85 protein-coding genes and 4 pseudogenes (2 of these 89 running past the window's edge) are annotated in these 115,343 nt (G+C 61.8%); 49 read left to right on the top strand and 40 right to left on the bottom strand.

The genetic code is table 11. The features are described 5' to 3' along the window. Together AD670_RS07625 and fabF are read right to left on the bottom strand one after the other, a co-directional pair. A pseudogene (locus AD670_RS07625) lies at positions 1-360 on the bottom strand (RidA family protein) (its annotated part extends 18 nt beyond the left edge of the window); the annotation flags it as partial. Positions 361-433: 73 nt separating this feature from the next. Then, positions 434-1,702 (bottom strand): beta-ketoacyl-ACP synthase II, encoded by a 1,269-nt coding sequence (gene fabF / locus AD670_RS07620; RefSeq protein WP_053130023.1) that lies wholly within the window; start codon positions 1,700-1,702, stop codon positions 434-436. A 106-nt stretch (positions 1,703-1,808) separates the two neighbouring features. On the opposite strand from fabF, the gene AD670_RS07615 reads away from it, so the two are divergent. Both AD670_RS07615 and AD670_RS32145 read left to right on the top strand, forming a co-directional pair. Further along, positions 1,809-2,297 (top strand): helix-turn-helix domain-containing protein, encoded by a 489-nt coding sequence (locus AD670_RS07615; RefSeq protein ID WP_053130021.1) that lies wholly within the window; start codon positions 1,809-1,811, stop codon positions 2,295-2,297. Between the two features lie 122 nt (positions 2,298-2,419). Then, positions 2,420-3,775, top strand: a complete 1,356-nt coding sequence (locus AD670_RS32145) for a PAS domain-containing methyl-accepting chemotaxis protein (protein ID WP_053130018.1) — start codon at positions 2,420-2,422, stop codon at positions 3,773-3,775. Positions 3,776-3,813: 38 nt separating this feature from the next. On the opposite strand, the gene AD670_RS07605 is transcribed toward AD670_RS32145, so the two are convergent. From AD670_RS07605 to AD670_RS07585, 5 genes are all read right to left on the bottom strand, one after another. Next, positions 3,814-4,938, bottom strand: coding sequence for a hypothetical protein (locus AD670_RS07605; protein WP_053130014.1), 1,125 nt, complete (start codon positions 4,936-4,938; stop codon positions 3,814-3,816). Beyond that, a complete protein-coding gene (locus tag AD670_RS07600) occupies positions 4,931-6,787 on the bottom strand; it encodes an AAA family ATPase (protein ID WP_053130011.1) in 1,857 nt (618 codons plus the stop codon). The genes AD670_RS07605 and AD670_RS07600 overlap by 8 nt, the downstream gene beginning before the upstream one ends. After that, complete coding sequence (locus AD670_RS07595; RefSeq protein WP_053130008.1) at positions 6,788-8,401, bottom strand: hypothetical protein; 1,614 nt, start codon at positions 8,399-8,401, stop codon at positions 6,788-6,790. Further along, complete coding sequence (locus tag AD670_RS07590; protein WP_053130005.1) at positions 8,398-10,137, bottom strand: class I SAM-dependent DNA methyltransferase; 1,740 nt, start codon at positions 10,135-10,137, stop codon at positions 8,398-8,400. The genes AD670_RS07595 and AD670_RS07590 overlap by 4 nt, the downstream gene beginning before the upstream one ends. Positions 10,138-10,321: 184 nt before the next feature. Further along, complete coding sequence (locus tag AD670_RS07585) at positions 10,322-11,191, bottom strand: oxaloacetate decarboxylase (RefSeq protein ID WP_053130002.1); 870 nt, start codon at positions 11,189-11,191, stop codon at positions 10,322-10,324. Between the two features lie 288 nt (positions 11,192-11,479). Here AD670_RS07585 and AD670_RS30715 point away from each other — a divergent pair, with 288 nt between their 5' ends. Next, positions 11,480-12,034: a hypothetical protein gene (locus AD670_RS30715; RefSeq protein ID WP_256243879.1), complete on the top strand. Its 555-nt coding sequence runs from the start codon at positions 11,480-11,482 to the stop codon at positions 12,032-12,034. Between the two features lie 104 nt (positions 12,035-12,138). Here AD670_RS30715 and AD670_RS07580 read toward each other — a convergent pair whose 3' ends face one another. The 5 genes from AD670_RS07580 to AD670_RS07560 all read right to left on the bottom strand — a co-directional run bounded on the left by AD670_RS07580 (position 12,139) and on the right by AD670_RS07560 (position 34,217). Continuing rightward, positions 12,139-23,991, bottom strand: coding sequence for a hypothetical protein (locus AD670_RS07580; RefSeq protein ID WP_053129999.1), 11,853 nt, complete (start codon positions 23,989-23,991; stop codon positions 12,139-12,141). 41 nt (positions 23,992-24,032) lie between these two features. Next, positions 24,033-25,424 carry a hypothetical protein gene (locus tag AD670_RS07575; RefSeq protein ID WP_053129996.1) on the bottom strand — a complete coding sequence of 464 codons (1,392 nt, stop codon included), beginning with the start codon at positions 25,422-25,424 and terminating at the stop codon, positions 24,033-24,035. A 24-nt stretch (positions 25,425-25,448) separates the two neighbouring features. Then, the gene (locus tag AD670_RS07570; protein WP_053129993.1) at positions 25,449-29,096 is read right to left on the bottom strand and encodes a hypothetical protein; all 3,648 of its coding nucleotides are present in this window, start codon (positions 29,094-29,096) and stop codon (positions 25,449-25,451) included. A gap of 30 nt (positions 29,097-29,126) precedes the next feature. After that, a complete protein-coding gene (locus AD670_RS07565; protein ID WP_053129991.1) occupies positions 29,127-32,348 on the bottom strand; it encodes a hypothetical protein in 3,222 nt (1,073 codons plus the stop codon). A gap of 87 nt (positions 32,349-32,435) precedes the next feature. Further along, positions 32,436-34,217: a Hint domain-containing protein gene (locus AD670_RS07560; protein ID WP_256243878.1), complete on the bottom strand. Its 1,782-nt coding sequence runs from the start codon at positions 34,215-34,217 to the stop codon at positions 32,436-32,438. Between the two features lie 608 nt (positions 34,218-34,825). Here AD670_RS07560 and AD670_RS07555 point away from each other — a divergent pair. Further along, entirely contained in the window at positions 34,826-35,578 is a 753-nt protein-coding gene (locus AD670_RS07555) for an alginate export family protein (protein ID WP_256243877.1), read from the top strand. A 64-nt stretch (positions 35,579-35,642) separates the two neighbouring features. Here AD670_RS07555 and AD670_RS07550 read toward each other — a convergent pair whose 3' ends face one another. From AD670_RS07550 to AD670_RS07540, 3 genes are all read right to left on the bottom strand, one after another. After that, positions 35,643-36,206, bottom strand: coding sequence for a cytochrome b (locus AD670_RS07550; protein WP_053129985.1), 564 nt, complete (start codon positions 36,204-36,206; stop codon positions 35,643-35,645). An 82-nt stretch (positions 36,207-36,288) separates the two neighbouring features. Then, a complete protein-coding gene (locus AD670_RS07545) occupies positions 36,289-37,743 on the bottom strand; it encodes an aldehyde dehydrogenase (RefSeq protein WP_053129983.1) in 1,455 nt (484 codons plus the stop codon). Between the two features lie 27 nt (positions 37,744-37,770). Next, complete coding sequence (locus AD670_RS07540) at positions 37,771-39,147, bottom strand: aspartate aminotransferase family protein (RefSeq protein ID WP_053129980.1); 1,377 nt, start codon at positions 39,145-39,147, stop codon at positions 37,771-37,773. A 191-nt stretch (positions 39,148-39,338) separates the two neighbouring features. Between AD670_RS07540 and AD670_RS07535 the strand changes: the two genes are divergently transcribed. Next, positions 39,339-40,313, top strand: a complete 975-nt coding sequence (locus AD670_RS07535; protein WP_053129978.1) for a helix-turn-helix domain-containing protein — start codon at positions 39,339-39,341, stop codon at positions 40,311-40,313. A 214-nt stretch (positions 40,314-40,527) separates the two neighbouring features. Then, positions 40,528-41,976, top strand: a complete 1,449-nt coding sequence (locus AD670_RS07530; protein ID WP_053129977.1) for an APC family permease — start codon at positions 40,528-40,530, stop codon at positions 41,974-41,976. Here AD670_RS07530 and AD670_RS07525 read toward each other — a convergent pair. From AD670_RS07525 to AD670_RS32230, 3 genes and pseudogenes are all read right to left on the bottom strand, one after another. Next, positions 41,973-43,466, bottom strand: a complete 1,494-nt coding sequence (locus tag AD670_RS07525; protein WP_053129974.1) for an MFS transporter — start codon at positions 43,464-43,466, stop codon at positions 41,973-41,975. The two genes, AD670_RS07530 and AD670_RS07525, sit on opposite strands and share 4 nt — an antisense overlap. 65 nt (positions 43,467-43,531) lie before the next feature. Continuing rightward, positions 43,532-44,071: pseudogene (locus AD670_RS32235) on the bottom strand (methyl-accepting chemotaxis protein); the annotation flags it as partial. Positions 44,072-44,389: 318 nt separating this feature from the next. Then, positions 44,390-45,199 (bottom strand): annotated as a pseudogene (locus tag AD670_RS32230) (HAMP domain-containing protein); the annotation flags it as partial. A gap of 727 nt (positions 45,200-45,926) precedes the next feature. Between AD670_RS32230 and AD670_RS07515 the strand changes: the two are divergent. The 3 genes from AD670_RS07515 (at position 45,927) to AD670_RS07505 (ending at position 50,227) form a co-directional block, all read left to right on the top strand. Beyond that, a complete protein-coding gene (locus AD670_RS07515; RefSeq protein ID WP_053129968.1) occupies positions 45,927-47,375 on the top strand; it encodes an APC family permease in 1,449 nt (482 codons plus the stop codon). Positions 47,376-47,467: 92 nt separating this feature from the next. Continuing rightward, positions 47,468-48,898 (top strand): aldehyde dehydrogenase family protein, encoded by a 1,431-nt coding sequence (locus tag AD670_RS07510; RefSeq protein WP_053129965.1) that lies wholly within the window; start codon positions 47,468-47,470, stop codon positions 48,896-48,898. 3 nt (positions 48,899-48,901) lie between these two features. Continuing rightward, positions 48,902-50,227 carry a hypothetical protein gene (locus AD670_RS07505; RefSeq protein WP_172681451.1) on the top strand — a complete coding sequence of 442 codons (1,326 nt, stop codon included), beginning with the start codon at positions 48,902-48,904 and terminating at the stop codon, positions 50,225-50,227. A gap of 10 nt (positions 50,228-50,237) precedes the next feature. On the opposite strand, the gene AD670_RS07500 is transcribed toward AD670_RS07505, so the two are convergent. Continuing rightward, the gene (locus AD670_RS07500; protein ID WP_053129962.1) at positions 50,238-50,996 is read right to left on the bottom strand and encodes an IclR family transcriptional regulator; all 759 of its coding nucleotides are present in this window, start codon (positions 50,994-50,996) and stop codon (positions 50,238-50,240) included. 237 nt (positions 50,997-51,233) lie between these two features. On the opposite strand from AD670_RS07500, the gene AD670_RS07495 reads away from it, so the two are divergent. From AD670_RS07495 to AD670_RS07455, 9 genes are all read left to right on the top strand, one after another. After that, positions 51,234-52,775 carry an acetolactate synthase large subunit gene (locus AD670_RS07495; protein ID WP_053129959.1) on the top strand — a complete coding sequence of 514 codons (1,542 nt, stop codon included), beginning with the start codon at positions 51,234-51,236 and terminating at the stop codon, positions 52,773-52,775. Positions 52,776-52,786: 11 nt separating this feature from the next. Beyond that, the gene (locus AD670_RS07490; RefSeq protein WP_053129956.1) at positions 52,787-54,277 is read left to right on the top strand and encodes an aldehyde dehydrogenase family protein; all 1,491 of its coding nucleotides are present in this window, start codon (positions 52,787-52,789) and stop codon (positions 54,275-54,277) included. A gap of 27 nt (positions 54,278-54,304) precedes the next feature. Further along, on the top strand, positions 54,305-55,099 hold the full coding sequence (locus tag AD670_RS07485; protein WP_053129953.1) for an SDR family NAD(P)-dependent oxidoreductase: 795 nt from the start codon (positions 54,305-54,307) through the stop codon (positions 55,097-55,099). Positions 55,100-55,111: 12 nt separating this feature from the next. Continuing rightward, entirely contained in the window at positions 55,112-56,152 is a 1,041-nt protein-coding gene (locus AD670_RS07480; RefSeq protein ID WP_053129950.1) for a YCF48-related protein, read from the top strand. Positions 56,153-56,163: 11 nt separating this feature from the next. Next, positions 56,164-56,622 carry a VOC family protein gene (locus tag AD670_RS07475; protein WP_053129946.1) on the top strand — a complete coding sequence of 153 codons (459 nt, stop codon included), beginning with the start codon at positions 56,164-56,166 and terminating at the stop codon, positions 56,620-56,622. A gap of 10 nt (positions 56,623-56,632) precedes the next feature. Continuing rightward, positions 56,633-57,235, top strand: coding sequence for an amino acid synthesis family protein (locus AD670_RS07470; protein ID WP_043206254.1), 603 nt, complete (start codon positions 56,633-56,635; stop codon positions 57,233-57,235). Between the two features lie 62 nt (positions 57,236-57,297). After that, on the top strand, positions 57,298-58,905 hold the full coding sequence (locus AD670_RS07465) for a bifunctional 3-(3-hydroxy-phenyl)propionate/3-hydroxycinnamic acid hydroxylase (protein ID WP_053129943.1): 1,608 nt from the start codon (positions 57,298-57,300) through the stop codon (positions 58,903-58,905). Next, positions 58,902-59,681 carry a 2-keto-4-pentenoate hydratase gene (locus AD670_RS07460; RefSeq protein ID WP_053129941.1) on the top strand — a complete coding sequence of 260 codons (780 nt, stop codon included), beginning with the start codon at positions 58,902-58,904 and terminating at the stop codon, positions 59,679-59,681. Before AD670_RS07465 ends, AD670_RS07460 begins: the two co-directional genes overlap by 4 nt. Before the next feature lie 76 nt (positions 59,682-59,757). Further along, a complete protein-coding gene (locus AD670_RS07455; protein ID WP_053129938.1) occupies positions 59,758-60,699 on the top strand; it encodes a helix-turn-helix domain-containing protein in 942 nt (313 codons plus the stop codon). A gap of 12 nt (positions 60,700-60,711) precedes the next feature. On the opposite strand, the gene AD670_RS07450 is transcribed toward AD670_RS07455, so the two are convergent. The 6 genes from AD670_RS07450 to AD670_RS07425 form a co-directional block, all read right to left on the bottom strand. Further along, the gene (locus tag AD670_RS07450; RefSeq protein ID WP_053129935.1) at positions 60,712-61,629 is read right to left on the bottom strand and encodes an ABC transporter six-transmembrane domain-containing protein; all 918 of its coding nucleotides are present in this window, start codon (positions 61,627-61,629) and stop codon (positions 60,712-60,714) included. After that, positions 61,602-62,000: a hypothetical protein gene (locus AD670_RS07445; RefSeq protein ID WP_053129932.1), complete on the bottom strand. Its 399-nt coding sequence runs from the start codon at positions 61,998-62,000 to the stop codon at positions 61,602-61,604. The genes AD670_RS07450 and AD670_RS07445 overlap by 28 nt, the downstream gene beginning before the upstream one ends. 20 nt (positions 62,001-62,020) lie before the next feature. Further along, positions 62,021-62,221 (bottom strand): hypothetical protein, encoded by a 201-nt coding sequence (locus AD670_RS07440; protein WP_012724254.1) that lies wholly within the window; start codon positions 62,219-62,221, stop codon positions 62,021-62,023. Between the two features lie 23 nt (positions 62,222-62,244). Continuing rightward, positions 62,245-63,321 (bottom strand): ATP-binding protein, encoded by a 1,077-nt coding sequence (locus tag AD670_RS07435; RefSeq protein ID WP_053129928.1) that lies wholly within the window; start codon positions 63,319-63,321, stop codon positions 62,245-62,247. Continuing rightward, positions 63,318-64,064, bottom strand: coding sequence for a response regulator (locus AD670_RS07430; protein WP_053129925.1), 747 nt, complete (start codon positions 64,062-64,064; stop codon positions 63,318-63,320). The genes AD670_RS07435 and AD670_RS07430 overlap by 4 nt, the downstream gene beginning before the upstream one ends. A 146-nt stretch (positions 64,065-64,210) precedes the next feature. Further along, on the bottom strand, positions 64,211-65,038 hold the full coding sequence (locus AD670_RS07425; protein ID WP_053129922.1) for an AraC family transcriptional regulator: 828 nt from the start codon (positions 65,036-65,038) through the stop codon (positions 64,211-64,213). A 186-nt stretch (positions 65,039-65,224) separates the two neighbouring features. On the opposite strand from AD670_RS07425, the gene AD670_RS07420 reads away from it, so the two are divergent. From AD670_RS07420 to AD670_RS07375, 10 genes are all read left to right on the top strand, one after another. Beyond that, positions 65,225-66,364 carry a tyramine oxidase subunit B gene (locus tag AD670_RS07420; protein WP_053129919.1) on the top strand — a complete coding sequence of 380 codons (1,140 nt, stop codon included), beginning with the start codon at positions 65,225-65,227 and terminating at the stop codon, positions 66,362-66,364. Between the two features lie 35 nt (positions 66,365-66,399). Then, a complete protein-coding gene (locus AD670_RS07415) occupies positions 66,400-66,822 on the top strand; it encodes a RidA family protein (RefSeq protein ID WP_053129916.1) in 423 nt (140 codons plus the stop codon). Positions 66,823-66,879: 57 nt separating this feature from the next. Then, a complete protein-coding gene (locus tag AD670_RS07410) occupies positions 66,880-68,172 on the top strand; it encodes an FAD-binding oxidoreductase (RefSeq protein WP_053129914.1) in 1,293 nt (430 codons plus the stop codon). 12 nt (positions 68,173-68,184) lie between these two features. Continuing rightward, entirely contained in the window at positions 68,185-69,030 is an 846-nt protein-coding gene (locus AD670_RS07405) for an alpha/beta fold hydrolase (RefSeq protein WP_053129912.1), read from the top strand. Between the two features lie 505 nt (positions 69,031-69,535). Further along, positions 69,536-70,846, top strand: coding sequence for an epoxide hydrolase family protein (locus AD670_RS07400; protein ID WP_053129910.1), 1,311 nt, complete (start codon positions 69,536-69,538; stop codon positions 70,844-70,846). Positions 70,847-70,908: 62 nt separating this feature from the next. After that, positions 70,909-71,982: an alpha/beta fold hydrolase gene (locus AD670_RS07395; protein ID WP_053129907.1), complete on the top strand. Its 1,074-nt coding sequence runs from the start codon at positions 70,909-70,911 to the stop codon at positions 71,980-71,982. Positions 71,983-72,006: 24 nt separating this feature from the next. Beyond that, the gene (locus AD670_RS07390; protein ID WP_053129904.1) at positions 72,007-72,516 is read left to right on the top strand and encodes a cytochrome P460 family protein; all 510 of its coding nucleotides are present in this window, start codon (positions 72,007-72,009) and stop codon (positions 72,514-72,516) included. A 25-nt stretch (positions 72,517-72,541) separates the two neighbouring features. Continuing rightward, positions 72,542-73,318, top strand: a complete 777-nt coding sequence (locus tag AD670_RS07385) for an alpha/beta fold hydrolase (RefSeq protein WP_053129901.1) — start codon at positions 72,542-72,544, stop codon at positions 73,316-73,318. Between the two features lie 89 nt (positions 73,319-73,407). Next, the gene (locus AD670_RS07380; RefSeq protein ID WP_053129898.1) at positions 73,408-74,157 is read left to right on the top strand and encodes a creatininase family protein; all 750 of its coding nucleotides are present in this window, start codon (positions 73,408-73,410) and stop codon (positions 74,155-74,157) included. A 94-nt stretch (positions 74,158-74,251) separates the two neighbouring features. Next, positions 74,252-75,670 (top strand): aldehyde dehydrogenase family protein, encoded by a 1,419-nt coding sequence (locus tag AD670_RS07375; protein WP_053129895.1) that lies wholly within the window; start codon positions 74,252-74,254, stop codon positions 75,668-75,670. Between the two features lie 99 nt (positions 75,671-75,769). Here AD670_RS07375 and AD670_RS07370 read toward each other — a convergent pair whose 3' ends face one another. Together AD670_RS07370 and AD670_RS07365 are read right to left on the bottom strand one after the other, a co-directional pair. Further along, the gene (locus AD670_RS07370) at positions 75,770-76,981 is read right to left on the bottom strand and encodes a cytochrome c biogenesis protein DipZ (protein WP_053129892.1); all 1,212 of its coding nucleotides are present in this window, start codon (positions 76,979-76,981) and stop codon (positions 75,770-75,772) included. 29 nt (positions 76,982-77,010) lie between these two features. Beyond that, a complete protein-coding gene (locus tag AD670_RS07365) occupies positions 77,011-77,271 on the bottom strand; it encodes a DUF2790 domain-containing protein (RefSeq protein WP_053129889.1) in 261 nt (86 codons plus the stop codon). A gap of 305 nt (positions 77,272-77,576) precedes the next feature. On the opposite strand from AD670_RS07365, the gene AD670_RS07360 reads away from it, so the two are divergent. Both AD670_RS07360 and AD670_RS07355 read left to right on the top strand, forming a co-directional pair. Next, a complete protein-coding gene (locus AD670_RS07360) occupies positions 77,577-78,317 on the top strand; it encodes a response regulator (RefSeq protein ID WP_053129886.1) in 741 nt (246 codons plus the stop codon). Beyond that, on the top strand, positions 78,314-79,621 hold the full coding sequence (locus tag AD670_RS07355; RefSeq protein ID WP_053129883.1) for an ATP-binding protein: 1,308 nt from the start codon (positions 78,314-78,316) through the stop codon (positions 79,619-79,621). The genes AD670_RS07360 and AD670_RS07355 overlap by 4 nt, the downstream gene beginning before the upstream one ends. A gap of 151 nt (positions 79,622-79,772) precedes the next feature. Here the strand turns inward: AD670_RS07355 and AD670_RS07350 are convergent, their stop codons facing one another. Next, positions 79,773-80,738: a cupin domain-containing protein gene (locus AD670_RS07350; protein WP_371263175.1), complete on the bottom strand. Its 966-nt coding sequence runs from the start codon at positions 80,736-80,738 to the stop codon at positions 79,773-79,775. A gap of 79 nt (positions 80,739-80,817) precedes the next feature. Between AD670_RS07350 and AD670_RS07345 the strand changes: the two genes are divergently transcribed. Then, a complete protein-coding gene (locus AD670_RS07345) occupies positions 80,818-81,780 on the top strand; it encodes an SDR family NAD(P)-dependent oxidoreductase (RefSeq protein WP_053129877.1) in 963 nt (320 codons plus the stop codon). Positions 81,781-83,067: 1,287 nt separating this feature from the next. Here AD670_RS07345 and deoC read toward each other — a convergent pair. Continuing rightward, entirely contained in the window at positions 83,068-83,751 is a 684-nt protein-coding gene (gene deoC, locus AD670_RS07340; RefSeq protein WP_053129874.1) for a deoxyribose-phosphate aldolase, read from the bottom strand. Positions 83,752-83,879: 128 nt separating this feature from the next. Between deoC and deoR the strand changes: the two genes are divergently transcribed. Then, complete coding sequence (gene deoR / locus AD670_RS07335) at positions 83,880-84,638, top strand: DNA-binding transcriptional repressor DeoR (protein WP_053129871.1); 759 nt, start codon at positions 83,880-83,882, stop codon at positions 84,636-84,638. Here the strand turns inward: deoR and AD670_RS07330 are convergent. The 5 genes and pseudogenes from AD670_RS07330 to AD670_RS32220 form a co-directional block, all read right to left on the bottom strand. Continuing rightward, positions 84,635-85,681: an aldose 1-epimerase family protein gene (locus tag AD670_RS07330; protein ID WP_053130121.1), complete on the bottom strand. Its 1,047-nt coding sequence runs from the start codon at positions 85,679-85,681 to the stop codon at positions 84,635-84,637. The genes deoR and AD670_RS07330 overlap by 4 nt on opposite strands. Continuing rightward, positions 85,678-87,009, bottom strand: a complete 1,332-nt coding sequence (fucP, locus tag AD670_RS07325; protein ID WP_053129868.1) for an L-fucose:H+ symporter permease — start codon at positions 87,007-87,009, stop codon at positions 85,678-85,680. The genes AD670_RS07330 and fucP overlap by 4 nt, the downstream gene beginning before the upstream one ends. A 28-nt stretch (positions 87,010-87,037) precedes the next feature. After that, positions 87,038-87,958, bottom strand: coding sequence for a ribokinase (gene rbsK, locus AD670_RS07320; RefSeq protein WP_053129865.1), 921 nt, complete (start codon positions 87,956-87,958; stop codon positions 87,038-87,040). Between the two features lie 200 nt (positions 87,959-88,158). Next, positions 88,159-88,884, bottom strand: a complete 726-nt coding sequence (locus AD670_RS32225) for a methyl-accepting chemotaxis protein (protein WP_371263176.1) — start codon at positions 88,882-88,884, stop codon at positions 88,159-88,161. A 132-nt stretch (positions 88,885-89,016) separates the two neighbouring features. Next, positions 89,017-89,772: pseudogene (locus tag AD670_RS32220) on the bottom strand (MCP four helix bundle domain-containing protein); the annotation flags it as partial. 136 nt (positions 89,773-89,908) lie between these two features. Here AD670_RS32220 and AD670_RS07310 point away from each other — a divergent pair. Together AD670_RS07310 and AD670_RS07305 are read left to right on the top strand one after the other, a co-directional pair. Next, positions 89,909-91,117, top strand: a complete 1,209-nt coding sequence (locus tag AD670_RS07310) for a multidrug effflux MFS transporter (RefSeq protein ID WP_053129859.1) — start codon at positions 89,909-89,911, stop codon at positions 91,115-91,117. A gap of 100 nt (positions 91,118-91,217) precedes the next feature. Then, positions 91,218-92,075 carry an SDR family oxidoreductase gene (locus AD670_RS07305; protein ID WP_053129856.1) on the top strand — a complete coding sequence of 286 codons (858 nt, stop codon included), beginning with the start codon at positions 91,218-91,220 and terminating at the stop codon, positions 92,073-92,075. Between the two features lie 208 nt (positions 92,076-92,283). On the opposite strand, the gene xerC is transcribed toward AD670_RS07305, so the two are convergent. Then, positions 92,284-93,198 (bottom strand): tyrosine recombinase XerC, encoded by a 915-nt coding sequence (gene xerC / locus AD670_RS07300; RefSeq protein WP_053129853.1) that lies wholly within the window; start codon positions 93,196-93,198, stop codon positions 92,284-92,286. A gap of 106 nt (positions 93,199-93,304) precedes the next feature. Then, positions 93,305-94,117: a M949_RS01915 family surface polysaccharide biosynthesis protein gene (locus tag AD670_RS07295; protein WP_053129849.1), complete on the bottom strand. Its 813-nt coding sequence runs from the start codon at positions 94,115-94,117 to the stop codon at positions 93,305-93,307. A 435-nt stretch (positions 94,118-94,552) separates the two neighbouring features. Between AD670_RS07295 and arnC the strand changes: the two genes are divergently transcribed. The 12 genes from arnC (at position 94,553) to AD670_RS07240 (ending at position 107,607) form a co-directional block, all read left to right on the top strand. Then, positions 94,553-95,590: an undecaprenyl-phosphate 4-deoxy-4-formamido-L-arabinose transferase gene (arnC, locus tag AD670_RS07290; RefSeq protein WP_053129847.1), complete on the top strand. Its 1,038-nt coding sequence runs from the start codon at positions 94,553-94,555 to the stop codon at positions 95,588-95,590. After that, complete coding sequence (arnA, locus tag AD670_RS07285) at positions 95,587-97,578, top strand: bifunctional UDP-4-amino-4-deoxy-L-arabinose formyltransferase/UDP-glucuronic acid oxidase ArnA (protein ID WP_053129845.1); 1,992 nt, start codon at positions 95,587-95,589, stop codon at positions 97,576-97,578. Before arnC ends, arnA begins: the two co-directional genes overlap by 4 nt. Continuing rightward, entirely contained in the window at positions 97,578-98,462 is an 885-nt protein-coding gene (gene arnD, locus AD670_RS07280; RefSeq protein ID WP_053129843.1) for a 4-deoxy-4-formamido-L-arabinose-phosphoundecaprenol deformylase, read from the top strand. The genes arnA and arnD overlap by 1 nt, the downstream gene beginning before the upstream one ends. Continuing rightward, entirely contained in the window at positions 98,459-100,114 is a 1,656-nt protein-coding gene (gene arnT / locus AD670_RS07275) for a lipid IV(A) 4-amino-4-deoxy-L-arabinosyltransferase (protein ID WP_053129841.1), read from the top strand. Before arnD ends, arnT begins: the two co-directional genes overlap by 4 nt. After that, positions 100,111-100,458 (top strand): 4-amino-4-deoxy-L-arabinose-phosphoundecaprenol flippase subunit ArnE, encoded by a 348-nt coding sequence (gene arnE / locus AD670_RS07270; protein ID WP_053129835.1) that lies wholly within the window; start codon positions 100,111-100,113, stop codon positions 100,456-100,458. The genes arnT and arnE overlap by 4 nt, the downstream gene beginning before the upstream one ends. Further along, positions 100,455-100,868: a 4-amino-4-deoxy-L-arabinose-phosphoundecaprenol flippase subunit ArnF gene (gene arnF, locus AD670_RS07265; RefSeq protein ID WP_053129832.1), complete on the top strand. Its 414-nt coding sequence runs from the start codon at positions 100,455-100,457 to the stop codon at positions 100,866-100,868. The genes arnE and arnF overlap by 4 nt, the downstream gene beginning before the upstream one ends. Continuing rightward, on the top strand, positions 100,865-102,244 hold the full coding sequence (locus tag AD670_RS07260) for a UDP-glucose/GDP-mannose dehydrogenase family protein (protein ID WP_053129829.1): 1,380 nt from the start codon (positions 100,865-100,867) through the stop codon (positions 102,242-102,244). The genes arnF and AD670_RS07260 overlap by 4 nt, the downstream gene beginning before the upstream one ends. A gap of 3 nt (positions 102,245-102,247) precedes the next feature. Then, a complete protein-coding gene (locus AD670_RS07255) occupies positions 102,248-103,870 on the top strand; it encodes a glycosyltransferase family 39 protein (RefSeq protein WP_053129826.1) in 1,623 nt (540 codons plus the stop codon). A gap of 191 nt (positions 103,871-104,061) precedes the next feature. Further along, positions 104,062-104,298 (top strand): type VI secretion system contractile sheath small subunit, encoded by a 237-nt coding sequence (locus tag AD670_RS31900; protein ID WP_082340924.1) that lies wholly within the window; start codon positions 104,062-104,064, stop codon positions 104,296-104,298. Between the two features lie 197 nt (positions 104,299-104,495). Then, on the top strand, positions 104,496-105,206 hold the full coding sequence (locus tag AD670_RS07250; protein WP_053129823.1) for an HPP family protein: 711 nt from the start codon (positions 104,496-104,498) through the stop codon (positions 105,204-105,206). A 142-nt stretch (positions 105,207-105,348) separates the two neighbouring features. Beyond that, positions 105,349-106,452, top strand: coding sequence for an enoyl-CoA hydratase/isomerase family protein (locus tag AD670_RS07245; protein ID WP_053129820.1), 1,104 nt, complete (start codon positions 105,349-105,351; stop codon positions 106,450-106,452). A 3-nt stretch (positions 106,453-106,455) separates the two neighbouring features. Continuing rightward, on the top strand, positions 106,456-107,607 hold the full coding sequence (locus AD670_RS07240; protein WP_053129817.1) for an acyl-CoA dehydrogenase family protein: 1,152 nt from the start codon (positions 106,456-106,458) through the stop codon (positions 107,605-107,607). A 77-nt stretch (positions 107,608-107,684) separates the two neighbouring features. Here AD670_RS07240 and AD670_RS07235 read toward each other — a convergent pair whose 3' ends face one another. Genes AD670_RS07235 through AD670_RS07220 form a run of 4 tightly spaced genes read right to left on the bottom strand, consistent with a single transcriptional unit; the run spans position 107,685 to position 111,573 of the window. Further along, positions 107,685-108,458, bottom strand: a complete 774-nt coding sequence (locus tag AD670_RS07235) for an enoyl-CoA hydratase (RefSeq protein WP_053129814.1) — start codon at positions 108,456-108,458, stop codon at positions 107,685-107,687. An 11-nt stretch (positions 108,459-108,469) separates the two neighbouring features. Then, the gene (locus AD670_RS07230) at positions 108,470-109,597 is read right to left on the bottom strand and encodes an acyl-CoA dehydrogenase (RefSeq protein WP_053129811.1); all 1,128 of its coding nucleotides are present in this window, start codon (positions 109,595-109,597) and stop codon (positions 108,470-108,472) included. Between the two features lie 12 nt (positions 109,598-109,609). After that, entirely contained in the window at positions 109,610-110,794 is a 1,185-nt protein-coding gene (locus AD670_RS07225) for an acetyl-CoA C-acyltransferase (protein WP_053129808.1), read from the bottom strand. Between the two features lie 11 nt (positions 110,795-110,805). Beyond that, entirely contained in the window at positions 110,806-111,573 is a 768-nt protein-coding gene (locus AD670_RS07220; protein ID WP_053129806.1) for an SDR family NAD(P)-dependent oxidoreductase, read from the bottom strand. A gap of 214 nt (positions 111,574-111,787) precedes the next feature. On the opposite strand from AD670_RS07220, the gene AD670_RS07215 reads away from it, so the two are divergent. The 3 genes from AD670_RS07215 to AD670_RS07205 form a co-directional block, all read left to right on the top strand. After that, entirely contained in the window at positions 111,788-112,681 is an 894-nt protein-coding gene (locus tag AD670_RS07215) for a bestrophin family protein (RefSeq protein WP_053129804.1), read from the top strand. 76 nt (positions 112,682-112,757) lie between these two features. Continuing rightward, a complete protein-coding gene (locus AD670_RS07210) occupies positions 112,758-113,816 on the top strand; it encodes a HEAT repeat domain-containing protein (RefSeq protein WP_053129802.1) in 1,059 nt (352 codons plus the stop codon). A gap of 111 nt (positions 113,817-113,927) precedes the next feature. Next, positions 113,928-115,343: the 5' portion of an ATPase domain-containing protein gene (locus tag AD670_RS07205; protein WP_053129800.1), read on the top strand. Its footprint extends 87 nt past the window's final position; only the first 1,416 of its 1,503 coding nucleotides appear in the window; the start codon lies at positions 113,928-113,930; the stop codon falls past the right edge of the window.

Below are 115,343 nucleotides of genomic sequence, written 5' to 3'. Positions count from 1 at the left end.
CGTGACTTCCACACGCATGCCGTCTACCGCCAGTGCAGCCACGCCAACCGCCGCGCGCACGGGCCAGGGCTTGGCGAAGAAGCGTTTGTAGACCTCGTTGAACGCTGCGCGGTCGGCCATATCGGTCAGATAAATGGTCAGGTGCATGACCCGGTCCATGCTGCTGCCGGCTTTTTCCAACGCCACTTTCAAGGCTTGCAGGGTGCATTCGCTTTGCAGCGTGATATCGCCCAGCTCCAGGCTGCCGTCGGCGCGAGTGGGGATCTGGGTGGAGACGAGGATGCCGTTGAAACCGATAACGTCGGAGGAAATCGACTCGGCATCCGGGTCGGGGGTGTAGGACAGGTCGTGGTTGGCCATGGGCGCCTCGTGCTGGCAGTGACAGAAAGGCACCCATGGTCCCCGAAAATACCCTCAGGGGCAAACCGCTGGCTTATACCCAGCGGCGGAACAGCACGCTGGCATTCACGCCACCAAACCCGAAGCCGTTGGACAGCGCATATTCCATCGGCATGGGCCGCGCATCACCGCGCACCATGTCCAACCCTTCGGCCAGGTCATCCGGGTTTTCCAGGTTGAGCGTCACCGGTGCGACCTGATCGCGCAGGGCAAGCACGGTGAAGATGGCTTCGATGCCGCCCGCAGCGCCGAGCAAGTGCCCAGTGGCGGACTTGGTCGAGCTGATCGCCAGGCGACCACCGGGCCCGAATACGGTCCTGATGGCCGCCAATTCGCCTTTGTCGCCCACCGGCGTCGAGGTGGCGTGCGCATTCAGGTACTGCACCGCGGACGCCTCGATGCCCGCCTGGCGCAAGGCCTGCGTCATCGCCCGGCGCGCGCCGTCACCGTCTTCCGGGCCAGCCGTCATGTGGTAGGCATCGGCACTGGTGCCGTAGCCCACCAGTTCTGCGATCGGCTGGGCACCGCGTGCTAGGGCGTGTTCCAGTTCCTCGATCACCAGGATGCCGGCGCCTTCGCCCATGACAAAACCGTCACGCGCCTGATCGAATGGGCGCGAGGCGCGCTCGGGTGCGTCGTTAAAGTCGCTGGACAAAGCCCGCGCCGCCGCAAAGCCGGCCAGGCTGACCCGGTGGATCGCCGCTTCGGCTCCCCCGCACACCGCCACATCCACTTCGCCTGCACGGATCATCCGCGCGGCGTCGCCAATGGCCTGCACACCCGCCGCACAGGCCGTGACCGGTGCCCCCAACGGGCCTTTCAAGCCATAGTTGATCGATACATGCCCGGCGGCCATATTGCTCAGGAACGATGGAATGGTGAACGGCGACAAGCGTCGTGGCCCTTTGCTGTCGGTGGTGCGTACCGCCTCAGCGATGGCCGGAAAGCCGCCGACGCCCGAGGCGATGATGGTTGCGGTGCGTTCCTGTTCTTGCAAGGTCTTTGGTGCCCAGCCGGCCTGCTTCAAGGCTTCATCGGCCGCCGCCAGTGCGAACAGGATAAAACGGTCCATCTTGCGCTGTTCTTTGGCCGCCAACAGGCGATCAGGATCGAACCCGGCTTCAGGATCCTGCAGCGCGCTCTGGACTTGGCCGCCGATGCTGATGGCCAGGTCACCGATGAGCTCTTCAGGCAGGCGACGAATGCCCGACTGCCCGTTCAACAGGCGTTTCCAGGTTGACTCAACGTCAGCACCCAGTGGCGTCAGCGCACCCATGCCTGTCACAACGATACGTTTACTCATGATCAATCGACTCCGGTTGCGTTGAGGGTTCAGACCCTATGGACGTCACTATCATGATGAAAGTAACATGGCGTCACACAATTTTGCACCGCCTCAAAGGAGCCCTATGCAGCGCAAGTCCCTGACCCGCGACGAATGCCCCATCGCCCGTAGCCTCGAACGGGTAGGGGAATGGTGGAGCATCTTGATCATGCGCGACGCGTTGCAGGGGCTGCGCCGCTTCGATGAGTTTTCGCGCAGCTTGGGCATTGCGCCGAACATGCTCACGCGCCGCCTGACGGCGTTGGTGGAGGCGGGAATGTTGGAGCGCAGGGCCTACAGCGAGCGACCGCCGCGCTATGAATATGTGCCGACCGCCAAGGGCGAGGATTTCCGCATGGTGCTGATGTCGCTGGTGGCTTGGGGCAACCGGCATTACGCCGAAGAGGGTACCAGTGTCGAGCTGGTCGAGCGGGACACGGGGCGACCGGTGCAGCCGATGTTGGCGAGTGCCGAGGGCCAGATCGTACCGTTGGATCACTGTGTGTTGCAGGCGGGCCCGGCCGCCAGCAGCGGTATGCGTGAGCGATTGGCTTCACTCGCTGCCAAGCCTTGAATCATGCGGGGCTGCACAAGAATTTGACGTCAGAAAATAATCATTTTTACGACGTAAAGTCGCGTATTTCACGGCCGATAGCCAATCAGAGAAGGTTTTTTCCGCAGCGCTGAGGGCAGGTCATGTTCAATAAAACACTCAAGACAGAACTGGCGACCAGGATGGCCGAAGTCACCGAGTACAAAGGACTGATCAACGCCCTGGAACGCTCCATGGCAATCGTCGAATTTGACCTCAACGGCAAGGTGCTGCGTGCCAACGACAACTTCCTGAAAACCTTGGGTTACAGCCGCGACCAATTGGCGAGCAAATCCCACCGGGACTTTTGCTTGCCGGCGCTGACCAACAGCCCGGCCTACAGCCAGTTCTGGGGTGAACTCAAGGCGGGCAAGTTCGTCTCTGGCACCTTCAAACGAGTGGATGCCCACGGCAAGACCATCTGGCTGGAGGCCAGCTACAACCCGGTGCTGGATGAGCGTGGCCAGGTGCTGAAAGTGGTCAAGTACGCGCTGGACGTCACCGCTAAAGTCGAACAGGAAGCGGCGACCCGCAGCAAGCTCGTGGCATTGGACCGGGCAATGGCGGTGATCGAGTTCGACTTGAGCGGGCAGGTACTGGACGCCAACGAGAACTTTCTGCACCTGATGGGATACTCGCTGGCCGAAATCAAAGGCAAGCACCACCGTCTGTTTTGCGAGCCGAGCTTGATCAACAGCAACGAGTACGCCGATTTCTGGCGACGCTTGAACAACGGTGAATTCTTCACCGGGCAATTCAAGCGTCTTGGCAAACATGGCCGGATCGCGTGGCTGGAGGCCAGTTACAACCCGGTCTACGACGGCGACGGCAAGCTGATCAAGATCGTCAAGTTCGCCAGCGACATTACCGAGCGCGTGGAGAAATTCGAGGAAGACTCTCGCGGCGCCTCCCGGGCTTACCACATCTCATCCGAGACCGAGCGGTTCGCCGAGCACGGTACCCAGGTCATCCAGGAGACCGCCAGTGAAATGCGCCGCATCGCCGACAACATCGGAGCCTCGGCACGATTGGTCGGCCAACTGGGCGATCGCTCGGAGCAAATTACCGCCATCGTCAATACCATCCGCGGCATTGCCGACCAGACCAACCTGTTGGCGCTCAACGCTGCCATCGAAGCTGCCCGCGCGGGTGACCAGGGCCGTGGTTTTGCGGTGGTCGCCGATGAGGTCAGGCAACTGGCCGGGCGTACCAGCCGTTCCACCGCGGAAATCGCTGAGATGATCGGCATGATCCTCTCCGAGACCCGCGATGCGGTGACGAGCATGAACGCCACCCAGGAAGGTGCGCAACGCGGGGTGAACCTGGCGGACCAGGCAGGTTCGGTGATCCTGCAGATCCGCACCAGCACCAGTGACGCGGTGCAGGCCGTGAGTATGTTCGCGTCCAAACTGGATGAGTCGGAGGTTATTCCCAAGACTGCCGTCGGCTGGGTGGGATAATTCCCGCGTACCGACAGGCTTACCTGCACGGGCAGGGCTCAGACCAGGCCCAGTGCTACTTTCTCCTCGAAGTCAGCTTTTAGCTCGGTCTGCCACGCCAGCAGTCGAGCTGGATCGCAGATCACCTCAAACAATGCCTGATGCACGGCATGATTGGGTTCTGCCGCGCAAAGACGCTTGGCCATATCCAACACTTCCCGATCAAGTTCCTGGGTTGTCAGGGCGGCCTTTTTATCCACCTGCCAGCGCTCCAGCCAGCGCTGGACCCGACGGTATTCGGCGCGCACTTCTTTGCTCCAGCGTTCGCTCAGATTGAACACGCCATTCAGGTTGACAACCCTTGGTGCATCAATCGGGTCGATGCTTTCCAGTTCAACCTTAAGGTCGACCGGCAGCAGCTTCAGCGCAAACTTTCCCGCCGGTGGCCGTTTGTAGGGATGGAACCACTCTTGAAACGAGCCATCTGTGTGGACCTTGTCCGTTCCTTTATTCGGGGCTTCGTTGCAGTCGTCGCACATCGGGATGAGGTTGTCTTTGCACACTGACAACATCGGGAATTGCGCTTTGGCTACCCAGTGATCCACATGCGCCTTGCCCAGTTCAGCCCCACACACCACGCACGCCTCGCGAGCATCGGGATGGTCGTCGACTTTGTGAATCTGCTGAAAGTCCTGCTTGAAGAACTTGTAGGTAACCTGGCTGGGCTTGTCGTCAGTGGCATTGCCCGCGACACCATAGGGCAATCCCTCGCGCAACCCTGGCGAGTAGAACGCTTCCATCAGTATTTGCAGCGCGTCCCAGTCGGCATCGGTCTGGAATGGTTTTTTGATCGGGAGCACATGGGTGTTGGGCGTCAATGAAAAATAGCCCGACACATCGCTGGTTTTCATCACCCACTGTTTCAGGTTGTTTTTGTCGCTGACGCTGAGATCGGCCAATCGAATGGCGTGCGTCAACAGCGGTGTTTTACCCACCTTTCGCCCCAGAAAGTGCCAGAGCCATTTACCCTCGATCGGCGTGTCCAGTGCCTTGATGAGTTCTGCTTCAGTGAGTCGGCCGCTATGGACCGTGGGTTCACACAACCACAAGGCAAAGGTGTGCATCATTTTCTGGCAGGCTGCCAACGCCGGTGCCCACTTGCTGTATTGAATCGGCTTAAGCATCCGATTTGCCCTCGTAATGTTGCTTGAGCAACTCAAGGACACCGTTGCGCATCGCACCGTCTTTCAAGCTTGGCAGCAGTTGCTTCAATGCCCTGACCTCGTCATCTTCCTTCCAGCGGTTCAACAGCACCCGCAGTTCCGAACGGTGGAAACCCGTGCCCAGGTGCGCAATCAAGGTTTCGACGCGGGCAATGTCCTCAGCCAGCGGTACTTGGATACCTTTCACCTCGTCCAGGAATTTCTCGATGCGAGCCTTCGCCCGTGAACCGATGCTGTCCTTGGCCTTGAACACCGACATCAACAGCGCCCCAGGCTCGGTGCCGAAGGTGCGTGTTTTTAATGTGCCGGCGCGGGAGTGACCGGTGCTGTCTTTGGCGATGAAGATGACTTCCTCGTCAAACACGTCGGACAACACAATTGACGAATGGCTGGCCACCAGCACGGCGCTGTTGTCCCTGCCCATGGCGTGCTCGATGATGCTGACAATTTCGCGCTTCCAGCTGTCATTGAAATGGGTCTCGGGTTCGTCCAACAGCAACAGCGCATCAGGCTCGCCGGCCAGCAGATAAAACAGCGCCCAGCGCCGCAGGACCATCTGTTCGCCGTCCGACATTTCGCTGTAGGCCATGATGCCTTGGTCGTGGAGGGCGTCTTCGCGACTGGTTTTGCCATCGCGACGAATGCACATCTCAAGATCGCCAACCAAGCCCAGGGCCATCCAGCGGATCAACTCATGGAAGCGACTGAATGGACTTTGGCTGGCTTCCCCAAGCATCAGCGCCAGTACGTCGCCCTGATGTTGAATGTCCTGGTTGTGAAAGCGTGCGTCGAAACAGGACGTTCGCGTAGCAGGCACATCTCCTTCGATATCGAAATAAACCCTGCGCAAGGAGCGATTCGGATGGGGGATTGCAATCACATCACCGGCCATCAGCAGCAGGTCATGGATTTTTTTCTGGAACGCGGGCGGCGCGTCCTTCACTTTATCCAAGTCAATCAGCAGGCCCACACTGACCAATTGATGCCAGCCTGCTGTTTGCAGCAGCGCGACCAACCGAGGCTCTCCCTGGCCGCTGCGGGTAACCAGGCTATCGTGCAGCGCCACCGCCAGCAGGGCTGCATCAGGACGATTGTCGCTCAGCAGGAATGGCCGACTGAGCAGGTCACTGGCATCCCGGTTGGTATACGCCAAGGGGCTGGTTGGCGGGCTCGGCAACTCGTTGAGCCGAACGCTGCTCTCATCGTAATGAGTCCAGCCGGCCGGGCGCTCCAGGCCCTGGCCGTACAGTTCGTGATCGTTGACATCGGGGAGTGCGTCGGCGCTGAGAGGGGGTTGCCAGATGGCTTGCCAAGGCCTCCACGACCCGGAGGTGTAGGCGAGGACCTTGGGCAGCAGATCTTTCACGCCCTGGGGAAAGCTTCCCCTTGGTACCCGCGTGACGAATCCAAGTGACTCATGCCCACCCGTGCGCAACACGTCAAGGGACTCTGAAAAGACCGCTTCGGCGCAATACTTGGGAAAAGGGTTTTTCGTGCGCTGCCAGATGGCGGCTTCGCTTTGTTTGCCAGGGTTGTCGAAGACAACTTCGCAGAACTGTTCATTGGCCCCCAACTCATAGATCAGCGTAAACGGAAAACCGGGCAGTTGCCCGTCCGCCATCGCCAGGAAAATCGCGGAAATCGCCCTGAGCAGGTGGCTCTTGCCACTGCCGTTAAGCCCGGCGATGAAATGGATCCCGCAACGGTTGGCTTCATCACCCAGCACCGGCCAGGGCGCCTTGTTCGAGAAGCAGATCTGTACGTTGGACAGGGGAGGGTAACGATCGATACTCAGATAGCGCAGGCGCATTTATAACCCCAGCTCGGCTTCGAGAATGCTTGCTCTCAATGCTTTGGCATCCCGCGATGCCAGGCCGTCCTTACTGCGCCAATCCTTGCTCTGCCGATAGGCGCGAAACGCCGCCAGATAAGGTGCTGCATTCCCCTTGGCGCGGGGCGGCAGGCTGATGTGCTGGATCAAGCCCAGCGCGCATAGTTGTTCCAGGGTTCGGCGAACCTGGCTAGGACTGACGTACTGATGCAAAGGGTTCAGGGCTTGCGAGGTGCAGAAGGCTTCGAAGCTTTCAGGATCGTCGACGATCAGCGCCTGGCTGCGCCCACGCAGCCCGCGCCATACCAGGCGTTGGAGCAAGGACAGTTGTTCAGTCGCCGTGGTGCGGTAGGCGCGTCTGAACGCGCTGGATAGGACCGTTGCGGCCTCGATGTCATCGTCTGGTAGTGATGGCGCGACATATGCCGGTGAAGGCGCGCGCCAACGGGTGGACAGCTTGCCGTCGAACGCGTCGCGCGCGAGTGCATGATAGAGAACGCGGGACTTTTCCAGGGCGTCCTCGATCCTCTTCACGGGCACGGCGTCAAGTATGCCAACGATGCGGCGCTGCTCGGCCAAGCGGGGCAGTGCGACCTTCATGCGTCCCAGCTGGTACATGTCGTCGAGGCGCCGCTCGGGCGTCACGGCCAGGTCGAACCAAGCAGATCTGAACAACGAGACGAGGTAGTCAGCGCTGACCCCTTTCCTTGGGCGCAACACGGTCAATGTGCGCGCGGCGAATGTCGGTACATCCCCCTTGGGCACTACGCCCACGTGGCCATAGGTAACCCGGTCGGGATGGGCGCCGAGCAGCAGGTCGCCGCTGCGAACTTCACGGCCAGGGTTGGGCATGTCGTGAAAGCGCACCAATGTCGGCCGCAGGTGAGGGGCCATAAGATCACGCTGGCTAAAGAACGCCACCTCGGCATCGGCGGCGTACTCTGTCTCGGTTTCGTCATAGTCAGGGTTGACCCGAACGATGTCGGCCAACGTCAGCAAGGCCCAGCCGGGCCCTGGTGGCCCTAACATCAGCCGCGACGCCAGTTCACGCTTGAGGTGACGGACCCTGTCTACGGCGTCCCGATAGGGGCGCACACCGGCCTGCTCCAGCACGTCGACGATATAGCGCTGCTCGTCCATCGATGGCAGCGCGATATGCAGGTTGCGAAAAAAACCATGGGGCAAGGTTGGCTGGCTGAGCGTTGAGGTGTTACTGCGCGCGGCTTGCTGGCGCAGCCAGGGCTGCTGGAATACATGCCATAGGTAACGGGCAGATACGTTGGGGCCGGGGCGCAGAACGCTCATCTGAGGCCCGAAACCCACGCCGTGTTGCAGTTCGCCGACCACCGCCGATACCCAGCGTCCTGACGTGACGCCGGCGAACAGCATATCGCCCTGGCGAAACATGGCCGTGCCTTCAGGTACGTCTGCCAGCAAGCGCTGGCTGCTGTTCAGGATTTCGCCGGTTTCATCGTCAATTCCCGCGTAGTCGACATAGTCGACGGACAATTCATCGGCAGGCAGGCTGTACCTCGGATTGAGCTTGCACAGATGCAACAACGGCACTTCCCGCCAAGGGGAAACGCCACTCATCGGCCCGCCTCCAGCAGTGAGCGCAGGCCGTCCAATCGGCCGAGAATGTCTTGCTCGATCGCGCGCAGCTCATCAATCAGCGCCAACGTGCTGGCGCCCTGGGGAACCCTCGGCGCTTCAGGCCAGCGGTAATCATTGAGGTCCAGGCTCCATTGGTTGGCCTCGATACAGTGGGGGGCGAGGAAACCTTCCTGCAGCACGCCGTCGACATACAGCCGGTGTGCCATCTCAGCGGTATATTCCGGGCGTACGCGCTGGGCTTCGTCATGGGAGCCCTTGATCTGGCCGTTAAGGTCTTGCCAATCGGGTTTCGACAGCCACTCGCGAACAGGCACTCGCCATTGCTTGGTGGCGTGCGCCCGGTTTGGGAAAAACTGCATGAACCGAGGGCCCGGAACACTGCCCTCCAGGTCGTTGGTAGACAGCACAACGAGGTCGTTCACAACGTAGTCGTGGCCGGGCTGTTTAGTGTTATCCAGCGGCTGATAATACACATCGCTTTTCAGCCGCTTATTTCGCTGCCGAAAGTGCACCATGGCGTCGTACAGATCGTTTTTTTCCTCTCCTGCGTCGTAGAACCATACGCTGCTGGTCAGGGGCTCGATGCGGGTGTCGGGGTCTGACGCGTTTTCCGAATCCTGGGCTTTTTGGAAGACCAGCAAGGCGACAGGGGTAGAGACCTGCGGCAGTGTTCCGGGCGGCAGCAAAATCACGCCCTCGATGACATGCCGCACGAGCAATTCGTGACGCAATCTGCGCTGCGCCGGCGTAGTTCCATGGAGCACGCCCTGGGGCACTACCAACGCTGCACGGCCCTTGACTTTCAGCAAGTCGAGGGCGCGCCAGATGAACAGCAGCTCAAGCCTGCGGGTGAGTTTATTTTTTTCACCGAATGCGGCAGGCGGCAGATAACCCGCCTGGGCTGGCAGTGCATCATCGCCGACGTTGCCCAGTGGCAGGTCACACAGGACGTAGTCGTAATGACCGCTTCCCAACAACCCCTTGACGGCCAGGCCGTCGAGCATCCTGGAAACACTGTTACCGGTGTGCAACTGCGCAGGGCCGAGGTTGTGCAAGAACAGGCTCATCCAGCCGATGCGTGCCAGCGAGTTGTCGGTGTCTATCCCCACTGGGAGTCTGTGCGAAGCGGTGTCGCGGTTGTTCATATAGAGTTCGGCGTCGACCAATAACCGCGCCGTACCCACGGCGGGGTCGATCAACCGGGCTCCGGGCCTGGGGTCGAGCAACGACACCATAAATCGCGACAGCCGCGGTGGCGTGCTGTTGAGCGAGTTTCCGCCGACGGCGGCGAGGCTGAGCAGATCATCGAATACCTTGCCGGCCGAGCGTGCCGCGAGCGGTCTTTTTTCGACGAAGTTGAACAACCGGTCGACGGCCTTCAATAGCGAAACCAGGGCTTCGGGCTTGGTGGCTTCCAGCTGGAAGTAGGCGTCGCTGAACAGACCATTCAAATCCAGGCGTTTCTTCTCGGCCCCGTCTTGAAAAACATCGAAATGGCGTAGACGCGGAAAGGCGATGCCCGAGAGGTAGGGGGCGGGGTCCCCGTTCTTCAGTAGCGCCGTCCACGACCGGTCAAGACGCCGATGCTCCAGATACTTGAGCAGAATCAGGCAGGCAATTTGCTCGACGGCGACCTGAGGCGAAGACGCGAGGCCGGAGGCCACGAGGATATTCCACAGCGCAACGGCTTGATTAGGGGCGTGTTCAGTCGACATCGGAGTCCTTTTCGATAGGTGTGGCGATCCAGGCGCCAAGCATAGAGGCAAATAGCCAGAATTGGCAGTCATCGCGCGGCGAACTGACGGTGCGAGTGGCTGAAAGGCAGGCCCGGCAACGTGCGGGTGGTGGGGCGGTGAATCGAAGGAGGAGGGGGATTGCCCCCCTCGTTCCTCCTCGGTATTACTCTTTTACATCCATGAACTCTTCAGCCCACGCCACGTAACTCTCCGGCAACGTGTAGGTGTGCGTCAGCTCCGTAGCGCTGAGGTTCGACGTGCTGTGGGTCAACTGGCGCTGGGCTCGCAGGCTGTCGTAGGTGGCCTTGATCGCCGCAAAATACGCGCCGTGGCCGGCCACCACCACACGCACGCCGAGGCTGGCCAGGCGTTGCGCGTCATTGAGCTTGGGGTTGCCGTAGGTCACCAGCATCAGTGGCACCGTGAGGTTTTCGGCGATCTTTTCCAGGTGTTCGAAGTCGCTGACACCGACCATGCAAATCCCATCGGCACCGGCCTTTTGATAGGCCAGGGTGCGCTCGATCACCGCTTCGGTCGGCAACACCCCGGCGTTGGTGCGGGCGATGATCGACAGCTCGGGGTCGACACGTGCTTCCAGGGCAGCCCGGACTTTGCCGATGCCTTCCTCGATGGAGATCAGGTCAGTGGATTTGCGCCCGAATTGCGCCGGCAGCAGCGTGTCTTCGATGGTGAGCGCGGCGACACCGGCACGTTCGAGCTCTTCGACCGTGCGCATCACGTTCAGGGCGTTGCCGTAGCCGTGATCGGCGTCTGCAATGAACGGCAACTGAGCGACGCGGCCAATCCTGGTTGCCTGTTCGACGAACTCACTCAGCGTGATCAATGCGAAATCGGGCGCCGCCAGGACCTGCAACGAGGCGACAGAGCCCCCCAGGATGCCAACTTCGAAACCCAGGTCGGCGGCGATGCGCGCGGACATCGGGTCAAAGACAGAAGCGGTTTCAACGCACGCGGGCGTTGCAAGCAGTTCACGGAAATTACGACGCAGGGCTGAGTGGGACTTTTTTGGCATGGTCTTTCCTGGTACTGGCCATCGTCGACATTCGATCAAAGCCTATGGGTAGACGTGCGAGATTACCATGTAGGAAAACGTAGGATTATGACTTTTTAGAATGGGGGTGGCTGGGAATAGCTGGTTTTAAGTGATTGAATTGAGGATGACCTTTTTCATTTACGTCCAATAATTACTCTTTTTAGTTACGTTATCGAGACATGAAGGGGGCCATGCGCCAGGCCCTACTTAGGGTGATTCGCCAGCGATTTTGTTATCGAACTTCAATGGGTATAAACGGGAGGAAACATGAATACCGCACCAGTGAGTGCAACTGTCTATATATGGTATCCCAGTGGTGTAAATTTTGGCCACGCGTCCATGTACATCGGCGATCCCAAGACCGGCAGAAATGTTGAATACGCCTGCTATAAATTCAGCATTCATGGGCGTACATCGGTGTACAACTCCAGCTACATCAGTTGGTGGCCGTCTTTTCGCCCAGGACTGTTTGACAAGTCCGAGCATCAAGCGAAGTTTTTTCTAAAAGAGGATGTGGTGGCAGAACGCGCTAGACCGCATGTCGTTTATACCCTTCATGGACTCAATGAACAGGGAATGCGCACAGCCTGGTTGAGCATTCGCGATAAGCCGCATGCGCATTATCAAACGCTGCGCAAAAGTTGCGCGACAGTTGTGTTAAGTGTTCTGAAAGCCGGCGGTGCGCTGGAAAAACTGCCCTTGGCCAAGCGCATATGGTTTTCGCATAACATGTTTCTGACACCCATCAATATAGCCCAGGTCTGCAACGAACTGCGCGATGCCGGATTCGCAACCAAGGTCAGGAGTATTAGATGCCCTTAGAAAGGAGCATCCAGCTTTGGACTTCGCTAGGCGTAGAGCCCTGTGTCGAGACGTGCACCTGCAACGATCCTGAACACAGAGCCCCCCGTCGCCTCTTACCGCCTTCAATTCTGCTCCAGCACCATCGGTAAATACATATTCCCCACCACCAGCAACGGCCGGCGGTCCTCCACCAGCGATGAATACAGGGTCAACGAAAACACCCATTCCCCGCCATCCCGCTGCGGATTGGCCTGCCCGCGCCACGTATCCACCGCCGTTTGCAGATTGCCCGCCGTACTGCTGTCGAGCGTCTGGTTGGGATACAGGTACACCGGCGTTTCCCCGACCAGTCCGTGGTTCGGATCCAGCGGGTCAGTGGCCAGTTCGTAGGCATACGCCACCCCGGCAGTGATGCTTAGCCCGCCATTTTTCGCGGCGTCGCCGAACAGGCTGTCGAAGGCCGCCTGCAAGGCCACGCTGAGGGTGGTTGGGGCGTTCGCCAGCGGCACCCGCTGGTCCCAGGTATTGAGCGGTGTGGCCACGCTGGCGGCTTCGACCCGGTCGGTCTGGAACACGAACGCCGGGTTGGTCGAAGGCCCGTTGGCGCTCAGCAGTTTCTGGTTGCGCTGGACCAGGATCGAGCCGGTCGCGTTCTGCCAGCGGGCGACGTTGAGCCGCGTAAAGACCAGGCTGAAGGTCGGCCACGACGCCGAGATATGGACACCCGGCGCCACCTCATAACGGGATTCGCTGGCCGAGACGCTGGTCCGCTCCAATTGCACCTTCAATCCTGCTGCGGTCAGGGCCCAGACCTGCGGCCATTGCCCGTCGGGACCGACGCCAGCGCTCAGCGCCGTCAGGCCGAGACTGGCGACTTCACGACTGGCCTGCGGTCCATCCCGGTCGGTGACCCGCGCCTGAAAGCTGAACTGATCGGTGGCCGGGGCCAGCAGGCGTGAATCCGCGAGGTTGTCGACCAGGCGTACGTTCCAACTGCCGGCGATCGCACTCGCCAGGTCGCGCAGCGTCTTGGCCGCATTGCTCTGCACCGGCGTGAGGGCGCCGCTTTCCGGCAGCTCGCCAAGGATGTCCCAAAGGCCATCGGCCACAACGATATAACGCGCCAACTGGACGAACAGATCCACATCGCTGGCCGCCAGTCGCATCCCCTGATCGGGGCGCAGGTTGTAGCTCAGGGTCAGGCTGACATCGTCCTGCTCGGCATGCTCATGGGAGTAGGTGAAATGGTGGTCCCATAGCGCCAGGCTGGCGAGGCTGACCTCGCTGTCCGCGCGCAGGGTACTATGGGCGCGGCGGCTGCGCAGGCTGCGGCGCAGTTCGGCGTTCAGCACGGTAGCACTGGCGCGCTGCTCGACGATCACCGGCAGCGCCGGGAAATCCCGCAGCGGAATCGGCACCGAGACTTCGCCCAGGTCCACCCTCAACGCCGCCGGAAGATCACTGCCGCCCAGCGGGGGCACGAAGGTCAGCCATTGCGACGCGGCATAGCCGTCGGGCAGGCCGACGCTGCTGATATTGCGCTCCAGGTCGGTGATGCCGAAGGCCATGTGGGCGGTGACCGCGCGGTGGCTGGCGGGATCGGACTCGGTCAGCAACAGAGTAATGAATGGCGAGAAGTCAGTCAGCCAGCACTTGCCCGCGCTCATACTCCAGGAGCGCTCTTCGCCACCGCTGGTGACTTCGATACCACCGTACATATCTGCCGGTAGCAATGCACTGCTCGGGTCTTGCCAGGCCGAATCGACCTCGCGGTTCAGTTGCACCAGGGTCGAGGCGCTCCAGGCCCGGGACAGGCTGATGCCCAGTTGCTGTTGCAAGGTGGTGGCCGCAGCTGCCTGGCCGGCGATGACATCCGGGTCGCTGATGGCCAGGACCGGCTCCAGCCCCTCGGGAATAGCCCCGGCCAGTTTGCGCTTGACCGCCACCAGGTCGCTCAGGGTCTGACGGGTCTCTGCGGTGCGGTACAGCGCGGCGACATTGCTGGCGCCGAGGATACGGTCCATATCCGAGAGGAAACGCCCGGCCCAAGGCTCCACATCGATGCCCTGGAAGTCGTGCTGGCTGCTGGCTTGCGACAGCGTGCCATCGGGCAGCAAGACGTTGAGGCCGACACCCTGGCGGCTGACCAGGCTCTTGTACAGCGGGGTCAGGGCAAAGAAGCGCGGCTGCGGGCCCGGAGCACCGGGCACGGTGGTGGTCCCGGCGATGCTCAGCGAGCGAATCCCCGCAGCGCCAAAATTCACCGCCCACAGGTCGCGGCTGTCCTCCAGGGCGCGGCCGGTGGCGATACGCAGGTCGGGCAGGGCGGCACGCATGGCGGCGATAAAGGCGTTGAAGGCCAGACCGCCGCCCTGGTCCTCGGCCGCTGGCACCAGCGGCGCCGGGATCGGACTGCTGCTGCGCGACACGCCTGCTTCGTTGTCGGCGGCGAAGTCCGGGTTGATCAGCACCGTCGGACGACTCAGGGTCAGGCTCACATTGAGCGGGAAGGCCGGCCCCGGATACGGCCCGCTGGCGCCGATCAGCAGGCTGATACGGACCCCGCTCGGCGGGACCAGGGCGGGTACAGCGGCGGCGAACAATGGTTTATCGGCGTTCGCCGGGGTTTCGACGATTTCCTGGGCGTTGACCTGCACCCCAGCTTCGGCGAAGCGCACGATCAGGCTGTTGAGGCAATCGTTGGCCTGGGTGATCACGCTGGCCTGGCCTTGCGGGGCATTCAGGTGGATACCGCTGGCGATCAGGTTCGGTGTACCGACGTTGGCCAGGGCGAAGGCGCCGGCGCTGACACCGAGCAGCCTGGCAATCGCCGAGGGTGCAGTGGCGCTGGTGAATTGCGCAGGGGCGCAGATCAGCAGGGCGCCCAGGTGCAGTGCCTGGCTATCGTCGCCCATGCTTGCCAGCAGATCCGTCAGGGTCGCCGCAGGCGCCAGATGCTGCAGTTGGCCGAGGGTGGCCGCCAGACTTTGCCCAGTGGCGGCGGTGGTCAGGCTGTAGGACTGGCCGCCGACGCTGATGCTCAAGGTCACGCCACCGGCGACCACCGCAGGCATCTCCAGGTTGGCCGTGGCCAGCTCCAGGGCACTCTGGGCGAAGCGTGGGGCGATGGTGTCGAGGCTGTCGCCGCCCTGGATCGAGTAGGGCACTCGCAGTTGGACATCGTTGCTCGGCCAGCTCACCCGGCCAGGCAGGGCGAAGGCGCCGTCGCTCGGCACCGCAAGATCCGGGTTGCCGCCCAGTAGCAGTTCCGCCGGGCAGGCGTGGGCATCGGCGAACTGGTGCAAGGTCTGCGCGCCGTCGGCGCTGATACCGGCGCCGTTGTTAAAATCGCCCAAATACAGCAGCGCGCCCATCTCGAACAGATTGGTCGTGGTGGTGTTCAGCGCCGCCAGGGTGGCCTGGTCCAGACCGCTGCCGTTGTGCCCCAGGCTGTCGTCGTGGCCCGCGACCCAGACCGTGCTGGAAATCAGCTGATTGGCCTGGAAGATTGCCGGCAACGCCTGATGGCTCTGGCCCAGGTCGGTGACGCTGATCGTCACCCCAAGGCCGGCGAAGGCACCGCAGACCTGCTCCAGCGAGCGGATCGGCGTCTGCGCATCGGCCTCGCTCACTGTCACCGAGACCCGCTCGGTCTCGGATACCGCTACCGAAAAGATGATGCCGGGGGTGAGGATGGTCAGGCCGGCGTTATCTCCGGCCAGCAACCCCGGCAGGGTGCCGAGGAGATTGGCCAGGGTCGCCAGGTCAGCGCTGCCGTCGGCGGTATTGCGGGTCAGCGCAGGCGACACCTTGAGCACTGCGCCGCTGCGCAGCGGCAGCTCGCCGTTCTCGGGGGCGGCCAGCAAAGCCTCGGCAGTGATGCTCGGCCAGCCGCTGGGGCGGGTGATACCGACGATGCGCTGCGCCGTGTCATTTTCGGCAAACAGGGCGTAGGCCGGCACCTTCAGCAGGGCGCCGACACCGAACAGTGCCTGCATGGGGACTTGCGCGTTGGCCAGGGCCATTTCCGCGTAGCGCAGGCTGTAGTCCGCGGCCAGCGAGGCGAGGGTGGCATTGGCCGGGGCACGGGCGGCACCCAGACGCGATGCGCTGGCGCTGAAGGCCTGGGACGCGGCGGCGAAACGCCATAGCGGTTGCTGCTCGACAGCGTGGGCGGCGCTGGTGTCGAGGCTGGTTTCCACCGCAGCGCTCAGCGGCTGGCCCAGTTGGTAGTAAGCCTTGGCGTAGGCTTCGGCCTGGCGATCGGCGGTTTGCGCGGCGGCATCGCCAGGCTGGCTTGGCGACGGCATCACCGTGGCCGGGCGCGCCTCCAGGCTGATGCTCAGGCTGACCTTGGTCTCCCTGACGCTGACCGTCCAGGCACTGACCAGCGCCGGCCAGTCGCCAACCCCCAGCAATGTATCGGTATAGCCGCTGGGCAAGCTGACCTGGCCCTGCCCGACGGGGTTGGGGCCGGTCTGGTTACCGAAGATGTCCTGCAAGTTCAGCTCCACCTGGGCCGAGGGCAGGCTTGTGGCCCAGCCAAAGCCGCGATAAGGATCGTCGTCCGGGCTGGGCAGGCCAGCCACGCGCGGCAGTGCCGACGGCGTGGCAAAGCGGTACAACGGCAGGATCTGCTCGTACAGCCAGTACGGATCGGCCTCCTCGGCCAGGCGCTTGTCGCGCAATAGGCCGCGACGGATCAGGCGCTGGCGTTTCCACGCCGTTGGCGCGTCCTTTTCCACCGGGGTGGGCGGTGCCGGCATGCCTGAGGCGGGCATGGCGAACGGCGAATCCTGGCTGGCCGGAATTTGCGTGCCGAGCAGGCTGAAGAGTCTGCGGGCCTGTAATTGGGCGTTGCTCTCGACCTCATCCGGCGGCGCCTGCAAGGTCAGGTTGAAGCCGACGCTGCCCGCCGGTACCAGGGCCTGGAGAAGGGTGTCCTCTTCGTTGTGGTCCTCGGCATAGAGGGTGCCGATGGTCGCATCCAGCCCCGGCGCGACCACCGCGCAGGTATTGAAGGGCAGCAGGCGGCGGCCTTGAGGCGCGACGGCCTGCTGGGATCCGGCGATCACCAGCAGATCGATGCTGGCGACGCCATTGGCATCCAGCGCACTGGCTGGCAGGCCTTTTTCAAGGCCCAAGGTGTAGCCGGTGCCACCGACCACGCTGCCTTCCCAGAGCAGGGTAACGAAACGCTCCAACTCATTGAGCGACGCAGCCGGGGCCGGATCGCCGTTACGGGCCAGACTGTTGACCCGACCGAGGCTGACGTCAGGCGCGCGCGGCACGCTTTCCGTGGACAGGTTGGCCTGGATCAGCCAGGTCTGTTCCGGCGTGCCGTCGAGCACGCTGACGCCCGCAGCATTGCCGGCATTCGGCGCCGGCAGGACCAGTACCTTGACCACCGTACCGCTGCCTTCGCCGGCCGCCAGCCAGGCACGTAAAGCCAGCAAGGTAGGGCGCTCGGCTTCGTCCACGCCTTGCAGGGCGAACAGGGTCAGGGCGTCGTTGATCTGCTTGATCGCCACCGGGATGCGACAGGCCCAGGTGGCGCTCTCGACCGCAACCGCATCGCGTCCGGCGCTGGCGCCTTCGGCAGTGGTCAGCAGGTCGTAGGCCACACTGGAACCGGCCAGGGCCTTGGCTCGCAGATCTGCCGGCAGCGGCCAGAGCGTCGGTTGGGCGCCCACAGGTGGCGTGGCCATGCCGGGAATCGGCAGGACCACCGGAGTTTGCAGCTCGATACGCTGGGTCAGGCCGTAGGCTTTCGGCGAACGTCCGGCCAGGGCCATGGCCGCTGGCGCCTTGACCACTGGCAGGGTCAGGCTGGTAGCCGGGCCCATGGCGATGATCTGCGCGTTGCTGTAGCGGTAGGTCAGGCTTTGCACCACCTCGGTGGGCACCGCCGTACCAACGGGGATATCGCTGCGCGCCAGGAAGCGGCTGTCTGGTATGGCGTGGGTGCCGACAACCGCGCTGTCCACCAGGCTGATCCAACTGCTTTGGGCGGTGAGGGTCATGTCCAGCGCGGGGTCGTCGGCCTTGTCCGGCGAGGTGTCCACCGCCAGGTCGAACTGCTGGCCCGTGAGGTCATAGAGCGGGGTGGGTTGTTGCGGGTCGGCGACCGCATGCCCCTGGGCGTCGGTCACCGGCTTCGGCACGCGCAGGCCGGCCATCAGCGAGCGTGAGCCTTGGTTGACGATACGCGGCAGGGCTTCGCCGCCGAGCAGTTGGTCGAGCAGCCGGTCGATGGTGATCACCGGTACCTGGGTTACGTTCAGCACGGTACCGATGGCGTAAAGACCGGCGAGATTTTCCAGGCGCACGGCGGCATCGGCAATGCTCAGTCCGTAGGTGTTGGCCAGCAGGGTAAAGCTCAGGGTCTCGCCTTCGCCGGCCTTGGCCACGGCATTCGGCACCGGTACCAGGGCCAGGGGCGCGAGAAAGGTGGCCCGGCCGGCCCAGTCGAGGATGTTTGCCCAGGCGTATTGCCAGGTGCCCTGCGCCGGGTCGTTGCTGGAAGTCCAACTGACATCCAGCAGCAAGCGCCGGGCGAGGTCGCCGAGGCTTTCCCCGGCGGCGGCATACAGGCCATGGGTGAGCGGCAGCTCGTAGGTGGTGTTGCCAAGGTAGGTCACGGCGCCGAGGAAGTCCTGCCAATCCGGCGCTTGCGGCGGCGACTGGGTGGGGTAGACCTGCACCAGGGCCAGGGTCGCGGCGATACGCTCAAGGGTGTCGCCGGGCTGTGTGATGTAGTCGCTGATCGGCTCCAGCGCATTGAAGCCCTGGGGCACCTTGAGGGTCTGGCCCGGCGGCAGTTCCTGGCTGTCCAGGCTAAGGTCGTCGCGGGTCAGTTTCGCGATCAGTTCGGCATTGCCGTTGAACACGGCCTGGGCATACCAGTCCGCCGCGAGCAGGTGTGGCCGGCGATAGCGTACATAGGCCGTGGCGGCGGCCAGCAACCCGTCGGCCGGGCCGTTGCGCCAGGTTCGCAGCGGCAGGTCGAAGGGCACCGCCGGATCCAGCAGCCCGGTGGATTCACCGAGGCCGCTGCCGTCGGCGGCGAACAACAGGCTGCTGTTGGCCAGGTTGAACAGGCCGGCAATCGCGTCCAGGGTTTCGCCGCTGGCGGCCTGGTGAATCAAAGTGCCCAGCTCGACGCTGTGCAGTGCGAAGGCTTGACTGGCGTTGTCCTCGGCCAGCACTTCTGGCGCAATGCCCAGCTTCACCGGCAGGCGGCTGCCCACCGGTGCGCTGGCCAGCTGACGTTCCAGCGTGGGATTGAGGAACAGCAGCTCGGCGCTGCTGGCGCCAAGAGCCTGGGCCACGCTTTCTACGGTATCCCCGGCGCGTACCGGGTAGTCGAGGGTCGCACTGGCGAAGCTCGCCGCCAGTTGCGCCAGGGACTGCCCCTGGCCGCTGCCATTGTCAGCGACGCTGACCTGGCTGCTGGCCAGCAGATCCCCGGCTTCTTGCACGGCGGCTTTGGCCAACATCAGGCAGTAGTCGCGGAAGATGAAGGTCGGGAAGGACTCCACGGTCGTCGGATCGTCGAGTGCCGGACGCGGCCCGCTGGCACCGCCTACCGGCAGGTACTGGCCCATGTACTGCGCCAGTTGCCATTCGTACACGGGACCGATCGGATTGACCTCGGCGAAGTTCAGGGTGCCGCCCGGCGTGCCGCTACGGGTCAGGCACGGTGGCAGGGGAGCGACCATGCCGCCGACTTCGGGGATGGCCCCCGGATCAGCCCCCAACAGCAGGTGCAGGTTGGTGGCGAACAGGGTGTCCAGCTTGGTCCAGGCAAAGGCCACGTCGGTGCCTTGCGGATCGTTGAGGAAGGCGGCGAGCAGGGCCAGTTGGCCGGCGGTAAGCGTATCGGTCTCGGCCCGTGGGCCATCGGGAATGGCGTACAGCGCATAGAGCAGCACGGTGCGCACCCACAGGTCCGAGGTCAGGCTCGCTGTGTCCTCGGCGCTGGCGGCGAGGGCGTGCTGCCGTGCTGAACGCCGGGCTTCGGCACGGGCGGTAGGTGCCAGTGGGTCGACCCCGGAGTTGGCGCAGAGAATGAACGCCACGCGGTACTTGGGCGCCGCATCGGCCTGGGCCGGGCCGCTCCAGGACACCGGCAGTTCGCCGATGGAAATGCTCGGCAGCAAATAGAGCAGGGCGCTGCGCGGCATGCCGTCGATCCACTGGCTGCGGCTTGGGTCCCAGTTCCAATCACTGCGCTCGACCCGCGCCAGGGCATTGCTCGCGCGCTTGCGCAGCAGCACCTGGTGCAGATGCTGAGCACTGAGCACTGCGACCCGCTGCGCGCGATTGCGCCGCGCCCGTGGGCCATAGCCGCCGGACAGGCTGCCGGCGCGTCCCGGCGGCGCCAACAGGCGACTGCTCTGGAAGCCCTTGGGGTCGCCGCCCGGCGCGACGATCCATGGCGTCTGCTGCACCGAGCCAAGGGTGAAGGACAGCTCCAGCGAGACATGGAAACTGAACGAAATTTTGATGAACAGGATCTTCACCTTGGCCTCGGCGCGCACCGAAACCTTGAGGGTGAATTCGGTGGGCCGGTAGCACTCGAACAGCGCGCTGACCTGGGCATAGGCCTCAAGGCTGAGCGAGACCTTGATCACTTTGAAATCCACGTAGCCGTAGACCTTGCCATGCAGGGCGGCGATGCCCTGGGCGCGGAAATACTGGGCCGACGGCAGCCCGGCGCTGGACGGGTTGAACCAGCCGAGCACACCCTGGAAGATCACCTGCACTTCGACATAGGCACCGCCGCCGAGGATCCCGGCGCGAATCTCCTTGCCCACCCCCACCGCCAGGCCGATGCCCAGCTCCAGTACCGGCGAGAAGGTACCGTTGCTGATGCGTGGCACCTGGCTCGACGTGACCCCATCGAGCAGGCCGAAGTAGACCCCGCCGCGCCCGATAAAGATATAAGCCTGGACCGCGAACGAACGGCTGAAGTCCTGGTTGTAGGGGAAGCCCAGGTCCACCTTGAAATTGCCGTTGGTGTAGACCTCGATCACCACGGTGCCCAGGGTCAGCGAGGCGATGCCGATCTGGAAGGTGCGCAAGGCATCGGGCAGGCGCAGCTCGACACGAAACATGCCGACGTCATCGGAAATCTTCTTGTACAGGATCTCGAAGCGCAGCCCGGCAAGGCTGCCGGCCTTCTCGCCGTTGAGGCCTATCGACAGGCCATAGAGGATGGGGTCGTTGAACAGGAAACCGAGGTCCACGGTATTGGCCATCAGACCGATGTCCAGGCCGATCAGCCACTGGCTGTCGGCGCTGAAGGCAACCCCGCTGCTGCGGGTGCTCGGCAGGTTGTCGGGATTCTCCACCGGCTGCATGAATTGCTTGAGCAGGGCCAGGTTGCCGGCCACCGTGGCCACCGGGTTTTGCAAGCGGATGCGCTGGCCGATGCCGAGGTAGCGCAGTTCCACCAGCGCAGAGCCGGTGCCCGGTACGGCGGGCGGCGGGTCGTTGACCACGTCCCAGGCCAGGGCATCGTCGCCGGTATAGGATTTGCCCAACAGCGAGCCTTCGAGGATCAGCTCCACCTTGCCAGCCCCCGCGCGGGTATAGCGCACGCCGATGGCCGAAAGGCTGCCGAAGCCCAGGTCAACCTTGGCCTTGTAGACGAACTCCACCACATTGTTGGTCGGGTCGAGGGTGAAGACAAAGCTGGACAGCTCGATGCGCTTGAGCACATCCCACGGCGAATCGAGGGTAAAGCCCAGGGTCGGCGCGGCCAGGTTGACCAGGTATTCGAGCATATCGCCCAGGGTGGTGCCGCCCAGTTGTACCGAGATCACCTGGTGGCGTGGGTTGGTGGTGCTGTCCTTATCGCCGCGCCAGGCGGTAATGGCCTGGACCCAGATCGTATCGACGTAGACCTTGAGCAGGTAAGTCGGCTCGTCGACGCCGACGTCCATGCCCACTTCGACGCCGATGCGGTTGATCGAGAACTCGCCACTCAGGCGCCCCGAGGCGGGTTTGTCCGCCGGCGCGCTGCCGTCCCGGGCGATGTCGATACTCGCCGCCGCCGAGATCTTCAACTCGGTGCCGAACAGGGTCGGCGTCCAACGCATGGAAATAGTGCCGCCCAGTTCATAAGACTTGTCGCCGGTGGAGAGGCTGACGTCGAGGCGGTCCACGGTCAGCGCCGGTACGGAAGGAGGCGCCTTTCCCAGGCCGAGGAACTGCGCAACGAGGTCGCTGAGGTTGATGCGGGTGCCAGGGTAGAGCCCGCCAACGAACAGCCAGCCCTGGGGATCGTCCGGGTCCTGTATCGGGTAGTCGGCGCTGAACACCAGGCGCGGGCTTTCATAGTCGTCCTGCGCAGCGGCGGGAAAAAATGAGAACACCCCGGACAGGCCGCCGCCAACCTTGCCGTTTTGCGAGGCGATCCAGAAGCCGATTTCCTCCAGGCGCAAGGTGATCACCACGAGATTGATGTCCCAGCCCTGATCGGCGCTGGCGGATTCATTGCTCGGGTCGCCAAACACCACCAACGTCTCGGCGGAGTAGTTCTGCGCCAGCGGATCGGCGGCGAAGCCCAGCTCGCTGACCACCGCGCTTTGCAGGCCTCCCACGGCGGGACCGGCGGCGCCGAAGAAGTACCGGAAGGCCTGGCCTATGGGGATGTAGTCGCCGCTGCGCATCTGCCCCTGGATATACAACTGCGGCAGGCTGACCGAGACGTCGATATCGACTTTCTTCCCGGTGTTGGCGTTCTCGCCGAAGCGCAGCGTGCCGAACACCGAGCCGCTGACGGTACCGGTGGAACGGGAGGCACCACCGTCGCCCTTGATCGCGCCCCATGCCCAGACCCAGCGGGTACCGATATCGTGCAGGGTGACAAAGGGCACTGGCGGCGACCATTCCTGCTCGGAGCCAATGGTCAGCGCAAGCCCCTGAAGCTGCGGAATGGCGCCGCCGTCCGGCGAGGTGAAGGTCAGGTCCACTTCGCGGAACTTGAAGGTTTCCAGCAGCGGGAAGTTGTCCGGCAGCGGCAGGGCGGGCAAGCCGAAGATCGTGCTCAATTGGGCCATGCCCCGCACCACCGAGGCATGGTTCGGATCGAATACCGCAGTCAGTTGCCACTGCGGCCCGACCACTCGGAGCGGGGTGGACAGATTGGCGACCAGGGCGGCGTTGTCCCGGCCCAGGCTGACGGTGCCGACCAGGTTGATCACGGAAAAACTGGTGCGCCCCCAGCGCGCTTCATCAAGGTCATCGCGCACCAGCAGTTCCAGGCCGAGCTGAGAAAGCGCCACGGCGCTCGGCCCGCCTCCTGTCGGCGCGGGAGAACCGACATTGAGCGCCGGTGAGCCGGCAGCACGGGCCAGCAGATCCATTACCGGGATGTCGGTCCAGCCCGCGGGCATGATCAGCGTGCCACTCAGGCTCAAGGGCCAGGGTGCGAGCATGTCCAGCGCCGCGTCGAAGACGTCGTTGGCCGGCAAGCGTCCAGACAGCGTGAGGCTGCCGCCGACCCGGCTGTCGGCCTGGAACACGGGTACATCCAGGGCCAGCCCGTGGAGAAACGACGGCGTCCAGATCACCTCGCCCATGGCACTGTCGTCCTTACCCTGGCTGTCGGGCAGGCAGTCAGGGTTGAAAAACTCCGAGAAGGTCCACGCGCCGCTGATCGCCAGGCTGACTTGGAAAATACCCACGTCGCCTTCGGCCTGGGTATAGAGCAACTGGCCATGTACCGCGAAGCGGTTGCCCCGTGGGTCGCCGGGTTGGCCGAAGGTGCCGCTGCCGGTCAGGGTTACCCGGTCCAGGCCCTGGCTCAGGCTTGCCGACGATAACGGGTAGCTGCCATCGATGCCTAGCAGGCCGAGGACCCCGCGCAAGGGCGCCAGCGCGGCTTGCGCCGAGGCGGCCCAGAGGTCGATGACGCCATTATGGAGCGCGGCGTTCAACGCGGAGTAAACGGTGGCGACGGACATGACTTACCTCGGCTCAGAAAACGGGCGAACGAAAGAGGGGCTCAGGGCCGGGCTTTCAGGCGGCGCAGCTGTACCTGCGCGGTTGCGGGTGGCCGGGCACCACCGGCGTGCGGCGGCGCCTGCGGTGCGGGCGCGACAGTCTCAGCCTGCTGCCGTGCGCGCACGGCGTGGGCTTCGACGAACAGTGCGTCGAGGCTGGCTTTAGTCTTGGGCAGGCGATTGCTACTGATGCCCACCAGAGGAATGTTGGTCGGCGAGACCTTAGAGTTTTCGTTGACCTCGTACATCCAGTTCATGCCTTCGCTCGACGGGACAGTAGGCGCCGTGGCGGCCACCATGGGGGGATAGCTGAAGTCCCACTTGGTGGTGTTCAGCCCGTAATAGAGCGTGGTGTAGAAGTTTTTTTGCGTCTGGAAGGTGTAGTTCGCGTTGGGCGCGGCCAGGGTGCTGGAACGTGGCAAGTCGAAGTATGCCGAGGCGAAGTGGTAGGGCGTAATGTTCGGGTCACTCCACCACGCAGACGTGGCGTCGGCGTACTTGACGAAGGTACCGATGGTTTCCAGCGAAGGATGGCAGTGGCTGGTGTCGGCACTGACGATCACCGTTGCACCGTGGGCGAGGGCGGCGAACGTATCGACGACTTTCGCCGCTTCAAGGCTGATCGCGCCATCGGTGCTTTTCAGGCCGAAGGTGGTCAGGCGGCTGCCATGGTGCGGCGCCTGCAGGGCGAACGATTGATCGAGGACGATGCTGTCGGCAAGAAACAGCTGGTTGGTGAACTGGAAGGTAGAGAACGTCGCGTCACCGAAGATCACCGCACCGACGTCGTACATCTTCAGGTAGATGCCCAGCGACGTGGAGTTGGCCAGGTCGCCGTTGGGCAAGGCACTGCTGTAGACATGTTCGACATGCTTGCCGATGTTGTCCGTCGAATCGCTGGTATTGACGGCGATCACATAGGCGCCGGCCTTGTAGTCGGACGTCCAGACCGCTGGCCACGGGCGTTTGTAGAAACTGCTGGCGCCGATGGAGAAGTTGCGCACACAGGTCTTGGGGTTGGCCGTACGTTTGCCCAGCGCCGTGAGAATGTTGCCCTTGGCGCTGGTGTACCACTCGTAGCGACCGCTGTGATGGACCTCGCCGATCATCATTTTTGGCAAGGCGTCGAGCAGGCTCCAGAGCAGATTGACGTGGTCGGCGTCCTTGTGGGAGATGAACACGACGTCGAGGGTTCCCTCATCGCCGGTCCAGTCGCGCTCCTTGATCCGTTCAACCAGAAATTCCACGGTGGGCGTCCCGGCGCGGCGCTTGCTCTTGGTCGAGCCAAGGTCGAACAACACGTTGGCGACGATATCGCCGTCGTCGTATTCCTCCAAGTAGGTGCACATCCCTTGGCCCACATCGAGAAAGTAGAGACGTTGCTTGTTGCTCATGGGCAGTGTCCTTTGCCGTGATCTTCAGATAACCGGTGGCGTACGCCGTCCGGAACGTGCGAGGCTCCTGGGGGCCGGTGTGCGCTTGGCCACCTGGCGCACCGGCGCAGCGGTAAGCAACGCCTGCGGCTTCTTCTTGTCATCGTCCTTGAGGTAGGCCGCGTACCACCCCAGCGATGTCTTCGGGCTGCCGGGGGCGCCGAACAGCATCAGGTCGGCATTGCCTGGCGGGAAGCTCCAGGCCAGTACCGACAGGGCGAAGCGGCGCATGCGCAACAGGTAGTTGAGGCGGTTGTCGCTGTCGCGCCAGGTTTCGAAAAGGAAGTTGCGAAAGCCCAGCTTGAGTACCCCCTGCAGCGGCAGGTTGCCGTTGATGGCATTGGACATACCCAGCTTGATCCCGAGGTAGACCGGCGGCTCGCCTGCCACCGGTTCCGGGCCCCAGGCGGCGAGCAAGGTGATCTTCAGGCCGATAGCACCGCTGAGCGCGCCGAGGGTGCCCATGTCCAGGTCCAGGCTGAGGCCGAACCAGGGCGCCGCCAGGGGTTGCTGATCCAGGGGCGCGCCGATGGAGGTGAAACCCAGGCTTTCCGGGGTTGCCCCTTGCGGCGGCTGGCCGGCTGGAGCCAGGTCGGGGGCGGCGACCAGGCCGTCGAGGCGCAACGGAAAGCTCTCCACCAGAGACGTCGGGCGCGCCAGCGAAGCACCGGGGCCGGTGTTGAAACCGACCCCAGCCTCGCCGGAGGTGAAGTGTTGCTGTGATGGATCCTCCATGGCAAAGGACATCGCCACCACCAGCCCCTGAAAACTCAGGTAACCGTTGACCGCCTCGCCGGGGCCATAGCCGAACAGGTCGAACCCGGAAATCTCGACAAAGGCCAGGCGCCCCGCCAGCACGAAGTTGGCGGTGAGCAGGCCGTCCACCGGGGCGGCCGCGGTCTCCAGCCGGCAGTCGCGGATGTCGATGGAGGCCAGGGCCGCGCCATCGCTCTGGAACACGTTGTTGCCCAGTAGGCTGAAGGAATAGCTCGGCTGGCCACCGACCCGCTGATAGCTGCCGGTGAGGATCAGATTGTTGCCACGGGCCCGATCGACCTTGGCCAGCCATGAGGCGAACAGGCGGTTGACCATCAACTCGGCTTCAGCGGAAAAGTCCACCACCCGCGCATTGTCGAAGCGCACGCGCATGGCGAGGGTCTTGTAGCCAAAGGGGATGGTGGTGGAGGCCACTAGGTCGTCCGGATCGTTGTAATCGATCAGGCCGAACACGGCGGTCTGGCCCAGGTCGATGATGCCGTTTTGCGGCGTGTACGGGGTCAGCGAAAAGCCCACGTGATGGGCATAGAAGCGCGAGCGATCAACCCCGGCGGCCATGAAGCGCAGGGCCGAGGGCATGTCCTGGAAGTCGATCGGCGCATTGAGGAACAGCACGCCGTTCCAGCGCGGGTTGTCCAGCACCTCGTGATAGAACAGCACCAGTGGATCGCTGTCGCCGATATCCGGGTTGAGCACCGCCTGGCGCGCCTTGCTGATCACCGCGTCGAGCGCGGCCTGGGTCGCGGCCAGCGAGCCGTCCGCAGCCTGCGCGACTGCCGGCCAGCACCAGGCGCCGGTGTCCGCCGCGAGGTCGGTGATGGCCCGGCCGCAGTATTTGAACAACATCAGGGTCGGCGTCAGGGCATCGTTGCGCCAGGAGCGCGGCGAGAGCTGGAAGGTCCAGCCTTCGATATCGGCGCGCAGTAGGCCTGCCGCCGATTGGGCCTCGGCCAGGTAATTGCCGGCGCTGGCCGACACCGCTGCATCGAACGCGGCTTCGTTGGGGAATTCCGGGTAGCCGAGTGCCTTCAGGGCAGTGTTGATCGCCCCGGCCTCGGCGGCCGGAACCCCAGCGGCGCGCAGGCGCGAGACGGCGTTGGCGGCGCTCAGTTGATAGGCCACCGAGCTGCCTTGGTCCATGAAGGTCTCGACGTCGGCCACCACCATGAACAACTGGTTGGATTGCAGTGCGGCCTGGAAGGGTGGCTTGACCTCGGTGAAGATCAACTGCCCGGTATCCGACTGCGGCATGTTGGCGAACAGTACGCCGGCCCACGCCGATTGCGCAGCGTCGAGCACGGCGATCAGGCCGCTGGGGGTAACGCCCAACGGCGGGGTGTCGGCATTGGCCTGTGCGCCGAGGCGCAGGCGTCCGGTGGGCGCGCTGCGCGCGGCCTGCAGTGGCGGCAGGCCGATCAGCCTGCGCCGGATGGGCGCCAGGGCGGCGTCCTCCAGATGGGCGGCCTGGTCGATCGCTTGCGCTGCAATCCGCCCATAGACGCCCATGGGCCAGACCACCGGCGCGCGCTGTTGGCTTGCCTGCAAGGTCGGCAGTGTGGCGGCGTTCATGTTCAGGTAGGCGAGGAAGCCCGCCACCGGCACCCTGGCCGCGTTGAACAGCGGCGAGCGCGGTGGTTGCGCCTCGTAGCTGCGGCCACCGCCGCCATCGGACAGCACGGTGGCCCAGGCAGTGGTGCCGAGGTCGCTGAGGGCCGAGCTGTTCGCCGCCTCGCTGGGGGGCGGCAGATAGGCTGCGCCATTGGCCTGGAACAGCAACAGTGACGCGCCATCCTGCGGCAGCACCACGCTCTCGGTACCGGAGACGCCGAGGATCAGACGGGTGTTGCCATCGCTGCTGCGCCCCTGTTGTGGGGTGCCGAGGTCGAACAGCCCATCCGGCGCAAGGTGCCAGACCAGATTGGCGCTGGCGACATCCACGGCATCGAACAACGGGGTACGTCCGAAGCTCAGGCGTGCCCCCGGCAGGTTGCCGCTGCCGGCGCGTGGCGTGGCCAGGGTGGCATGCCCGGTGTTGCTGAGTTGGGCAAATCCCAGGGTCGGCACGCTGCCTTGCCCGGTGGCAAAGACCAGGGCACTGCGCTGCGGCAGTTCGGGGTTCAGCGGATCGAACGCCAGGGCCAGGTCAAAGGGCGTGGCGTCCAGTTGGCGGAACAGCGGCATGTCGATCAGGTTGACTTCGCCTATCGGGCTGTCGGTATCGGCTTCGCCGTAGCGCAGCATGACGCCGAGACGCTGCATGTCGTCAGCCTTTTCGTCGAGGCCGTTGCCGGCGCGGATGCCGAAGGTCACGCAACCCAGTTGCGTACCGCTCAGGGGCAGCGGGCACTGGGACTGGGTTGCGGCATAGACGCCACCCGGGGCGAAGAAGGCAAGGCCAGGGCCGTCGAACAGCAGGCTGTCGCTGCTGGCGACCAGGCTGCTGCCGCCCTTTATCGCCACCGCGTACTGGCCGAGGCCAAAACGCATATCGCGCACGATCCGCCAGCCGCCGCTCGGCTCGCCAACGGGGAGGGCGTCGATGCCCTGGGTCTGCCACTGGCGGGCGCTGTCCGCCGGATTGGCGATCCACAGCAGGCGCAACCAGCTCTTGGGCGACAGGCGCGGCCACAGCGCGCGCAGATCGGCGACGAAGGCCGCCGGATCGGCGGGTGCGCTGGCGCAGAACAGATAGGCGCCCCCTACGTCGGCCCAGGTCTGCGCCAGGCTGGCGCTGGCGCCGAGGTCGCTGCCGGGACTGGCCAGATAGCCAGCCCAATAGTGCTCCAGGCCACTCTCCGGGAGCGTGGAAAGGCGGTAAAGGCCCGCCGTGACGTGTTCAAACACCGGTACGCTCATGACGGCTCCCTGTCGCGAGGCGATGATGGATCAGGGCAGGGTGGTGATAACGGCATCACCCGGCAGCAGCGGTACAGCCAGCGGTGTCCAGCCTGGGGCATAGTTGCCCAGCCCACTCCAGTCCAGGCGCAACGGCCAGGCACCGGTACCCAGGGCCGCCGTCGGATCCAGCACCGCAGCGCCCAACCCGCGTAGCACTCGCACGCCATGCACCGGCAACGCCGCCGGCACCGGCATGCGCCCGGCCAAGGCCAGCAGGTTGGCCACGGTAGTGCCCACCGGCACCACCAGAGGCGTGCCGTCGAGGGTCACCCGCAGGCACGCCTTGGGGACCGCGCGACCGCGAAAAAACGCCACCGGCACGGTGCCGCCGGGCACGTTGCTGGCGCTGTTCAGGGCGGTGAAGCTGGCGGCTGCGGCGAGGGTAAAGTTGTTGGTCGTGGTGGTGATTGCCGGGTCGCTGGCGCTGGCCAGGGCAGACGGCGAGAACAGTCGGTAGAACGGGGCGATGAAGGCCGGGAAGTACAGGTCGGCAGCATCGGCGACCCCGCCCATCTGCTGGGTGCTGTCATGGGCCGGCGGCGGGTTGACCGAGAGTGCACCGCCGCTCACCAACTGACCGACAAAGGCATCCCAGCCGGTGCTGATGCTGCCCGAGCTGTCGACGAACTGGCCGACCGGGTAGTCCACCGTCGGCCCGGCGACATAGCCGTTGCTCCACTTCAGGTCCGAGGCGGTCGACGAGAGTGTCTGGAAAGGGCTGGCGGCGACGCGCAGGATCATCCCCGGACGCAGGTCCACCGAGCCGAGGGTGGCCCCGGTATCGGGGGAGGGGAGCGACAGGCCGAAGGCGTAGTACAGCGATTCCTCGAAGGTTTGCGGCATCACCCGGGCCAGGGCGTCTTGTACGGCGATGATGCCCCAGGCTGCCGCGCCGGCGCTTTCCAGGGCCTGGAGAAAGGCCACGTAGGCCTTCAGCAGGCCGCTGCGCAGTGGGCTGCTGTCGAAGATCCAGGGTGAGTCAGTGCCGCTGGAGGCAATGGCGAGACTGTAGGGGTAGGTGGTGCCCGAGGCTGCTGCCAGGGTGAACGGACCGTTGCTGATGGGCAGGCCGCTGAGGGTGCTGGTCTTGCTGATCTGCGGCAGGTAGAGGGTCAGCGCCGCAGTCGGCGCGGTGCCACTGAGGGCGGTGCTCAGCGCCTGCGCCGGGATCAGGTGCGGGAAGCGGGTCGAAGCGGCTTGCGCCGATGGAATGAAGGCGCTGCGGTACAGGATCCGGGCGTGGCTGGAGGGGCCGAAATTGCTGATGTCGAGTACCCGCTGGTTGGCCTGGACGACCACGCTGAGGCTGGCTTCGGCGTTGCTCGGGGTGTAGGTCCAGCGTTGTTCCAGTACCCCGGGATCGGAAGTGAACGCCTGATCCACGGTGGTGGTGCCGGCCAAGGTCTTCAGCACCGAAACCCGATAGCTCTGGCCGTCGGGTACTGCGCTCCAGCCAGCACTGAGGGTGGCGCCGTCATAGTCGACCCGCACATCCGGCACGCGCGTCGTAGCCACGGCGAAAGGCGCGCTGGCCGGGCCGACCAGTGTGCAACCGTTGACCACGGCGGCGCTGCGCAGAGTGACCCGCGCAGGACCGCCACCGCTGGCCAATTGGGCGGGGGTGAGGGTGGTGCGAGTGTCGGTCAGGTCGAGGTGCTGGCCGCCGGGCAGGCTCAGGCGGTAGCCGCTGGCGCCGCTCAGGGCTGCCCAGCTCAGGATGCCGCTGGCGCTCACTGCATCGGTGTCCCAACCAGTGATCTGCGGGATTGTCACAGGGACGGCCAGTGCCGTGGTGCTGGTGTTGCGCACCACACCCTTGGCCGGCGCCAGGCTGACCGTGAGCGTCGCGCCGTTGGCGTTGACCGGCAGGACCAGGCGCGCGCTATTGCCATTGACACTGAGGCTGCTGGCAGCCTTACCGTTGAGCAGCAGGCTGACGCAGGTGCTGTCTGGCGCAGTGAACGATGCCGGGGCCTCCCAGGTGATATCCACGTAAGTGCCATCGGCGCTCACCACCAGGCTGGTGAAGCTGGCGCTGCCGGTAACGATCGGCAGCAATTGGCCTTCGGCACCGACGCCGCCGCTGTGGGTGGCGATGACCTGGGCTACCCAGAGTTGGCCGCCGTCGAGCGGCGTGCCGAGGGGAATGCTGCCGGAGGTGGCCGCGGGGTTGCTGATGCTGGCGGAAAAACTCTGCCCGCTGGACAGCGAAACGGCCTGCAGGGTGTAGCCGCTGACCGCCGGGTTGTAAGGGAGTGCCCAAGCAAGGTTCAGCGCGCTGCCGGTGTATTGCGCAGCGGTGAGTACCGGACGGGTCGATACGATGGAGACCAGTGGGCTGACCAGGCCGGCGCCACTGGAGGTAAAGGCGGTGACCGAGAGCTGGAACGTTTCGCTGTCGGCCAGGGCTGCGGGCAGGGGCAGCGTCGCGTTGCTGGCGTCGCCGAAGGGCATGTCGATGCTGTAGCGGGTTTCGCTGGCCAGGGCGCTGGCACTCAGGCGATAGGCGACGATTTCGTCGGCAGCGCCGCCGCTCCAGCTCGCGACAATATGGTTGCCGTCGCGGTACAGGCTGGTGCTGCCCAGTACCGGGCGGGCCATCGACTTGGCCGGGAAAAGCGCCTCGTTGGAGCGTGCGCTGGCGCTGTTTTCACCGACGGCGGCGACACTCACCACCCACTCGCCACCGTCAGCCAGGCCGCCGCCGAGCTGGGTGTTACTGACCACCGCGGAGCGGGTTTGCGCACCGCTGACCGGGATGGTGTAGAGGGTACCGATACTCTGGGACAGCACGACGATCTCGTAACCGACCGCCGCCTGCCAGGACGGCTCCCATTCCACCCGCAGGCCATGGCCGTCATACAGCGCCTCCTTCAGGGTCGGCCGCGCGGTGGGCAAGATCACCGGGGCGCTGTTCTGACCGGCGGTATTGCCCCACTGCGCCTGGACCACCACCTGGTAGGTGACGTCGGTATTCAGCGGCACACTCAGGGGCAGGCTGCCGATGTTGAGCAGGCGCCCGTCGAGCACCGCGCTCTGGTGCGCCAGCACCGGTTCGCCGCCGCCCAGCCAGGCGAGTTGAATGATATAGCCGGTGACCGAGGTATCGGCCGACGGGGTCCAGGTGACTCGCACGCTGCTGCCGTCATAGATGGCGGACTTGATGACAGGGTCATTGTTGCTGGATTGAGCTTGCGCAAGGATGGCCATGCGAGCCTCCGGAAAAAGGGCAGGAAAAGGAGAGAGCCGAAAAGACGCGGTGGCGGGGAAGCAGCTCGATGCTTCCCCGCGCGGGCGTCATTGGTCGTTATCGAAGTCCTGCAACCACTCCTTGGGCAGGGTGGCGCGGATTTCCGCCGGGCTGCGCAGTGGCGGACGGCTGTTCACCGTGGCCAGCGCCTGTTGCATGTTGGCGTCGCCAGTGAGCAGGCCACCCGCGTAGTAGGTGCCGGAGGTCGGGTACGGCTGGGTCAGCAGGTTGTGCACCTTCCCGGTGTACTGCTCGTGGGTGAGGGAGGTGATGACGGCACTGCCTTCTAGGGTTTTCAGCTCGTCGCCGACGCGCAGCGCACGAGCCTGGGCCGGCAGGCCGTTGGTCAGGATCATCGGGTGGGTACGGGTAACCAGCACGTTCTGCCCGGCATCGGTCTTGATGCGGATCATTGGATGCGGCTCGGTGCCCTGGGTGGTACCGCGCACTTCGCTGCTCGCGCCGTCGGCGCTCTTGACCGACTCGCCGCCCTTGCCGGTGAAGGCTTCGACCGCGCGCTTGCTGCCGTCGGCCAGGGTGATCTCGGTGCCTTCGGCCAGGCAACCCTGCATGATGTACAGCGGCGGGATGATGCTCACGCCCGGAACGCCGATGTTGCTGCGGTCGCTGGTGAAGTTGAGGGTGCCGAAAGGCGGATCCTGGGTGCTGCTGCCGTTGAGGGAGATGTAGGCGATGACCCACAGGTTGGCTGCGGTGCCGTCGTAGTAGCCGATGCAGTTACCGGTATTGGGGAAGGCCGAGGCCGGATAGCTCCAGGAAATGGTCTGGCCGTCGACCTTCCAGTACTGCGGATCGAGGCCGCCGGTTTGTTGGAAGTACACCTTGCAACCGCCGCCCGTGGGGTTCTGCAGATAGATCGAGGTCACCCCGGCTGCGGGATTGACCACGGTATTGGGGAAGGTCGCCGAGCCCGACAGCGGGAAAACGAAGTTGGTCGGGTGCGCCGTGGGATTCCAGTAATCGCACTCACCCTGGCTGCCGCGGTACCAGCACAGCTTGATCGGCGTGGTATTGGCCTTGGTGTTGGTGCAACTGGTTTGGTAGCTGCCGGTGCAGTTGCCGTTATTGTCACGCACGCAGTAGTTCGGCTTGTCGAGACAGGCGCTGGTCGGGTTGACGGTGTCCTGGTAGGTCTGGGTGTACATCACCGGCGGACCATCCGGCCCGGCGCTTTTCGGGAAGTAGTAGAACAGTGCCTTGGCCTTGGTGGTCGAATTGCCGTCTGCTGAAGGCACCTGGCCTTCCACCTGGACGCGAAAGTCGGTGCCTTGGTTGTACTCTGAGAGCGATTTACTGGCGTAGACCGTGCCGGTTTCGACCTCATACAGTTCCATGACGATATTGCTGGCGGTGGTGCCGCCGACCACCGAGGACACCCCGGTGGCCTGATAGCCCGGCTGGCTGGCGGTCGCAGTCAGCGCCTTGGCCTGGGTATTGGACGACGTCGCACCGTTGTCCTGGGAAAAGGTGGCGATGAAGTTGAGGTTCTCAATCCCGTCGGGGCCGTTCTCGCTGCTCACTGCCTGAGCCTTGAGGGGTTGGGTGCCGCTTTTCTTCAGATCGGCAAGGCCGAGGTTACGGCCGTTTTCCAGGGTTTTGAACAGCTGGGGCGAGTTCTCAGGGGTTTTCCCGGCGCGTTTGTAGGTGTCGAGGATGTAGCGATAATGCAGCGGATTGGCCAGGTCGAGGCGGTGCGCGATGCCCGGCTCGACTTCCAGGTCGAGGGCTTTGATATCGGCCCTGGCCTCGGCACTCAGCACATTGGGGGGAGCATCCTTGTTCGCGGCCTGGACCGCAGTGGCAGCCATGGGAGCGACCAGGGCCAGTGTGAGAAAAGCGTGACGTACAGCTCGAACGAAATCGCGAGTCGCCATGATGTCTTCCCTGAGGTGGTAGCGAGCGGCTCACTGCACCGAGTGCCTAATCCATGTGAGCGCCGGACGTCAGGAATATAGTTGCGGGGCTGGAAACTGCAAATGAATATTTCAGGGCGCCTGAGCCAATCGCTTATTTACGCGAATCCCCCCTGGATCAAGCCTACGCGAGGATGCAATTTCCCAGCGTTGAATCGCGAGCGATGTTGGCACTGCTCACAGCGATTGTCGTCGCTCGAACTGTGCGCGTAACAGCTTGGCGCTCAAGTCCTCCCAATGTCAGGGGGCGACAGCCAGGACAGCCTTGCGCGACCTGCACGGACGGCGGGCAGGACAGGGTCCCATTAACCTGGAACCCTGCCCGGTAGCACGTTATTTCATATCCTTGGCCTGGATCCACAGCACCGCGTCCTGGGACAGCGGTTTGCCTTTGTAGGTCTTAGTCGCACCGATGTTCAGCGCTGCAATGCCCCACCAGCCGGCTCGGGGCAGGCCGATCGTGACGACGCCTTGGGCAGCGCCTGGCGTTTGGCAACACGGCGGTGCTGAAACTGGGCGGCAAGGAGGGGCTGCACGGCAGCCTGATATGGCTGAAGTCCGAGAACCCCGGCCAGTCCAAGACCGAACTGGCGGTAGGCACTCTCGATTACACCACACCCATTGGCTCGATCGGTTCGACCTATATTCACGGCCTGGATGTGGATGAGAAATATGCCTTCGCGGATCGGCTTGAACGCAAGGGCATGAACGTCTACAGCATTCGTGGGCAGGGCAACGCGGGGATTGAAAACGCCGACTTCGCATTCGAGGTGGCTCGCCAGGAAAAACGTTCCGGCTCACAGCGGGCAATGTTCTTCGACGCCGGCTACACCTTCGCCGATGTGCAATGGCAGACGACGGTCAGCTATCGCTACTCGCGCTATTCCGAAGGCTGGGATTTCCTGTTCCAGGGCGGCTTTCGCAAACGCTACCAGGGAGAAATCGCAGCCAACTACGCCGGTTCGGTGACCTCGAATATGCAGATCAACGACGTGCTGCTTTCAGTCCGGCCAACCGAGAAATTGACCCTGAACGCGATGGCCTTCGACTACCACCAACTGTCCCGTCGCAATGAGCGGGATTTCGCCGCGCGGGAGGTGGATCTGTTCCTGGATTGGATGGTCACGGATAACGTCACGCTTTCGCCCTTGATCGGCCTCTATAAGCCCGAGAAATGGTTTGGCAACGGTGGCGGCCAGAGCGGCCGCGCGTCGACCAACGCGTACATGCAGTTCATTGTGTGGGTGACGTTCTGAGTCGTCATTAAAGGCTGTTGCAGGTCCCGCAGGCGTTGACGTTTTGCGTCAACGCCTCATCCATTCAGAGCATGCGGCGCAACACGTCGTTGCGCGGGTCGCGGTCGTAGAAGCGATGCTTGAGGGCGCCCGCCACATGCAACACGATCAGGACCAGCAACGTATAGGCGAGGACTTTGTGCAGCCATTGGAACACCGCAAACCAATCGTCATTCTTTGGCAACAGTTCCGGCAGGTTAACCCCGAAAAAGAACACCCCGTCGCTCATCGTGTAGGTGCTCGACATGGAGTAGCCCATCAACGGCACGATCACCAACAGCACGTACATTACGCGCTGGGTCAGGCGTGACAGGAGCCGTTCATACCCCGCCAGGGTTTCCAGCGGCTGCGGCAGCTTGGGGGTACGAAAACGCACGGCGAGCTGAGTCAGGACCACCAGGAACGTCAACACCCCGAAGGACTTGTGCCACGGGTAATAGAGCTCGTATTTGCTCGCCACTTCATCATTCATGCCGGTCATGTGCCAGCCGACCCACAGCAGGCCCAGGACGAGCACGGCACGCACCCAGTGCAACACGCGCAGGGAGGTCGGGTACCGATCGATTGTCGGTTGATCTATTGGGTTCATATCAGGCTCTCCACGGAGCGATGCACGGTTGAATGGCCACCCTCAACGTTGGAGGGTGGCTCGGTCAGGGTAGGCGCTGCACTCAGGCCGGCAGCAGCACGGTGATGACTTTCTCCTCGGTGTAGGCCAGTGCACCGCTGAACCCACCTTCACGCCCGATACCGCTGGTCTTGACGCCGCCCCAGGGCAGGTTGGCGTCCAATGGGCTCCAGCAGTTGATGCCCACGGCGCCGGCTTTCACCGCTGCCGCGACGCGGTGCGCTCTGACCAGGTCGCTGGTCCAGACGGTGGCCGCGAGGCCGTAGCTGCTGTCGTTGGCCAGGGCGATCGCTTCGTCTTCGCTGTCGAACGTGATCAGTGTGCCGACGGGGCCGAAGATCTCGTCCCGGGCGATTTCCATGTCGTTGCGGGCGTTGGCGAAGATCGTCGGACGCACGAACCAGCCTTTCTTAGGGGCCGAGACGCCGCCCGCCAACAGCGTTGCGCCTTGGTCGATGCCGAGTTGGATATAGCGGTTGACACGATCGAACTGCGCCTTCTTGGCCACGGGGCCCATCTGTACGCCGGGCTCGCGAGGGTCGCCCACGGTCACCGCCTGTGCGGCCTCGGCCAGCGCGGCGCCGAAGCGTTCGGCGAGGCTGCGCTGCACCAGGATTCGCGAACCGGCCGCACACACCTGGCCCTGGTTGGCGAACAGACCGAGCGTACAGCCGCGCAGGGCGTCCTCGAAGGAGGCATCGTCGAACACAATCTGCGGGCTCTTGCCGCCCAATTCCAAGGCCACGCGCTTGAACAACACACCGGCGGTGCGCTGGATTTCACGCCCGGCCTCGGGGCTGCCGGTGAAGCTGATCTTGGCGATATCCGGGTGTTCGCACAGGGCGCGACCGACTTCGTTACCGTAGCCGGTGACCACGTTGATCACGCCGTCCGGGAAACCCGCTTCCTGCGCCAGCAGCGCCAGTTGCAAGGCTGACTGCGGGGTTTCTTCCGATGGCTTGACCACCACGGTACAGCCCGCCGCTAGCAACGCGGCGAGCTTCCACGCCGTGATCATCAGCGGCGAGTTCCAGGGCACGATGGCACCCACCACGCCGACGGGCTCGCGTACCGTGTACGACAGGGTTTTGGTGCCGAAGTAGCCACCGGTGGGAATGGTGCGACCTTCAAGCTGGTTGGCCCAGCCAGCGGCGGCGCGCAGGTTGGCAATCGCGTTGGGCAGGTCCATCCGGCGCGGCTCGATGGGGGAGCGACCGATGGCGTTGGCGTCGAGATCCGCCAGCAGCTCGGTGTCGCGCTCCACCAGGTCGGCCAGTTTCGACAGCAGTCGGCCACGTTGGGCGCCGTCGAGTTGGCTCCACTCGCCGCCGTCGAGTTGCCGGCGTGCAGCCGCCACGGCACGGTCCACGTCTTCGCGTGTGCCGCGTGCGGAGCTGCCGTACACCTGTTCAGTCACGGGGTTGACCAGATCGATGCGCCGACGGTCGAAGGCTTCGCAGGACGCACCTTCGATGAAATGATTCAAGTGCTCAGTCATTTTGCGGTCCTTGAGTAATGGGCAGGATCATGCTTTGAGGGAAGCCAGGGCGTCGCCGAAGATGTCCAGTGCCTTGAAGAACAGCTCACGCGAGATCGTCAGCGAGGGCATGACACGCATCACGTTGCTGTAGCGGCCACAGGGAATCATCAGCACGCCGTGGTTGAGCAGATAGCCCATCAGTTGGCCGATCTTTTCGCCCGGCAGGGGCGCCTTGGTGAGCGGGTCTTCGATCAGTTCGATACCGATCATCAGGCCGCGCCCGCGCACTTCACCGACTAACGGGCTGTTGAAGCCGCGAATATGCGCCTGAGCTTCCAGCCCCAGGGTGTGGGCACGGCTGGGCAGGTCGAGTTCAGGGTCCTGGAGGATGCTGATGTTGGTCAGTGCCACGGCAGCCGACAACGAGTTGGCGGCGAAGGTGTTAGGCATGGAACCGTCGGGGATTTTCGCTGCCAGGTCCGAGCGCATGATCAGGCCGGCCATGGGCAGGTCGCTGCCGATGCCCTTGCCGAAGGTGAGCATGTCGGGCTTCACGCCGGAGTGTTCGACCGCCCACATTTTGCCGGTGCGACCGGCGCCGGACTGCACTTCATCGACGATCAGCAATGTGCCGCTGCGGTCGCAGGCCTTGCGCAGCAATTGCAGGAATTCCGGCGAAGGCGGCACGTAGCCGCCTTCGCCCTGTACCGGTTCCACAATCACGGCCGCCACGTCATCGGCGGCGGTGTACGGCGTGTTCAACAGGTAATCGATGTACTCGCCGGCGATCTGCTCGGCGCTTTTGTGGGTGGTGTCGAAGGGGAAGCGGTAGGCGTAAGGGTAGGGGGCGTGAATCACGCCGCCCATCTGCGCACCAAAGCCCTTGCGGTAGGCCGTGCCGGTGGTCAGCGAGCCCGAAGCGTTCCACACACCGTGGTAGCCACCGTGGAAGGCGATGATCTGGTGCCGCCCGGTGATGCGCTTGGCGAACTTGATCGCGGCTTCCAGGGCATCACTGCCGCTTTGCGTGAAGAAGGTGATGCAGTCGCCACGCAACCCCTCGGGCGCGATTTCGGACAACTTGGCAGCCAGCTCGGTACGCCGGGTGCTGTTGATTTCCAGGGCGTGCATCAGCACTTCGGACTGTTCGCGAATCGCCTGCACCACTTTGGGGTGGCAGCGACCTACGCTGCTGACACCGACGCCGGCGGACAGGTCGATGTAAGTGTTGCCGTCCGGGTCTTTGAAGGTCGCACCGAAGGCGCGGTCCATGGCGATCGGCATGCGTCCGCCGCCGCGTGCCATCGACTCGGTACTCGCCGACAGCGCCAGGGCTTCGCGGGTTTTGGGGCCGGGCAGTTCGCCGGAGATAATCCGCGGGGCATCCGCGAAGTGCAGGGATTGAAGTTTGGCTTCACTCATGACGGTCTCTCTGGAATGTCTATTTAAGTGTGCCGATCATCTCCGGCGCCGGTTCCAGGCCGGTAGCCCGAATCGGCACATGAGATGCATGCATTCCAGCGCATAAACAATTTCCACGATTTGTGCTATGTGCGACTATCAAGCCCATAGGCGATCTAAAAACAAGAATATTGGTAGAGGTACACGACCCAATGAAAAACCAGACGATCAGCCATTTTCGAGATGTCCACGTGCATGCAGCCACCATCCAGCAGTGGAACCAGGACTACAGCCAGTTAACCGCCGGCTGCGCCGAGAGCTCGCTGATGCAACTGACGACAACCGGTTGTCACTTGTTTCTCGAACAGATCAACCAGCGCGTGGTGCAGAACGGCGTGGCGCCCCGCGACAAGATGTGCTTTGCCGTGCCGATCAACGTCCCGGGTTCGATTCGCATGCAGGGGCGCGAGGTGGATGACAGCAGCCTGTTCTTTCTCCACGGCGGCGAGGAGTTCATGTTCCATATGCCGATGGGCATGGAGTTGCTGTCCATCACCTTTGAGCGTGACTTATTCGACGAGGCGTTGGAGCAGACCGCTTCAGCCAAGGACCTCAATCGGTTGCTGCGCCAGCCGGTGATCAGGGTTTCCCCCCAGCGATTTGCCCAGGCTCGGCGCCGATTGCTGGCGCTTTTCTCCCAGGCACTGGTGCACGAAGACCTCGATAGCACGCTGGATCGAGCGCGCGAGGTAGCGCTGGAGCAGGCCATGCTCAGTGAGCTGTTGCAACTGATGATCGACCCCGCGTGCGACAAGCACCAGCGCAGCCCCAGTTCCACGCGCAGTTTTATCGTCGAGAAATGCCACCGCCTGGCGACCACCGAAATGATCAACGTGCCCAGCGTGATCGATTTGTGCGAGCGTCTCCAGGTGAGTCGGCGTACGGTGCAGAACAGCTTCCGCTCGGTCGCCGAGACCACTCCGCTGAATTACCTGCGCTCTGTAAGGCTCAACGGCGTACGCCGCACCTTGATGTCCACCCGTGCCTGCGAGCTGACGATTGGTGATGCCGCCGCCCAGTGGGGCTTCTATCACCTGAGCCATTTCGCGGCGGAGTACCAGGAGCTGTTTGCAGAGCTGCCGTCCCATACCGCCCGTGCAGCCATCGCCGCTTACGCGCGCGCCTGAACGAAAAAATCTGCAAAGACCGGATACAGCCTGCTTGGGAGAGGCGGGTGTTTCGCCGTGGGTGCTTGCGTTACCGATTTGGGATACCGGCACGTTGCAGGGCAGGCATAGGATCAGTGCCAGCGTGCAACAAGAACGACAAGCTATTCGGTGCCGGTGAACCGCCGGCTGCACCGATCCTGCAGCGACTGCCTCATACAATAAGGTCAATAACATGAGTGTATCCAACTCGATCAACAGCTCCACGGAGCTCAAGCGTGGCGCCCTGGGTGTGGGCTTTATCATCTTCTTCGTGGTGTCGGCGGCAAGCCCGCTGAGTGTGATCGCCGGCGGCTTCCCCATCGGTATCATGCTGGGCAACGGGGCAGGGACCCCGGCGTTGCTGATCCTCGCCTTGCTGGTGCTGCTGGCGTTCTCCGTGGGCTACACCACCATGTCACGCCACCTGACCAACGCCGGTGGCTTTTACGCCTTTACCGCACGCGGGTTGGGCGGCCTGGCCGGTGGCGCGGCCGGGGTGCTGGCGATGTTTGCCTATAACATCCTGCAGGTTGGGTTGTATGGCATGTTCGGCGGGGTGGTCAGTGGCACCATGGAAGCCGCGTTCGGCCTGGTGCTGCCGTGGTGGTCTTACTCGCTGATGGCGATGGCCAGCATCGCAATCCTGGGTTATCGCAAGATCGACCTGTCGGCGCGTGTGCTGTCGGTGATGGTGATCGCCGAGTACCTGGCGATCCTGGTCCTGGACTTCGCCATCCTCAAGTCCGGTGGCGACAGCGGCATCAACCTTGACGCCTTCACCAGCAGTCGAGTGTTCAGCGGCACCCCGTCCATCGGCTTGCTGTTTTGCTTCGCCGCCTTTATCGGCTTTGAGGCAACGACCATCTACGGGGAGGAGGCCAAGGACCCGAAACGCACCATTCCGATTGCGACGTACTGTTCGGTGTTGCTGATCGGTGGTTTCTACGCGTTATCGGTGTGGTCGATGGTGGTGGGCGTGGGGGCGGACAAGATCGTGCCGATGTTGCAGGCCTTGCAGGATCCGACCACGTTTATCTACGGCATGTCCGACCATTTTGTCGGCCCGCAACTGACCCAGGTTATCCGTGTGCTGTTCATGGTCAGTATCTATGCCGGGCTGTTGGCCTTTCACAACGCCGCTGCACGTTACTTCTATGCCATCGGCCGTGACGGTTTGCTCCACAGCCAGTTGGGCACCACCCACCGCGTACACCAGAGCCCGCATATGGGCTCGGCCTTGCAGAGCCTGATCTCGGCCGTGGTGGTGCTGATTTTCGCCGCGTTGGATGCCGATCCGATCCTGCAACTGTTTGCCTGGTTGTCCAACCTGGCCACGCTGTGTGTGATCTTGCTGATGGCGCTGACTTCGGCGGCAGTGCTGGTGTTCTTCCGACGCCACCCGCAGCTCCAGGTCGGGGTCTGGCGCGGGCAGATCTTCCCGGGTTTCTCGTGCCTGGCGCTCTTGGCGGTGCTGGTGTTGGCGGTGGTGCATTTCGACGTACTGACCGGTGCCAGCCGACTGCTGTCCTACAGCCTCTGCGCGATTATTCCCCTGGCCTTGCTGGGCGGGGTATTCCTCGCGGCGCGGCTGCGCAAGGCATCGCCCCAGCGGTTCCTGGCGTTGGGCAGCCACAAGCTTTAAGGCGTGGCCGGCGGTGTTTGCCTGCTCAACTTGACCAGCAGCGCTGCGATCAAAAGCAGTGCTGCCGACACCGCCAGCACCGCGACAAAGCCCGCGTCGAACGCCGAGCGGGCAAATGCGCGCAGCATGGCAGCGCCTTCGGGCGACAGCGTTTCGGCAACGACCAGCGCGTCGTCAAGACTGTCGAATGTCGCAGGGTTGCGGGTCAGCCAGGATGGAATCACCACGCCCGCCGAATACGCATAAATCGCCGATAACAGGCTGCCTGCCAGGGTTACACCCACCGCACCGCCCAGTTCAAACGACACTTCCTCGATGGAGGCGGCCATGCCAGCCTGGTTGGCGGGTACGCTGAGCATGATGGTGCTGGACGACGCTGTCAGTGCTGCACCAATGGTAAATCCCAGCAGCGCAAGGACGATCAGTTGCAGGTACACCGCAGCGTCATACAGCAGCAGGTAGGCCAGCATCGACGCAGCAGACAGCAGCAGGGTCCAGAACAGCATCCGCTGGTTCCCCAGGCGAGGCAGGTAGTAACCGGCCAACGGCCCGGAGATGAACGAACCCAACGGCAGCGGCAGGATGAACAACGCCGCTTCCAGTGGCGACAGGCCCAGCACCAGTTGCAGGCGTTGGCTGAATACCAGCTCCATGCCGATCAACGCTGCGGCGGACACCACGGCCGAGATCACCGCATTTCTGAACCCCGTGGTCTTGAACAGCCCCAGGTCGAGCATCGGCTGAGTGGCGCGACGTTGGCGGCGAATAAACAACGTCAGGAACAGCGCGCCCAGCACCAGTGCGATCAGCATGCCTTCGAAGGAGGGCGTGCGTTTGCCGAGTTCCTTGACCGCATACGCGACACTGATCAAGCCGACCATCACCTGCAGCGAGCCCAGCCAGTCCCAGCGTTTGCTCATATCCCCCGGCTGATTCGGGATCAAGAGGACGCCGACAAGCAACGCCACCAGCACAATCGGCACGTTGATCAAAAATACCGAGCCCCACCAGAAATGCTCCAGCAACAGGCCGCCCACCACCGGACCGAACGCCGCGCCTCCTGACGCCACCGAGGCCCAGATACCGAACGCCATGGCCTGTTCGCGCGGATCCGTGAAGGTCACCCGCACGATGGCCAGCGTGGCGGGCATCATCATCGCCGCGCCGACCGCCAGGAACCCCCGTGCGCCAATCAATACGGCGGCGGAGGGTGAGAACGCCGCAATCAGCGAGAACAGGCCAAACACGCCGAGCCCGCCGATGAACAGGTGTTTGTGTCCAAGACGGTCACCGAGGGTACCCATGCCCAGCAGCAGGCCGGCGGCGATCAGCGCATAGATGTTAACGATCCAGAGTTTTTCCGAGGCCGAGGCATTCAGCTCTCGGGTCAGGGTGGGCAGGGCGGTGTACAGCACCGTCATGTCGATGACGATGAGCAGCAAGGCGCTGGAAATGATCGCGAGGATCAACCAGCGGCGTGGAAAAATCATGGGTGGTGCTCAATGTAGAAGAGTTGAAAGGCGGCCACTGTAACCGAGTCAAGACGGCATACGTTTTACACGCGGAAATGCCCGACCAGTTGCTGTTGGTGATTGGACATTTGATGCAGTGCGTCACTGGCCTTCGACGCTTCGTTCATGCGCCCGGCGAGTGTTTCGCTGATGCCCCGGATGTCGCTGACCCGATGGCTGATATCGTCCACCACACTGCTCTGCTCAAGGGCCGCACTGGCGATCTGCTGATTCATTTGTTCGATCACCTCCACGGCCTGGGAAATATGCCCCAGCGCCACCCGGGTCTGTTGCACCTGGAGCACGCTGCCGCCGGCTTGCTCGCGACTCAATTGGGTGCTGTGCACCACCGCCTGGCTCAGCTGTTGCAGCGTCTCGATCACCGTGCGCACCTGTTCGACCGAACTCTGGGTGTTGCTCGCCAGGTGCCTGACTTCATCGGCCACCACCGCAAAGCCGCGCCCCTGTTCGCCGGCCCGCGCCGCTTCGATGGCTGCATTCAGTGCCAGCAGGTTGGTCTGCTGCGCAATGGCGCTGATCACGTCCAGCACCTGACCGATCTGGGCACTGCTACCGGCCAGGGCGTTGACTTGCTGCAGGGTGGTTTCCAGGCGTTGATCGAGGGCCTCGATGCTGCGCTCGGCGGCCGAGAACACTGCCTGGCCTGAACGGCTGGCGTTTTCGGCGGCCGTCGCGGCGTCGGCGGCGCTGTGGGAGTGACGAGCGACTTCCTGGGCGCTGGCGCTCATTTCGTGCAACGCGGTCGCTGCCAGCTCCACTTCGCGGTACTGGCGCTGCATGCCGGCGCTGACTTCACGGGCAATGCCCGATGAGGTGTCGGCACTGTTGCGGGTGTCCAGGGACGCGGCCTGGATCGCGCGAATAATCGGCTGCAACTTGTCGAGGAAACGGTTGAAGCCATCGGCCAAGTGGCCCAGTTCGTCGCGTCGCCCGCTGGGCAGGCGCTGAGTGAGGTCACCGTCGCCTTCGACAATCGCATCGAGCAATTCGGCCATCTTCAGCAGCGGGCGCGTCACGCCGTAAGCGGCCAGCCAGATCAGCAGCATACCCAGGCTGCTGGCCAGGATACCCAGGCCGAGGTTGAGCCAGTTGGACTCACGACTTTTGTCGTCGAGTTCGCTTTGCATCTGCCGGGCTGGCGCCTGCACCCGCGCCTGTGGAACCTTGATCTGCAGTTGCCAGGCCGGCTTGCCCGCCGCCGTCTGTAAGGGCTGGCGGATATCCAGTGTGTCCCCCGAGACAGCGCCGCTGCGTCCCGCCACTTGGCCCGTGGCCGACAGGATGGTGACCTGGCTGTCGCCCTGGTAGAGGTCCTGGCCGAGGTTGGCCGCCAGCTTTTGCAAGGTGTCGAGGCTGATGTCCATACCCACCACGCCGAGCACTTTGCCGTTGACGATCAGGGGGATGGAAATGCTGCTCATCAGGGCTTTCTGGCCCTCCACTTCGATGGTGTACGGTTCGACCACACACACCTGGCGTTGCGCCTGAGGGCAGGCGTACCAGGCGTTCCCCGGTTCGCTGCCGGGGGGCGCGGTGTTTGCGGCGATTTGTGCCTCGCTCAGTACCTCCTGCACCAGTTGCCCCGGTTGACTCTGTGACCAATACAGCGCAAAGCGCCCGGTTTCATTGCCCGCCACCGCGCGTTGGTCGCGCCAATCGGCGTCAGTGCCGCCCAGCGCGTCCGGCAGCATGATGACGTACAGGCCGAGGACTTTTTCGCGTTGTTTCAGGGTTTCACGGGCGTTGCTGATCAGCGCTTCGCGCAATTGCGCGACCGTCAGGCGGCCGTTGAGCGTTTGCTCGCGCAGTTGCAGAACCTGTTGCGCAAACCCCTCGCCATACAGCGCGGTTTCAGTGAAAAAACGCTCCACCTGTTGGCCATGCGCCACGGCCTGGGCCTGCAAGCGCTCCAGCGCAGCCTGTCCGAGCAACTCGCTGCTCTGCTCTTTAAGCAGCTTTGCACTGGCTTGATTCTGATACGCGCTGGCACCAATCAGAGCCGCCACCACTGCCAGCAGGCAGAGTCCGCTCAGCAGGGTAATACGCCATTGAATGGTGAGGTGAGCTGGCTGCATGGTTGAGGCTTCCTACAAGTGGGCGTCGCGATGATGGGCTGGGGGGCGAGCCCTCATTCTTATTCTGGTCGTCGGCATCCGGGCATAGCACGGCTGATGCTAGGTTGCAGGCATGACAGGCCAGGCGGCTATCCCAAATCGGCAACTGCGCGGGGAGTGAGCCTGTTGCCTCGACCTGTTTTGGGGCGGGGCTTCGGATGCTACCGATTTGGGATAGCGAGCGGTTCAGGGGCGGGCATAGGATCAAATTCAGCGCGCAACTAAAACAAAACGCTAACTGGTGCCGATGCTGTGTGGTCGGACCACCCCTAAAGCGACTGCCTCATACAATAAGGTCAACAACATGAGTGTATCTATCCCGGTCAACAGCTCCACGGAGCTCAAGCGTGGCGCCCTGGGTGTGGGCTTCATTATCTTCTTCGTGATATCGGCGGCGAGCCCGCTGAGTGTGATCGCCGGCGGCTTCCCCATCGGCATCATGCTGGGCAACGGGGCCGGCACCCCGGCTTTGCTGATTCTCGCCTTGCTGGTGCTGCTGGCGTTCTCGGTGGGTTACACCACCATGTCGCGCCACGTGACCAATGCCGGTGGCTTTTACGCGTTCACGTCCCGTGGCCTGGGTGGCCTGGCGGGCGGTGCCGCCGGGGTGCTGGCGATGTTTGCGTATAACATCCTGCAGGTCGGGTTGTACGGGATGTTTGGCGGTGTGGTCAGTGGCACCATGGAAACCGCCTTCGGCCTGGTGCTGCCGTGGTGGTCGTACTCGTTGATGGCGATGGCGAGCATCGCGATCCTGGGCTATCGCAAGATTGACCTGTCGGCGCGGGTGCTGTCGGTGGTGGTGATCGCCGAGTACCTGGCGATCCTGGTCCTGGACTTCGCCATTCTCAAGTCCGGCGGCGACAGCGGCGTCAACCTTGACTCGTTCAGCAGCAGCTATGTGTTCAGTGGCACGCCGTCAATCGGCTTGTTGTTTTGTTTCGCCGCTTTTATCGGCTTCGAGGCCACGACCATCTACGGTGAAGAGGCCAAGAACCCCAAGCGCAGTATTCCGATTGCCACCTACTGTTCGGTGTTGCTGATCGGTGGTTTCTACGCACTGTCGGTGTGGTCGATGGTGGTGGGGGTGGGGTCGGACAAGATCGTGCCGCTGCTGCAGTCCTTGCAGGACCCAACCACGTTTATCTATGGCATGTCCGACCACTTTGTCGGCCCGCAACTGACCCAGATTATCCGCGTGCTGTTCATGGTCAGTATCTATGCCGGGCTGTTGGCCTTTCATAACGCCGCCGCGCGTTACTTCTACGCCATCGGGCGCGACGGTCTGTTGCACAGCCTGCTGGGCACCACCCATCGCGTGCACCAGAGCCCGCATATGGGCTCGGCGTTGCAGAGTTTGATCGCGGCGGTCGTGGTGCTGATATTTGCCGCGATGGATGCCGATCCGATCCTGCAACTGTTTGCCTGGCTATCCAACCTGGCCACGCTGTGCGTGATCCTGTTGATGGCGCTGACCTCAGTGTCGGTGTGCGTCTACTTTCATCGCCATCCCGAGCTTAAGGTCGGGCTGTTGCGTGGACGGATCCTGCCCGGTATTTCGAGCCTGGCGCTGGTGATGGTGCTGGTGTTGGCGGTGGTGCATTTCGATGTGCTGACCGGTGCCAGCCAACTGCTGTCCTACAGCCTCTGCGCGATTATTCCGGCGGCCTTGATCATCGGCATCGTGCTCGCCGCGCGACTGCGCAACAGCTCGCCGCAACGCTTCCTGGCCTTGGGCAGCCACAAGCTTTAAGGCCCCCCGCGTTTTCATAGCTCGACTAACCAGACAATCGCAGCCTGCCGTTGCTCGGCATGGCGCGTCAGCGTGTGAAAGGAAGGTTTCAAATGCACAACTACAAGATGCTTATCGATGGGGTTCAGGTGGCCGGCGACGAAGGCCAGTTTGATGTGATCAACCCGGCCACCGGTACGGCATTCGCCCAATGCCCGGCCGGTTCACTGGGGCAACTTGACCAGGCAGTGAGTGCCGCGCAGGCGGCGTTCAAAAGCTGGCGCCACAGTAGCCACCCTGACCGTTGCGAGCGTTTGATGGCGATTGCGGCAGATATCGAGCAAGAGGCCGAGTCACTGGCGCGCCTGATTGTGCTGGAGCAAGGCAAGCCGCTGGAGCTGGCGTTTTCCGAGGTCATGGGCGCCGCCGCCTGGACGCGCTACGCGGCCGGGCAGGACATTGCGGTGGAACTGGTGGAAGAAACTCCCACCCAGCGCATTGAGCTGCACCGCAAACCGTTGGGCGTCGTGGCGTCGATCACCCCCTGGAACTGGCCGTTCATGATTGCCGTCTGGCACATCATGCCGGCGCTGCGTGCGGGCAACTGTGTGATCAGCAAACCGTCGAGCCTGACACCGCTGAGTACCTTGGGCCTGGTGGCGATCATTGGCCGGCACGTACCTCGCGGTGTGATCAATTGCGTGACCGGCGAGCGAGGCTTCGGCAGTGCGATCACCTCGCACCCGGGGATCCAGAAGATCGTCTTCACCGGCTCCACCGCCACCGGGCAAAGCGTAATGCGCGGCGCCGCCAGCAACCTCAAGCGCCTGACCCTGGAACTCGGTGGTAACGACGCCGCCATCGTATTGCCGGGGACCGCCGTGGAGGCCGTGGCCGAGGAGATCTTCCAGGCGGCCTTCCTCAACATGGGCCAGACCTGTGCTGCGCTCAAACGCCTGTATATCCACGAATCGCAGTACCAGGCTTTTGCTGACGCGCTGACGCAGATTGCAGCGCGCCAGGTGGTGGGTGATGGCCTCGACGCCGGTGTGACCTTCGGGCCCGTGCAGAACCTTGAGCAACTGGAACTGGTGGAGGCATTGGTCGACGACGCACGGGCACAGGGTGCGCGGGTGTTATGTGGCGGTGCGCGCCTGGACCATCCGGGCTATTTCTATCCGCCGACGCTGGTTGCAGACGTGACCGACGGCCATCGCCTGGTCGACGAAGAACAGTTCGGCCCGGTGTTGCCGTTGATTGCCTACCGGGATGTCGAGGATGTCCTGACGCGCGCCAATGCCGGAGACATGGGGCTCGGCGGCTCGGTCTGGGGGCCGGATGTCGAGCAGGCCCAGGCCTTGGCCAGTCGCTTGGAGAGTGGTGTGGCGTGGGTCAATTGCCACGCACAGATCCAGCCGAACACGCCGTTTGGCGGCAGCAAGATGTCGGGGTTTGGTGTCGAGTTCGGTCTTGAAGGGCTATTGGAGTTCACGGGTCAGCAACTGCTGTTTGTACGCAAGCAGGCTGTCGAAGAAGGAGTTTGAACCATGCGTTATCTATCACGTCATCCCGTATTCGGTTGCACGCTTGTGTGCACCCTGGCGCTCGGCACTATCAGTCAGGTGCACGCTTATGAGCTGTACAGCGATGAGAGTCGTCATCTCAACGCCGACATGACGGCAGTGTTCGGTCTGTTCAACAGCCGCAAGAATTACGATGGCACGCCAGGTGGTTCCAGTTGGCGTGAAGGCTTTATCAAATACGGTTTGAGTGGCAACCAGACGTTGGGGGGCAATGGCAGCGCATACGGGGCATTTGCCCTGGTCAGCTCCGCCTCGTGGGGCGATGGCGATCCGGGCGGCAACAGCCTCGGCACCGAGCGTACGACGAAGATTGAAGACGCCTACCTGGGCTGGCGTTCCGGTGACCTGTTTCCTGTGCTCGGTAAAGACGGCGTGGATATTTCCGGCGGACGCCAGGTGGTCAAGGTCGGCCGAGGGTTCCTGATCAACGATGACGGTCTGAATCCCGGCAAGGGCCCGGCCGATGGCACCTTGAACCGTGGGGGCGCCTACTACCTGGCGGCTCGGCACGCGTTCGATCAGACCGCCGTGCTGCGCCTGGGGGGGCAGGACGGCCTGCATGGCAGCGTGTTGTGGCTCAAGTCCGACAACCGCATCCAGGCCGAGACCGAGTTGGCCGCCGGCACCCTGGATTACACGGCCCAACCGGGGACGCTCGGCTTGACCTGGGTCCATGGCCTGGACGTGAACGATCAATGGGCCAGCGATTTTCAACGCCAGCGCAAGGGCATGAACATTTATAGCGTGCGCGGTGAAGGCGATGCGGGCATCAAGAACGTCAGCCTGGCGTTCGAGTACGCCTGGCAGGACAAGGATGCGGGGCCTGAAAAAGCCTGGTACGGCGAGGCGGGCTACACCTTCGCCGATACCGCCTGGGCTCCCAAGGTGACGTATCGCTACACCCGCTATTCGCAGAACTGGGACGCGCTTTTCACCGGCTTGAGCACCGGCTATGGCACCTGGTTCCAGGGCGAAGTGGCCGGCAACTACGCCGGTCCGTTCAACACCAATACTCGCATCCACCATGTCGGGTTGAAGGCAACCCCATTGGAAAACCTGAGCCTGGGTGCGCTGTATTTCGATTACGCCACCGTGCGTAAAAGCAATGCGTTGAACCTCGATGGCCGCGAGCTGGATGTGTACGCCGAATGGGCGGTCAACCCGCACTTGATCATCACGCCGCTGGTGGGGCTGTACAAACCCAGGCAGGACTCGACCACCGGCGGTAATCAAGTGGGTGGCAATGGCACCAACCTGTACAGCCAATTGTCGCTGGCCGTGCCGTTCTGAGCGTGATGGGCTAGGGCGTGATGCTGCTCGGCGGGTTGCGCATGTTATCGGCAATGCGCCGGGTGGTATCCATGACCATTTCGATCACGGTTTCCTGGCGCAGCAGCTTGAAGCTCTGGCTGCTGCCGACGGCGGACAGGCTGCCGACCACCTCGTCAAGGTCGGCCTGGATGATCGGTGCAGCGATACCGGTCAGGCCCAGGTTGAGTTCGTCGTGGGTCAGGCAGTAGCCGTCCTTGCGGATTTTTTTCGCGGCCTTGGAGAAACCGGCCCAGTCATACGGGCTGTCCGGGTCGTTGGCCATGTGCTCGTCGAACAAGCGTTGCAGGCGCCGACCCTTCTGGAAAGCGATCAGGACCTTCGATTGCGCCCCGCGAAAAAACGGCAACGGCTGCCCGCGCCCGAACGCAAAGTGATAGGTGTCGGTGGGTTCGGCGATGTAGGTGTTGATGATGCGCCCGTCGTAAAACACGCTGGCAAACACCGCCAGGCCGGTTTGCGCGGACAGCTCGTGCATCAGCTCGCGGCCGGCGATCAGGATCGGATCGTACTGACGCATCATCCAGTCCAGCTCGATCACGCGCGGCCCCAGGCCATAGCTGCCGGCGTCCACGCGGGTGAGCATGCCGGCGTCACACAAGTCCTTGACGTAGCGGTACACGGTCGCCCGTGACAGACCCATGCGCTCGGCAATGGTGTCGGGTTCGATCTTCAGCGTCTGTGGACCGAACAGGTCCAGGATGCTCAGCAATTTGCTCAGGCTGCTCATTGTGTTCCTAAAAGAAAGGGAAGGGCGTTGGTTGCGTACCCGCCAGGATCAGGTCGCCCAAGCGCTGGCGCAACACTACCGCAGTGAGAGAAAAACGCAATCTCGGGATGGATCTTGAGTCTATAAATATTGCGCAAATCTCATCAGGTGAGAATTTCATTAATAAAATGCTTGTTGGTTGCGATTTTGTATGTGATAAATCTCATCACTGCAAATGCTCAAGCAAGAGGGCTGAAAATGAATGGTGCGCAACTGATAGTGAATGCGGCAGCGGCAAGCGGTATCGAGTACTGCTTCGCCAACCCCGGGACCACCGAGATTCCTCTGGTGGCCGCCATGGCCAGCGCACCTGCTCTCAAGCCGGTGTTGTCGCTGTTCGAAGGGGTGTGCACGGGCGCTGCGGACGGCTATGGCCGGATCGCCGGCAAGCCGGCAATGACCCTGACCCACTTGGGCCCAGGCTTTGCCAATGGCATCGCCAACCTGCATAACGCGCGTCGGGCCAATACGCCGATCGTCAACGTCATCGGCGATCACGCCTCCTGGCATGTCAACTACGATCCGCCCTTGGCCAGCGACATCCAGGCCCTGGCCGGCACCGTCTCTGGCTGGGTGCGCACCTCGCGCACGGCGGCGGGTATTGGTGAGGATTTGCAGGAAGCGGTGCGTGCGGCATGGCAGGCCAAAGGCCAGATCGCCAGTTTGATTCTGCCCATGGACCTGCAAGCCCACGCAGTGACGCACAACGGTGTGTTCGCACCTCTGCGTGCTCCGGTTCGCCGGTTTGCCGGTGACCGGATCGAAACCGTGGCGCAGGCACTGCGGGACGGCCAGCGGCTGGTGTTTATCGTCGGCGATGAGGGCTTGTCGGTCGCCGGCCTGGAAGCGGCGGGGCGCCTGGCACAACTGCCCGGCGTGCGCCTGTTTGCCGAGACCTTTCCGCGCCTGAGCTACCGTGGTGGTGGTTTACCGGACCTGGATCGCCTGCCGTATTTCCCGGAAGTGGCGATTGAAATTCTTGAGCAGTACGACCTGGTCATTTGTGCAGGCGTGCCCGAGCCCATCAGTTACTTTGGCTACGAAGGCATCCCGTCGCGCCTCGCCGAACGTGATCGCCTGCTGACGTTGGCCGAAGTCGGTGACGATGTTGCCGGCGCGCTGACGGCGTTGGCCGATGCCCTGAATGCACCGGCCTATGTGCCGACCCCGGAGGGTATCGAACTGCCGCCCGGCCATGCCGAGCTGACGCCACAATCCATCGGCCAAGTGCTGGCCGCATCACTGCCCCACGACAGCATTGTCTCGGTCGAGGGCGGCACCTGCGGCTATCCGTTCTTTACCGCTTCCGCCCGCGCCGCGCGGCATCGGGTATTGACCAATACCGGTGGCGCGATTGGCCAGGGGATTCCGGTGGGGTTCGGTGCCGCCTTGGCGGAGCGCGGCAATAGCGTGTTCTGCCTGCAATCGGACGGCAGTGCCCAGTACACCATTCAAACCCTATGGAGCATCGCCCGCGAGCAGTTGCCGGTGGTGATCCTGATTGCCGCCAACCATCGCTACGCGATTTTGCAGAACGAGCTGCGCCGTTTCGGTATGACCGAAATGGACCCGCAAGCCCTGCGCCTGACCGTGCTCGACAGTCCGCGTATTGATTGGAAGGCCCTGGCCAAAGGTTACGGGGTCGCGGCCTGCACGGTACAGACCAATGCCGAACTGCAACGGGCACTGGCCAATGCCAAGGCCGACCGTGGTCCTTGCCTGATCGAAATGGCGCTGTGAAGGAGTCGACTATGTATCAGCCCGAATTATTACCTGCCGTCCGGGCGTTCCTGGCGCAGCCCGGTCGCCTGTTCATCGGCGGTACCTGGCAGGACGCCGCCAGCGGTCGCCGCTTTGCGGTGGAAAACCCGGCCACTGAACAGACCCTGACCGAAGTCGCCCAAGGCGATGAGCGCGATGTGAACGCGGCCGTTGCAGCCGCGCGTGCAGCCTTTACCGGCACCTGGGCCTTGCAGTCACCGGCGCAGCGCGGCCTGTTGCTGTTTCGCCTGGCCGATCTGTTGGATCAGCACCGTGAGGAACTGGCGCAACTGATCACCCTGGAGAACGGCAAGCCTATCGCCAACGCACGCGGTGAAGCGGCCAGCGCGGCGAATATCATCCGCTACTTTGCCGGCTGGCCCACCAAGATCGAAGGCAGCACGCTGCCCGTATCGCCGGCCAGCGGCGCGCCGATGCTCAACTACACGTTGCGCGAACCGGTGGGGGTCTGCGCGCTGATCGTGCCGTGGAACTTCCCGTTGACCATGTGCGTGTGGAAGCTTGGCCCGGCGTTGGCCACCGGTTGCGTGGCGGTGCTCAAGCCCGCCGAGCAGACGCCGCTGATCGCGATCCGCCTGGTGCAACTGATCGAGGCCGCCGGCTTCCCCGCCGGCGTGGTCAACCTGATCACCGGCCTGGGCGCCGACACCGGCGCACCGCTGGCACAGCACTCCGACGTGGACAAGATCGCCTTTACCGGCTCGACCCAGGTCGGGCGGCTGATCGCCCAGGCGGCCACCGGCAACATGAAAAAGGTCTCGCTGGAACTGGGCGGCAAGTCGCCGAACATCATTCTTCCAGACGCCGACATTGTGCGCGCCGCCAAGGGGGCCGCCGATGGGATTTTCTACAACCAAGGGCAGGTGTGCACGGCGGGTTCACGCCTGTATGTACACGCCAGTGTGCTCGACCAGGTGCTCGAAGAATTGCAGCGCCATGCCGCCGCCTATGTGCTGGGTAACGGCCTGGACCCGGCCAACAGCATGGGGCCGTTGGTGTCCGCGCGGCAGTTGAACACCGTCAAGGGTTACCTGCAGCGGGGCCAGGAGGAGGGCGCCGAACTGATCTGCGGCGGCGGCCGTCCCGAACACCTGGAGCATGGGCATTTCATTCAACCGAGCGTGTTCCTCGACCGTGCCGAGCGCGCCTGTGTAGCTCGCGAAGAAATCTTCGGCCCGGTACTGACCGTCATGAGCTGGAACGAAATCGACGACCTGGTGCTGCGCGCCAACGATTCGCCGTATGGCCTCGCCGCTGGCCTGTGGACCCGCGACCTGCGCTCGGCGCACCGCGTGGCCGCACAGCTCAAGGCCGGCTCGGTATGGATCAACTGCTGGAACGTGGTCGATCCCTCTTCACCGTTCGGTGGCTACAAACAATCCGGCTGGGGCCGGGAAATGGGCAAGAACGTGATCGATGCCTACACCGAGACCAAGAGTGTGTTTGTCGATCTGACCTGAACTGAATAATCACAAGAGGTAATTGCTATGGATCTGGAATTGAAAGGCCGCGTGGCCATTGTCACCGGTGGCGGTATGGGCATCGGCAAGGAAGTCGCACGTTTTCTCTCCGAGGAAGGCTGCAAGGTGGTGATCTGCGCACGGCGCATGGCGTTCCTGCAGCTGGCGGCCGAAGAGATCACCGCACAGACCGGCAATGAAGTGCTGCCGCTGTTCTGTGACACCAATGACATGAAGGCTGTGTCGGAGATGGTCGAGGCGGCTCACAAGCATTTCGGCCGTATCGACATCCTGGTCAACGGTGCTGCGGCGCCATCGGGTGTGGTGCGCAATGACATCGAACACGCCGGCGATGATGAGCTGCTGTCGGACCTCAACACCAAGGTGATCGGCTACTTCCGTTGCGCCAAGGCGGTGACCCCACACATGAAGGCGGGCGGCTTCGGTCGCATCATCAACATCGGCGGCCTCACCGGGCGCAGCAGCAAAGTGCTCTCGGGCATGCGCAACCTGGCCATCGCCCACATGACCAAGACCCTGTCCGACCAGCTTGGCCCTTCGGGCATCACGGTCAACCTGATTCACCCCGGCGTCGTCGACACCCCGCATATCCAGGAGCTGTACGAGCGCGAAGCAGTCAAGCAGGGCAAGACCGCCGAGCAGGTCGAGCAGGCCTACATCGACGCGACGCCGATTCGCCGCACCCTCGCACCGATTGAAATGGGCTGGTTGATTGGCTTCCTGGCGTCGCCGAAAGCGGCTGCGGTGACCGGTGAATCCATCGGCATCGACGGCGGTTTGACCCGTGGCATCTATATCTGAGGAGTATCACAGATGAGTAATGGAACCCTTTTGGTCGCCACCGTCGGGCAAGCGGTGATCCGCAGCGCCGACGATGGCAAGACCTGGCATCGCCTGGGCCTGGGGCAGGACCTGGAGTTCGATGCGATCACCCGATCCTTGAGCCTGCACCCCGACACGCCCGAGCGGATCTATGCCGGTACCGATGTGGGCTTGTGTGTGAGCCACGATACCGGTGGGCATTGGCAGCGCATCGATTCGCCTTTCAACGAGCAAACCGTGTGGAAAGTTGCGGTTGACCCGCAGGATGCACAACGCATTTTCGTCGGCACCGGCGCGCCTTCGCGTGCCGTGTTGTGGCGCACCCTGGACGGCGGCCTGAGCTGGGATCGCGCCCCGGTGGAAATCCCCGAGTTCTGCGATGGCGTCAGCCGCCCACGCCTGCTGGCCTTCGCCTATGACCCCACCGACCGCAACCAGTTGTGGTTCGGCCTGGAGGAGGGCGGGTTGTTCCATTCCCGTGACGGCGGCGACAGTTGGACCCGCGTCGATGACCGACTGCTGTGGGACTACAACTCGGACGTCCACAACATCCTGGTACTGCCCAATCACGGCGAGAAAGTCATCGTGGTGGTCTGCGTCAATGCGGTGTACCGCAGTCTGGACGAGGGACTGACCTGGACCGGCATCATTGGTCGCGAAGCCTTAGGCCTGTACTACATACGCGCCATGAACGCGCCTTTGGGCACGCAAAACGAGCTGTACCTGAGTATTTCCGATGGTACGCCCGGCACCACCAGCAAGATTCTGATATCCCGTGATGCCGCACTCAGTTGGAACGTGCTGCCGCTGCCACAGCAGCCCAACTCCTGCGTCTGGGCGATTGCCTTCAACCCGGCCAACCCGCGACAGATCGTGGCGGGCACCAAGTACGGGCATTTGTTCACCTCCGACAATGGCGGTGACGGCTGGCAGAAACATTGGCGGGAATTCAGCGAGATCGCTGATGTGCTGTGGACGCCTGCGGTTGCGCAGATCAAGTCCGGGCATCAATCCATCGTCAAAAAGCACTGAGGTATACCGCCATGAAGATCGAGATCCTGCGGACTCACCTATCGCTCTGGGTCAGTGACCCTGACGTGTCGGCGCGCTGGTACGCCGACATCCTGGGCATGCACGAAAGTGCCCGAGGCGAGAGCTGGGTCATGATGGCGTTTGGCGGCAAGCACCACGACATCGCCTTGATTCGTGCCGATCCCGGCGCCCATCAAGGTGGCCTGGGGCTGCAACATTACGGCCTGGAAATCGCCGGGGACATGACCACCTTGCGCCAGCTTTACGGCATGTTGCTGGGCAAGGGCGTCGAGGTGGTGAAGATCACCGATCACGAGATCGGTCATGGCGTGTACTTCAACGACCCTGACGGCAATCGCATGGAATTCTTTCTCGAAACCGAACACGACGATGCGCTCGGCAAGGCCCGTTTCAAGGCTGCCGGCGCGCCGAGCCGACATTTCAACCTCGATCCACTCGACCCACTTTGAGGCAATGCTGATGAAAACCGCGAACTTTGCTACGTATCACATCCGCAAATGGTACAGCTTCGTCGAAGAAACCCTGGCCAACGAAACCGGCCAACTGGCCGATGGCGAGCCGCTGTTCAAGTACGCGATTGCCGCCGTGATCGCCAACCCCTATGCCGGTCGCTACAGCGAGTCGCTTGCCGAGCTGGTCGATCCATCGCCGCTGTTGGGCGAAGAGTTCGGCCGGCGCATACAGGCACTGGCCGGTGCCCATGAGATCGTCAGCTATGGTAAGGCGATCCTGGTCGGCAGCGCGGGCGAATACGAGCACGGCAACGCGTTCCTGACCAACCCGGCCGCCGATCCGATTCGCGTCGCGCTGGGGGGTGGCAAGTCGTGGGTGCCGTCTACCGGCAAGCGCGGCGGACCGGGTTCGACCATCGACGTACCGCTGGCACACAAGGATGCGCTCTACGTGCGTTCCCACTACGACAGCATGTCGCTGATGTTCGGCGACGGCCCCGCGCCGGATGAAGTCATCGTGATCTGGGCCTTCGCCACCCGTGGCCGCTTGCATGCACGGCTGGGTGGCCTGCTGGCCGAAGACATCAAAGGTATTGATGGACTGCACTGATTGCAGGCGTGCGGCCTTGGCAACGCCGGTTTAAAACCACAACAAGAAAGCGGTGAATAGCGATGAAGCAGGAGAAGACCCAGGTTGTCATTGTCGGGGGCGGGCCCAATGGGATCACGGCCGCGCACTATATGGGGATGTACGGTATCGACTGCGTCGTCCTTGAGCTTGCCGACTGCATACTGCCGTACCCGCGTGCGGTGGGCATGGACGATGAAGCGTTGCGCGTGCTGCAGGCTATCGGCATTGCCGAACTGGCCGTGCGCGACATGATCTGCGACGTGCCGCTGCGCTATTACAACGCCCGTGGTGTGTGTTTTGCCGAGGTCAAGCCCAGTACCGCGCATTACGGCTGGCCCATGCGCAACATCTTCATGCAGCAGCTGCTCGAAGGCACGCTGCGCGAAACCCTGGGGCAGCGCAGCAGTGTAGTGCTGCGCCAGGGCCATGAAATGCTGGAGCTGGAGCAGGATGGAGAGGGTGTGACCTTGCAGGTGCGCGATGCCCAGGGCGAGGTCTATCAGCTGCGTGCCGATTACGTGATCGGCGCCGATGGCGGGCGCTCCACCGTACGCAAAAAGTTGGGTGTCGAACTGCTGGGGCTGACCCATGCGCGCAAATGGGTGGTGGTGGATGTCGCCAATGACACCCTTGATGCGCCCTATACCGCACTGCATGCCGATCCGCAGCGGCCGTTCGTGTGCATCTACTTGCCCTACCAGCAGCGACGCTGGGAATTCATGCTGATGGAGGGCGAAAATGAGGCGAAGATGTGCGAAGAGAGCACCATCCGCGACCTGATCCGTGGGCATATCGGCGATGCGGTGGATGCGTTGAATATCATCCGTATCCGCGCCTACACCCACCATTCACGGGTGGCGGCGCGGTTTGTCCAGGGGCGTGTGGCACTGGTCGGCGATGCTGCGCATATATCGCCACCCTGGGCCGGGCAGGGCCTTAATTCCGGGCTGCGCGACGTGGCCAACGTGGCCTGGAAACTGGCGGCGATCATCCAGGGGCGCGCGTCCCATGGGATCCTCGCCAGCTACGACCAGGAACGTCGCGGACACGCCACCGAACTGGTGGCCCTGGCCGACAATATGGGCACGGTCTTGGGGCTGACCAACCCATTGATGGCCGGCGTGCGCGACTGGTTGTTCCAGGCGGTGAACAGCGTCGATAACCTGCGCTCGCACCTGCTGGAGTTCAAGTTCAAACCCAAGGCGACCATCACCAAAGGGCTGGTCTATCACGAGCGTGCCGAACTGCGCGAAGACGACCTGGTCGGCCAGCTGTTTGTGCAGCCGTATATCGAAGACGCCCAGGGGCAACGCCGGCGTCTGGATGACGTGCTGGGCAATTCCTACGCGGTGCTGGGTTACCGGGTCAATCCACGTGAGCAACTGAGCGCAGAAATGGCAACGTTCTGGGCTCGCTGGGACACGCGCTTTATCCAGGTCAATCGTTCGCGCAGTGGTCCGGTCCGCAACCAGCCATTGACGGCCACGGACGCCATCAGCGTGGAAGATGTGGATAACCGCCTCGGTGAATGGTTCTCCAGGGTGCGCGATTGCATCGTCGTGGTGCGTCCGGATCGGTTTGTTGCCGCCATCACCACGCCGGAGCGGCTTGACGCGGTATTACGCAAGTTAGCGGGGCAACTGTCATGAGCATCGATACGGGCGTATTAAGCCAGTTAGACCAGGCCACGCGTGCGGTGCAAGCGATTGCGCCACTGGCCCCCGAGGCGCTGGACCTGCGCGGCGGCTACGCACTGCAACGCCTAGCGCTGGATGCGCGCCTGGCGGCGGGCGAACAGTTCAGCGGTTGGAAGATCGCCTTCGCTGGCAGCGCCGCGCAACGGCGCTTCGGCATTGACGAACCGGTGTATGGCGGCCTGACCGATCAGATGCGCGTGCCGTCGAACACGGCGGTGGCGCTTTCGCGGTTGATCCAGCCCAAGCTCGAAGTCGAAGTGGCGATTGTGCTGGGTCGCAGCCTGGCGCCAGGTGACTACAGCGATGAAGAAATCCTGGCCGCAATTGCCGAAGTGGCACCCGCGTTCGAGATTGCCGACTGCCGTTGGCAGGGGTGGACGTTCGGGGTAGGGGCCTTTCTGGCCGACAACGCAGCGGCGGGCTTGTATTGCCTGGGACCCAGAACCGTTTTCGACCCTGTTGAACATGCCAACGTGGCGTTCCGCCTGGAATGCGCAGGCGCGATCTGCAGCGAAGGGGAGACCCTGGGCCGGGAAGATCCACCGCTGGCCAATCTGTGCTGGCTGATACGCCGGCTGCTGGCCGATGGTCAACCGGTGGAGGCCGGGCAAGTGGTGCTGTCTGGCGCGCTGTTGGCGCCGATGAATATCCAGCCCTGCACCTACCGCCTGCAGATGTTTGGCACGGAACTGGCTTTGCTTTTCACTGCGGACACTGCCGCAGTGTGAGCCCTAGCTGCCGTCAAGGATGACTCCAGTCCCCTTCAGGCCGATACGACAACGGGGCCCCCGAGGAACGACGACCATGCTTGCTGAAGTTCGAACCTTCAATGACCCTCAATTGCACGCCGGCTCCATCCAGGGCTGGCGGCAAGTGTATGACCAACTGGGGCGTGGCTGCCTGACCAGTGGGCTGCGCCAATTGTCTGCCGAGCGCTTTCAGATCTTCCAGGAAGTGCTGGACAAGCGCGTGGTGCAGCGTGGCTTTGCGCCTAAAGGACGACTGTGCGTGGCCATGTCGTTGGGCAGTGCACCGGTGGTACAGGGGCAGCAGGTGGGCGCGCACAACGTGGTGCTGTTGCGCGACGGCGAGGAGTTTGTATTGCATGCGCCCGAAGGCACGCATTTCTTCGCGCTTAACGTCGACACCGTACGTTTTGCCAAACTCGCCGCTTTCGAATTGTCCAGCGACCAACTCAAGCGCGTCACCACCCGTTCCCAGATTTGCGTGGATGACGCGTTACTGTTGCGGATACGCCAGCGTATCTACCCGCTGTTTCGTCACCTATTGCAACAGACGGACCCTATCAGTGCCTGCGCCGAAAAGATGCTCGAAGACGAGCTGCTTGGCGCCTTTCTCGATCTGTTCAGCAACGCCACCGACGAAGTACGTTGCCGGCGTGGCAACTTCGCCGTGAGTGCCTACCTGGTCAAGCGTTGCCAGGAGTTGATCGACGCCAGCGGTGACACGCCACTGAGCATTCTCGACCTGTGCGAACACCTGCGGGTCAGCCGACGGACCCTGCAGAACAGTTTCCAGGCGGTGACCGGCATGCGCCCGGTCGAGTACCTGCGCAACCTGCGCCTGAACGCGGTACGCCGGCAGTTGATCACGACCCCGGCCTGCAGCCAGAACGTCGGCGATGTGGCGGTGGCCATGGGTTTTTTCCATCTGAGCCACTTCGCCGCGCATTACCGCGAGTTGTTTGGCGAGTCTCCATCGGAAACTCAGCGGGCGAACCTCTGAGTAAGCGAAGGGTCAGGCCGCCTCGTTCAACCCCGGATCCACGCGTTTGCCGATGTCCTTGAGCCGAGCCAATTGGTCGACCACGCTGGGGGCTTCATCCAGGCAACTGACGAACGTCCACAGGTAAGTCATCACCGCGTAGATATGGCCGGCCTTCACCGCAGGCGCCAGTGCCAGTTGGCTGATGGCGACCACAAACAGCAAGGCTGCCAGAATGCCGATGGTGAGAAAGGCGATGGCCTCGCGGTCCGATAGCAAGATACGCAATCGCGACAGCACCTGATAGTGACGACGCAAGGTGTGCGCGCCGACGCTTTCCACCAGGCTGATTTCCTTTTCCAGACGGTTGTTCAAGCGCTCATGCAAGCGCTGGTTGCGCCGCGCAAAGCCAGGCACTACGACGAGACAGAGCGCCAGCGCCAACAGGCACGCCAGGCCGACCCAGGGTTCAATCGCCAACAACATGGCGGCCGCGCCGATGATCGAGACCAGCGCCGTGGCAATCGTGGGCACGTGTTTTTCGAAAAAATCGACGAATTCCCGTGCCAATACCACCCGTGCGGCGGCCTTGGAGGTGCTGTGTCGTTGCAGGCGCTGGTTAAGAATCACCGGCACTGCAAGGTCGGCGTAGATACGCGTAAAGGTGCGGGTGTCCAGGGCGCGCCGGGCGGCGCCCACTACCCAGAAACCCAGGACCACGGCGGCGTAGAGCAGGGCGTTGCCGGCGTCGCCACGGAGCATGGCGTCTACGGCAAACCCCGCAAACAAGGGGTAGGCGAGCAGCAGGGCATTTTCCAACGCGACCAGCGACAGGGTGCCGAACAACTTGCCCGGATAGGCCTTGGCGATCGCCTTGAGCGTCTGGCTGGCGGACTGTTGCCCGAGCTTGCGGCTGTGCTCGATCAGGAGTGGAGGTGTGACGGAGGGCATGGGCCACCTGGCTTACGCAGAGTACGGGGGTGGGAACTGAGGGTCCCGGTATAAAGACCGTGGGTGACGTCGAGCAGATAGCGCGTTTCCTCGGTCACCAATAACAAGTCGATCTGGACTTCTTCGATGACGATTTCGAGAATGATCAGCAGGCAAATGGCCGGCGCGGTAAATAACCAGTGGTAATAGGACTGGCTGAACAGCGAGGCGATCACCCCCAGGACCCACAGTGACAACACCAGGCGGGGCGCCTGTTTTTGCAGGGGAATCCAGAACCGCTGCAGTTTTCTGAGCTTGGCGCTGTAGAGCCGTACCGAGTCTTCAAGCAGTGTCACGTCAATTCGGTTTCGATCGCGATCGTTAGTAGACATACAGGCAATCCCAGGCTGACCTACAAGGGGCGGGTGTTTGACTTGGCCATGGCGCGCGCAGGCAGCGCGCGGTTCAGCCAGGCCAGGTTGACTTCGTTGACTTGCACCCATTTGCCGTTCTCTGGAATCCCTTCGCAGCTCTTGAAAGCGATACAACGTCCCTGTGTGTCGAGCAAGGCAAAGTGGCGGTACCGATTGACCCTGAAAATAGAGAGGCGCATGCCTTCACCTGGGGCGGTTGGGGTTAGATGGCGACCAGTTGGTCGGGCCAGCTCAGTTCGAATAAGGTGCCGCCGTTGTCCAGGTTCCGGCAGGTCACGCTGCCCTGGTGGGACAGGGCTATCGCGCGCACCACGGCGAGCCCCAGGCCGCTGCCGCCCTGGGCACGGGAGCGCGAACTTTCGCCGCGCTGGAACGGTTCGAAGATGTGCGTTGCGAAGGCCTCTTCTATGCCCGGACCCTCGTCCGCGACACTCAAGGTATTCAGGCCATCCTGGCTGCTCAGGCGCACCGTGACATTGCCTGGGGTGGCATGCCGTCTCAGATTGTCCAGCATGGCCAGCAACGCTTGGCGGATCCTGGCGGGATCACACTGCACAGGCCGTTCGAGCAGATCCAGATGCAGCACGAACCCGGCGGCAAGCAGGCCCGGTTCGAACAGGCGAGCGTCTGCCTCGATTTCCTCGGCCAGGTCGGCGCTTTGGATATGCACTTCGAGGTAGCCGTTGTCCGCCAGGCCCACTACCCGCAGGTCTTCGATCAGGCGCGTCAGGCCTTCCACCTGGTTCAGCAGACTGTAGAACTGCGCCTGGTCCGGGGTGAACACTCCTTCCGCCAACCCTTGCAGGCGGCCACGCAGGATGGTCAGCGGGGTGCGCAGTTCGTGTGCAATGGCGGCGTTCCAGAAGGATTGTTCCTCGGCCATGCGTTTCAATCTGTCGGCCATGCTGTTGAAGTCATCCACTAACAAGGTGGCCTCCGCCAATGAGCGGTTGGAGGCGGTTGCCCGGGCATCGAGGTCGCCGTCGGCGAGGCGGCGCAGGCTGGTTGCGACCGAGTTCAAGGGCATCAGAATGCGTCGGGACAGTTTGATCGCGACCACGGCGCCCACTGCCAGGCTGATGCAGGTGATCAGTGCCATCCATGCCCACTCCACGCCGGTGGGCAGCCATTCGTCCACGTCCAGATCCGACGGCGGCCAGAACATCCAGAGCAACGCGTAAAACACATAGGAACCGACCACCGCCAGTGCGATCACACAGAGCACCACGGCGGACATCGACAAAATGATCTGCCGGCTCAAACTGTTGGCGATCCTCATGGGGTGCTCCCGAATCGGTAGCCGACCCCACGGATACTGGCCGGTACGCCCTGCAGGCCCAGATCTTCGATTTTGCGTCGCAGCTTGCTGATATGGCTGTCGACTGTGCGCTCCAGGCTGTCGCTTTCGGGCGAACACAGGGCCAGCAATTCGGCGCGACTGAATACGCGCTTGGGGGCCTTGGCCAATTGGGCCAACAACCTGAACTCGGTTACCGTCAGGTTGAGCGGGTGCTTCTGTGCCCCGATCTGCACACTGACTTCATGGCTGTCGATGTCGATTTCAAAGGCGTTCACCCGCAGTACGCTGGGGCGGATGGCATAGCCATGATCGAGCGAGCGTCGCAGTACCGCCTGGGTCCTGGCGACGACTTCGGCCGGGTTGAACGGTTTGACGATGTAGTCGTCGGCACCGATGCGCAGGCCCATGAGTTTGTCCATGTCCTGGTCCTGGGCAGTCAGCATGATCACGGGTGTGGTGCCCCGGTGCCGGATCTCGGCCAGTACCATCCAGCCGTCCAGGTTCGGCATCAGCACGTCCAGCAGCACCAGGTCAGGTTTGAGCGATTGATGCAGTTCAAGGGCGCGGCGGCCATCCAGGGCATGGGCGGTCTGGAAGCCACTGCGCTTGAGATAGGCGCTGAGGATGTCGGCGATTTCGGGTTCGTCTTCGGCGATCAATATCAACGCCTGGCGTTTGTCCGCGAGGTCCGTGGGTGTCGATACTCGGTGTGATTCGGTCATGGTCCGCTCGGTCGTGCTGTTCGGTCGTCGCAGTATGGCGAATTAGCCTGTTGCGACGAAGACTACTGTGCACCACGAGCATGCGCTTTCATGGGAGGTTTTATGGAGAAACGATGGAGACGCGGATTTATTTGCGCAGAGTGTGATCAGGCGTAGCTGATCCTGTCGGTGTAGGCGTTTTGGGTCATTGTGCGTTGGTAGTCGCAGGGGGTGGTGCTGACCAGTTTCTTGAAATCGCGCAGGAAGTGCGATTGATCGGAAAAGCCCAGGTCGAGGGCCAACTGCGAAAACGATACATCGTGCTGGGTGTTGAGGGTGTCCAGGGCCGCCTGGCAGCGGATGATCCGGCAAAACGTCTTGGGTGACATGCCGGTGTCCTGATTGAACTGGCGGTGCAGGGTACGGCTGGTGTAGCCGCTAAGGTCTTCGAGTTGCTGGATGCGAATATCGCCGCGATGGCGCAGCGCCTGCTGGATGATCATCGCGGTGAGTTTCGACGTCTTGCCCATCAGGCGCGGGGTCAGGTAGTCGTTGAACAGCCGCATCTGATCGCCCAGCAGCGGTGCCTGGACGATGCTTTCGAAGATGCGTTGGGCAAACTCGGAGACCTCCAGCAGGTCGAGTTCGCGTTCGGTCAACTCCTCGGCAAGCACATTGACGAAGCCGGGAATGACCCCCGGTGCAAAGCGCACGCCGAAGTAGTGGTGGTGCTGGTGCAACTCGACCGCCTGGGCAACCAGCGGAGTGCCGCAGATTCGCGCCGTGGGGCGTGTCGCATCACAGTCGAACAAAATATCTACACAGCCGTCCGGTACGGCCAGCAGGTTGGACGATTGCGCCACATCGAACGCATAGAAATGCGAGATCGCCGGGTGCGCGCAAGGCATCACCGAATAGCGTGAAGAGTTGAGCACGAACCAGGGCTGTTCGTTCGCTGTGTGGTGCCGGGGAGTCGGCACGCTCGGTTTGATCATGGTTGTACCTAGGGAAGGCCGCGCTACGGGAAATTTAACGCATTAATCACGCCAACTATTCGCGTGTCGGCGTGAGCGGCATGTCCGAAATTTACAATACCGCCGATACCCACCGCCTGATACTCGGTCTCGACAGCGTGGAGCTGCGCCTATCGCAGTGATATCACCTTCAGCCCGAGAATAACTATGTCTACAACTACAAAAATCGACTTCATCTACCTCTCCGAGCAGGACATGATCCGCGCGGGTGTGACCGACATGCTGGCCTGTGTGAATACCATGGAGGAGATGTTCGGCTTGCTGTACGCCGGTGACTATCGCATGGCCGGCCCGAACAACGATTCCCATGGCGCGATGGTGATTTTTCCGCAGGATTCGCCGTTTCCGAACATGCCCAAACCCACGGCTGATCGGCGCATGATGGCCATGCCGGCCTACCTGGGCGGCAGTTTCTGCACCGCCGGGGTGAAATGGTACGGCTCCAATATCGCCAACCGCGAAAAAGGCCTGCCACGTTCCATCCTGATGTTCACCCTGAACGACCCCGACACCGGCGCGCCGTTGGCCCATATGTCGGCCAACCTGCTGTCGGCGTATCGCACCGGTGCGATTCCCGGCGTGGGTGCACGCCACCTGGCGCGCAAAGACTCAAAAGTCGTCGGCCTGCTTGGTCCTGGCGTGATGGGCAAGACCACCCTGGCGGCCTTCATTGCGGTGTGCCCGCATATCGACACACTGAAGATCAAGGGCCGTGGCCAGCAGAGCCTCGACAACTTTATCGCGTGGGTCGAACAGACTTATCCGCAGATCACCACGATAGAAGTGGTCGACACTCTCGAAGAGGTGGTCCGCGACTCGGACCTTGTTACTTATTGTAGCTCCGGCGCCACGGGCGACCCCTCGATCTACCCAATTGTGCGGCGTGAGTGGGTCAAGCCAGGCGCCTTCCTCGCGATGCCGGCGTCTTGCTCGCTCGACGCGGGAATGGAGCAGCTTGACGTACGTAAGGTGCTCGATAACACCGGTCTCTACCAGGCCTGGTTCGAAGAATTGCCCAAGCCCGCGCATCACAATGTGCCGGTGATTGGCGTGCGCTTCATGGACATGATTGCCGAAGGCAAGATGCAGCTCGAAGACGTCGAGGACATCGGCAAGATCATCGCCGGGGCCGCGCCTGGCCGCAGGAACGATGAAGAAATCATCATCATGTCGGTGGGTGGCATGCCCGTCGAGGACGTGGCGTGGGGCACGGTGGTGTACCGCAACGCTATCAAGCAAGGCATCGGCGTGACCCTGAACCTGTGGGAAACCCCGGAGCTGCGCTGAGCCACACCTTCCTTCAACCTGACGAGGTATTCGACATGACAAAAATCATCAAGCTCAAGACCGGTTCGCCGTTCGAAGACCAGGCCAGCTATTCGCGCCTGGTGGTGGTGGACAACTGGATCTACGTTTCCAACACCGCTGGCCGCAACCCGCAGACCAAACTGATCCCGGAAGACGTCCTGGAGCAGACACACCAGGTGTTTGCCAACATCGAGTCGGCCCTGAAAGCCGTCGATGCGAGCCTGGCCGATGTGGTGTGTTCGCGGGTCTTTATCCAGGACCCCAAGGATGTGCCGGCCGTGATGGGCCTGATCGGTGAAAAGTTTCGCGGCGTCGATCCGGCCAGCACCGTCACCTGTCCACCCCTGGGCTCGACGGTCTACAAGGTCGAGCTGGAAGTGACGGCGTATCGCAACGCGTCGAAGGCGCAGGTCGAGGTCATTCGCCTGTCGCAATAATCGTCACGCGGCCGTGCGCAGGCGTGGCCGTCCTTATTCGCTTACCGAGTCTTGACCATGGCACCGACAATAGCGCCCGTGACAACCTCCACCGTGTTTCCCCGCGCCACCTCCGTCGTCATCATTGGCGGCGGGATCATTGGCCTGACGGCTGCGCTGACCCTGGCCGAGCGCAATATCTCGGTGGTGGTCGTGGAGAAAGGCCGGATCGCCGCCGAGCAGTCATCCCGCAACCTGGGCTGGGTGCGCAAGACCAGCCGCCACGCCGCTGACATCCCACTGGCCCTCGCCGCTGACCGCTTGTGGGCGCAGATGCCTGAGCGGGTAGGGACAGATGTGGGGTATCGCCAGGAAGGCATCATGTTTGTCGGGCGTACCTCGGCGCAAATGGCCATGCACGAAAACTGGCTCAAGTCGGTGGAGCATTTGTCGCTGGATTCGCGCCTGCTCAGCAAGCGTGAGATTGACGCGCTGGTACCCGGCGGCGTAGGGCAGTGGGCCGGCGGCATCTTTACGCCATCCGATGCGCGTGCCGAACCGACGCTGGCCAGCAGCGCGATTGCCAAGGCCGCCATGGCCTTGGGTGTGGTGATCATTGAGCAGTGCGCGGTGCGTACGTTGCAGATGGCTGCCGGTGCGGTCAGTGGTGTGGTCACGGAAAAAGGCGAAATTCGCTGCGATCACGTCTTGCTCGCGGGGGGCATGTGGTCACGGCGCTTTCTGGGCAACCTCGGGGTGTCGTTGCCGACCCTGCCGTTGACCTGCTCGGTGCTGCGCACCCACCCCATGGACGGGCCGACGGAGATTGCTGTCGGCGCGCCGGACTTTTCGTTTCGCAAGCATAAGGACGGCGGTTTCATCATTACTCAGCGCGGTAAGTTGGATGCCTTCCTGACCCTCGACCACCTGTTGCTCGCCAAGCAATACATGCCGCAGTTCCGTGCGCAACGCAGCGTGCTGAATGTGTCGCTGGGCAAGCCGTTTGTCCAAGACCTGGCGCTGGCACGGCGTTGGCGCGCCGACAGCGTGAGCCCGTTCGAGCGCGTCAGGGTGCAGGATCCGGCGGCCAATCCACGGCTCAACGGCGACGCGATGAACAACCTGATTGCCGCCTGGCCGGTGTTTGAACAAGCGCGGATTGCCCACGCCTGGGCGGGCACTATCGATGTAACACCGGACTCCAATCCGGTCATCGGGCCGGTCGCGCAGATCCCGGGCCTGACCGTGGCCACCGGCTTCTCGGGGCACGGGTTCGGCACATCGCCGGCGGCGGGCCATCTTGCGGCGGACCTGGTCAGTGGGCATACGCCGATCATTGACCCAAGCCCTTACCGCTTCGACCGTTTCTAAAGGAGCAAGGCCATGCCTGCTGACAGCTGTTTCTTCACCAATCGTTCGGGCTTGCGTCTGCACTATTTGCGCTGGGGCGCCCAGACCGGTGTGCCCTTGGTGCTGTTGCATGGCTTGCGAGCCTATGCCCAGACCTGGGAATCGCTGGTGCAAACCCTGGGGGAGGGGTACTGCATTTATGCCCTGGACCAGCGTGGCCGTGGGTTGAGCGACTGGGCTGAACCTTCCAGTTATCACACTCAATCCTATGTCGAGGACCTTGAGGATTTGATCGCCCATGCCGGCCTGCAGCGTTTTGTCTTGCTCGGGCATTCATTGGGCGGCGCCAACGCCCTCGAATATGCGCGGCAACACCCCGGTCGCCTGATCGGTTTGCTGATCGAGGACATCGGCCCCGGGTCTTCAACACAGGGCGATGGCGCGGCGCGTATTCGTCGCGAAATGGGCCAGACGCCGTTGCAGTTCGACAGCTGGGACGCAGCCCGCGCGTTCTGGATAGCCTCACGCCCAGGTTTGTCGGAGCAAGGCCTGGCATCCAGGCTGGCGCACTCGATGCAAGAACGCGACGGCGTGATTGGCTGGCGCCATGATCAGCAGGGAATTGCCGAGGCGCGACTGAGTATTGAACCCACTGATTTGTGGCCGGCGGTGCGCTCATTGGATTGCCCAAGCCTGTTCATTCGCGGTGGCCGCTCGGACTTTCTACCACCGGCCATGCTGCAGGCCATGTGCGCCAGCAACCCCCAGGTCCAAGCCGTGGAAGTGGCAGATGCCAGTCACTATGTTCATGACGATCAAGGCGAAGTGTTCAATCGCCTGGTCGCAGACTTTTTAAGCCGTGTGGTGCGTGAAGCTTAGTGAGGCTTTCAGTCTGAGGTGAGGGTAAGCGATAGGGTCGGCAGCTCACTGGGTTACCTGCCGACACATTGATTTTCGTATTGGTGGGTGATGAGAGCAGGAAGTTGAGTGACCTGACATATGATTTAACAAGTGGGCTATGTCAGATGTTCATAAGCAGCTCATGAGCCTGAAATTACTGGCTAACTGCTCTAGAGAATCCGGGGCGATTCAGGGCATTGGCTTTCTGATGAGCGAGTGGTCGTTTTGTATCGTTTTGTATCTGCGCTTTAGATAGATACACAGCGATTCTTTTAAGTCGGTTGATGACACATACGGGATACCTGCGGGGCTTTAAATGAACCCATCGAGAAGGCGCAAACCTTCTCCAGTGGATGACTCATTTAACTCGCAGCTATCTCTGCGCGTTTCGCGAAGTTGTCGATCAATGACTTATAGGAAATTCAAAATGCCTGCAGCTACGTTCGGTTTCACCTAGCGCCATTGTCTGGCCTCTTCCGTGAGAATGGGCGTTTTGGGGTTGGCTCTGATAGCCGGCAACGGTGGTGCCTGGGCTGCTGGCCCGGCCGCCGATGCGTCAGTTGCCAGCTCGGCCTCGACCAATCCCGAATCGATCCGACCTTATCGAATTCATGTCGATGAAGCTCAATTGACCGATCTGAAAAAGCGCATTGCGGCGACCCGCTGGCCGGACAAAGAGACCGTCAATGATGTTTCCCAAGGCGTGCAGCTGGCCCAGGTCCAGGCGCTGGTGAAGTATTGGGGCAGCGGCTATGACTGGCGCAAGGCCGAAGCAAAGCTCAATGCGCTGCCTGAATTCATCACCACTATCGACGGCGTCGATATTCAATTCATCCATGTTCGCTCGCGAAACCCCAACGCGATGCCGCTGCTTCTGACACACGGATGGCCTGGCTCACAGTTCGAGTTCCTGAAGACTATCGGCCCGCTGACGGATCCCGTTGCTTACGGGGGTAAGGTTGAAGATTCGTTCGACGTGATCATTCCATCGATTCCGGGACACGGTTTTTCCGGTAAGCCAACTGACTTGGGCTGGGGGCCGGATCGAGTCGCGAAGGCTTGGGATGTGCTCATCAAGCGTCTGGGATATACCCACTATGTTTCCCAGGGCGGAGATCACGGTTCGGTGATATCGGATGCATTGGGCCGCCTGAATCCGCCGGGTCTGTTGGGCATTCACTTGAACATGCCGGCCACCATCCCGCCCGAACTGGTCAAGCCGATCAATAGTGGTGACCCGGCCCCCGTTGGGCTCACTGAGCCTGAACGCAAGGCGTTTGATTCCTTGAGCACCTTCTTCGGCCGCAATGCAGCATACGGCGCGATGATGGTTACGCGCCCGCAGACTATCGGTTACCTGCTGGCCGATTCGCCTACCGGTACTGCGGCGTGGATGTACGAAAAAATCGCCGCATGGACGGACAGTGATGGTCAGCCTGAACGGGTATTGACCCGTGACGAAATGCTGGACGATATCAGCCTGTACTGGCTGACGAACGCAGGCGCATCGTCATCGCGTTTCTACTGGGAAAACAACAACAACAATTTCAGCGCTGCCGCGCAGAACACCGCAAGCATCAAGGTGCCGGTGGCGATCACGGTCTTCCCGCACGAGATCTATCAGGCGCCAAAAAGCTGGGCGCAACGCGCTTACCCATCACTTTCCTACTACAGCCAGGTTAACAAGGGCGGCCACTTCGCTTCCTGGGAACAACCTCAATTGTTCAGCGAGGAGTTGCGGGAGGCCTTCCGGCCGCTGCGCGCCAAGCTGAGCGCAACGAAGACCGCCCAGTAGCTCACACGCAATCCAGTCAACACACCGGGCCGCTATTCGGCGGCTCGCTACGGAGAAACACCATGGAGATGACCTTGCTGAACAACCAAAATAAATCCAGCCGCCTGCGGGGTCTTGCCCCATCGCTTTTGGCAGCAGCGGTGCTGCAATTCGCAGCGGTGTCTGTCGGTTTTTCCCAAGCCAGCGCGGCTGATGTACCCGCGTCCACCATTGGGGCTATCACGCCGGGAGCTCACACCTCTCTCGGTGATCTTAAGCATGTGAAAGCGGGGCTGCTGGACGTTTCTTACGCGGAACTCGGTCCAGCCGATGGCCCTGTGGTCATTTTGTTGCACGGATGGCCCTACGATATCAACGCATACGCTGATGTCGCTCCTGCTTTGGCGGACAAGGGATATCGAGTGTTGATCCCTTCTGCGCGTGGTTATGGCGACACGCATTTTCTCTCGGCCAAGACAGTTCGCAATGGTCAACCTGCTGCGCTGGCGAACGACCTGATCGACTTCATGGATGCGCTGAAGATCAAGAAGGCGGTGCTGGGTGGGTTTGACTGGGGCGCCCGCACTGCAGATATCGTTGCCGCACTGTGGCCGGAAAGAGTGAAAGCCCTGGTCGCTGTGAGCGGTTACCTGATAGGCAGCCAAGAGGCGGGCAAGGCGCCATTGCCGCCAGCCGCCGAACTGCAGTGGTGGTACCAGTTCTACTTCGCGACCGAGCGCGGGCGCCTGGGCTACGAAAAAAACACTCATGACTTCGCCAAGCTCATCTGGAAGCTGGCGTCGCCACAGTGGAATTTCGACGACCCCACTTATGATCGCAGCGCGGCGTCCTTGCAAAACCCTGATCACGTGGCCGTGTCGATTTTCAACTATCGCTGGCGCCTGGGGTTGGTCAAGGGCGAAGCCAGATACGACGCACTGGAGAAGAAACTCGCGGCATTTCCGTCCATCAGCGTGCCCACCATCACCCTGGAAGGTGATGCGAACGGCGCACCGCACCCACCTGCCGAGGCGTACGCCAAGCGCTTCACTGGCAAGTATGAGTACCGATTGATCACCGGTGGTGTTGGCCACAACTTGCCGCAGGAAGCGCCGAAAGCCTTCGCCCAGGCGGTGATCGACGCCGATCACCTTTGAGAAGCGGCGGAAGGGATAGCGATGATGAAGCTGAAATTTCTGGCCGCGATGTCGACTGCCATTGCAATCGCAGCGTTGACTGCTACCGGTGTTGCCTCGGGCGACGCCGGTAATGGCGACGCCTCACCGATCTATGGCGTGAAATTGCCTGAAAACTACCGCCTATGGCCGCTGATTGCGCCCGCGCAGGAAGCGGCCCCCTTGAACGAACTGCGAGCCGTGCTGGGCAATGACTTGGCCATCAAGGCTTATCAGGATTCAACGCTGCCATTCCCTGATGGCACGGTGCTGGTAAAGCTGGCCTGGAAACATGTGCAGTCCCCGGAATTCGAGCCGGCGTCCATACCGGGGCCAGCCACGACCGTGCAGGTGATGGTCAAGGACTCGAAAAAATATGCAGCAACCGGTGGTTGGGGATTCGGGCGGTTTATCAACGGTAAACCGGCCGATGAAGCCCAACACGAAACCTGCTTCGCCTGTCACCAGGCGCGAGTGCGTAATCACGATTTTGTCTTCACTCGCTTCGCTCCCTGATTTCCCGTCAAACCCGGAGTTAACCATGAAAAAAGTATTAACCGCACTAGCCGTCGCCGTCAGCCTGAGCATGGCGACACACGCCTGGTCGCAAACTGAAAAACCCACGATTGTGCTCGTACATGGTGCCTTTGCCGATGCGTCGAGTTGGAATGGCGTCGTGAAGATTCTCGAGAAGGACGGTTACCCGGTGGTTGCCGCTGCCAACCCATTACGTGGTGTAAAAAGCGATGGCGCAGCAATCTCGGCATTGCTGACGAGCATTCATTCGCCGGTGGTGTTGGTCGGCCACTCCTATGGCGGCAACGTTATCAGTGACGCGGCCAACGATCATGTCAACGTCAAAGCCCTGGTTTACGTCAGTGCATTTGCACCTGAGGCCGGGGAAACCGTCGCCGGGCTGGCCGGCAAATTCCCGGGCAGCACGCTGAGCCCAACGCTGGCTGCGCCTGTACCGCTGGCCGATGGGGGCAAGGACTTGTACATCCAGCAGGACAAGTTTCACACCCAGTTCGCCGCTGACGTCCCCGCGAAAGAGGCGGCATTGATGGCAGCCACCCAGCGCCCGGTGACGGAAGCGGCGCTCAACGAAGCGTCCGGCAATCCTGCCTGGAAGCATATTCCGTCCTGGTACATCTACGGCGACAAGGACAAGAACATTCCCCCGCAAGCCATGGCATTCATGGCCAAGCGCGCCGCTGCCAAAGCAGTGGAAGTGGTCAAGGGCGCTTCACATGTCGTGATGGTTTCGAACCCGGAACCGGTTGCCCGCCTAATCGAAAAAGCGGCCACGGCGAAGTAACACGCCAAGGTCGAAGCGGCAGAGGGAGACATCGCTCTGATCAACACCATCCGTGTTCCGTAAGGAACCTTTCCAAAGAGAGAACGCAGATGCTTTTACATCTATCGACCTGGGCCGAAATCGAGACGTTTCTCCAGCGCAGCCGTACCATCGTCATCCCGATTGGTTCCAACGAGCAGCATGGGCCCACCGGACTGCTGGGGACGGACTGGATGTGCCCCGAAATCATCGCTCATCAGGCGCAGGAGGCTGCGGATATCCTGATTGCCCCGACGTTCAACATCGGCATGGCGCAACATCATCTTGGTTTCCCGGGAACGATTTCGCTCAGGCCTTCGACATTCATCGCCGCCATCGGAGACTGGACTCGCTCGCTGGCTGCACACGGGTTTGAAAAAATCTTTTTCCTCAATGGCCATGGCGGCAACATCGCGTCGATTGAAGCGGCGTTTTCAGAGCTCTACGCCGAGGCGAGTTTTGCACGTCGCCCGGCGGGTTTCGCCTTGAAGTTGTGCAACTGGTGGGATCTTGAGGGTATCAATGATCTGGCGAAGGACCAGTTCCCGACAGGACACGGCATTCATGCAACGCCTTCGGAAATTGCCGTGACCCAGTGGGCCTATCCGCACGCTATCAAGTCGGTTGACTACTCGCCACAGATCGCCAACTGGGGGCCCATTCGGGAGGCTGCAGATTTCCGCGCCCGTCATCCGGATGGGCGCATGGGATCGGACCCGGCGCAAGCGTCCCCGGAAAAAGGCCGGCAACTCGTGATGATGGCAGCGCAAGGCCTGGTTCAGGAGGTGCACGCCTTCAACCATGAGCCGATGCCCGGCTGAAACGCGGGAGAGGGGGGATTCGACGTGGTCAACGCCTGGGCATACCGGGCGTTGTGCTTATCGCGGGCAACCGCAATCAATCAGGTACGCCACGATGTGGAAGATCAATCACAGTTACATTGATGGAGCATTCGTTCCCGTTCAGGGCAATGAAACGGTGCAATGCATCAATCCGGCTACCGAGGCGGTCATCGGTACGCTCACCCTGGCTGATCGTGAAGATGCCAGGCGCGCTATCGCGGCGGCTTCGCGTGCTCAAGTCGCGATGGGCCGTACCTCCAAGGCCGAGCGTATCGACATGCTTGAACAGTTGCAGGCTGCCGTGCTGGCGAGCACGAATGAAATTCGCGATACCGCCATCGAAGAGTACGGTGCGCCGTTTGCCCGCGCGCAATGGGTCAGTCGCTACGCTTCGCAGTCATTTAGCAATGCCGCGCAGCTGTTGAAAAACTACGATCTGATTCGTTCGGTCGGTGACGCTACCGTGGTGATGGAGCCGGTCGGAGTCGCGGCGCTGTTTGCCCCCTGGAACAGCACCGCCGGGACGATATGCAGCAAACTGGCATCGGCCATTGCGGCTGGCTGTGCCTCGGTCATCAAACCGAGCGAGTTGAGCCCCTTGCAGACCACCGTGCTCGCCCAAGCGTTGCATCGCGCAGAGTTACCCAACGGGATTTTCAACATTCTGTTGGGACGCGGCAGTGATGTGGGTGCCGAAATCAGCGCCAGCCCACTCATCGCGAAAGTTTCATTCACCGGGTCCACCGCCACCGGAAAGCTCATTGCACGCGCCGGAATCGAGACCATGAAGCGAGTGAGTCTGTCGCTCACGGGGAAGTCGGCCTCTATCATCCTGGATGACGCCGATCTCGACACCGCCATTCCCCTGGCTCTGAATGCTGCGTTCATGAACAACGGCCAGGCATGTGTCGCCGGCACACGTCTGCTGGTGCCACGCACGCACGCCGAGGACATTATCAACCGCGTCAAAAGCCTGGTTGGAGCGATGGTTGTCGGCAATCCGCAGGATCCGGCCACTGCTCTCGGGCCGCTGGTCAATCGCGCCCAATTCGACCGCGTACAAGCTTTTATCCGCTGCGGGCAGGCGCAAGGCGCGACGTTGATTATCGGCGGGGAGGGGAGACCGACCGGCTTGGATAAGGGCTATTTCGTCAGGCCTACGGTCTTTGCCGACGTCAGCAGTGACATGGACATCGCGCAAAAGGAGATTTTCGGCCCGGTGCTATCGATCATTGCGTATGACTCGCCAGAACAGGCGATCGATATTGCCAATGCCAGTCTCTACGGTTTGCAGGCTTATGTGTTTTCCCGGCAACCGGAACGTGCCCAACGCTTGGCGACCCAGCTGCAGGCCGGCTCGGTGTTGATCAACAGAATTTCGCCAGAGCTGCTGGCGCCGTTCGGCGGGGTAAAGCAGTCCGGTGTCGGCCGGGAGTTTGGAGTCTTTGGGCTGGAAGCATTTCTTGAGGCCAAAAGCATCGTGTCGGATTAGCCCGGGGTTGGCGGGAGATTGTGGTCGCGCAACCCGGGCCGCAGGAGAAAAAGCTAATGGCCCACGGCGCGTTGCCTGTGGGCCATTGATTTTTAAGGGTTACGCGGCTGGAGCTTTCGCCTCCTGCAGCAGTTGCTGAATCATCTTTTCCTGCGTCTCGTAGCGACCTTCTCCGAAGTGGGTGAAACGCACTTGCCCTTTGGCGTCGATCAGGTAGTGCGCGGGCCAGTACTGGTTATCGAAGTTGCGCCAGATCGCGTAATTGTTATCGATGGCCACAGGGTAAGTGATGCCGAGCTTTTTCACCTCATCCCTGACATTGCTGATGATTCGTTCAAAGCCATATTCCGGGGTGTGGACGCCGATTACCACCAAGCCATCCTTCTCGTATTTCTGCGCCCAGTCCTTCACATACGGCAGGGTGTGCTGGCAATTGATGCAGTCGTAAGTCCAGAAATCGACGAGCACCACTTTGCCTCTGAGCGACTCACTGGTCAGTGCGGGCGAATTGAGCCATTCCACCGCGCCGGACAGCGACGGCATCGGGCCTTGTGCGTTGTCGAGGGTGGGTTCGGCCCTGGCCTTGCTTACCAGGTATTCGACGACTTTGGGGACGTTTTCCAGCACGCCTTTTTCCAGCACGCTGACGCCTTCGGACGACGCCCCGGCCAACAGCGTCTTGTCGGCACCGGAAGAAATCACCAGCGCTGCGGCCAGGACCGCAAAACCGGTGGCGCGCCGCAGCCAACCGCTGACCGGAATCGAGGCCTTCAGGCGATTGACTAAACCGCGTCCGGCGAAAATCAGCGTACCCAACGACAGTGCACTGCCCAGGCCGTAGGCCACCAGCAACAGGCTGGTTTGCGCATTGGCGCCTTGCAGCATGGCGCCGGTAAGGATCACCCCGAGGATAGGCCCTGCGCACGGCGCCCAGAGCAGGCCGGTGGCGACACCGGTCATCAGCGAACCCAGTGGCCCGGACATTTTGCGTGTCTCGGGGTCGAGGCGATTGCCCAGTAACACGAACGGGCTGGCCAGCCAGCCACTGATTCGCGCCGAGATCAGCGACAAGGCAAACAGCGCCATCACCACCAGTGCCACATGACGCCCGGTGTTGTTGGCCTGAATCACCCATTCACTGCTGACCACGGCCAGACTGGAAACCAGCGCGAAGGTCAGGACCATGCCGCCAAGGGTGAGCAGGATCGATGAGCGTGTGCGGTCGATACCGGCGAACAGAAATGGCACGACCGGCAGGATACAAGGGCTGAGGACGGTCAATAAGCCGCCCAGGAATGCGATGAGGAACATAAGGTCACCTGATGAAATGTGGGCCGGACTCAGTTATCGCTGTGGCAATCGGCAAATTTGCGGTAGTTCAGGATCTCGGTCTTGCCCTGCGAATCCAGGTAGGTCAGTTGGGCATCGACAATGCCGCAGGAAGCCCCGGCATCCTGTGTCAATGCCACCACTTTCTGGATGTCCAGGTGCGTGCCGTAGGTGTAGGTTTGCGGCGTGACGTCGGCTTCGGCACGGGCCGAGAAGGTGCAGATATTCAGGGCGGCAAACAGGCAAGTGGCATAGAGGGTATTGGTGTTCATGGTCGTTTCCTCAAGGCTTCAATGGTTGGGTCGTTCAGTTGAGCCGAGGCGCTTGGGTTGGCCTCGATGTGGCTCATTAGAAGCCCGCGAGGTATCTCGCCTGTGTCAAAAACAGGCGCGGATAAATCGGTTCGTATCAGGACCCCGTCCTGATACACAGCCATACAAAACCCCGGAAATTCGTAGTTTTTGCCTCTGCATGTATCCTTCGCCAGAGCAGATACACTGCAATACAAACCGTCGCGGGCGAGCGGGCTCAGTCTCTATAGACTGAGCCGCAATTCCCAATAACAGAGGCTTGGCCCATGGAACACGTTGATCACATCCTCATCGTGGACGATGACCGTGAGATTCGAGAGATGGTCGGCAACTACCTGAGGAAGAATGGCCTGCGTACCACCGTGGTTGCGGATGGCCGCCAGATGCGCTCGTTTCTCGAGGCCACGCCGGTGGACCTGATCGTGCTGGACATCATGATGCCCGGCGACGATGGCCTGGTGCTCTGCCGCGACATTCGCGCCGGCAAACACAAGGCCACGCCGGTGCTGATGCTGACCGCACGCAACGACGAAACCGATCGCATCATCGGCTTGGAAATGGGCGCCGACGACTACCTGGTCAAGCCGTTCTCCGCCCGTGAATTGCTGGCGCGCATCAACGCTGTGCTGCGCCGCACGCGCATGCTGCCGCCCAACCTGGTCGTTACCGAAACCGGAAGGTTGCTGGGGTTCGGGCGCTGGCGCCTGGACACCTCCGCCCGCCATCTGCTTGATGAAGACGGCACCATGGTCGCCCTCAGCGGCGCTGAATATCGCCTGCTGCGGGTGTTCCTCGACCATCCGCAACGGGTACTCAATCGCGACCAGTTGCTCAACCTGACCCAGGGCCGTGACGCCGACCTGTTCGACCGCTCCATTGATCTGCTGGTCAGCCGTCTGCGTCAACGCCTGCTTGACGATGCCCGCGAGCCGGCTTACATCAAAACCGTGCGCAGCGAAGGGTATGTCTTCTCGCTGCCAGTGGAAGTGCTTGGAGCACCGACATGAAGCCTTCGCTGCATTGGCCTCGTACCCTTGTATCGCGGCTGTCGCTGATCTTTCTGGTCGGTCTGACCCTGGCGCAGGCCTTGTCCTTCGGCGTGCAGTACTACGAGCGTTACGAAACCGCGAAAAACACCATGCTCGGTAATCTGGAAACCGACGTGTCGACGTCCATTGCCATCCTTGACCGCTTGCCCGCCGAGGAACGCATGAGTTGGTTGAAACAACTGGATCGACGCAATTACCGCTATTTGCTCGATGAAGGCTCGCCAGGCACCGCCCTGCGCGACACGCCGATTGCAGTGACCTCGATCAAGGAGGCCATCGGCAAGGATTACCCGATGACCGTGACAGACATTCCCGGGTCTATCAAACACTTCCAGGTCCATCTGAAACTGGCCGACGGCAGCCCGGTGACCATCGACGTGCGCCCCTCGATGGTGCCGTTGTCGCCGTGGCTGCCGGTGGTTTTGCTGGGCCAGTTGGCCTTGATGATTCTGTGCGCGTGGCTGGCCGTCCGCATTGCCATACGCCCGCTGACCCGCCTGGCCCAGGCCGTGGAAAACCTCGATCCCAATACTCACCCGGTGCACCTGGATGAACTAGGCCCAACCGAAGTCGCACACGCTGCCATCGCCTTCAATGCCATGCAGGCGCGCATTGCGGCCTATCTGAAAGAACGCATGCAACTGCTGGCGGCAATTTCCCACGACCTGCAAACCCCGATCACGCGCATGAAGCTGCGTGCCGAATTGATGGACGACTGCGGCGACAAAGACAAATTGTGGAATGACCTCGGCGAGATGGAGCATCTGGTGCGTGAAGGCGTTGCCTATGCCCGCAGCGTGCATGGTGCCACCGAGGAAAGCCGCCGTACCGATCTTGATTCATTCCTCGACAGCCTCGTGTTCGACTACCAGGACATAGGCAAGGACGTGCAGCTCAGCGGCAAAAGCAACGCAGTGATCCACACCCGGCCCCACGCGCTGCGCCGAGTGCTGGTAAACCTCACGGATAACGCGCTCAAATTCGCCGGTGCAGCGCAGCTGCGGGTTGAATCGAAGGACGGCGACAGCCTCTCGGTGACCGTGATGGATCGTGGTCCCGGCATCGCTGAGGAGGATCTGGCCCGTGTGATTGAGCCATTTTACCGCGTGGAAAATTCGCGCAACCGCAGCACCGGCGGCACGGGCCTGGGCCTGGCTATCGCCCAGCAACTGGCACAAGCCCTCGGCGGCTCCCTGACCTTGAGGAATCGCGAAGGCGGCGGACTGTGCGCTGAGCTGAGATTACCGACTCGCTCTTTTTAGCGGGCTTGCTCAGGAGCGAGTCGCCCCTACAAAAGCGATCACTGCCGGTACACGAGCTGAAACGATGCTGGCAATCGAAGCCCCGGGCTGCACACCATGTCCTGCCTGACTTATCAAAATATGTACCTCGTCAGCCTACTGAAGATCAGCCCTACTGCTGGGATATGGAGGCCACTCTCTCTCTGTATTCACGAGGTGAACACGTCATAATGCGCTTGAAAGCGTGGCTAAAAGCACTGTCGGAGTCATAGCCCAGCTTTTGTGCTATGGACGAAATGGTAGTGCGGTTTGTTTTCAACAATCTCGTAGCTAATTGCATGCGCCAGCGCAAGACGTACTCTAAAGGGGCGACACCAGATTTTTGCTTGAATCGCAAAGCGAAGGTCGAGCGAGAAAAACCTGCGATTTTGGCAAGGTTCTCTACTGACCAAGAACGCGCCGGATCGGCATGAATGGCTTGAATGGTTGCCCCGATACGTGGATCAGATATAGCAAGCAGCCAGCTCGGTGCGGTATTTCCTTCTTGGATCAAATAAATTCGTAGAACCTGCACTAGCATGATGTGGCCGAGATGCTGAACCACAATCGAGTTACCAAGAGCCGGATTGGTAAGTTCATGAGCAATACGCTGCAAGGCCCAATTCAGCACGCAAGCTTGATCCGAACCACTTTTGATGACCGCGACGGGAGGCAATCCGTCAAATAGAAGACGAGCCTCCTCACCGAAGTCAAAACGTCCCCCGATCAGGAAAAACTCATCGGCTGTCCCACAACTGGCGATGCCATTGACGGCATGGCGATAAATCGCATCCGAGTGGATGGCCGGAAATGACAAATCGCTGCGGAGTGAAAACGCCAGCTTGCGTGGCAAAAGAAAGCAGTCTCCGGCCGTCAATCGGATAGGTTGCTCCACGCCTTCCACCATTAGCCAACAAGTCCCTTCAACGATTGCATTGAACTTGATGCCGTCGGGTGGTGGAAAATCGATGGCCCAATCTCCACCAGCCTTCAGACCTGCAAAAAAGGAGCTATGAGTATTTAGAAGAGAGAGGGTTTCGGAAAGGGGATCCATAAGGTGTGTAGGACGATCTCGACAGATAATTGGACTTTGCTGCATTCACAGTCCCAAGTCTAGTCTAGACAATGGTGGCCATGGGTTTTGCCCCTATTCCATGTCAGATTCACAAGGACACGCCATGACCAGCAAACAATCTCCTATCCACTCGGGTTACGGAGCGGTAACCACCGCAGCAGAAGTACTTGAAGGGTGCGATCTATCCAACACCACCGCCATTGTCACCGGGGGGCATTCCGGTCTGGGCCTGGAGACGACAAGAGCACTGGCCAATGCGGGCGCGCGTGTCGTTGTTGCAGCACGTGATGTTGAAGCTGCTCGCGCAAAGACTAACGGAATCCCTAATGTGGAAATCGAGCGACTGGATCTTTCCGACCTGACCAGCGTGCATGACTTCGCACACCGTTTCCTGGCAAGCGACCGACACATCGACATCCTGATCGGCAGCGCGGGAATAATGGCTTGCCCGGAAACCCGTGTAGGGGCGGGTTGGGAGGCACAGTTCGCTACCAATCATCTGGGGCACTACGCCCTCGTGAATTTGCTATGGCCTGCGCTCAAGGGGCGAGCAAGGGTGGTAGTAGTGTCATCGGCGGGGCATCACCAATCGGGTATCCGCTGGAACGATGTGCAATTTACGCAGGGCTACGACAAGTGGTTGGCCTATGGGCAGTCGAAGACGGCCAATGCATTGTTTGCTGTCCACCTTGATCGGCTTGGTCAACACGAGGGTGTCCGGGCTTTCTCCCTTCACCCCGGCAAGATTCTCACTCCGCTCCAGCGTCATCTGGCGCAGGATGAAATGATTGCCGCCGGCTGGCTAGACGTCAACGGCCACCTTGCCGATCCGACTTTCAAGACGACGCAGCAAGGTGCGGCAACCCAAGTTTGGGCCGCAACAGCTCCACAGTTGAATGGCATGGGAGGCTTATATTGTGAGGACTGTGAGATCGCTTCGCTGGATGCAAGCGAACCACCATCCTTTGTCGGCGTTCGGCCTTATGCCGCCGACCCTGACCAAGCCGAACGCCTTTGGGCACTATCCGCTCAACTTACAGGGATTGACGCTTTTGAAAGGAAATGAGTGATCGGTACAGAACGTCAATACCTATGTTGCTCTCTGTCCGAGGCTGAAGAACTTCTTTGGCTGCGCAACGGAGAAACTGCCCATCGAGTCGCCGCTGCTGTCGCGCACGACGGAAAAACTGGGCAAAGACCCTGGACGAACAGTTGTTCATCCGCACTGGCCGGGATAGGGAAGGCGACTTCGCTGGATGGTTACTTTCGAAGCGCGTAATGATGCGGCGATTTTCCTTCAGTCAAGGGCCGAAACGCTCCGGCATGTCACGCCAGTCTGCGCCCGAGCAAAGGAGGGCAGTCATTGGTCCTCAGCTGACCAGCTTCGAGCGACTGGCGCGGCGGTCGTCTAGCAACAGCCATAGGTAGAGCGAGCACTCCTTCATGCACTCAAAGTCTTGAGGGGTACTGGGCGTAGAGTGTGAGAAATCACGATGAAATGCGGGTTTGATCATGTCAAAGCACATCGCAACACGTCTGGAAGAAGGTCCAACGGTGGTATTACGATGAAGCCGGAAACCTCTGCACATGTCGGTGTACGATATCGTCAAAAATATTTCGGTCGAGAACGGAGCGAGAGCAGGAAGTCGAGTAGCCTGACATATGATTTAACATAATATACATTATGCGTAATACGATGTTACGGATTCAGGGCCAGTCCCCATAGGATTTCAACACAGCGCTCAGGTGTTGCTTCTAGCAACACACGTTCAGGACGACGACTTCTGGGCTTGGCCATCCTGCCGCTTCAACAATCGATTATCCGTCTCGCTGTACCCGAAGATGCACAACTCCTGCCCGCCATTGAAATCTCCGCTGCTCAGGCATTTCGAATGATGGATGCGTTGAGTTGGCTACTAGCTGAATCGCCTCCGATGCCCATCGAGGGTCTTAACCAACTCATAGCGCTATCGACAGGCTGGGTTGCACTTGATGACTAAATAGCCCGCAAGGATTTCTTAGGGCTGAGTACGATGACATTCACAGACGTGCCGTGGAATGCACCGTTTTACTCCCGGTTAGGCTTTTTCAAACCAAAGCCCCGCAGACCTGGATCAGAGGCTAGCGGCGATACTCAGCGAGGATTAAAAAGCACGGATTCGGCCCGGAACGTCGGTGTGTCATGGCATGGCCGATGACTTAAATAGGAACTTTCAGGCCTTTAGGCTTGTAGAACCGGGCGATGTGAAGGATGAGCTACCCTTCCCCATTAATAACCATTAAATATAACTAAACTAAATGACTATTTAGTTTAGTTATAATCCATTTGTTATTAACGGCATACGCATCAACGTCAGTAACCGCCCGCCGCCGTCACCGCACCGCCCACAATTGCAATCCCCGAACTGCTACCCAAACGTGTAGCGCCCGCTTCAATCATCTTCACCGCCGTCGGGTAATCGCGTACGCCACCGGACGCTTTGACCCCAACCCCGGCACCCACGGTTTTACGCATCAGGGCGACGTCTTCGGCGGTGGCACCGCTTCGGCTGAACCCCGTGGACGTCTTGACGAATGCCACACCCAAGTCCCGGCAGATTTCGCAGGCCTGGACTTTTTGCGCGTCGTTCAGCAGGCAGGTTTCCAGGATGACTTTCAACGGCACGGCGCCGCACGCCTTGTGGACCACGGCAATGTCTTCGCGTACTGCCTCCAGCAGGCCGTCCTTCAGCCAGCCGATATTGAGCACCATGTCGATCTCCCCTGCCCCGGCGGCAATCGCCCGTTCGGCTTCGAAGGCCTTGGTGTCACTCAGGCCGGCGCCCAGCGGAAAGCCCACCACGGCACAAATCACCACGCTGGCGCCGGTCAGGCAGGACGCGGCGTAAGGCACCTGCCCCGAGTTCAGGCACACCGAATAAAAGCCATGCTCCCGGGCTTCCTCGCACAAGGTGCGAATCTGTTCACGGGAGGCGTCGGGCGCCAGCAAGGTGTGATCGATGTACTTGGCCAATGCTGCGGGTTGAAGAGTGTTCATTTAACGTGCCCTTGCCTGTATGTTGCGAATGATCGTGTGCCGCTTGTCACAGCGACCACATTAATACGTTACAATAATAACACTAGATGTTACTTATCTAACACAAACAATCAAGCCCTGGAATACTCGTGGACAGTAGAAAAGCCGAGCGACTCAAGCTTATCCAGCAAGCCTTGCAGGACCAGAACGCTATTCACTTGAGGGAAATGGCGGCGCTGCTGGAGGTTTCCGAGATGACCCTGCGCCGCGATCTCAATCACTTCAGCGACCACCTGCGCCTGTTGGGCGGCTACATCACCCGGGTCGGCAGTGAAGTCAGCGACTACCGGGTCGCCGAGCAGGACACCCGTCACGTCGAGGAAAAACGCCGCATTGGCAAACTCGCCGCGCGGCTGATCCAGCCCGGTGACACGGTATTTTTCGACTGCGGTACCACCTCGCCCTTTGTGATCGATTTCATCCCTGATGAAGTGGAGTTCACGGCGGTGTGCAGCTCGTTGAACGTGCTGCTCAAGCTGCATAACAAGCCCAACTGCCACATCGTGTTGTGCGGCGGGACCTTTCACCGCAAGAACCAGGTGTTTGAAAACAGTGCCGAAAGCAGCATCCTCGACAGCGTGCGCCTGACCTGGGCCTTCGTGACGGCCGCCGGCGTCAGCCAGGAATTCGGCGTGACGTGCTTCAACTTCAACGAAGTCGAGGTCAAGCGAAAGGTCATGCGCCAGGCTCAGCAGCGCGTGTTGCTCGCCGATTTCAGCAAGTTCGACACAGTGCGCACCGCTCACTTCGCCACCCTGGAGGACTTTCAGTACGTGGTCAGCGACAAGAAAATCCCCCGCAGCTACAAGGAAGCCATCCAGGCCCACGGCGCGCAATTGCTGGTTTAACCCAGCAATCGCTGCCGTTCCTGCGCACTCAGATAGCCAGTGGTCACATTGAAGGAGGCGCTGGCTCCCGCCGGCAACAGACGCACGTGGCCCTTGGCTTTCTCGGCGTTATAGCCCTCGGGTTCACACGTCGATGGCAGCACGAAGGCCGCCACTTGCTGATCCGGCGTGTGCAGGATCCAGCGTGCGGCGTGCTCGAATTGTTCGGGGCGATACCGGGTGTAGAACGCCGCGCCATCGGGATGATCCAGCAGAAAGTGTGCCTGGCCTGCGGCGTCCGTGCCGACGTCGTCGAAGAAAAACACGATTTCAGGGTCGTACAACGCCGGCTTATCCAGACACACCAATTGCGTAGGCTGCTCGGCCAGTTGCGCCATGTAGGCGCTCCAATCCGGCGTCGGCTTGACGTGGTCCGGAATGCTGGTGCGCAGGCGCAGGTGCTGCATGCCCAACGGCTCGACAAACCGCGCGCCGGCCACATACGCATAATTCATATGGGCCATGTACATCAGCTCCATAGGCTTGCCAGCCAGGTTGGTCACGTCCATATCGATATCGAACAAGGCCGAGTCAGCGCGCAGGGTCACGCTGGGGCACGCTCGGTAACGATCGCCGAAGCCCTTGGCATATTGATAGAAACCGCCCAGGCGCACAAAGCCCTCGCCGATTTCCAGCCAGGCCGAATCCATCGGCGCGCAGGGCATTTCACCATGCAGGGCATGGGTGTCATCCGGCGCCGGGCAGCCGTTGCGCAGCAGGCCACTGTGAAACATGAAGCAGCCATAGGTATCGATGACCGTCGGGCTGGGCCGGGGTTGCTCGAACAGGTTGCTCATGGTCAGGTCGCAACCGTCGAACACTGCCGACCAGATCATCTGCCCTTGATAAGGCAGGAGCACCAGTCGTCCACGGCTGTTCTCCAGGCTCAGCGCCTGCACGCCGGACGCGTAGGTCCACCCACAGACCTTGAAATCCTCAGACTGCAACAGGATCTTTTCCTGCTCGGCAAACAGCGCAGGATACAGCGGGATACGCGTGTTCATGAGGCCACCGCCGCCGCTGCGCCCGAGGGCAAGGTGCCGGGTTGGCGCAAGCATTTGAGCGCATACATCACGATCACGATAAAGCACAGCAGCGGCACGCTGTAGGCCAGTTGCATGTTGCCGCCGCTGGCGTCGGACAACAGGCCCTGGAAGATCGGAATCACCCCGCCGCCGACGATGCTCATGACCAGCAACGAGCCGCCGACGCCAGTGTCCTCACCCAGGCCATCGATGGTCAGGCCGTAGATGGTCGGCCAGCACGGGCCGAGGAAAATACTCACACCCACCGCTGCATACACCGCCGAAATGTTCGGCACCAGAATGGTGTAGGCCAGCAGCACGATGCACAGCACACCGTAGATTGCCAAGACCTTGGCCGGGTGCAGGCGTCGCATCAACAGGTTGGCGATCATCTTGCCGACAAAGTAGGCGGCAAAGGTGGTCAGCAGGAACCAGGAAGCGCTGCGCTCATTCATACCGCCCATTTGCATCGCCAGGCGAATGGTAAAGCTCCACACGCCCACCTGCGCGCCCACGTAGAGAAACTGCGCCAATACGCCAAAGGTAAAGCGCGGGTTACGCCGCAGCCGGCCCAGGCTCTCACGCAGGCTGCCCGGCTTGCTGTCAGCAGGCTTATTGCCCTTGCAGGCGGGGAAACGGGTAATGGCGATAAGGATAAACATCAGCACCAGCACCGCAATCATCCACTTGTACGGCAACAGCGTGGACTGGATCATTTGCAACTGCTGCACAGCCGCCTCGGTGGCGCTCATCTGTGTCAGCTGTTCGGTGGTGGCGTCGGTGTCCTTGAACATCACGAAACTGCCGACGTACACCCCGGCCATCGCGCCGAAGGGGTGGAAGGTCTGCGAAATATTCAAGCGCCGCGTCCCGGTTTCCCGTGGCCCCATCAATGTCGAGTAGGTGTTGCAGGCGGTCTCCAGGAACGACAGGCCGGCGGCAATCACAAACAGCGCCAGCAGGAACATGCCGTACTTGGCCGTGGACGCCGCCGGGAAAAACAGCAGGCAGCCGAACATGTACAGCAGCAACCCGATCAGGATCGTGCTCTTGTAGCTGAAACGGCGCACTACCATCGCCGCCGGAATCGCCACGAAAAAGTAGCCGAGGTAAAACGCCGACTGCACAAAGGCGGTCTGGAAATCACTGAGCAAAAACGCTTTCTTGAAGTGTGCGATCAGCACGTCGTTCATGCTCGCCGCCGCTGCCCACAGCGCAAAAATGCTGCACAGCAGGATAAAGGCGAACCAGGGCGTGCGGTTCAGGTAGAAACCATCGGGTGTCTGTTGCAGCGCAGGTTTGTTCATTATTGTTCTCCGGGCTGGTTTGAAAGGGTTACTGCTGTTGCTGGAAGCGCGCGAACGCTTGGCGGTCGGGATAAGACGTCTGGGTGCCCAGCGCCATGACCGAGCAGGCGGAATACGCCACGGCCTGTTCCATGGCCTGCCGGATAGCGCCGTCACGGCTCCAGTGCTGGATGAAGCAACCGATAAAGGCATCGCCGGCGCCCGTGGTGTCACGCGCGACCACTTTTCGGCCCGGCACCCGGAATTCGCCCTCCTCCCCCACGTACAACGCACCGTGTTCGCCGAGGGTGACGATCACATGGCGAATGCCGTTGGCCACCAGCGTGCGTGCGGCGCGTTGGGCCGCTTCCGGTGAGTCCACGACCTGACCGCTGATCAAAGCCAGTTCCGATTCGTTGGGGATCAGGAAATCCAGTTGCGCCAGGTGCGTCCCACTTAAGCCGGCCAGGGCCGGTGCCGGATTGAGCAACACCGCGATGCCGTGCCGATGAGCAAACTCGATGGCGTAGTAGACCGTGTCCAGATTGATCTCCAGTTGCAGCACGATCAGCGTGCACTCGCGCAGGTCGGCGGCCGCCGCGTCGATGTCCGCCGGCGACAAATGCGCATTGGCACCTTTGACGATCAAAATGCTGTTGTGGGAGTCGGGGCTGACAAAAATCGGCGCTACGCCGCTGGAAACCCCAGGCACCCGCTGTACATAGCGGGTGTCGATACCAAAGCGCTGGAAGTTGGCCAGCGTGTTGTCGGCAAACATGTCGTCACCCACCTTGCTCACCATCAGGACCTGCGCCCCAAGCTTGGCTGCCGCCACCGCCTGGTTGGCCCCTTTGCCGCCACAACCGAGGGCAAAGCCAGGCGCTTCCAGGGTTTCGCCCTGGGCCGGCATACGGTCGATGTAGGTAATCAAATCCACCATGTTGCTGCCGATGACTGCGATCTTGCTCATTGCTATTCCACCTTGTTGCAGCACGACCAGGCAGGTCGTGGCGCTCTTGTTTTGTTATTTAAATAACATTAGGTGTGAATATTCAATCTTTTTTTTGCGATAGCCGATCAATGAACGCTGCAGGTGGGTCGGAGCATCGGGCAAAAAAAACCGGCCCACAGGGGGCCGGTTGATAAAGCGCTTATCGGGTTTGTGATTTGTTACAGGCTGAAGCGATCCACGGACTGCGACAACTTGCCGGCCAAGCCCGCCAGTTCATCGGTAGTCGAAGCGGTTTCACCGATGATACGGCTGTTGTTTTCCGACATCCCGGCAATCATCTCCACCTGGTGGGAGATCTCGTTGCTCGCCAGGCTCTGTTCACCGATGGTGCGCGAGATGTCATTCACCAACTCGGTGGTATTGAGGGTGGCCTGCAGAATGTCGCGGATCGCGCGCTCTACCTCGGCAGTCACCGCCATGCCTTTATCCACCTGGGTGACGCCCTCCTCCATGCTGGTCACCGCTTCCCGGGTATTCTGCTGGATACGCCCGACCATGCTGGCAATTTCCTGGGTCGAGGCACTGGTACGGCCCGCCAGGCTGCGCACTTCATCGGCGACCACCGCAAAGCCGCGCCCCTGTTCGCCAGCGCGGGCGGCTTCAATTGCGGCGTTCAGGGCCAGCAGGTTGGTTTGGTCAGCGATCCCCTTGATCACCTGGATAATGCTGTAGATCGCCTCGGACTCCTTGTCCAGCGTACGAATGACCTGGGCCGATTGCTGCGCTGAACGGGCGATGCCGTCCATATCCTTCACCACCTGGTGGATCACCCGGCCACCGTCCTTGGCCAAGGCTTCAGCCTGATTGGCCATGTCCAGGGCGCGCCCGGCATGCCGGGTAATCTCTTCAATACTGGCGGTCATTTCACTGGCTGCCGCCGCCATGGTGCTGGCTGCCGCACTTTGCTGCTGACTGCTGCCGGCGACTTCATGGCAGCCCTGGCTCAAGCGTTCGCTCATGCCACTGACACCATGGGCGTTGCTGCGCACCACTTCGATCATGCCGCGCAAATCGCGCTGCATGATGGCGAGGTTGCGGATCAATGAGCTGGCTTCGTCCTTGCGCTTGGGCTCGACGATCGGCTCGCTCAAGTTGCCCCGAGCGATACTCGCGGCGATGCGGCTGGCGGTCTGCAGCGGACCCATGATGCTCAGGATGACCCAGCGCCCCTGCGCCAGCAGCAGTAACAGGCTGGCAATCAGCACGGCCCCCAAGGTTAAATTGGCGTGACTGATGGTCTGCCGCGTACTGGTGCTGGTCAGCTGGGTATTGCTTTCGATCAGCTCGCTCAAGGCCGCCATTTGATCTTCAAGCTGGGAAAACGCCTTGTTGAAAGTGTCCAGTTCCCCGCGAGCGGCTTCAGGATTGTCCAGGGCCAACGCGACGATGCGCTCTGCGGCACTGATGTAGGTGTCCAGGCTGGGTCTGATCTTTTCCAGGCTGGTCTTGATCGTGGCCTCCAGCGGCAGCTTGAGGTTGTCCCCCAGTACCTCTCGGAAGTGCTCGGCGTGTTCCTTCAACGAAGTGTTGACCTCGTCCTTGCTGCTGGTGCTTTTCCCCAACCCCACAAGCATGGCGGACAACACGTCGGCGCGCAGGGCGTCGTGCATCATGTCGGCTTCCATATGGTTGCGCAGGACCGTCATGCTGACCTCGCTATCCTGCACCGCCTCACTCATCCGGCCGTTCCCCAGGTAGCCGGCCAGGCTCATGACCAAGGCCGTGAGCAGCCCGGTGGCAATCAATAACATCAAGCGTAATTTGATCGTCATGCCCACATCCCCATACCCGACAGTCAAAGCAACGTTTTTACCGTTATCGGCATCAATCTCAGTTAGTGAAGCCTAAGTTTGCAGATCTGTGCAGATCCCTTAATCTGATCGACTTTTGCTCTGCCCGGAACTGCCCATGTCTCGAAGTATCGCCCACCTCGCCCTGCTGCTCGGTTTGATCACCGCCGTCGGCCCATTCGCCATCGACATCTACCTGCCCGCCCTGCCAACCCTGGGCGCCAGCCTGCAGGCCTCGCCGGCGGCGGTGCAGATGAGCCTGACGGTGTTCTTCATGATCATCGGCGTGTGCCAGCTGTTCTACGGGCCGATAAGCGATGTGTTCGGGCGCAAGCCGCCGATTTATGCGGGGCTGGTGATCTTTGCCGTGGGCAGTATCGGCTGCGCGCTGGCGCCTACGATTGAAGTGCTGATTGGCTTTCGTGCCGTGCAGGCGTTCGGCGCGTGTGCCGGGATGGTGATTCCCCGCGCGATTGTGCGTGACCTGTACACCGGCCATGAAGCCGCGCGGCTGATGGCCCTGCTGATGCTGGTGATGAGTGTTTCGCCGATCCTCGCGCCGCTGGCCGGCAGCCTGGTGATCTCGCTGTGGAGCTGGCGCGAAGTGTTTGCCGTGCTGGCGGTGGTGGCCGTCGCGTGCCTGGTCATGACCATCGTGCAACTGCCTGAGACCCATCCGGCCGAACGGCGTTTGGGCAAGACCCTGGGCACGGCGTTCAGCAGCTACGGTGCATTGCTGCGCGATCCGGTTTTTATCGGTTTGTCGGTGGTATGCGGTTTTGGCCTGGCCACCTTCTTTGTGTTTATTGGCAGTGCGCCGTTTGTATATATCGAATACTTCGGCCTGACACCTACGCAATTCAGCCTGTGTTTTGCACTGAACGCTGCGTCATTCTTCGCCATGAGCCAACTCACCGCTCGCCTGAGCGCCCGCTTCGGCCTGGCGCCGCTGATTCGCTGGTCGGTAACGGCGGTGGCCGCCGTCATGATCGTGCTGGCGGCCACCACGCTGTGGGTCGATAGCCTGCCCTGGATGATGGCGCTGCTGTTTATCGGCTTCGGTTTTCTCGGCCTGCTGCTGCCGGCGGCCGGGGTGTTGTCGCTGGAGGATCACGGCGCAGTGGCGGGCTCCGCCTCGGCCTTGCTGGGGGCGATCCAGATGATTACCGCCGCAGTGTCGATGACGCTGGTCGGGGTGTTTGCCGACCATACACCGGCGCCGATGCTGACAGGTATCGCGTTGTGTGCCGTGGCGGCGATGCTTACCGTCCTGTGGACCTTGCGCCGTCTGTCGGCGCACTTGGCGAGCGTACCGCCCTCCTCTTGAGCGGTACCACTCGTCGGGCCTGGCCGGCATCCATTACAACTATCGCCGGCCATGAAACTACTAATCCCATAGCACTGCTCGAAACCTATGGAGATTGGAAATGACTGACTACCCTCGCCCGCCCTTCGCCCCTCAAGCGCAAAACGTGCCCGGGACCCAGCGCAAGATGGACCCGTACCCGGACTGCGGGGAACAGAGTTACAAGGGCTCCGGCCGGTTGGCCAACAAAATCGCCTTGATCACCGGTGCCGACAGCGGCATCGGCCGTGCGGTGGCCATCGCCTTTGCCCGTGAAGGCGCTGACGTCGCCATCGCCTACCTGGACGAACACGAAGATGCCAGGGAAACCGCGCGCTGGGTTGAGGAAGCAGGCCGCCAGTGCCTTTTGCTGCCCGGCGATATCGCGCAAAAAGCCACCTGCCAGGCGCTGGTCGACAAGACCGTAGAACAGTTTGGGCGCATCGACGTGCTGGTGAATAACGCTGCGTTCCAGATGACCCACGAGACGCTGGAAGAGATCGAGGATGAGGAATGGGTCAAGACCTTCGATATCAACATCACTGCGATGTTTCGCATCTGCAAGGCTGCCCTGCCCCATATGAAAGCCGGCAGTTCGATCATCAACACCAGCTCGGTCAACTCCGACATGCCTAAGCCGACCCTGCTGGCTTATGCCGCCACCAAGGGCGCAATCGCCAACTTCACCGGCGGCTTGGCGCAGTTGCTGGGCAGTAAGGGCATTCGCGTCAACAGTGTGGCACCGGGGCCGATCTGGACGCCGCTGATCGTGGCGACCATGACCGACGAGGACGTGAAGAGCTTCGGCAGCGAAACGCCGCTGGGCCGCCCTGGGCAACCGGTGGAAGTGGCGCCGATTTATGTGCTGCTGGCGTCGGATGAGGCCAGCTATATCTCGGGGTCGCGCTATGCGGTCACCGGTGGCAAACCCATTCTCTAAACCGGCCCCTCTTATCAATATTTGTGTGGCGAGCGGGCTTGCCCCGCGTTGGAGCGCGTAGCGCTCCCAATCAAGGACGAATGCGGTGTACCTGATATTCCGCAGAGACAGGTTTTGGGGCTACTGCGCAGCCCAACGTGGGCGGTGCGACGATTCGACAAGCCCGCTCGCCACAGGGGTTCGCGCTACGTAAAACGGCGCCGGTCGCCTATAAATCGAACCGATCCACCGCCCGCCTCCGCTCATTGTCGTCACGCACGTCATAGCTGGCGGTGGTCTGGATATTGGTGTGATGCGCGAGTTTCTGTGCAATCGACAGGTCATGCTCCTCGATCACGCGCGTAATGAACGAGCGGCGGAAATCGTGGGGCATGATCTTTACGCCCACCTGCTCACCGCGTTGGCGGGCGATGTAGTAAATCGCGTGCTTGGTGATACGCTCGCGGGTGATATGGCTGCCCCGGCGTATGCGGTTGAACAGAAAGCTATCGTCCTGTTCGCCTTCCTTGAGCTGTTCGCGCCTGAAGGCCAACCACGCCTGCAACTTGGCGAACGCCCAGTCCGGCGCGTACTTGACCAGCTCCTTATTGCCCTTGCCGATCACCCGCAAGCTGCGCTCATCAAAGTTGATCTGCGCCAGGTCGAGGTTGACCGATTCCGACTTGCGCATCCCCGAGCCGTACAGGATGCCAATCACCGCCGCATCCCGCAGGCCTTGGGGGCGCGGATCGGCGGCGCAGACATCCATCATTTCCCGGATCAACGTGCGCCGCAGGTTGCGACCCTGGCTGAGGCGAGTGCCTGGCGTGGCCTTGACCGTGCGCATCTTGAGCAGATGTTCCTGGCTGATCAGGCTCATGCGCCAGGCTTCATTCATCACCCCCCGCACGGCATTCACATACAGCGACGAGGTATTCGGCGCATAGCCATCTTCGCGCAAGGCCGCCACCAGGGCGATGACGTGCTCGGGTTGCAGCAGGTGCCAGTCGATGTCTTCGAGGTTGATGTCCTCAAAGCCCAGGCGGTCGGCGGCGTCCTGCAGCACGTAGCGCATGGTCAGCTGGCTGGAGGGTGCCAGGCGAGTGAGGTAGAGGGTCAGTGGGTTGCGGATAGACTCAGTCAAGTTAGATCAGCCTTTGGATTAAATACCTCAAGCAAGCCATTGTTAAATCAAGGTATTTAGTGAATTGGCAGAGCCGAGTCTAACGCACCAAGGCCATGACGCCAAATCATGGGGCAGTTTCGTCATCCTCGGCAGGTGCCTGGGGCTGTGTCAGGGCCTGGCTCCATTCGGCGTCCTGTTTCTGCATCAACGCGAACCAGTGCTGGCGCATGAATGCGAGATAGGCATCCGGCGCCTTGGCAAAATCCTTCTCATCGCCATAGCACCCCGGCAACGGCAACTCCGTGCCCTGCTCCTTGTACTGGCTGACCAGCGCCTGCTGCCCCGCCACACTGCAATCCTTGGGCAGCGGCATGCCGCGCAGTGCCCCCGCCTCTTCATCCCACCAGGCCGCGCCCACGCGATCGACACCGCGCAGGCGGTACTTCTGCGACTTGCCGACGTGCATGATCAGCTTGAATTCATTGGGGCTGACATCGCTGGTGCAGGTGCGCGAATAGCCCACCGTGGCCTGGGTGATGCCATCGCCGGTGAGGTCGGTGACCTTGGTCGCGGCCATGTCAAAGCGCAGCGCCGCATCGAATTCGCAATGCTGTACGTCGTCGTAGAGCATCCACATGCGCTTGGGGCGGTCGCCATCGATCAGGTATTGGGCCGCATAGACAAACGCCGACTGGGTGCCGTCGTCCTCGCGCTCGCTGACTTGCTCGGAGAGCACCAGCAGGTTCTTGCCTTGGCGGTCGTCCCAGGTATAGGCGGCGACCTGCCTGCCGCGCACTTCAACGCCCTCGGGCACTTGAGCGAGTGTGGTCAGTGCCACCCCATCATCTGCCCGTACGGTCGTGACGAAGGCTGCCGTCATCAACAATCCGATCAAAACGGGCCGCCATTGGCCGCCTATACGCTGCACGCTATTCATCCGAGTACCCTGGCAAGAGATGGCTTACTTTACCGGCACTTGAGGGCCAATGCAGAGAAGATTCTTCAATATAAATACGCAGCTGCCGGTCGCGCGGCGTGATCCCGCAGCCCGTGCGCATCAAGTCCGGCGCGCGACATGCAAACAGTTCCTGTTTCGCCCCATAAATAACACCCGCAGCGCCTTAGTTGTGTAGCTGAACACTAGCTGTCTACCTGTCAAATAAACGAGTTTTTCATCTGCCTTTCATATCTGTTCAACATTTTTGCGCTTAATCTTGGACGTGAAACTTCAGGGCAAAACTCGTAACACCAGCTAACCTGTTGATTACGTTTCAGCTTTAACCCCGTTTTTTTATCTGCGGGCTAGGCGCTCGCCCAACGATTGCTGATGTTTCCACGCTCCAAGTTGCTCTAACTCCGAGGTCATGAATCTTTGAAACCCTACCCTATTCATTGCGTGTCGATCGTTATCCCGGTCTACAACGAACAAGACAGCCTGCCTGAATTGCTGCGTCGCACGACAGCAGCCTGCAAGCAACTGGCCTACGAATACGAAATCATCCTGGTGGATGACGGTAGTCGCGACAACTCCGCCCAAATGCTCGAAGACGCCGCCGCTGAAGACGGCAGCAATGTGGTGGCGGTTATCCTCAATCGCAACTACGGGCAGCACGCGGCGATCATGGCGGGTTTCGAGCAGTGCCGGGGCGAAGTGGTGATTACCCTCGACGCCGACCTGCAGAACCCTCCCGAAGAAATCCCGCGCCTGGTGGAACAAGCCGCCCTGGGCTACGACGTAGTCGCCACGGTACGCAACAATCGCCAGGACTCGGCCTTTCGCCGCTGGCCTTCACGCCTGATCAACCTCGCCGTGCAACGCTCCACCGGCGTGGCTATGACCGACTACGGCTGCATGCTGCGCGCTTACCGGCGCACCATCGTCGACGCCATGCTCGCCTGCCGCGAGCGCAGCACCTTTATCCCGATCCTGGCCAACGGCTTTGCCCGTCATACCACCGAGATCCTGGTGCACCATGCCGAGCGTGAACACGGCGAATCCAAATACAGCGCCATGCGCCTGATCAGCCTGATGTTCGACCTGCTGACCTGCATGACCACCACCCCGCTGCGCCTGCTCTCCATCGTCGGCTTCAGCCTGGCCGCGCTGGGCGTATTTTTCGCCTTTGCGTTGATCGTGATGCGCCTGGCCTTCGGTGCTGACTGGGCCGGCGACGGTCTGTTCGTACTGTTCGCGGTGCTGTTCGTGTTCACCGGTGGCCAGTTCATCGGCATGGGCCTGCTGGGTGAATACCTGGGCCGCATGTACAGCGATGTCCGCGCCCGCCCCCGCTTCTTTATTGAAAAAGTGCTGCGCAACCAACCGGCAGCACCGGCACCCGTGGTCGTCGTTGACGGCCTGGTGTCCTCCCATACCACCACTACTTCTCCTTCCGATCAGGTTTCGTCATGAATTCAAAAGCCGTTGTCTTCGCTTACCACGATATTGGCTGTGCGGGCATTGAAGCCCTGCTGACTGCCGGCTACGACATTGCCGCCGTGTTCACCCATGCCGATGACCCCAAGGAAAACAATTTCTACGGTTCCGTCGCCCAGCTGTGCGCGCGCAACGGCATCCCGGTGCACGCGCCGGAAGATGCCAACCACCCGTTGTGGATCGAGCGAATTGCCAAGCTGAACCCGGAATACATCTTCTCCTTCTATTACCGCAACCTGCTGAGCGAGCCGCTGTTGGCCACCGCCAGCAAAGGCGCGTTCAACCTGCACGGCTCGCTGCTGCCTAAATACCGTGGCCGCGCACCGGCCAACTGGGTGCTGGTCAACGGCGAAACCGAAACCGGCGTGACCCTGCACCGTATGGTCAAGCGTGCCGATGCCGGCGCGATCCTGGCCCAACAGAAAGTTGTGATCGAGCGCACTGACACCGGCCTGACCCTGCATGCCAAACTGCGTGATGCAGCGACCAGCCTGCTGCGCGACGCCCTGCCGCAACTGGCCGCAGGCAAGCTGACTGAAACCGCCCAGGACGAAAGCCAGGCCACCTACTTCGGTCGTCGCACCGCTGCCGACGGCAAGCTGGAGTGGAAAAAACCGGCTGAAGAACTGTTCAACCTCGTGCGTGCGGTGACTCAACCGTACCCGGGCGCGTTCTGCGCCGTCGGTGAGCACAAGCTCATCGTCTGGCAAGCCGAAGTGGTCAAGGGCAATGAAGGCCTGGCGCCGGGCCGCGTGATCAGCGTCAACCCGCTGCGCATCGCCTGCGGTGAAGACTCCCTCGTGGTCAAGTTCGGCCAGCGCAACGACAACGGCCTGTACCTGGCCGGTCCGTCCCTGGCCAGCGAACTGGGCCTGGTCGACGGCTCCGTGCTGCGCGGTGCCGAGTCCGGCCGCAAGCCGCGCCGTACCCGCGTGCTGATCCTCGGTGTGAACGGCTTTATCGGTAACCACCTGTCCGAACGCCTGCTGCGTGACGACCGTTATGAAGTCTACGGCCTGGACATCGGCTCCGACGCCATCGAGCGCCTGCGCAGCCACCCGAACTTCCATTACGTCGAAGGCGACATCAGCATCCACACCGAGTGGATCGAGTACCACATCAAGAAGTGCGACGTGGTCCTGCCGCTGGTGGCCATCGCCACGCCAATCGAATACACCCGTAACCCGCTGCGCGTGTTCGAGCTGGACTTCGAAGAGAACCTCAAGCTGGTGCGCTACTGCGTCAAGTACAACAAGCGCGTGATCTTCCCGTCGACTTCCGAAGTCTATGGCATGTGCCAGGACCAGTACTTCGACGAAGACACCTCCAACCTGGTGGTTGGCCCGGTCAACAAGCAGCGCTGGATCTACTCGGTCTCCAAACAACTGCTGGACCGCGTGATCTGGGCCTACGGTGCCAAGGGCCTGAACTTCACCCTGTTCCGTCCCTTCAACTGGATGGGCCCACGCCTGGACCGCCTGGATTCGGCGCGTATCGGCAGCTCCCGTGCGATCACCCAGCTGATCCTGAACCTGGTGGAAGGCACGCCGATCCGCCTGTTCGACGGTGGCGAGCAGAAGCGTTGCTTCACCGACATCGCCGACGGTATCGAAGCCCTGGCGCGCATCATCGATAACGACAACGATGCCTGCAACGGCCAGATCATCAACATCGGCAACCCGGAAAACGAAGCCAGCATCCGTCAGTTGGGCGAAGAGCTGCTGCGTCAGTTCGAAGCGCACCCGCTGCGCAGCAACTTCCCGCCGTTCGCCGGTTTCCGCGATGTAGAAAGCAAGGCGTTCTACGGCACCGGTTACCAGGACGTGGCACACCGCAAGCCAAGCATCGAAAACGCCAAGCGCCTGCTGAACTGGGAGCCGACCGTGGAAATGAGCGAAACCATCGGTAATACGCTCGATTTCTTCCTGCGTGAAGCCATGCTTGAAATTGCGGACAAAAAGTAATGGAGGCAGGTCTTCGCATCGACGTCGACACCTACCGCGGCACCCGTGAAGGTGTGCCACGGTTGCTCGAATCCCTGGATGAGGCCGGGGTAAAAGCGACGTTCTTCTTCAGTGTCGGGCCGGACAACATGGGGCGCCACTTGTGGCGCCTGATCCGCCCGCAGTTCCTGTGGAAGATGCTGCGCTCCAACGCTGCCGGCCTGTACGGCTGGGACATCCTGCTCGCCGGCACTGCCTGGCCGGGCAAGCCGATCGGTCGTGACCTGGGGCACTTGATGCGCCAGGCCAAGGCAGCGGGGCATGAAGTCGGCCTGCACGCCTGGGATCACCACGGCTGGCAGGCCAACACCGGGCGTTGGAGCGATGCGCAGTTGGTCGAGCAGATTCGACGCGGCGTGGAGACCCTGAGCGACATCCTGGGCGAACGCATCGACTGTTCGGCGGCCGCCGGTTGGCGTGCCGATGAGCGTGTGGTGCAAGCCAAGCAAGGTTTCAACTTTCGCTACAACAGCGATTGCCGAGGTACCAGCCTGTTTCGGCCGACATTGGCCGATGGCAGCGCGGGTACGCCACAAATTCCGGTGGACCTGCCGACCTTCGACGAAGTCGTCGGGCCGGTGGTGGCCGCCAAAGACTTCAACAGCTTCATTCTTGACCGGTTTGCCGCGTCGAAGCTCAACGTCTACACGATCCACGCAGAAGTAGAAGGGATTCTGATGGCCAACGATTTTCGCCAGTTGCTCGCCCAGGCAGGGCAGCGCGGCATTGATTTCAAACCGCTGGGCGACTTGTTGCCTGCGGACTTGACCACCCTGCCCCAGCAACACCTGGTGCGCGGCGCCTTGAGCGGCCGTGAGGGTTGGCTCGGAGTGCAGCAGGCATGATCCGGCGTTGGGCCTTGCCCCTGCTCCTGTTGGCGTTCGGTGTGTTTTACCTGTTGCCGCTGGCCACCCACGGCCTGTGGATTCCGGATGAAACCCGCTACGCGCAGATCAGCCAGGAAATGCTGCTGACCGGCAAGTGGGCCTCGCCGCACTTCATGGGGATTCGCTACTTCGAAAAGCCGGCTGCCGGTTACTGGATGATCGCGCTCGGCCAGGCGATCTTCGGGCAAAACCTGTTTGGCGTGCGCTTCGCGTCGGCGTTGAGCACCGGCTTGAGCATCCTGCTGGTGTACCTGGTGTCGCGCCGGCTGTGGAATGACCCGCAAAAAAGCCTGGTCAGCACCGTGCTGTACATGAGTTTCGTCAGCGTGGCGGCACTGGGCGGCTACGCCAACCTCGACCCGCAGTTCACGTTCTGGGTCAACCTGACCGGCGTTGCCCTGTGGTTCTGCTTCGACAGCACCACCCGCAACGGCCGCCTGGGAGCCTGGGCGCTGCTCGGTTTTGCCTGTGGCATGGGCTTTATGACCAAGGGCTTCCTGGCGTGGCTGTTGCCGGTGTTGATCGCCCTGCCCTACGCGATCTGGCAGAAGCGCTTTCGCGAACTGCTCGGTTATGGGCTGGTCGCCGTGGTCGTCGCCATTGTTGTGAGCCTGCCGTGGGCCCTGGCCGTGCACCTGCAAGAGCCGGACTACTGGAACTTCTTCTTCTGGCACGAGCATATCCAGCGTTTTGCCGGCGAGGATGCCCAGCATGCCGAGCCATTCTGGTATTACCTGCCGCTGCTGGTCGCATTCTGCCTGCCGTGGGTTGCGCTGCTGCCGTCCACCCTGAAACAGGCGTGGCAGGAAAAACGCGCGGCGAAAACTGCCTTCCTGCTGCTGTGGCTGCTGATGCCGCTGGCGTTTTTCAGCCTGGCCAAGGGCAAGTTGCCCTCCTACATCATGCCGTGCCTGTTGCCGCTGGCGTTGTTGATGGGTCATACCCTGGCCGACAAATTGGCCCAGGCCCGTGGCCGTGTGTTGCGCATCAACGGCTGGCTGAACCTGGTCATCGGCGTGCTGGCCTTGCTTGCGCTGACGTGGTTCCAACTGAAAAAGCCGGTGTATGAGCACGGCAGTGAAACCCTCAGCCTGGTGCTGGTGTTTGTCTTTCTGTTCGGCTGGATCGTTGCCAACCTGCTGCAAGCGTCACGCCCGCTGCGCTTGTGGGCAGCGCCGGTGGTCGGCAGTTGGTTGCTGGTGGCGTTGGTCCCGGCCGCACTGCCCCATTCGGTGGTTTACAACAAGACCCCGGACCAGTTCATCATCGATCACCTCCAAGAGCTGAGTCAGACCAGTGCCTTGCTGAGCAACGACCTGGGCGCGGCCTCCGCCCTGGCCTGGCGCGTCAAGCGCCCGGACGTGACCCTCTATAACACCGTCGGCGAAGTGAAATATGGCTTGGCCTTTGACGATGCGGCCCATCACAAGGTCGACACCACGCAAGTCCAACAGTGGATGAGCGACGCACGCAAACACGGCGCGGTCGGTGTGGTAATGCGCGTCAAGGGTGACGACGAACTCGCCGAAGTGGAGCTGCTGCCCAAAGACGGCAAGCGCTACGAGCAAGGCAATATCGTGATCCTGGTGTTCCCGCAGGTTGCGCCATGATCACGCTGTGCCTGTTATTGGCCGCCTGCCTGCTGACATGCATGGGCCAGGTCTCGCAAAAATTCGCCGTGGAAAGCTGGCGCGACCAGCCCGACGGTTGGGCGCTGAAGCTGCGCTCGCCGTGGCTGTGGTCGGCCCTGCTGTGCCTGGGTTTTGGCTTGCTGGTGTGGTTGCTGGTGTTGCAGCGCCTGGAAGTCGGCATCGCCTACCCGATGCTCAGCCTCAATTTCGTGCTGGTCACGCTGGTGGCGCGCTGTGTGTTCAAGGAACACATCGACACACGGCATTGGCTGGGTGTGGTGCTGGTGATTGCCGGTGTGGTGCTGTTGGGGCGTCAGGTATGAGCCGCGTGCGTGGTTTTGCCCTGGCCCTGGGCAGCGTTGGCCTGGTCAGCGCCGCCCAATTGGGCATGCGCTGGAGCATGACGCGCCTGCCCTTGCCCACCGAATGGCTGACGGCCTTCAACAGCAACGCCATCGACTTCGGAGCGTTGGGCGTGGTGAGCCTGGCGATCCTCGCCTATGCGTTGTCGATGCTCTGCTGGCTCGGCGCCCTCAAGCACCTGCCCCTGGGCCGCGCCTATTCACTGCTGAGCATCAGCTATGCACTGGTGTACCTGCTGGCCGCCAGCCTGCCGGTGTTCAACGAACATTTTTCCCTCTCGAAAAGCCTGGGGGTGGCCTTGGTCATCCTTGGTGTGCTGGTCATTAACTCTCGTCGTGCTAGCGCTGCAAGCGCCAGGAATGCCCCATGAAAATCAGTGTATTTGGTAGTGGTTACGTCGGTCTGGTGCAGGCCACTGTGTTGGCCGAAGTCGGTCACGATGTCATCTGCATGGACGTCGATCAGAACAAGGTCAAGCTCCTGCAGCAGGGCCATGTGAGCATCTTCGAGCCGGGGCTGGCGGCCATGGTCAAGGAAAACCTGGAAAGCGGGCGACTGCGCTTCACCTTTGACGAAAAACTCGCCGTCGAACACGGCGAAGTGCTGTTTATCGCGGTCGGCACGCCATCGGATGAAGACGGCTCGGCAGACCTCAAGTACGTGCTGTCGGTGGGCGATGCCGTGTCCCGCCACCGCATCGAACCGGTGATCCTGGTGGAAAAATCCACCGTGCCGGTGGGCACCGGCGACACCCTGCGCGCCCACATCGAAAAAGCCCTGCACCTGGCCGGACGGCACCTGGAGTTCGATATCGTCTCCAACCCGGAATTCCTCAAGGAAGGCTCGGCCGTTGCCGACTGCCGCCGCCCGGACCGCATCATCATCGGCTGCGAGCGTGAAGAAGTGCGCGACGTGATGCGCGACCTGTACGCGCCGTTCAACCGCAACCATGACCGCATCATCTTCATGGACCTGCGCAGCGCCGAACTGACCAAATACGCCGCCAACTGCATGCTGGCCACCAAGATCAGCTTCATCAACCAGATCGCCGAGCTGGCCGAACACCTGGGCGCCGACATCGAAGCCGTACGCCTGGGGATCGGTGCCGACTCGCGCATCGGCTACCACTTTATCTACCCTGGCTGCGGCTACGGCGGCTCGTGCTTTCCCAAGGACATGCGCGCGCTGATCCACAGCGCCAAGCAGGCCAACTGCTCCAGCGACCTGCTGGAAGCCGTGGAAGCCATCAACCAGCGCCAGAAGAGCAAGCTGTTCGAGCGCATCAATGCCTTCTTTCAGGGCAACCTGCGCGGCAAGACCTTTGCCTTGTGGGGCCTGGCGTTCAAGCCCAACACCGACGACATGCGCGATGCGCCCAGCCGCGTACTGATGGAAGCATTGTGGGCCGCCGGCGCCAGCGTGCGGGCGTTCGACCCGGAAGCCATGCAGGAAACCCAGCGCCTCTACGGTGACGAGGAGCGGCTGATGCTGATGGGCACGCCGGAATCCACCCTGGTCGGCGCCGATGCGCTGATCGTCTGCACCGAATGGCAGCAGTTCAAGGCCCCGGACTTCGACCTGATCCACCAGCGCCTGAAAACCCCGGTGATCTTCGACGGCCGCAACCTGTACGACGGTGAACGCCTGGCACGCAAAGGCTTCCAGTACTACCCGATCGGCCGTGGCGATTCCTGCCAGTTGCCGATTCCCCAGCAGCAGTGGGTGCCTCAGGTCGTGGAAGCCTGATACGTGAACAAAGCTCAACCGCCCTTGCTCAGCCCAACGGTCCGCCGGCAGTCCCTCGGCCTGGGACTGCTGGCCCTGTTGCTGTTCATCGCTGGTAACTGGCACCAGGCAATTATTGGTTTCGACTCACGTTTCGTGGTGTTTGCCCAGGAGATGCTACGGCACGGACCGAGCTTTTTCCCCACCACCTACGGCCAGCCGTATGCCGATTACCTGGCCACTTCGACGCTGATGACCTGGCTGCTGTCATGGCCACTTGGCCAGGTCACCAGCCTCACGGCCTGGCTGCCGACGGCCATGGCCTCGGCAGTGATCGTCAGCCTGGTGTATCGCCTGACGGCGCCCTACTCCCAACGCTGGGGCCTGTTGAGTGTTGCGGTGTTGCTGCTGAGCACCACCTTTATCAGCGAAACCCGCGCGGTGTCCCTGGACCAGATGCTCGCGGCCATTACCCTGGCGGTGTTCTACCTGGGTTACGCCCACGATCACTTCGCGGCGGGCAAACGCCTGCACTGGCTGTTCCTGCTGCTGATCCTCGGTTTCGCGATTCGCGGGCCGATTGGCCTGGTCGTGCCGACGGGCGTGCTGTGCAGCTACTACCTGATCAACCGGCAATGGCGTCAGCTGTTCAGTTTCGGCGGGCTGGCCCTGGCGCTGCTGGTGGCCTGCGTCGGCCTGCTGTTGCTGATGGCCAAGCTCAGTGGCGGCGAGAGCTTCATGCAGGATGTAATCCGCATGCAGTTCCTCGGGCGCATGGATGGCAGCGAGGGCTCCAGCGGTGCGTTGTATTACTTCACCAGCTCACTGGGCAACTACGCGCTCGCCTATCCCTTGGCCTTGTTGGTGCTGCTGGCGGTGGCAATCGGTGGCCGCCGTACCCCGGAGCCGGCCTTGCAGTTGGTGCTGTACTGCGCCGCTGCGGGGTTGCTGGTGATGCTGGGCCTGTCGATTCCCCAGGCGAAGAAGGCCCGCTATGTCCTGCCGATGTTGCCGATGGCGGCGATTATTGCGGCCTATCCCTTCTATGTCGCACAGGGTCGACTGTTCGCCTGGCTGCGCGGGCTGATGCTGGGGCTCTGGACGCTGCTGCCCGCGCTGCTGATCGCCGGGCTGTTGTTTGTGCGTCCACGCTATGCGCAACAGTTGAGTGATCTGGGAGTGGTCTTGGGTGTGCTGGGTGCGCTGCAGGTACTGGCACTGCTGGGGTTGTTCAGATCACGCCTGCGTCCGGTGATTCCGGCGTTTGCCGCAGTGTTGGCGGTGTGGGCCACTTACATCCTCGTGGTAGAGCCGCTGGCGCGCAGCCTGTATGACACCCGCACGTTCACCTTGCACGTTCACGAGCAGGTGATGCAACAGCGGGCCCCCGTGGTATTGCACGGCTTGGGCAAAGACGCCAAGGCCATCAAATACATGGTCAACCTCGACTGCGATCAGGTACCGCTGTTTACCCAACAGGCCTCTGACCTGGCGCCGATCCAAGGGCCAGCCTGGCTGGTGATGAGCCAAGTGGATTTCGAGGCGCTGAAAGACCCGCGCTTTGCCGCTATCACCCCCACGTTGACCGGCGAGTTCGATCGAAACCCGTATGTGTTGCTGTACCTGGCCAAATCCACCCAACCTTGAGCAACGGCACAGAAAGATCCTACACAGCTATGCGTAATGGCTGGTGTCATTTCACTTTCACGCGCCTTAAGCCCAACTGTAGACTCGACGTCCACGTGCGGTAAGTATCTACCGCCCTGGACGATGGATTACAACAAGGACGCCAGGAGCTGCAGCCAGCATCGCGGTTCACTTCGTGAGAGGACAATGCCGTGCCAAATGATCGTTTACTGGATACCCCTGCGGCCTTGGCCCGTGATGGCGTGCATATCGGCTATCTGTCTACTCCACCGTTGGATCGACTGATGTCGCTGCGCAATGCCCTGGTGGCACTCAAAGGCCCCCTGGCCGGCGACCCAGGACTGCAGGAAAACCTGCAAAAGCAGCTGTTCAATGAAGAGGCCGATAACCGCGTATTGGGCGAACTCAACCCCTCTGTCACGCCCTGATCGACTCGCGCCCGTTTGATACAGCGCCTGTAAATTCATTATTTTTGTATTTAACCCTCATTAATATGCATTGGCGCTGCCTTAACAGGCGCGGCACACTGCGCAGGTTCCTCCCCCAAATGCAGGAACTTTCGAAGGGCTTTTCCGGGCAACCAGACAAGCCTTTTTTTTGCCCGCCGTTTATGGATTTTTGTTCAATGCTCGCTCGCTGGTTTCCCGCTGCTATCAACACCCGCCCCACTGAATGGAGCCGTGCCGCCATTGGCATGGCCCTGGGTACCTTGTTCAGTGTGTGGCTGTGTGCCCAGGTCTTTGGCATGGAGGTGGCGCTGCACCTGCTCGGTCCGCTGGGGGCTTCGGCGGTGTTGTTATTTGCGGTGTCATCCGGCGCGCTGGCGCAACCTTGGTCGATCATCGGCAGCTACCTGTGCGCGGGTGTCGTGGCGTTACTGGTCGCGCGGGTGCTCGGGCGTACATTGGGCGGCGCGTGCCTGGCGGCCGGTATGGCGGTGGTGCTGATGTGCTGGCTGCGCTGCCTGCACCCACCCGCAGGTGGCCTGGCCATGACCCTGGTGCTCGCAGATCCAGCCTCCGCCGCCCTGGGCTGGCATGAGATGGGCGCCGTGCTGCTCGGCGCCGGCACCCTGCTCGCCTGTGCCCTGGCCTACAACAATGCCACGCGCACGCGCTACCCCAAGGGCGCGGTTGAGTCACCGACGGCTATTTTGAACCGCCCGAATGCCGGCCGTGATCCTGCCGTGACCGCCGCCGACCTGAAGCTGGCGCTGGCCGAAATGGAGCAGTTCTATGATGTGGCGCCCACAGAGCTGGAGCAGCTGATTCACGCGGCCGAAACCCACGCGCGCCGCCGCAGCATCGGCGAAGTCCTGGCAAGTCGCGTGCCCTGAGCCGGCTCACCGGCTCCCTGCATAAATGCAAAAACGACCTGCATGATTCCGGGTTGTACTGTGCAAATTTGCACTGGTACTCTCACGAGAGTGTTCGCGCACGAACATCTTGATAAAGAACAATAAAAGCAGGGAGTTATAGATGACTGCTCAGGTTTCAAGCGAAGCAAGCAGTGCCGATAGGCTTGAGGAAGACGTACTGGCCGAGGTACGCAACCATATCGGCCACCTCACCCTAAACCGCCCCTCCGGCTTGAACGCCCTCACCCTGGACATGGTCCGCCGCCTGACGCAACAGCTGCAGGCCTGGTCAGACGACCCGCAAGTGCATGCCGTGGTCCTGCGCGGTGCGGGCGAAAAGGCTTTCTGTGCCGGCGGCGATATCCGTTCCCTGTATGACAGCTTCAAGCGCGGCGACAGCTTGCACGAAGACTTCTTCGTCGAGGAATACGCGCTGGACCTGGCCATCCACCATTACCGTAAGCCCGTATTGGCGTTGATGGACGGGTTTGTCCTGGGCGGCGGCATGGGGCTGGTGCAAGGCGCGGATTTGCGCGTCGTCACCGAGCGCAGCCGCCTGGCCATGCCGGAAGTGGCCATCGGTTACTTCCCCGATGTGGGTGGCAGCTACTTCCTGCCACGCATCCCGGGGGAACTGGGGATCTACCTCGGCGTTACCGGCGTGCAGATCCGCGCCGCTGACGCACTCTACTGCGGGCTGGCGGACTGGTACCTGGACAGTGCCAGACTCGCCGACCTGGACCAGAAGCTCGATAGCCTGCAATGGCACGAATCGCCCCTCAAAGACCTGCAAGGCGTGCTGGCCAAGCTGGCTGTACAACGGCTGCCCGACCCGCCGTTGGCCGCATTGCGCCCAGCTATCGACCACTTCTTCGGCCTGCCGGATATTCCGAGCATCGTCGAGCAACTCCAGGAAGTCACCGTCGCCGACAGCCATGAGTGGGCATTGAACACCGTGCACCTGATGCAAACCCGCTCGCCCCTGGCCATGGCCGTGACCTTGGAAATGCTGAGACGCGGCCGGCGCTTGCCGTTGGAGCAGTGCTTTGCCTTGGAACTGCACCTCGACCGCCAATGGTTCGAACGCGGCGACCTGATCGAAGGGGTCCGCGCGCTGATCATCGACAAAGACAAGAACCCTCGCTGGAACCCGCCGACGCTCCATGGGCTAGACAAAAGCCATGTCGACAGCTTCTTCCATCACTTCGAGCAGGTTGCGAAATAAGCCATGCAAGATATTGAATACACTGAAGAACAGGTAATGATCCGCGACATGGCGCGCGACTTCGCCCGTGGCGAGATTGCCCCCCATGCCCAAGCTTGGGAGAAAGCTGGCTGGATCGACGACGCCCTGGTGGCGAAGATGGGCGAACTGGGCCTGCTGGGCATGGTAGTGCCGGAAGAATGGGGCGGCACCTATGTCGATTACGTCGCCTATGCCCTCGCGGTGGAGGAAATTTCCGCAGGTGATGGCGCTACCGGCGCGCTGATGAGTATCCATAATTCAGTCGGTTGCGGGCCAATCCTCAACTACGGCACAACAGAGCAAAAACAAACCTGGCTGGCCGACCTTGCCAGTGGCCAGGCGATTGGCTGTTTCTGCCTGACCGAACCCCAGGCCGGCTCCGAGGCGCACAACCTGCGCACCCGGGCCGAACTGCGCGACGGCCAGTGGGTGATCAATGGCGCCAAGCAGTTCGTCAGTAATGGCAAGCGCGCCAAGCTGGCGATTGTATTTGCCGTGACCGACCCGGACCTGGGCAAGAAAGGTATTTCCGCGTTCCTGGTGCCTACCGACACCCCAGGTTTTGTGGTCGACCGCACTGAGCACAAGATGGGTATTCGGGCCTCGGACACCTGCGCCGTCACCCTGAACCAATGCAGCGTGCCCGAGGCCAACCTGCTTGGCGAGCGCGGTAAAGGCTTGGCCATCGCCCTGTCCAACCTCGAAGGCGGCCGCATCGGCATTGCCGCCCAAGCCCTGGGCATCGCCCGTGCAGCCTTTGAGGCAGCACTTGCCTATGCCCGCGACCGGGTGCAGTTCGACAAGGCAATTATCGAGCACCAAAGCGTGGCCAACCTGCTGGCGGATATGCAAACCCGCTTGAACGCTGCCCGCTTACTGATCCTGCACGCGGCGCGCCTGCGCAGCGCCGGCAAGCCCTGCCTCTCGGAAGCGTCCCAGGCCAAGCTGTTTGCCTCGGAAATGGCCGAGAAAGTCTGCTCCAGTGCGATGCAGATTCATGGCGGCTATGGATATCTGGAGGATTACCCAGTGGAGCGTTACTACCGGGATGCGCGGATCACGCAGATTTACGAAGGGACCAGCGAGATTCAGCGGATGGTGATTGCCAGAGAGCTCAAGCACTACCAGCTCTAACTGACACACCACAAAACCCAATGTGGGAGGGGGACAAGCCCCCTCCCACATTTGATCCTCAATGTTTAAAGGATCGCTTACTTATCCTTGAACTCCGGCGCACGCTTGGCCACAAATGCCGCCATGCCCTCCTTCTGATCCTGCGTCGCGAACGCCGCATGGAACACCCGGCGCTCAAAGCGCACACCCTCGGACAAGCTCACTTCAAACGCACGGTTCACGCTTTCCTTGACCATCATGCTGATCGGCACCGATTTGCCGGCAATCAGCGTGGCGACTTTCAGCGCCTCGTCGAGCAGTTCATCGGCGGGCACGATGCGCGCGACAATCCCGCAGCGCTCGGCTTCCACCGCATCGATAAAACGCCCGGTCAGGCACATTTCCATGGCCTTGGCCTTGCCCACCGCGCGGGTCAGGCGTTGGGTGCCGCCCATGCCCGGCAGCACGCCGAGGTTGATTTCCGGCTGGCCGAACTTGGCACCGTCACCGGCCAGGATAAAATCGCACATCAGCGCCAGTTCGCAGCCGCCGCCCAGGGCGAAGCCGTTGACCGCGGCGATGATCGGCTTGCGCCGGTTGGCCACGCGGTCACTGTCGCTGAACAGGTCGTCGAGGTAGATCTGCGGGTAGGTCAGCTCGGCCATTTCCTTGATGTCCGCACCGGCAGCGAAGGCTTTTTTCGAGCCGGTCAAGACGATGCAGCCAATTTCCGGGTTGGCTTCCAGGCCATCCAGGGCCTGGTTCAACTCACTGACCAACTGCGCATTCAGGGCATTCAGGGCTTGAGGGCGGTTGAGGGTAATCAGCCCGATGCGGCCTTGGACTTCGAGCAAAATCGTTTCGTAACTCATGTATCGGCTCCTTAGAGATTGCGTGAGATGACCATGCGTTGAATATCGCTGGTGCCTTCGTAAATCTGGCAAACCCGCACATCGCGGTAGATCCGCTCCACGGGGAAGTCGCTCAGGTAACCGTAACCGCCGAGGGTTTGCAAGGCGGCGGAACAGACTTTCTCGGCCATTTCCGACGCGAACAGCTTGGCCATCGAGGCCTCCACCAGGGCGGGCTTGCCACTGTCACGCAGCGCAGCGGCGTAATGCACCATCTGCCGCGCCACGGCAATTTGCGTGGCCATGTCCGCCAGGCGAAAAGCCACGGCCTGGTGTTCAATGATGGGCTTGCCAAAGCTCTCGCGCTCACGGGCGTAGTCGCGGGCCGCTTCAAAGGCTGCACGGGCCATGCCCACCGATTGCGAGGCGATGCCGACGCGACCTCCTTCAAGGTTGGCCAGGGCGATCTTGTAGCCCTCGCCCTCCTCCCCAAGACGGTTAGCCACCGGCACCTTTACATCCTCGAACAGGATCTGGCAGGTATCGGACGCATGCTGGCCGAGCTTGTCCTCGACCCGCGCCACGCTGTAGCCCGGCGAATCGGTGGGCACGATAAACGCGCTGATCCCACGCTTGCCCGCTGCCGGGTCGGTCACCGCAAACACAATCACTACCCCGGCATTCTGGCCGGAGGTGATGAACTGTTTGCAGCCGTTGAGCACGTAATGATCGCCTTCAAGGCGTGCGCGGGCTTTCAAGCCGCTGGCATCCGAGCCGGCCTGGGGTTCAGTCAGGGCGAACGCACCGAGCATGGCGCCACTGGCCAGGGGCTTGAGGAATTGCGCCTTCTGCTGATCGTTGCCGAAAGTGAGGATAGGCACGCAGCCTACCGAGTTATGCACGCTCATGATGGTCGAGCAGGCGCCGTCACCGGCGGCGATTTCCTCCAGGGCCATGGCGTAGGCCAGGTAACCGGTGTCGCACCCGCCCCACTGTTCCGGCACCAGCATGCCGAAAAAGCCCAGTTCGGCCATCTCGCTGATGGCTTCCTTGGGAAAGCGGTGCTCACGGTCCCATTCGGCGGCAAACGGCTTGAGCCGCTCCTGGGCAAATTGCCGGGCCGCGTCGCTGATTTGCAGTTGTTCGTCATTGGGCAGCATGGGGATCAGTCCTTAATACAGGCATTCAACGGCCATGGCCGTGGCTTCACCACCGCCGATGCAAATGGCAGCAACGCCACGCTTGAGGCCTTTCTGGCGCAGCGCCGAGAGCAGGGTCACCAGGATCCGCGCGCCGGATGCGCCAATCGGATGGCCCAGGGCGCAGGCGCCGCCGTGGATATTGACCTTGGCATGGGGAATTTCCAGCTTGCTCATGGTCACCAGGCTGACCACGGCAAAGGCTTCGTTGATTTCGAACAGATCCACATCGGCGATGCTCCAGCCGGTCTTGCTCATCAACTTACGAATCGCCCCCACCGGCGCCACTGGAAACAGCCCCGGCTCATCGGCAAACGCCGCGTGCCCGTGGATCACCGCCAGTGGTTTAAGGCCGCGCTTCTGTGCCTCGGACTCACGCATCAACAGCAACGCTGCCGCGCCGTCGGAAATCGAGCTGGAATTGGCCGCCGTGACGGTGCCACCTTCGCGGAACGCCGGTTTCAGACTGGGGATTTTTTCCAGCTTGGCCTTGGGTGGTTGTTCGTCATGCAGGATGGTTTTCTGCTCTTTGCCGACGGTGACCTGTACCGGGACAATTTCGGCGGCGAAGCTGCCATGGGCAATTGCTTCTTGCGCACGGGTCAGCGAAGCGATGGCGAACGCATCCTGTGTCTCACGACTGAAGCCGTTCAGCTGCGCGCATTCCTCGGCAAAGGTGCCCATCAGGCGGCCCTTGTCGTAGGCATCCTCCAGGCCGTCGAGAAACATGTGGTCGAGCACGCGGCCGTGGCCCATGCGGTAGCCGCTGCGGGCGCGATCCAGCAGGTACGGCGCGTTGGACATGCTTTCCATGCCCCCGGCGATCACCACATCGACACTGCCCGCCAGCAGCGAGTCATGGGCCAGGATCGCCGCCTCCATGCCCGAGCCGCACATCTTGTTGAGGGTGGTGCAGCGTGTGGATTTGTCCAGGCCCGCGCCCAGGGCGGCTTGGCGCGCAGGTGCCTGGCCGAGGCCGGCGGGCAGCACGCAACCAAACAACACTTCATCCACGGCGTCGCTGGCAATGCCGGCACGCTCGACCGCTGCACGGATGGCGGCGGAACCCAATTGCGGCGCGGTCAGGCCCTTGAGGTCGCCCTGGAACCCGCCCATGGGCGTGCGCACGGCGCTGACGATGACGATAGGATCGGTCATGGAAGTGCTCCTTACTTGGCAGCCATGCGCAAGGCGCCGTCGAGACGGATCACCTCGCCATTGAGCATGCTGTTTTCAATGATGTGCCGCACCAGTGCGGCGTACTCGGCGGGTTTGCCCAGGCGCGGCGGAAACGGCACGCCGGCGGCCAGGGAGTCGCGTACTTCGGGGGTCATGCCGGCCATCATCGGTGTTTCGAAAATGCCCGGGGCGATGGTCATCACCCGAATACCGAAGCGCGCCAGCTCACGGGCCGCGGGCAACGTGAGGCTGGCAATCGCGCCTTTCGACGCGGCGTAGGCCGCCTGGCCGATCTGCCCGTCAAAGGCCGCCACGGAGGCGGTGTTGATGATCACGCCGCGCTCGCCATCGGCATTCGCTTCGGTTTCAGCGATGGCCGCTGCCGCCAGGCGCAACAGGTTGAAGCTGCCGATCAGGTTGACGTTGATCACCTGGGCAAAGCTGGCCAGGCCATGAGGGCCATTCTTACCGAGGATCTTTTCACCGCGTACCACGCCCGCGCAGTTGACCAAACCATGCAAGCCGCCAAACGCCGCGACCGTTGCCTGCACGGCGGCGTCGGCAGCCGCTTCCTGGCTGATATCCGCCACTGCGCTGCGGGCGTTGTCGCCGAGCTGCTTGGCCTTGGCGGCTACGGCGTCGGCGTTCAAGTCCACCAGCATCACTTTGGCGCCGGCCGCTACGAGCATTTCAGCGGTGGCTGCGCCCAGGCCTGACGCGCCGCCACTGACGAGGAAAATCTTGTTCTGAATCTGCATCATTGTTTCCTTGAACTGTGCATCAACTAAGGACGGAACCCGGGAAATAGTCGCCCCGCAGCGCTGCAGCGGCAATGGTCAAAGCCTTCAACTTGGCTGACTGGTTTGGCCAATCATCGACCCCGCTGATCGGCCGGTCAGCCCAAGCGATTGGACGTCGATCGCGCGAGCTCCTAACCTGAGGGCCTGCGCCACCGAAGAAGTCCTGCTCCCGATGATCGTGCGTCCCAAACCCAACCTCCTGGGTATCCTGTTCTCCCTCAAGGGCTCGATTGCCAAGCGCATCGCGCTGCGCAGCCTGCTGGTGACGTTGCTGGCCTCGGTGATCGTGCTGGTGGAAACCCTGCACCCGGCGTACTTCTCCAAAGTTAATGCCACGCCGTTTACGCTGCTGGGGCTGTCGCTGTCGATCTTCATGAGCTTTCGCAATAACGCCTGCTATGACCGCTGGTGGGAAGGTCGCAAGCAGTTGGGGCAGATGATCATCGATGTGCGCTCGCTGATTCGCCAAACCCAGGTACTCAGCGACCCGGCCGAACGTGCCGCCCTGCTGCGCGCACTGTGCGGGTTTGCCCACGGGCTGATCGCGCGTTTGCGCCATGAAGATGAAGCCCGGGCAATCCAGCCCTGGAGCGAGGTGGACAGCCGCCACCCCAATCTCCCGGACAAGCTGTTGCAGGCGGTCGGTGCGCGTTTTTCCGTACTGACCGAGCAAGGCGTACTCAGCGAATGGCGCTACACCCAGCTGGAAACCCGGTTGGTCAGCCTCAGCCAGGTCCAGGCCTCATGCGAACGCATCAAGACAACCCCGCTGCCCTTCCCCTATACCTTGCTGCTGCACCGCACCATCTACCTGTTCTGCATTCTGTTGCCGTTCGCCATGGCCGAGCCACTGGGCTGGCTGACGCCGGTGTTCACCGCAATCGTCAGCTACACCTTCTTTGGCCTGGATGAAATCGGCGATGACCTGGAAGACCCCTTCGGCTTCGACGAAAACGACCTGCCCTGCAATGCGCTGCTGCGCACCCTGGAGCGCGAGGTGCTCGCCGCGCTGGGCGAAACCGAGTTGCCGCCAGCCCTGGAGCCGGTGGAATACGTGCTCACCTGACACAGGTTTGACACCTGCCCTGGTCTGACCGAAGCTGATGGCTTTGCTCTAGCTGCCCAAGCTTTCGGACGCCTGCATGTCAAAGTCACGCCGTTACTCCATCGTCGGCCTGTGCGCCCTGTTGTTGATTGTGCTGATCACCTGGTATTTCTCCCGCAACACCCAGGTGGCCGTGCCTCCCGCCATTGCCCATGGTTACTCCAAAGCCCTGAAACAGGCGCACAACGGTGAGCCAGGCGCCGCGCGCGTGCTGTATCAGCAATTGGGCCGGCCGGACCTGACACCCGAGCGCCGCGCCGCGTTGCACGTCGAACTGCCCAACTACCCCAGCCCCCAAGCCTTGAAGCTCGCGGATAAAGACCTCAGCAGCGAATCACCGCGGGTACGCGAGGCCGCCATCCACAGCATTGTCGGCCTGGTGCCGACCGGCCAACGCACGCTGTTGCTCGGCCCGGCGCTGGATGACCCCGAGCAGGAGGTGCGCTTTGCCGCCGCGAATGCCTTGCTCGGACTGTCGCCCGATACCCTGGGGCTGTATTTCGGACCGTTGCAGCAAGTACTCGATGAGTTCGTGAAGAAGCTCAAGGCCCAGCCCGAAACCGCCGAAGGCTGGATTCAACTGGCACGCCTGTACATCCACAGCGCCCTGTTGCCCGAGGCGCAACATGCCCTGGAGCAGGCCATGCGCCTGCAACCGGATAACCTGCAGGCCGTGGTGGCTCAAATCGAATTGCTGGATAAGCAGGGCAAGACCGACGATTCCCGCCAGTTGTTGGCGCGGCAATTGGCGGCGCATCCGGAATCGGCCTACCTGCAGCACGCCCTCGGCATGTGGTTGCTGCACCACGGCGAGCGTCCTTATGCGCTGCTGGGCCTGTCCAAGGCAGTGGAGTTGGAGCCGGACAACCAGGATTATCGTTATGACCTGGCCACCACCCTGCACGCCCAGCAGGAACTGGAAGCCGCCCAGCGCCAATTGGAAGAAATCATCCAGCGCCACCCGGCCAATCGCAAGGCGCGGGTGCTGCTGGTCAACTACTGGAAAGAAAGCGGCCAATTGCAGAATGTGCAGGTGCTGCTTGCCCAGCTCGAACAGCAAAACCCTGACGATCCGGCCCTGCAGCAAGGCCTGTAGGCGCAATAATCGCGCATCAATTTGAACCGCCGCAAAGCACTACGGTCAAGAGAACATGGCGCGTCCACAAGGGCGCGCATCCTCTACTCGTATGTGACCTGAGGGCACTTCTTGTCTACATCCAAAGCGTTGTTAACCGAAAAAGCAGCCATCGGCATCGAAGGTCTTGATGACATTCTTTGCGGCGGTCTATCGCGCAGCCACCTGTTCCTGCTGGAAGGTGAACCTGGCACCGGTAAAACCACGGTCGCCCTGCACTTCTTGCAGGCCGGGGCGAAAGAGGGTGAGCGAACGCTGTACATCACACTGTCCGAAACCGAGCGCGAGTTACGCCAGGGCGCCGAGTCCCATGGTTGGGAGCTGGACGACAATATCCATATTTTTGAGCTGACCCCGCCGGAAAGTCTGCTGGATGCCGAGCATCAGCAGAGCCTGCTGTACTCCTCCGACCTGGAGCTGGGCGAAGCCACCCGGCAGATCTTCGAAGTGGTGGAACGGGTCAAGCCGACCCGCGTCGTAATCGACAGCCTCTCGGAAATCCGCCTGCTGGCGCAAAGCTCGTTGCGCTATCGCCGGCAGATCCTGGCGATCAAGCATTACTTCGTGCGCTATGACGCCACCGTGCTGCTGCTCGACGACCTGACCACCGAGTCCCTCGACAAGACCGTGCACAGCGTGGCCCACGGCGTGATTCGCCTGGAAGAACTGACCCCCAACTACGGCGCTGAACGCCGTCGCGTGCGGGTGGTGAAGTATCGCGGGCAAAAATACCGGGGTGGTTTTCACGACTTCACCATCATGCACGATGGCATCCACGTGTTCCCGCGCCTGGTCGCGGCCGAGCATCGGGGTGGTTATGTGCGTCAGACGTTGAGCAGCGGCATTCGCGAGCTGGATGCGTTGATGGGCGGCGGTGTCGAGACGGGCTCCAGCAGCCTGATCCTTGGCCCTGCCGGTACCGGCAAATCGCTGATCTCGATGATCTTCGCCGCAGCCGCGGTAGCCCGTGGCGAAAAAGCCGCGCTGTTTATCTTCGATGAAGAACTGGGCCTGCTGTTCGAACGCATGAACAACATGGGCATCGACCTCGCCGCCCTGCAAGCCACCGGCAACCTGCTGATCGAGCAAGTGGACGCGGCCGAGCTGTCGCCCGGCGAGTTCTCCCACCGCGTGCGCCGTTGCGTGGATGAGCGCGGCATCAAGACCGTGGTCATCGACAGCATCAACGGTTACCAGGCGGCGATGCCGGAAGAGAACGCGCTGATCCTGCACATGCACGAACTGCTGCTGTACCTCAACCGCCGTGGCGCGGCGACATTCATGACCGTCGCGCAACACGGGCTGGTCGGCGACATGCAGGCGCCGGTTGACATCACTTACCTGGCCGATACGGTGATCCTGTTGCGTTACTTCGAGGCCCTGGGCAAGGTGCGCCGCGCCATCTCGATCATCAAGAAGCGCACTGGCGCGCACGAGTCGACTATCCGTGAATACCGTATCGGCAGCGGCGGCATGACCGTCGGTGAG

This window comes from Pseudomonas sp. MIACH, from assembly GCF_001269925.1.
Taxonomy (GTDB): domain Bacteria; phylum Pseudomonadota; class Gammaproteobacteria; order Pseudomonadales; family Pseudomonadaceae; genus Aquipseudomonas.
Note: the sequence above shows the minus strand (reverse complement) of the source record. Positions and strands in the feature narration are given on the sequence as shown.

Coding starts and splice junctions, on each gene's coding strand:
- fabF (WP_053130023.1), bottom strand. CDS start 1,702: ATGAGTAAACGTATCGTTGTGACAGGCATGGGTGCGCTGACGCCACTG.
- AD670_RS07615 (WP_053130021.1), top strand. CDS start 1,809: ATGCAGCGCAAGTCCCTGACCCGCGACGAATGCCCCATCGCCCGTAGC.
- AD670_RS32145 (WP_053130018.1), top strand. CDS start 2,420: ATGTTCAATAAAACACTCAAGACAGAACTGGCGACCAGGATGGCCGAA.
- AD670_RS07605 (WP_053130014.1), bottom strand. CDS start 4,938: ATGCTTAAGCCGATTCAATACAGCAAGTGGGCACCGGCGTTGGCAGCC.
- AD670_RS07600 (WP_053130011.1), bottom strand. CDS start 6,787: ATGCGCCTGCGCTATCTGAGTATCGATCGTTACCCTCCCCTGTCCAAC.
- AD670_RS07595 (WP_053130008.1), bottom strand. CDS start 8,401: ATGAGTGGCGTTTCCCCTTGGCGGGAAGTGCCGTTGTTGCATCTGTGC.
- AD670_RS07590 (WP_053130005.1), bottom strand. CDS start 10,137: ATGTCGACTGAACACGCCCCTAATCAAGCCGTTGCGCTGTGGAATATC.
- AD670_RS07585 (WP_053130002.1), bottom strand. CDS start 11,191: ATGCCAAAAAAGTCCCACTCAGCCCTGCGTCGTAATTTCCGTGAACTG.
- AD670_RS30715 (WP_256243879.1), top strand. CDS start 11,480: ATGAATACCGCACCAGTGAGTGCAACTGTCTATATATGGTATCCCAGT.
- AD670_RS07580 (WP_053129999.1), bottom strand. CDS start 23,991: ATGTCCGTCGCCACCGTTTACTCCGCGTTGAACGCCGCGCTCCATAAT.
- AD670_RS07575 (WP_053129996.1), bottom strand. CDS start 25,424: ATGAGCAACAAGCAACGTCTCTACTTTCTCGATGTGGGCCAAGGGATG.
- AD670_RS07570 (WP_053129993.1), bottom strand. CDS start 29,096: ATGAGCGTACCGGTGTTTGAACACGTCACGGCGGGCCTTTACCGCCTT.
- AD670_RS07565 (WP_053129991.1), bottom strand. CDS start 32,348: ATGGCCATCCTTGCGCAAGCTCAATCCAGCAACAATGACCCTGTCATC.
- AD670_RS07560 (WP_256243878.1), bottom strand. CDS start 34,217: ATGGCTGCCACTGCGGTCCAGGCCGCGAACAAGGATGCTCCCCCCAAT.
- AD670_RS07550 (WP_053129985.1), bottom strand. CDS start 36,206: ATGAACCCAATAGATCAACCGACAATCGATCGGTACCCGACCTCCCTG.
- AD670_RS07545 (WP_053129983.1), bottom strand. CDS start 37,743: ATGACTGAGCACTTGAATCATTTCATCGAAGGTGCGTCCTGCGAAGCC.
- AD670_RS07540 (WP_053129980.1), bottom strand. CDS start 39,147: ATGAGTGAAGCCAAACTTCAATCCCTGCACTTCGCGGATGCCCCGCGG.
- AD670_RS07535 (WP_053129978.1), top strand. CDS start 39,339: ATGAAAAACCAGACGATCAGCCATTTTCGAGATGTCCACGTGCATGCA.
- AD670_RS07530 (WP_053129977.1), top strand. CDS start 40,528: ATGAGTGTATCCAACTCGATCAACAGCTCCACGGAGCTCAAGCGTGGC.
- AD670_RS07525 (WP_053129974.1), bottom strand. CDS start 43,466: ATGATTTTTCCACGCCGCTGGTTGATCCTCGCGATCATTTCCAGCGCC.
- AD670_RS07515 (WP_053129968.1), top strand. CDS start 45,927: ATGAGTGTATCTATCCCGGTCAACAGCTCCACGGAGCTCAAGCGTGGC.
- AD670_RS07510 (WP_053129965.1), top strand. CDS start 47,468: ATGCACAACTACAAGATGCTTATCGATGGGGTTCAGGTGGCCGGCGAC.
- AD670_RS07505 (WP_172681451.1), top strand. CDS start 48,902: ATGCGTTATCTATCACGTCATCCCGTATTCGGTTGCACGCTTGTGTGC.
- AD670_RS07500 (WP_053129962.1), bottom strand. CDS start 50,996: ATGAGCAGCCTGAGCAAATTGCTGAGCATCCTGGACCTGTTCGGTCCA.
- AD670_RS07495 (WP_053129959.1), top strand. CDS start 51,234: ATGAATGGTGCGCAACTGATAGTGAATGCGGCAGCGGCAAGCGGTATC.
- AD670_RS07490 (WP_053129956.1), top strand. CDS start 52,787: ATGTATCAGCCCGAATTATTACCTGCCGTCCGGGCGTTCCTGGCGCAG.
- AD670_RS07485 (WP_053129953.1), top strand. CDS start 54,305: ATGGATCTGGAATTGAAAGGCCGCGTGGCCATTGTCACCGGTGGCGGT.
- AD670_RS07480 (WP_053129950.1), top strand. CDS start 55,112: ATGAGTAATGGAACCCTTTTGGTCGCCACCGTCGGGCAAGCGGTGATC.
- AD670_RS07475 (WP_053129946.1), top strand. CDS start 56,164: ATGAAGATCGAGATCCTGCGGACTCACCTATCGCTCTGGGTCAGTGAC.
- AD670_RS07470 (WP_043206254.1), top strand. CDS start 56,633: ATGAAAACCGCGAACTTTGCTACGTATCACATCCGCAAATGGTACAGC.
- AD670_RS07465 (WP_053129943.1), top strand. CDS start 57,298: ATGAAGCAGGAGAAGACCCAGGTTGTCATTGTCGGGGGCGGGCCCAAT.
- AD670_RS07460 (WP_053129941.1), top strand. CDS start 58,902: ATGAGCATCGATACGGGCGTATTAAGCCAGTTAGACCAGGCCACGCGT.
- AD670_RS07455 (WP_053129938.1), top strand. CDS start 59,758: ATGCTTGCTGAAGTTCGAACCTTCAATGACCCTCAATTGCACGCCGGC.
- AD670_RS07450 (WP_053129935.1), bottom strand. CDS start 61,629: ATGCCCTCCGTCACACCTCCACTCCTGATCGAGCACAGCCGCAAGCTC.
- AD670_RS07445 (WP_053129932.1), bottom strand. CDS start 62,000: ATGTCTACTAACGATCGCGATCGAAACCGAATTGACGTGACACTGCTT.
- AD670_RS07440 (WP_012724254.1), bottom strand. CDS start 62,221: ATGCGCCTCTCTATTTTCAGGGTCAATCGGTACCGCCACTTTGCCTTG.
- AD670_RS07435 (WP_053129928.1), bottom strand. CDS start 63,321: ATGAGGATCGCCAACAGTTTGAGCCGGCAGATCATTTTGTCGATGTCC.
- AD670_RS07430 (WP_053129925.1), bottom strand. CDS start 64,064: ATGACCGAATCACACCGAGTATCGACACCCACGGACCTCGCGGACAAA.
- AD670_RS07425 (WP_053129922.1), bottom strand. CDS start 65,038: ATGATCAAACCGAGCGTGCCGACTCCCCGGCACCACACAGCGAACGAA.
- AD670_RS07420 (WP_053129919.1), top strand. CDS start 65,225: ATGTCTACAACTACAAAAATCGACTTCATCTACCTCTCCGAGCAGGAC.
- AD670_RS07415 (WP_053129916.1), top strand. CDS start 66,400: ATGACAAAAATCATCAAGCTCAAGACCGGTTCGCCGTTCGAAGACCAG.
- AD670_RS07410 (WP_053129914.1), top strand. CDS start 66,880: ATGGCACCGACAATAGCGCCCGTGACAACCTCCACCGTGTTTCCCCGC.
- AD670_RS07405 (WP_053129912.1), top strand. CDS start 68,185: ATGCCTGCTGACAGCTGTTTCTTCACCAATCGTTCGGGCTTGCGTCTG.
- AD670_RS07400 (WP_053129910.1), top strand. CDS start 69,536: ATGGGCGTTTTGGGGTTGGCTCTGATAGCCGGCAACGGTGGTGCCTGG.
- AD670_RS07395 (WP_053129907.1), top strand. CDS start 70,909: ATGGAGATGACCTTGCTGAACAACCAAAATAAATCCAGCCGCCTGCGG.
- AD670_RS07390 (WP_053129904.1), top strand. CDS start 72,007: ATGAAGCTGAAATTTCTGGCCGCGATGTCGACTGCCATTGCAATCGCA.
- AD670_RS07385 (WP_053129901.1), top strand. CDS start 72,542: ATGAAAAAAGTATTAACCGCACTAGCCGTCGCCGTCAGCCTGAGCATG.
- AD670_RS07380 (WP_053129898.1), top strand. CDS start 73,408: ATGCTTTTACATCTATCGACCTGGGCCGAAATCGAGACGTTTCTCCAG.
- AD670_RS07375 (WP_053129895.1), top strand. CDS start 74,252: ATGTGGAAGATCAATCACAGTTACATTGATGGAGCATTCGTTCCCGTT.
- AD670_RS07370 (WP_053129892.1), bottom strand. CDS start 76,981: ATGTTCCTCATCGCATTCCTGGGCGGCTTATTGACCGTCCTCAGCCCT.
- AD670_RS07365 (WP_053129889.1), bottom strand. CDS start 77,271: ATGAACACCAATACCCTCTATGCCACTTGCCTGTTTGCCGCCCTGAAT.
- AD670_RS07360 (WP_053129886.1), top strand. CDS start 77,577: ATGGAACACGTTGATCACATCCTCATCGTGGACGATGACCGTGAGATT.
- AD670_RS07355 (WP_053129883.1), top strand. CDS start 78,314: ATGAAGCCTTCGCTGCATTGGCCTCGTACCCTTGTATCGCGGCTGTCG.
- AD670_RS07350 (WP_371263175.1), bottom strand. CDS start 80,738: ATGCAGCAAAGTCCAATTATCTGTCGAGATCGTCCTACACACCTTATG.
- AD670_RS07345 (WP_053129877.1), top strand. CDS start 80,818: ATGACCAGCAAACAATCTCCTATCCACTCGGGTTACGGAGCGGTAACC.
- deoC (WP_053129874.1), bottom strand. CDS start 83,751: ATGAACACTCTTCAACCCGCAGCATTGGCCAAGTACATCGATCACACC.
- AD670_RS07330 (WP_053130121.1), bottom strand. CDS start 85,681: ATGAACACGCGTATCCCGCTGTATCCTGCGCTGTTTGCCGAGCAGGAA.
- fucP (WP_053129868.1), bottom strand. CDS start 87,009: ATGAACAAACCTGCGCTGCAACAGACACCCGATGGTTTCTACCTGAAC.
- rbsK (WP_053129865.1), bottom strand. CDS start 87,958: ATGAGCAAGATCGCAGTCATCGGCAGCAACATGGTGGATTTGATTACC.
- AD670_RS32225 (WP_371263176.1), bottom strand. CDS start 88,884: ATGGCGGCGGCAGCCAGTGAAATGACCGCCAGTATTGAAGAGATTACC.
- AD670_RS07310 (WP_053129859.1), top strand. CDS start 89,909: ATGTCTCGAAGTATCGCCCACCTCGCCCTGCTGCTCGGTTTGATCACC.
- AD670_RS07305 (WP_053129856.1), top strand. CDS start 91,218: ATGACTGACTACCCTCGCCCGCCCTTCGCCCCTCAAGCGCAAAACGTG.
- AD670_RS07295 (WP_053129849.1), bottom strand. CDS start 94,117: ATGAATAGCGTGCAGCGTATAGGCGGCCAATGGCGGCCCGTTTTGATC.
- arnA (WP_053129845.1), top strand. CDS start 95,587: ATGAATTCAAAAGCCGTTGTCTTCGCTTACCACGATATTGGCTGTGCG.
- arnD (WP_053129843.1), top strand. CDS start 97,578: ATGGAGGCAGGTCTTCGCATCGACGTCGACACCTACCGCGGCACCCGT.
- arnT (WP_053129841.1), top strand. CDS start 98,459: ATGATCCGGCGTTGGGCCTTGCCCCTGCTCCTGTTGGCGTTCGGTGTG.
- arnE (WP_053129835.1), top strand. CDS start 100,111: ATGATCACGCTGTGCCTGTTATTGGCCGCCTGCCTGCTGACATGCATG.
- arnF (WP_053129832.1), top strand. CDS start 100,455: ATGAGCCGCGTGCGTGGTTTTGCCCTGGCCCTGGGCAGCGTTGGCCTG.
- AD670_RS07260 (WP_053129829.1), top strand. CDS start 100,865: ATGAAAATCAGTGTATTTGGTAGTGGTTACGTCGGTCTGGTGCAGGCC.
- AD670_RS07250 (WP_053129823.1), top strand. CDS start 104,496: ATGCTCGCTCGCTGGTTTCCCGCTGCTATCAACACCCGCCCCACTGAA.
- AD670_RS07245 (WP_053129820.1), top strand. CDS start 105,349: ATGACTGCTCAGGTTTCAAGCGAAGCAAGCAGTGCCGATAGGCTTGAG.
- AD670_RS07240 (WP_053129817.1), top strand. CDS start 106,456: ATGCAAGATATTGAATACACTGAAGAACAGGTAATGATCCGCGACATG.
- AD670_RS07235 (WP_053129814.1), bottom strand. CDS start 108,458: ATGAGTTACGAAACGATTTTGCTCGAAGTCCAAGGCCGCATCGGGCTG.
- AD670_RS07230 (WP_053129811.1), bottom strand. CDS start 109,597: ATGCTGCCCAATGACGAACAACTGCAAATCAGCGACGCGGCCCGGCAA.
- AD670_RS07225 (WP_053129808.1), bottom strand. CDS start 110,794: ATGACCGATCCTATCGTCATCGTCAGCGCCGTGCGCACGCCCATGGGC.
- AD670_RS07220 (WP_053129806.1), bottom strand. CDS start 111,573: ATGCAGATTCAGAACAAGATTTTCCTCGTCAGTGGCGGCGCGTCAGGC.
- AD670_RS07215 (WP_053129804.1), top strand. CDS start 111,788: ATGATCGTGCGTCCCAAACCCAACCTCCTGGGTATCCTGTTCTCCCTC.
- AD670_RS07210 (WP_053129802.1), top strand. CDS start 112,758: ATGTCAAAGTCACGCCGTTACTCCATCGTCGGCCTGTGCGCCCTGTTG.